The sequence below is a fragment of the Bradyrhizobium sp. 141 genome (assembly GCF_023074055.1).
GTDB lineage: Bacteria > Pseudomonadota > Alphaproteobacteria > Rhizobiales > Xanthobacteraceae > Bradyrhizobium.
Window position 1 is genome coordinate 113,205 of the sequence record NZ_JADPKR010000081.1, and the last position, 110,040, is coordinate 223,244.

General features: G+C 64.4%; 115 protein-coding genes and 2 pseudogenes (1 of these 117 cut by a window edge). 59 read left to right on the top strand and 58 right to left on the bottom strand.

Features of this window, described 5'->3' with window-relative positions:
* The 12 genes from IVA81_RS22770 to IVA81_RS22825 form a co-directional block, all read left to right on the top strand.
* On the top strand, positions 1 to 1,487 hold the 3' portion of the coding sequence (locus tag IVA81_RS22770) for a M3 family oligoendopeptidase (RefSeq protein WP_247322082.1). Its footprint begins 406 nt before the window's first position; 1,487 of the gene's 1,893 nt are visible here — the last part of the coding sequence; the start codon falls outside the window, past its left edge; it ends in the stop codon at positions 1,485 to 1,487.
* Between the two features lie 73 nt (positions 1,488 to 1,560).
* Positions 1,561 to 1,827 (top strand): AbrB/MazE/SpoVT family DNA-binding domain-containing protein, encoded by a 267-nt coding sequence (locus IVA81_RS22775; protein ID WP_247322084.1) that lies wholly within the window; start codon positions 1,561 to 1,563, stop codon positions 1,825 to 1,827.
* On the top strand, positions 1,824 to 2,210 hold the full coding sequence (locus IVA81_RS22780) for a type II toxin-antitoxin system death-on-curing family toxin (RefSeq protein WP_247322093.1): 387 nt from the start codon (positions 1,824 to 1,826) through the stop codon (positions 2,208 to 2,210). Before IVA81_RS22775 ends, IVA81_RS22780 begins: the two co-directional genes overlap by 4 nt.
* Before the next feature lie 97 nt (positions 2,211 to 2,307).
* Positions 2,308 to 2,460: an aa3-type cytochrome c oxidase subunit IV gene (locus IVA81_RS22785; protein WP_246930960.1), complete on the top strand. Its 153-nt coding sequence runs from the start codon at positions 2,308 to 2,310 to the stop codon at positions 2,458 to 2,460.
* Between the two features lie 139 nt (positions 2,461 to 2,599).
* The gene (locus IVA81_RS22790) at positions 2,600 to 3,730 is read left to right on the top strand and encodes a Re/Si-specific NAD(P)(+) transhydrogenase subunit alpha (protein WP_247322094.1); all 1,131 of its coding nucleotides are present in this window, start codon (positions 2,600 to 2,602) and stop codon (positions 3,728 to 3,730) included.
* A gap of 21 nt (positions 3,731 to 3,751) precedes the next feature.
* Positions 3,752 to 4,069 (top strand): proton-translocating transhydrogenase family protein, encoded by a 318-nt coding sequence (locus tag IVA81_RS22795; RefSeq protein ID WP_024337650.1) that lies wholly within the window; start codon positions 3,752 to 3,754, stop codon positions 4,067 to 4,069.
* Positions 4,070 to 4,107: 38 nt separating this feature from the next.
* A complete protein-coding gene (locus tag IVA81_RS22800; RefSeq protein ID WP_247322095.1) occupies positions 4,108 to 5,505 on the top strand; it encodes an NAD(P)(+) transhydrogenase (Re/Si-specific) subunit beta in 1,398 nt (465 codons plus the stop codon).
* A 212-nt stretch (positions 5,506 to 5,717) separates the two neighbouring features.
* Entirely contained in the window at positions 5,718 to 6,515 is a 798-nt protein-coding gene (locus IVA81_RS22805; RefSeq protein WP_247322097.1) for an alpha/beta hydrolase, read from the top strand.
* Positions 6,516 to 6,561: 46 nt separating this feature from the next.
* Positions 6,562 to 7,947 carry a sodium:proton antiporter gene (locus IVA81_RS22810; RefSeq protein ID WP_247322326.1) on the top strand — a complete coding sequence of 462 codons (1,386 nt, stop codon included), beginning with the start codon at positions 6,562 to 6,564 and terminating at the stop codon, positions 7,945 to 7,947.
* Between the two features lie 49 nt (positions 7,948 to 7,996).
* Positions 7,997 to 9,094, top strand: coding sequence for an ionic transporter y4hA (locus IVA81_RS22815; RefSeq protein ID WP_247322098.1), 1,098 nt, complete (start codon positions 7,997 to 7,999; stop codon positions 9,092 to 9,094).
* 20 nt (positions 9,095 to 9,114) lie between these two features.
* Positions 9,115 to 9,399 (top strand): cupin domain-containing protein, encoded by a 285-nt coding sequence (locus tag IVA81_RS22820; protein ID WP_247322099.1) that lies wholly within the window; start codon positions 9,115 to 9,117, stop codon positions 9,397 to 9,399.
* A gap of 93 nt (positions 9,400 to 9,492) precedes the next feature.
* Complete coding sequence (locus IVA81_RS22825) at positions 9,493 to 10,449, top strand: hypothetical protein (RefSeq protein ID WP_247322101.1); 957 nt, start codon at positions 9,493 to 9,495, stop codon at positions 10,447 to 10,449.
* A gap of 27 nt (positions 10,450 to 10,476) precedes the next feature.
* On the opposite strand, the gene IVA81_RS22830 is transcribed toward IVA81_RS22825, so the two are convergent.
* Entirely contained in the window at positions 10,477 to 11,127 is a 651-nt protein-coding gene (locus IVA81_RS22830; protein ID WP_247322102.1) for a tetratricopeptide repeat protein, read from the bottom strand.
* Positions 11,128 to 11,405: 278 nt separating this feature from the next.
* Complete coding sequence (gene rpsU, locus IVA81_RS22835; protein ID WP_014492442.1) at positions 11,406 to 11,702, bottom strand: 30S ribosomal protein S21; 297 nt, start codon at positions 11,700 to 11,702, stop codon at positions 11,406 to 11,408.
* A 260-nt stretch (positions 11,703 to 11,962) separates the two neighbouring features.
* Here rpsU and aqpZ point away from each other — a divergent pair, with 260 nt between their 5' ends.
* Entirely contained in the window at positions 11,963 to 12,685 is a 723-nt protein-coding gene (gene aqpZ / locus IVA81_RS22840; protein WP_246930118.1) for an aquaporin Z, read from the top strand.
* Positions 12,686 to 12,779: 94 nt separating this feature from the next.
* Here the strand turns inward: aqpZ and IVA81_RS22845 are convergent, their stop codons facing one another.
* Together IVA81_RS22845 and purE are read right to left on the bottom strand one after the other, a co-directional pair.
* Positions 12,780 to 13,886, bottom strand: coding sequence for a 5-(carboxyamino)imidazole ribonucleotide synthase (locus tag IVA81_RS22845; protein ID WP_247322104.1), 1,107 nt, complete (start codon positions 13,884 to 13,886; stop codon positions 12,780 to 12,782).
* Positions 13,883 to 14,371 (bottom strand): 5-(carboxyamino)imidazole ribonucleotide mutase, encoded by a 489-nt coding sequence (purE, locus tag IVA81_RS22850; RefSeq protein WP_246930116.1) that lies wholly within the window; start codon positions 14,369 to 14,371, stop codon positions 13,883 to 13,885. The genes IVA81_RS22845 and purE overlap by 4 nt, the downstream gene beginning before the upstream one ends.
* A gap of 141 nt (positions 14,372 to 14,512) precedes the next feature.
* Between purE and IVA81_RS22855 the strand changes: the two genes are divergently transcribed.
* Positions 14,513 to 15,238 (top strand): GGDEF domain-containing protein, encoded by a 726-nt coding sequence (locus IVA81_RS22855; RefSeq protein ID WP_247322105.1) that lies wholly within the window; start codon positions 14,513 to 14,515, stop codon positions 15,236 to 15,238.
* A 60-nt stretch (positions 15,239 to 15,298) separates the two neighbouring features.
* Here the strand turns inward: IVA81_RS22855 and IVA81_RS22860 are convergent, their stop codons facing one another.
* From IVA81_RS22860 to IVA81_RS22870, 3 genes are all read right to left on the bottom strand, one after another.
* Positions 15,299 to 15,550 (bottom strand): hypothetical protein, encoded by a 252-nt coding sequence (locus tag IVA81_RS22860; protein ID WP_247322107.1) that lies wholly within the window; start codon positions 15,548 to 15,550, stop codon positions 15,299 to 15,301.
* Positions 15,551 to 15,572: 22 nt separating this feature from the next.
* Positions 15,573 to 15,791, bottom strand: coding sequence for a hypothetical protein (locus IVA81_RS22865; RefSeq protein ID WP_247322108.1), 219 nt, complete (start codon positions 15,789 to 15,791; stop codon positions 15,573 to 15,575).
* Between the two features lie 121 nt (positions 15,792 to 15,912).
* Positions 15,913 to 16,119: a DUF465 domain-containing protein gene (locus tag IVA81_RS22870; protein ID WP_008546179.1), complete on the bottom strand. Its 207-nt coding sequence runs from the start codon at positions 16,117 to 16,119 to the stop codon at positions 15,913 to 15,915.
* Positions 16,120 to 16,448: 329 nt separating this feature from the next.
* On the opposite strand from IVA81_RS22870, the gene IVA81_RS22875 reads away from it, so the two are divergent.
* Positions 16,449 to 16,628 (top strand): DUF465 domain-containing protein, encoded by a 180-nt coding sequence (locus tag IVA81_RS22875; protein WP_026201910.1) that lies wholly within the window; start codon positions 16,449 to 16,451, stop codon positions 16,626 to 16,628.
* Positions 16,629 to 16,736: 108 nt separating this feature from the next.
* Here the strand turns inward: IVA81_RS22875 and IVA81_RS22880 are convergent, their stop codons facing one another.
* Entirely contained in the window at positions 16,737 to 17,840 is a 1,104-nt protein-coding gene (locus tag IVA81_RS22880) for an NAD(P)/FAD-dependent oxidoreductase (RefSeq protein WP_247322109.1), read from the bottom strand.
* Between the two features lie 202 nt (positions 17,841 to 18,042).
* On the opposite strand from IVA81_RS22880, the gene IVA81_RS22885 reads away from it, so the two are divergent.
* Positions 18,043 to 20,730, top strand: coding sequence for an EAL domain-containing protein (locus IVA81_RS22885; RefSeq protein ID WP_247322110.1), 2,688 nt, complete (start codon positions 18,043 to 18,045; stop codon positions 20,728 to 20,730).
* Positions 20,731 to 20,868: 138 nt separating this feature from the next.
* The gene (locus IVA81_RS22890) at positions 20,869 to 22,329 is read left to right on the top strand and encodes a glycerol-3-phosphate dehydrogenase (RefSeq protein ID WP_247322111.1); all 1,461 of its coding nucleotides are present in this window, start codon (positions 20,869 to 20,871) and stop codon (positions 22,327 to 22,329) included.
* Here the strand turns inward: IVA81_RS22890 and IVA81_RS22895 are convergent.
* Positions 22,326 to 22,586 (bottom strand): annotated as a pseudogene (locus tag IVA81_RS22895) (type II toxin-antitoxin system RelE/ParE family toxin); the annotation flags it as partial. The gene IVA81_RS22890 and the pseudogene IVA81_RS22895 sit on opposite strands and share 4 nt — an antisense overlap.
* 29 nt (positions 22,587 to 22,615) lie before the next feature.
* On the bottom strand, positions 22,616 to 22,846 hold the full coding sequence (locus IVA81_RS22900; RefSeq protein ID WP_247322113.1) for a hypothetical protein: 231 nt from the start codon (positions 22,844 to 22,846) through the stop codon (positions 22,616 to 22,618).
* Positions 22,847 to 22,968: 122 nt separating this feature from the next.
* Here IVA81_RS22900 and IVA81_RS22905 point away from each other — a divergent pair, with 122 nt between their 5' ends.
* From IVA81_RS22905 to IVA81_RS22915, 3 genes are read left to right on the top strand one after another with little or no spacing between them, the layout of a single operon-like run.
* Positions 22,969 to 24,141, top strand: a complete 1,173-nt coding sequence (locus IVA81_RS22905) for an ABC transporter ATP-binding protein (protein WP_247322116.1) — start codon at positions 22,969 to 22,971, stop codon at positions 24,139 to 24,141.
* On the top strand, positions 24,138 to 25,052 hold the full coding sequence (locus tag IVA81_RS22910; protein ID WP_247322118.1) for an ABC transporter permease: 915 nt from the start codon (positions 24,138 to 24,140) through the stop codon (positions 25,050 to 25,052). The genes IVA81_RS22905 and IVA81_RS22910 overlap by 4 nt, the downstream gene beginning before the upstream one ends.
* 4 nt (positions 25,053 to 25,056) lie before the next feature.
* Positions 25,057 to 25,869, top strand: coding sequence for an ABC transporter permease subunit (locus tag IVA81_RS22915; RefSeq protein WP_247322121.1), 813 nt, complete (start codon positions 25,057 to 25,059; stop codon positions 25,867 to 25,869).
* Here the strand turns inward: IVA81_RS22915 and IVA81_RS22920 are convergent.
* The 5 genes from IVA81_RS22920 to IVA81_RS22940 form a co-directional block, all read right to left on the bottom strand.
* On the bottom strand, positions 25,802 to 26,794 hold the full coding sequence (locus tag IVA81_RS22920; protein ID WP_247322123.1) for a hypothetical protein: 993 nt from the start codon (positions 26,792 to 26,794) through the stop codon (positions 25,802 to 25,804). The two genes, IVA81_RS22915 and IVA81_RS22920, sit on opposite strands and share 68 nt — an antisense overlap.
* Positions 26,795 to 26,909: 115 nt before the next feature.
* Positions 26,910 to 27,761: a carbohydrate ABC transporter permease gene (locus IVA81_RS22925; protein WP_246925092.1), complete on the bottom strand. Its 852-nt coding sequence runs from the start codon at positions 27,759 to 27,761 to the stop codon at positions 26,910 to 26,912.
* Complete coding sequence (locus IVA81_RS22930) at positions 27,758 to 28,630, bottom strand: sugar ABC transporter permease (protein WP_247322125.1); 873 nt, start codon at positions 28,628 to 28,630, stop codon at positions 27,758 to 27,760. The genes IVA81_RS22925 and IVA81_RS22930 overlap by 4 nt, the downstream gene beginning before the upstream one ends.
* 94 nt (positions 28,631 to 28,724) lie before the next feature.
* Complete coding sequence (locus IVA81_RS22935; RefSeq protein WP_246925095.1) at positions 28,725 to 30,110, bottom strand: ABC transporter substrate-binding protein; 1,386 nt, start codon at positions 30,108 to 30,110, stop codon at positions 28,725 to 28,727.
* Positions 30,111 to 30,316: 206 nt separating this feature from the next.
* Positions 30,317 to 32,209, bottom strand: coding sequence for an AsmA family protein (locus tag IVA81_RS22940; RefSeq protein ID WP_247322330.1), 1,893 nt, complete (start codon positions 32,207 to 32,209; stop codon positions 30,317 to 30,319).
* A 287-nt stretch (positions 32,210 to 32,496) separates the two neighbouring features.
* Between IVA81_RS22940 and IVA81_RS22945 the strand changes: the two genes are divergently transcribed.
* From IVA81_RS22945 to IVA81_RS22955, 3 genes are all read left to right on the top strand, one after another.
* Positions 32,497 to 33,204 (top strand): CoA transferase subunit A, encoded by a 708-nt coding sequence (locus IVA81_RS22945; protein ID WP_247322127.1) that lies wholly within the window; start codon positions 32,497 to 32,499, stop codon positions 33,202 to 33,204.
* 73 nt (positions 33,205 to 33,277) lie between these two features.
* A complete protein-coding gene (locus tag IVA81_RS22950; protein WP_247322129.1) occupies positions 33,278 to 33,928 on the top strand; it encodes a 3-oxoacid CoA-transferase subunit B in 651 nt (216 codons plus the stop codon).
* A gap of 23 nt (positions 33,929 to 33,951) precedes the next feature.
* Positions 33,952 to 34,587 (top strand): GNAT family N-acetyltransferase, encoded by a 636-nt coding sequence (locus tag IVA81_RS22955; RefSeq protein WP_247322132.1) that lies wholly within the window; start codon positions 33,952 to 33,954, stop codon positions 34,585 to 34,587.
* A 102-nt stretch (positions 34,588 to 34,689) separates the two neighbouring features.
* Here the strand turns inward: IVA81_RS22955 and IVA81_RS22960 are convergent, their stop codons facing one another.
* The 4 genes from IVA81_RS22960 to IVA81_RS22975 all read right to left on the bottom strand — a co-directional run bounded on the left by IVA81_RS22960 (position 34,690) and on the right by IVA81_RS22975 (position 37,933).
* Complete coding sequence (locus IVA81_RS22960; RefSeq protein WP_247322134.1) at positions 34,690 to 35,565, bottom strand: SUMF1/EgtB/PvdO family nonheme iron enzyme; 876 nt, start codon at positions 35,563 to 35,565, stop codon at positions 34,690 to 34,692.
* 52 nt (positions 35,566 to 35,617) lie between these two features.
* Complete coding sequence (nirK, locus tag IVA81_RS22965; protein ID WP_247322136.1) at positions 35,618 to 36,715, bottom strand: copper-containing nitrite reductase; 1,098 nt, start codon at positions 36,713 to 36,715, stop codon at positions 35,618 to 35,620.
* Positions 36,716 to 36,837: 122 nt separating this feature from the next.
* Positions 36,838 to 37,713 (bottom strand): copper chaperone PCu(A)C, encoded by an 876-nt coding sequence (locus tag IVA81_RS40720; protein WP_346659412.1) that lies wholly within the window; start codon positions 37,711 to 37,713, stop codon positions 36,838 to 36,840.
* A 25-nt stretch (positions 37,714 to 37,738) separates the two neighbouring features.
* A complete protein-coding gene (locus IVA81_RS22975; RefSeq protein WP_247322138.1) occupies positions 37,739 to 37,933 on the bottom strand; it encodes a hypothetical protein in 195 nt (64 codons plus the stop codon).
* Between the two features lie 203 nt (positions 37,934 to 38,136).
* On the opposite strand from IVA81_RS22975, the gene hemN reads away from it, so the two are divergent.
* Complete coding sequence (gene hemN, locus IVA81_RS22980; RefSeq protein WP_247322139.1) at positions 38,137 to 39,489, top strand: oxygen-independent coproporphyrinogen III oxidase; 1,353 nt, start codon at positions 38,137 to 38,139, stop codon at positions 39,487 to 39,489.
* Between the two features lie 133 nt (positions 39,490 to 39,622).
* Complete coding sequence (locus IVA81_RS22985; RefSeq protein ID WP_246931101.1) at positions 39,623 to 39,820, top strand: DUF1858 domain-containing protein; 198 nt, start codon at positions 39,623 to 39,625, stop codon at positions 39,818 to 39,820.
* Positions 39,821 to 40,058: 238 nt separating this feature from the next.
* On the opposite strand, the gene IVA81_RS22990 is transcribed toward IVA81_RS22985, so the two are convergent.
* Complete coding sequence (locus IVA81_RS22990) at positions 40,059 to 40,769, bottom strand: Crp/Fnr family transcriptional regulator (RefSeq protein WP_247322140.1); 711 nt, start codon at positions 40,767 to 40,769, stop codon at positions 40,059 to 40,061.
* A gap of 128 nt (positions 40,770 to 40,897) precedes the next feature.
* On the opposite strand from IVA81_RS22990, the gene IVA81_RS22995 reads away from it, so the two are divergent.
* Positions 40,898 to 42,109 (top strand): NnrS family protein, encoded by a 1,212-nt coding sequence (locus IVA81_RS22995; protein WP_247322142.1) that lies wholly within the window; start codon positions 40,898 to 40,900, stop codon positions 42,107 to 42,109.
* 2 nt (positions 42,110 to 42,111) lie between these two features.
* On the opposite strand, the gene IVA81_RS23000 is transcribed toward IVA81_RS22995, so the two are convergent.
* On the bottom strand, positions 42,112 to 43,149 hold the full coding sequence (locus IVA81_RS23000) for an AraC family transcriptional regulator (protein ID WP_247322144.1): 1,038 nt from the start codon (positions 43,147 to 43,149) through the stop codon (positions 42,112 to 42,114).
* A 204-nt stretch (positions 43,150 to 43,353) separates the two neighbouring features.
* Here IVA81_RS23000 and IVA81_RS23005 point away from each other — a divergent pair, with 204 nt between their 5' ends.
* Both IVA81_RS23005 and IVA81_RS23010 read left to right on the top strand, forming a co-directional pair.
* Entirely contained in the window at positions 43,354 to 43,974 is a 621-nt protein-coding gene (locus IVA81_RS23005; protein WP_247322146.1) for a response regulator, read from the top strand.
* Between the two features lie 170 nt (positions 43,975 to 44,144).
* Complete coding sequence (locus tag IVA81_RS23010; RefSeq protein ID WP_247322149.1) at positions 44,145 to 45,821, top strand: mucoidy inhibitor MuiA family protein; 1,677 nt, start codon at positions 44,145 to 44,147, stop codon at positions 45,819 to 45,821.
* A 165-nt stretch (positions 45,822 to 45,986) separates the two neighbouring features.
* On the opposite strand, the gene IVA81_RS23015 is transcribed toward IVA81_RS23010, so the two are convergent.
* Genes IVA81_RS23015 through IVA81_RS23030 form a run of 4 tightly spaced genes read right to left on the bottom strand, consistent with a single transcriptional unit; the run spans position 45,987 to position 49,032 of the window.
* On the bottom strand, positions 45,987 to 46,790 hold the full coding sequence (locus tag IVA81_RS23015; protein WP_247322151.1) for a heme ABC transporter ATP-binding protein: 804 nt from the start codon (positions 46,788 to 46,790) through the stop codon (positions 45,987 to 45,989).
* The gene (locus tag IVA81_RS23020) at positions 46,787 to 47,878 is read right to left on the bottom strand and encodes an iron ABC transporter permease (RefSeq protein ID WP_247322154.1); all 1,092 of its coding nucleotides are present in this window, start codon (positions 47,876 to 47,878) and stop codon (positions 46,787 to 46,789) included. The genes IVA81_RS23015 and IVA81_RS23020 overlap by 4 nt, the downstream gene beginning before the upstream one ends.
* Entirely contained in the window at positions 47,875 to 48,828 is a 954-nt protein-coding gene (locus IVA81_RS23025) for a hemin ABC transporter substrate-binding protein (protein ID WP_247322157.1), read from the bottom strand. The genes IVA81_RS23020 and IVA81_RS23025 overlap by 4 nt, the downstream gene beginning before the upstream one ends.
* A 6-nt stretch (positions 48,829 to 48,834) precedes the next feature.
* A complete protein-coding gene (locus IVA81_RS23030; RefSeq protein WP_247322332.1) occupies positions 48,835 to 49,032 on the bottom strand; it encodes a hemin uptake protein HemP in 198 nt (65 codons plus the stop codon).
* A 270-nt stretch (positions 49,033 to 49,302) separates the two neighbouring features.
* On the opposite strand from IVA81_RS23030, the gene IVA81_RS23035 reads away from it, so the two are divergent.
* The 6 genes from IVA81_RS23035 to IVA81_RS23060 all read left to right on the top strand — a co-directional run bounded on the left by IVA81_RS23035 (position 49,303) and on the right by IVA81_RS23060 (position 54,716).
* Entirely contained in the window at positions 49,303 to 51,654 is a 2,352-nt protein-coding gene (locus IVA81_RS23035; protein ID WP_247322159.1) for a TonB-dependent hemoglobin/transferrin/lactoferrin family receptor, read from the top strand.
* Positions 51,655 to 51,750: 96 nt separating this feature from the next.
* Positions 51,751 to 52,086 (top strand): antibiotic biosynthesis monooxygenase, encoded by a 336-nt coding sequence (locus IVA81_RS23040; RefSeq protein WP_247322174.1) that lies wholly within the window; start codon positions 51,751 to 51,753, stop codon positions 52,084 to 52,086.
* A gap of 27 nt (positions 52,087 to 52,113) precedes the next feature.
* A complete protein-coding gene (gene hutX / locus IVA81_RS23045; protein ID WP_247322177.1) occupies positions 52,114 to 52,629 on the top strand; it encodes a heme utilization cystosolic carrier protein HutX in 516 nt (171 codons plus the stop codon).
* 27 nt (positions 52,630 to 52,656) lie between these two features.
* Positions 52,657 to 53,433, top strand: a complete 777-nt coding sequence (gene exbB / locus IVA81_RS23050; RefSeq protein WP_247322180.1) for a tonB-system energizer ExbB — start codon at positions 52,657 to 52,659, stop codon at positions 53,431 to 53,433.
* Between the two features lie 3 nt (positions 53,434 to 53,436).
* Positions 53,437 to 53,883 (top strand): TonB system transport protein ExbD, encoded by a 447-nt coding sequence (gene exbD / locus IVA81_RS23055; protein WP_247322183.1) that lies wholly within the window; start codon positions 53,437 to 53,439, stop codon positions 53,881 to 53,883.
* Positions 53,883 to 54,716, top strand: a complete 834-nt coding sequence (locus IVA81_RS23060; RefSeq protein ID WP_247322186.1) for an energy transducer TonB — start codon at positions 53,883 to 53,885, stop codon at positions 54,714 to 54,716. The genes exbD and IVA81_RS23060 overlap by 1 nt, the downstream gene beginning before the upstream one ends.
* 60 nt (positions 54,717 to 54,776) lie before the next feature.
* Here IVA81_RS23060 and IVA81_RS23065 read toward each other — a convergent pair whose 3' ends face one another.
* The 5 genes from IVA81_RS23065 to IVA81_RS23085 form a co-directional block, all read right to left on the bottom strand.
* Entirely contained in the window at positions 54,777 to 56,132 is a 1,356-nt protein-coding gene (locus IVA81_RS23065; RefSeq protein WP_247322189.1) for an esterase-like activity of phytase family protein, read from the bottom strand.
* 85 nt (positions 56,133 to 56,217) lie between these two features.
* Entirely contained in the window at positions 56,218 to 57,114 is an 897-nt protein-coding gene (locus IVA81_RS23070) for a carbohydrate ABC transporter permease (protein WP_247322192.1), read from the bottom strand.
* The gene (locus IVA81_RS23075) at positions 57,107 to 58,063 is read right to left on the bottom strand and encodes a sugar ABC transporter permease (protein WP_247322195.1); all 957 of its coding nucleotides are present in this window, start codon (positions 58,061 to 58,063) and stop codon (positions 57,107 to 57,109) included. The genes IVA81_RS23070 and IVA81_RS23075 overlap by 8 nt, the downstream gene beginning before the upstream one ends.
* 125 nt (positions 58,064 to 58,188) lie before the next feature.
* Positions 58,189 to 59,535 carry an extracellular solute-binding protein gene (locus IVA81_RS23080; RefSeq protein ID WP_247322198.1) on the bottom strand — a complete coding sequence of 449 codons (1,347 nt, stop codon included), beginning with the start codon at positions 59,533 to 59,535 and terminating at the stop codon, positions 58,189 to 58,191.
* A gap of 85 nt (positions 59,536 to 59,620) precedes the next feature.
* Positions 59,621 to 60,664, bottom strand: coding sequence for a C-terminal binding protein (locus IVA81_RS23085; RefSeq protein WP_247322202.1), 1,044 nt, complete (start codon positions 60,662 to 60,664; stop codon positions 59,621 to 59,623).
* Between the two features lie 262 nt (positions 60,665 to 60,926).
* Between IVA81_RS23085 and IVA81_RS23090 the strand changes: the two genes are divergently transcribed.
* Entirely contained in the window at positions 60,927 to 62,612 is a 1,686-nt protein-coding gene (locus IVA81_RS23090; protein ID WP_247322205.1) for a methyl-accepting chemotaxis protein, read from the top strand.
* 271 nt (positions 62,613 to 62,883) lie between these two features.
* Here the strand turns inward: IVA81_RS23090 and IVA81_RS23095 are convergent, their stop codons facing one another.
* Both IVA81_RS23095 and IVA81_RS23100 read right to left on the bottom strand, forming a co-directional pair.
* Positions 62,884 to 63,861, bottom strand: a complete 978-nt coding sequence (locus IVA81_RS23095) for a tripartite tricarboxylate transporter substrate binding protein (RefSeq protein WP_247322207.1) — start codon at positions 63,859 to 63,861, stop codon at positions 62,884 to 62,886.
* A gap of 226 nt (positions 63,862 to 64,087) precedes the next feature.
* The gene (locus IVA81_RS23100; RefSeq protein WP_247322209.1) at positions 64,088 to 65,017 is read right to left on the bottom strand and encodes a DMT family transporter; all 930 of its coding nucleotides are present in this window, start codon (positions 65,015 to 65,017) and stop codon (positions 64,088 to 64,090) included.
* A gap of 93 nt (positions 65,018 to 65,110) precedes the next feature.
* On the opposite strand from IVA81_RS23100, the gene IVA81_RS23105 reads away from it, so the two are divergent.
* Positions 65,111 to 65,512, top strand: a complete 402-nt coding sequence (locus IVA81_RS23105) for a DUF1330 domain-containing protein (RefSeq protein WP_247322211.1) — start codon at positions 65,111 to 65,113, stop codon at positions 65,510 to 65,512.
* A 128-nt stretch (positions 65,513 to 65,640) separates the two neighbouring features.
* Here the strand turns inward: IVA81_RS23105 and IVA81_RS23110 are convergent, their stop codons facing one another.
* Positions 65,641 to 66,573 carry a DMT family transporter gene (locus IVA81_RS23110; protein WP_247322214.1) on the bottom strand — a complete coding sequence of 311 codons (933 nt, stop codon included), beginning with the start codon at positions 66,571 to 66,573 and terminating at the stop codon, positions 65,641 to 65,643.
* 421 nt (positions 66,574 to 66,994) lie between these two features.
* On the opposite strand from IVA81_RS23110, the gene IVA81_RS23115 reads away from it, so the two are divergent.
* Both IVA81_RS23115 and IVA81_RS23120 read left to right on the top strand, forming a co-directional pair.
* On the top strand, positions 66,995 to 68,287 hold the full coding sequence (locus IVA81_RS23115; RefSeq protein ID WP_247322218.1) for an adenylosuccinate synthase: 1,293 nt from the start codon (positions 66,995 to 66,997) through the stop codon (positions 68,285 to 68,287).
* Positions 68,288 to 68,324: 37 nt separating this feature from the next.
* Positions 68,325 to 69,926 (top strand): hypothetical protein, encoded by a 1,602-nt coding sequence (locus tag IVA81_RS23120; RefSeq protein ID WP_247322219.1) that lies wholly within the window; start codon positions 68,325 to 68,327, stop codon positions 69,924 to 69,926.
* A 123-nt stretch (positions 69,927 to 70,049) separates the two neighbouring features.
* Here IVA81_RS23120 and IVA81_RS23125 read toward each other — a convergent pair whose 3' ends face one another.
* The 3 genes from IVA81_RS23125 to IVA81_RS23135 all read right to left on the bottom strand — a co-directional run bounded on the left by IVA81_RS23125 (position 70,050) and on the right by IVA81_RS23135 (position 71,086).
* Positions 70,050 to 70,316 (bottom strand): hypothetical protein, encoded by a 267-nt coding sequence (locus tag IVA81_RS23125; RefSeq protein ID WP_247322221.1) that lies wholly within the window; start codon positions 70,314 to 70,316, stop codon positions 70,050 to 70,052.
* Positions 70,317 to 70,574: 258 nt separating this feature from the next.
* Positions 70,575 to 70,805, bottom strand: a complete 231-nt coding sequence (locus IVA81_RS23130; protein WP_247322222.1) for a hypothetical protein — start codon at positions 70,803 to 70,805, stop codon at positions 70,575 to 70,577.
* 38 nt (positions 70,806 to 70,843) lie between these two features.
* Positions 70,844 to 71,086, bottom strand: coding sequence for a cysteine rich repeat-containing protein (locus IVA81_RS23135; RefSeq protein ID WP_246930615.1), 243 nt, complete (start codon positions 71,084 to 71,086; stop codon positions 70,844 to 70,846).
* Positions 71,087 to 71,229: 143 nt separating this feature from the next.
* Between IVA81_RS23135 and IVA81_RS23140 the strand changes: the two genes are divergently transcribed.
* Positions 71,230 to 71,655 (top strand): DUF5413 family protein, encoded by a 426-nt coding sequence (locus IVA81_RS23140; protein ID WP_247322225.1) that lies wholly within the window; start codon positions 71,230 to 71,232, stop codon positions 71,653 to 71,655.
* Positions 71,656 to 71,714: 59 nt separating this feature from the next.
* Complete coding sequence (locus IVA81_RS23145) at positions 71,715 to 72,254, top strand: DUF4112 domain-containing protein (protein ID WP_247322228.1); 540 nt, start codon at positions 71,715 to 71,717, stop codon at positions 72,252 to 72,254.
* A 246-nt stretch (positions 72,255 to 72,500) separates the two neighbouring features.
* Here the strand turns inward: IVA81_RS23145 and IVA81_RS23150 are convergent, their stop codons facing one another.
* The 4 genes from IVA81_RS23150 to msrA all read right to left on the bottom strand — a co-directional run bounded on the left by IVA81_RS23150 (position 72,501) and on the right by msrA (position 74,447).
* Positions 72,501 to 72,794 (bottom strand): hypothetical protein, encoded by a 294-nt coding sequence (locus IVA81_RS23150; RefSeq protein ID WP_200453004.1) that lies wholly within the window; start codon positions 72,792 to 72,794, stop codon positions 72,501 to 72,503.
* 214 nt (positions 72,795 to 73,008) lie between these two features.
* Positions 73,009 to 73,173, bottom strand: a complete 165-nt coding sequence (locus IVA81_RS23155) for a DUF3309 family protein (protein WP_247322231.1) — start codon at positions 73,171 to 73,173, stop codon at positions 73,009 to 73,011.
* 107 nt (positions 73,174 to 73,280) lie between these two features.
* Positions 73,281 to 73,700 carry a peptide-methionine (R)-S-oxide reductase MsrB gene (gene msrB, locus IVA81_RS23160; RefSeq protein WP_247322233.1) on the bottom strand — a complete coding sequence of 140 codons (420 nt, stop codon included), beginning with the start codon at positions 73,698 to 73,700 and terminating at the stop codon, positions 73,281 to 73,283.
* 30 nt (positions 73,701 to 73,730) lie between these two features.
* Positions 73,731 to 74,447, bottom strand: coding sequence for a peptide-methionine (S)-S-oxide reductase MsrA (msrA, locus tag IVA81_RS23165; protein ID WP_247322235.1), 717 nt, complete (start codon positions 74,445 to 74,447; stop codon positions 73,731 to 73,733).
* Between the two features lie 259 nt (positions 74,448 to 74,706).
* Between msrA and IVA81_RS23170 the strand changes: the two genes are divergently transcribed.
* On the top strand, positions 74,707 to 76,392 hold the full coding sequence (locus IVA81_RS23170; protein ID WP_247322237.1) for a tetratricopeptide repeat protein: 1,686 nt from the start codon (positions 74,707 to 74,709) through the stop codon (positions 76,390 to 76,392).
* A gap of 125 nt (positions 76,393 to 76,517) precedes the next feature.
* Here the strand turns inward: IVA81_RS23170 and IVA81_RS23175 are convergent, their stop codons facing one another.
* The 6 genes from IVA81_RS23175 to napE all read right to left on the bottom strand — a co-directional run bounded on the left by IVA81_RS23175 (position 76,518) and on the right by napE (position 82,035).
* A complete protein-coding gene (locus tag IVA81_RS23175; protein ID WP_247322239.1) occupies positions 76,518 to 77,633 on the bottom strand; it encodes an ATP-dependent RecD-like DNA helicase in 1,116 nt (371 codons plus the stop codon).
* 228 nt (positions 77,634 to 77,861) lie between these two features.
* Positions 77,862 to 78,512, bottom strand: coding sequence for a NapC/NirT family cytochrome c (locus IVA81_RS23180; RefSeq protein WP_247322242.1), 651 nt, complete (start codon positions 78,510 to 78,512; stop codon positions 77,862 to 77,864).
* The gene (locus tag IVA81_RS23185) at positions 78,509 to 78,979 is read right to left on the bottom strand and encodes a nitrate reductase cytochrome c-type subunit (protein WP_247322244.1); all 471 of its coding nucleotides are present in this window, start codon (positions 78,977 to 78,979) and stop codon (positions 78,509 to 78,511) included. The genes IVA81_RS23180 and IVA81_RS23185 overlap by 4 nt, the downstream gene beginning before the upstream one ends.
* Complete coding sequence (gene napA / locus IVA81_RS23190) at positions 78,976 to 81,489, bottom strand: nitrate reductase catalytic subunit NapA (protein ID WP_247322248.1); 2,514 nt, start codon at positions 81,487 to 81,489, stop codon at positions 78,976 to 78,978. The genes IVA81_RS23185 and napA overlap by 4 nt, the downstream gene beginning before the upstream one ends.
* Positions 81,490 to 81,505: 16 nt before the next feature.
* Complete coding sequence (locus IVA81_RS23195; protein WP_247322250.1) at positions 81,506 to 81,820, bottom strand: chaperone NapD; 315 nt, start codon at positions 81,818 to 81,820, stop codon at positions 81,506 to 81,508.
* A 29-nt stretch (positions 81,821 to 81,849) separates the two neighbouring features.
* Entirely contained in the window at positions 81,850 to 82,035 is a 186-nt protein-coding gene (napE, locus tag IVA81_RS23200; protein WP_211389945.1) for a periplasmic nitrate reductase, NapE protein, read from the bottom strand.
* 262 nt (positions 82,036 to 82,297) lie between these two features.
* Here napE and IVA81_RS23205 point away from each other — a divergent pair, with 262 nt between their 5' ends.
* From IVA81_RS23205 to IVA81_RS23225, 5 genes are all read left to right on the top strand, one after another.
* Positions 82,298 to 83,503, top strand: a complete 1,206-nt coding sequence (locus IVA81_RS23205) for an LLM class flavin-dependent oxidoreductase (RefSeq protein ID WP_247322251.1) — start codon at positions 82,298 to 82,300, stop codon at positions 83,501 to 83,503.
* Between the two features lie 297 nt (positions 83,504 to 83,800).
* A complete protein-coding gene (locus tag IVA81_RS23210; RefSeq protein ID WP_346659413.1) occupies positions 83,801 to 84,922 on the top strand; it encodes a DUF3618 domain-containing protein in 1,122 nt (373 codons plus the stop codon).
* Positions 84,923 to 85,035: 113 nt separating this feature from the next.
* Positions 85,036 to 85,617, top strand: a complete 582-nt coding sequence (locus tag IVA81_RS23215) for a hypothetical protein (RefSeq protein WP_247322253.1) — start codon at positions 85,036 to 85,038, stop codon at positions 85,615 to 85,617.
* On the top strand, positions 85,614 to 86,030 hold the full coding sequence (locus tag IVA81_RS23220; RefSeq protein ID WP_247322256.1) for a phage holin family protein: 417 nt from the start codon (positions 85,614 to 85,616) through the stop codon (positions 86,028 to 86,030). The genes IVA81_RS23215 and IVA81_RS23220 overlap by 4 nt, the downstream gene beginning before the upstream one ends.
* The gene (locus tag IVA81_RS23225) at positions 86,027 to 86,764 is read left to right on the top strand and encodes a hypothetical protein (RefSeq protein ID WP_247322258.1); all 738 of its coding nucleotides are present in this window, start codon (positions 86,027 to 86,029) and stop codon (positions 86,762 to 86,764) included. Before IVA81_RS23220 ends, IVA81_RS23225 begins: the two co-directional genes overlap by 4 nt.
* Before the next feature lie 108 nt (positions 86,765 to 86,872).
* On the opposite strand, the gene IVA81_RS23230 is transcribed toward IVA81_RS23225, so the two are convergent.
* The 4 genes from IVA81_RS23230 to IVA81_RS23245 all read right to left on the bottom strand — a co-directional run bounded on the left by IVA81_RS23230 (position 86,873) and on the right by IVA81_RS23245 (position 89,508).
* Complete coding sequence (locus IVA81_RS23230) at positions 86,873 to 87,136, bottom strand: GlsB/YeaQ/YmgE family stress response membrane protein (protein WP_247322261.1); 264 nt, start codon at positions 87,134 to 87,136, stop codon at positions 86,873 to 86,875.
* A gap of 41 nt (positions 87,137 to 87,177) precedes the next feature.
* Positions 87,178 to 87,633: a YidB family protein gene (locus IVA81_RS23235; protein ID WP_247322264.1), complete on the bottom strand. Its 456-nt coding sequence runs from the start codon at positions 87,631 to 87,633 to the stop codon at positions 87,178 to 87,180.
* A gap of 121 nt (positions 87,634 to 87,754) precedes the next feature.
* Entirely contained in the window at positions 87,755 to 88,234 is a 480-nt protein-coding gene (locus IVA81_RS23240; RefSeq protein ID WP_247322266.1) for a DUF2269 domain-containing protein, read from the bottom strand.
* Positions 88,234 to 89,508: an SDR family oxidoreductase gene (locus tag IVA81_RS23245; RefSeq protein ID WP_247322269.1), complete on the bottom strand. Its 1,275-nt coding sequence runs from the start codon at positions 89,506 to 89,508 to the stop codon at positions 88,234 to 88,236. The genes IVA81_RS23240 and IVA81_RS23245 overlap by 1 nt, the downstream gene beginning before the upstream one ends.
* Positions 89,509 to 89,844: 336 nt before the next feature.
* Between IVA81_RS23245 and IVA81_RS23250 the strand changes: the two are divergent.
* From IVA81_RS23250 to IVA81_RS23310, 13 genes and pseudogenes are all read left to right on the top strand, one after another.
* Positions 89,845 to 90,623: pseudogene (locus IVA81_RS23250) on the top strand (helix-turn-helix transcriptional regulator).
* 249 nt (positions 90,624 to 90,872) lie between these two features.
* Positions 90,873 to 91,082 carry a hypothetical protein gene (locus IVA81_RS23255; RefSeq protein ID WP_247322271.1) on the top strand — a complete coding sequence of 70 codons (210 nt, stop codon included), beginning with the start codon at positions 90,873 to 90,875 and terminating at the stop codon, positions 91,080 to 91,082.
* Between the two features lie 61 nt (positions 91,083 to 91,143).
* Entirely contained in the window at positions 91,144 to 91,623 is a 480-nt protein-coding gene (locus IVA81_RS23260) for a hypothetical protein (protein ID WP_247322274.1), read from the top strand.
* A gap of 345 nt (positions 91,624 to 91,968) precedes the next feature.
* Positions 91,969 to 92,847, top strand: a complete 879-nt coding sequence (locus IVA81_RS23265; RefSeq protein WP_247322277.1) for a L,D-transpeptidase — start codon at positions 91,969 to 91,971, stop codon at positions 92,845 to 92,847.
* 120 nt (positions 92,848 to 92,967) lie between these two features.
* Positions 92,968 to 93,126, top strand: a complete 159-nt coding sequence (locus IVA81_RS23270; protein WP_247322279.1) for a hypothetical protein — start codon at positions 92,968 to 92,970, stop codon at positions 93,124 to 93,126.
* An 814-nt stretch (positions 93,127 to 93,940) separates the two neighbouring features.
* Positions 93,941 to 95,107 (top strand): cytochrome P450, encoded by a 1,167-nt coding sequence (locus IVA81_RS23275; RefSeq protein WP_247322282.1) that lies wholly within the window; start codon positions 93,941 to 93,943, stop codon positions 95,105 to 95,107.
* A gap of 378 nt (positions 95,108 to 95,485) precedes the next feature.
* A complete protein-coding gene (locus tag IVA81_RS23280; RefSeq protein WP_247322284.1) occupies positions 95,486 to 96,436 on the top strand; it encodes a sulfonate ABC transporter substrate-binding protein in 951 nt (316 codons plus the stop codon).
* 38 nt (positions 96,437 to 96,474) lie between these two features.
* On the top strand, positions 96,475 to 97,428 hold the full coding sequence (locus IVA81_RS23285; protein ID WP_247322286.1) for a sulfonate ABC transporter substrate-binding protein: 954 nt from the start codon (positions 96,475 to 96,477) through the stop codon (positions 97,426 to 97,428).
* An 8-nt stretch (positions 97,429 to 97,436) separates the two neighbouring features.
* Positions 97,437 to 98,603: an FMNH2-dependent alkanesulfonate monooxygenase gene (gene ssuD / locus IVA81_RS23290; protein WP_247322288.1), complete on the top strand. Its 1,167-nt coding sequence runs from the start codon at positions 97,437 to 97,439 to the stop codon at positions 98,601 to 98,603.
* Positions 98,600 to 99,406: an aliphatic sulfonate ABC transporter permease SsuC gene (gene ssuC / locus IVA81_RS23295; RefSeq protein ID WP_247322290.1), complete on the top strand. Its 807-nt coding sequence runs from the start codon at positions 98,600 to 98,602 to the stop codon at positions 99,404 to 99,406. The genes ssuD and ssuC overlap by 4 nt, the downstream gene beginning before the upstream one ends.
* 20 nt (positions 99,407 to 99,426) lie before the next feature.
* On the top strand, positions 99,427 to 100,275 hold the full coding sequence (locus IVA81_RS23300) for an ATP-binding cassette domain-containing protein (RefSeq protein WP_247322294.1): 849 nt from the start codon (positions 99,427 to 99,429) through the stop codon (positions 100,273 to 100,275).
* A gap of 33 nt (positions 100,276 to 100,308) precedes the next feature.
* Positions 100,309 to 100,890 (top strand): flavin reductase family protein, encoded by a 582-nt coding sequence (locus IVA81_RS23305; protein WP_247322296.1) that lies wholly within the window; start codon positions 100,309 to 100,311, stop codon positions 100,888 to 100,890.
* A gap of 97 nt (positions 100,891 to 100,987) precedes the next feature.
* Complete coding sequence (locus IVA81_RS23310) at positions 100,988 to 101,146, top strand: hypothetical protein (RefSeq protein WP_164718287.1); 159 nt, start codon at positions 100,988 to 100,990, stop codon at positions 101,144 to 101,146.
* A 160-nt stretch (positions 101,147 to 101,306) separates the two neighbouring features.
* On the opposite strand, the gene IVA81_RS23315 is transcribed toward IVA81_RS23310, so the two are convergent.
* The 8 genes from IVA81_RS23315 to IVA81_RS23350 form a co-directional block, all read right to left on the bottom strand.
* Positions 101,307 to 102,455, bottom strand: a complete 1,149-nt coding sequence (locus IVA81_RS23315) for a M20 family metallopeptidase (protein WP_247322298.1) — start codon at positions 102,453 to 102,455, stop codon at positions 101,307 to 101,309.
* Positions 102,456 to 102,647: 192 nt separating this feature from the next.
* Entirely contained in the window at positions 102,648 to 103,898 is a 1,251-nt protein-coding gene (locus tag IVA81_RS23320) for a vanadium-dependent haloperoxidase (RefSeq protein ID WP_247322300.1), read from the bottom strand.
* A 259-nt stretch (positions 103,899 to 104,157) separates the two neighbouring features.
* Positions 104,158 to 105,543: a sigma-54 dependent transcriptional regulator gene (locus tag IVA81_RS23325; protein WP_247322301.1), complete on the bottom strand. Its 1,386-nt coding sequence runs from the start codon at positions 105,541 to 105,543 to the stop codon at positions 104,158 to 104,160.
* 101 nt (positions 105,544 to 105,644) lie between these two features.
* On the bottom strand, positions 105,645 to 105,995 hold the full coding sequence (gene fliN / locus IVA81_RS23330) for a flagellar motor switch protein FliN (protein ID WP_018641467.1): 351 nt from the start codon (positions 105,993 to 105,995) through the stop codon (positions 105,645 to 105,647).
* Between the two features lie 3 nt (positions 105,996 to 105,998).
* Complete coding sequence (locus IVA81_RS23335; RefSeq protein WP_247322303.1) at positions 105,999 to 106,622, bottom strand: FliH/SctL family protein; 624 nt, start codon at positions 106,620 to 106,622, stop codon at positions 105,999 to 106,001.
* Complete coding sequence (gene fliG, locus IVA81_RS23340) at positions 106,622 to 107,719, bottom strand: flagellar motor switch protein FliG (protein WP_247322305.1); 1,098 nt, start codon at positions 107,717 to 107,719, stop codon at positions 106,622 to 106,624. Before fliG ends, IVA81_RS23335 begins: the two co-directional genes overlap by 1 nt.
* A gap of 18 nt (positions 107,720 to 107,737) precedes the next feature.
* Positions 107,738 to 109,348 (bottom strand): flagellar basal-body MS-ring/collar protein FliF, encoded by a 1,611-nt coding sequence (gene fliF, locus IVA81_RS23345; RefSeq protein WP_247322307.1) that lies wholly within the window; start codon positions 109,346 to 109,348, stop codon positions 107,738 to 107,740.
* A gap of 193 nt (positions 109,349 to 109,541) precedes the next feature.
* Positions 109,542 to 109,817 carry a DUF1153 domain-containing protein gene (locus IVA81_RS23350; protein ID WP_002714638.1) on the bottom strand — a complete coding sequence of 92 codons (276 nt, stop codon included), beginning with the start codon at positions 109,815 to 109,817 and terminating at the stop codon, positions 109,542 to 109,544.
* Between the last annotated feature and the right edge of the window lie 223 nt (positions 109,818 to 110,040).

Below are 110,040 nucleotides of genomic sequence, written 5' to 3' on the forward strand. Positions count from 1 at the left end.
TCTCCGAGCGGCTGACGGCCGCGTCCACCCATCTGTTGTTTTTCGCGCTCGAGCTCAATCGTGTCGATGACGATATTTTGAACCGGGCGATGCAAGCTCCCGAGCTCGCGCATTACCGTCCCTGGATCGAGGATCTGCGCAAGGAGAAGCCGTATCAGCTCGACGACAAGCTCGAGCAGCTTTTTCTGGAGAAGGCGCAGACCGGCTATTCCGCCTTCAACCGGCTGTTCGACCAGACCATCTCCAGCCTGCGCTTCAAGGTCGGGTCCAAGGAGCTGGCGATCGAGCCGACGCTCAATCTGTTGCAGGACCGTGACGGCTCAAAGCGCAAGGCCGCGGCGGAGGCGCTGGCGAAGACCTTCAAGGCCAATGAGCGCACCTTTGCGTTGATTACCAATACGCTCGCCAAGGACAAGGACATCTCCGACCGCTGGCGCGGCTTCAAGGACGTCGCGGATTCCCGCCATCTGAACAACCGCGTCGAGCGCGAGGTGGTGGATGCGCTGGTCGCTTCCGTGCGCGCCGCCTACCCAAAGCTGTCGCATCGCTATTACGCGCTGAAGGCGAAGTGGTTCGGCAAGAAGCGGTTGGCCTATTGGGACCGCAACGCGCCGCTGCCGTTTGCTGCGACCGACGTCATTGGCTGGCCCGATGCACGCAACATGGTGCTGACCGCCTATCGCGGCTTCTCGCCTGAAATGGCCGACATCGCCGAGCGTTTCTTCACGGATCGCTGGATCGACGCGCCAGTGCGGCCGGGCAAGGCGCCGGGCGCGTTCTCGCATCCGACCACGCCGTCGGCGCATCCTTATGTGCTGATGAACTACCAGGGCAAGCCGCGCGACGTGATGACGCTCGCGCATGAGCTCGGCCATGGCGTGCACCAGGTGCTGGCGGCGAAGAACGGCGCGCTGATGGCGCCGACGCCGCTGACGCTGGCCGAGACCGCGAGCGTGTTCGGCGAGATGCTGACCTTCCGGCGGCTGCTGGCGCAGACCAAGAGCGCCAAGCAGCGTCAGGCGCTGCTGGCCGGCAAGGTCGAGGACATGATCAACACCGTGGTGCGGCAGATCGCGTTCTATTCGTTCGAGCGCGCGGTCCACACCGAGCGCAAGAACGGCGAGCTCACCGCGACGCGGCTCGGCGAGATCTGGCTGTCGGTGCAGGGCGAGAGCCTAGGGGCGGCGATCGAGATCAAGGCCGGCTACGAGAATTACTGGATGTACATCCCGCACTTCATCCACTCGCCGTTCTACGTCTACGCCTACGCCTTCGGCGATTGTCTCGTGAACTCGCTCTATGCGGTCTACGAGAACGCGGCCGAGGGTTTTGCCGAGCGCTATCTCGACATGCTCGCGGCCGGTGGCACCAAGCACTATTCCGAGCTGCTGCGGCCGTTCGGGCTCGATGCCAAGGACCCGAAGTTCTGGGACGGCGGGCTCAGCGTCATCGCCGGGATGATCGACGAGCTGGAGGCGATGGGCTGAGGGTAGAAGTCGTAAAACATTTGTTGAACGATTGGTAGTGTCATGTTATACAAGTGTATAACGAGGTGCAGCCATGAACGAGAATGCGGACCCCAAAGATCTGAAGGGCGACTCCACAGTGCTTCAGGTCCGAAAGATCGGTAATTCCATTGGCGTTATTCTGCCGAAGGAGCTTGCTGCGCGTCTGAACCTCAAAGAGGGTGACAAGCTGTTTCCGGTGGAGCAATCGGACGGTGGCGTCTTGCTGACGCCGCATGATCCTGACTTCGAAAAAGCGATGGAAGTCGCGCGACGAGGCATGAAGCGTTATCACAACGCTCTCGCCGAACTCGCCAAATGAGCGAGCCGTTCTGGCTGACGCGTCGAATGATCATTTCGATCCACGACGAACAGCTGGTTATCCACGGTGGCGCGAGCGGCCTGCGGGACGAAGGCATGCTCGACTCCGCGCTCGATCGGCCGAGAAACAAATGGGCGTACGAAAACGCCGACCTCCCTGACTTTGCGGCAGCTTATGCCTTTGGCATAGCTCGCAACCACCCCTTCGTCGACGGCAACAAGCGCACATCGCTCCTTGCGCTCTACACATTTCTCGGTGTGAACGGCATCGACTTCATCGTGCCGGAAGCGGAAGCGGCGGCCATCATCCTCTCCCTTGCCGCGGGGGAGGTCAGCGAGCAGAGCCTTGCGCGCTGGATCCGCGATAATTGGGATTCCAAATGACCTGATTTGCGGGAAAACCGCGCCTCGGTGCCGTTGCCCTGCCCGAAGCTTTGCGGTATCCCAGCCCAAGAATTCGACTTTCGACTGGGGACAATCCATGGCTGACCATAGCGAAGTGGCGTACAGCACCGCCGACGGCAACGACTACGTTGCCCACGAGCAGACCTATGAGGGCTTCATCACGCTGGTGAAGTACGGCACGGCGTCGGTCGCGCTCATCGTCATTCTGATGGCGATCTTCCTGACCTGACCTGTCGGCAGGCTGCACACGCCAGCGGCAGCCGCTGCCCAGAATATTTGCATCCAAGCCGGTCCCAAAACCGGTATCGAACGCTGCGGGAGTAACGCTTAGTTTTGCGCGCGCGCTGTCCCGCGCCGCCGGAGGGCCTATGAAGATCGCCGTTGCCAAGGAAATCGATCCGTCGGAGCCGCGGGTCGCCGCTTCGCCTGATACGGTGAAGAAGTTTAAGGCGTTGGGCGCCGAGATCGCCGTCGAGCCGGGCGCTGGCCTCAAGTCGGGCCTGCCGGATTCCGAATTCACCGCCGTGGGCGCCATCGTCAGCGCAGACGCGCTGAAGGATGCCGACATCATCATCAAGGTGAAGCGTCCCGAGGCGTCGGAGCTTTCGCAGTACAAGCGCGGCGCGCTCGTCATCGCCATCATGGATCCCTATGGCAACGAGGCCGCGCTGAAGACGATCGCCGATGCCGGCGTCTCCGCCTTCGCGATGGAGCTGATGCCGCGCATCACGCGCGCACAGGTGATGGACGTGCTGTCCTCGCAGGCGAACCTTGCCGGTTACCGCGCCGTGATCGAGGGCGCCGAGGCCTTCGGGCGCGCCTTTCCGATGATGATGACGGCGGCCGGCACCGTGCCTGCCGCGAAGGTGTTCGTGATGGGCGTTGGCGTCGCCGGCCTCCAGGCGATCGCGACCGCGCGCCGTCTCGGCGCCATCGTGACCGCGACCGACGTGCGGCCCGCGACGAAAGAGCAGGTGGAATCGCTCGGCGCAAAGTTCCTCGCCGTCGAGGACGAGGAATTCAAGAACGCGCAGACCGCCGGCGGCTACGCCAAGGAGATGTCTCGGGAGTATCAGGCCAAGCAGGCCGCGCTCACCGCCGAGCACATCAAGAAGCAGGACATCGTGATCACGACCGCGCTGATTCCGGGCCGGCCCGCGCCGAAGCTCGTCTCTGGCGAGATGGTCAGGTCGATGAAGCCGGGCTCGGTGCTGGTCGATCTCGCCGTCGAGCGCGGCGGCAATGTCGAGGGCGCCAGGGCCGGCGAGGTCGTCGACCTCGATGGCATCAAGATCGTCGGCTACACCAACGTCGCCGGTCGCGTTGCGGCCTCGGCATCCAGCCTCTACGCGCGCAACCTGTTCTCCTTCATCGAGACCATGGTCGACAAGAAAGAGCAGAAGCTCGCCGTGAACTGGGACGACGAGCTCGTCAAGGCCACCGCCCTGACCAAGGACGGCGCCGTGATTCACCCGAACTTCCAGCCCAAGTCGGCTTAACTGGGTTTAAGGAGAGCTGCCATGGAGCATGCTGCACAGGTCGTCGACCCCTTCATCTTCCGGCTGTCGATTTTCGTCCTCGCCGTCTTCGTCGGCTATTTCGTGGTGTGGTCGGTGACGCCGGCCCTGCACACGCCGCTGATGAGCGTGACCAACGCGATTTCCTCGGTGATCGTGGTCGGTGCGCTGCTCGCGGTTGGCGTCGGTATGGTTTCGAGCGGCTCGGGCTGGGCGCGCGGCTTCGGCTTCGTCGCGCTCATCTTCGCCTGCGTGAACATCTTTGGCGGCTTCCTTGTCACCCAGCGCATGCTGGCGATGTACAAGAAGAAGTCGAAGTAAGCGGCCACCTCGGGCTGATGGGATAATGGGGACCTGAGATGAGCGCCAACCTCTCTGCATTTTTGTATCTCGTGGCGGGAGTGCTGTTCATCCTGTCGCTGCGCGGGCTGTCGAGCCCGGCTTCGTCGCGCCAGGGCAATCTGTTCGGCATGATCGGCATGGCGATCGCGGTCGTCACCACGCTGGCGAGCCGTCCGCCGGCCGACGGCGTGGCCTGGTTGCTGGTCATCCTCGCGGTCGCCATCGGCGGCGGCATCGGCGCGGTAATCGCCCGCCGCGTGCCGATGACCTCGATGCCGGAACTGGTCGCCGCCTTCCACTCGCTGGTCGGCATGGCCGCGGTGCTGGTCGCCGCCGGCGCGTTCTACGCGCCCGAGGCCTTCGACATCGGCACCCCCGGCAACATCCATCCGCAGAGCCTGATCGAGATGTCGCTCGGCGTCGCCATCGGCGCGCTGACCTTCACCGGTTCGGTGATCGCGTTCCTGAAGCTGTCCGCGCGGATGAGCGGTGCGCCGATCATTCTGCCTGCCCGCCACATCATCAACATCGCGCTCGCCGTGGCGCTGGTGTTCTTCGTCGTTCGCCTCGTCCTTACCGGCGGCGCGTTCGACTTCTGGATGATCGTCATCCTGGCGCTGGCGCTCGGCGTGCTCATGATCATCCCGATCGGCGGCGCCGACATGCCGGTCGTGATCTCGATGCTGAACTCCTATTCCGGCTGGGCCGCCGCCGGCATCGGCTTCACACTCGGCAATTCCGCGCTGATCATCACCGGCGCGCTGGTCGGCTCCTCGGGCGCGATCCTGTCCTACATCATGTGCCACGCGATGAACCGGTCCTTCATCTCGGTCATCCTCGGCGGCTTCGGCGGTGAGACTGCCGCGGCCGGCGGTGGTGGCGGCGAGCAGAAGCCGGCCAAGCTCGGCTCGGCTGATGACGCGGCCTTCATCATGAAGAACGCGCAGAAGGTCATCATCGTGCCCGGCTACGGCATGGCTGTGGCGCAGGCCCAGCATGCGCTACGCGAGATGGGCGACATTCTGAAGAAGGAAGGCGTCGAGGTGAAATACGCCATTCACCCGGTTGCAGGCCGCATGCCCGGCCACATGAACGTGCTGCTGGCTGAAGCCAACGTGCCCTATGACGAGGTGTTCGAGCTCGAGGACATCAACTCCGAATTCGCGCAGGCCGACATCGCCTTCGTAATCGGCGCCAACGACGTCACCAATCCGGCGGCCGAAGAGGACAAGACCTCGCCGATCTACGGCATGCCCGTGCTTCAGGTCTGGAAGGCCGGCACCGTGATGTTCATCAAGCGCTCGCTCGCCTCCGGTTATGCCGGCATCGACAATCCGCTGTTCTATCGCGACAACACCATGATGCTGCTCGGCGACGCCAAGAAGGTCACCGAGAACATCGTCAAGGCGATGTAGCGCGCGAAGGCAACGGACCGTGGCCATCAATAGGGAATGGCACCGGTCCCATCGCATGCCACTGAAGGCGACGCGCGAGCAGCGTGTTGCATGGCACGCCGCCCACAAGGTGGCGTGCGGCTGCCGCGACGTTCCGGCGAGCCTTCGGCCCGAGGTCATGAAATTGCTGCGGAGCCGTCGCAAGCCCTGAGCCGAAAGGCTTGCTGCGTATCATGACCATCTTCAAGTGGATCGCCGTCCTGCTGGTGACCGTCTATTGCGCCGGTCTGCTCATGCTGTATGTCCGGCAGCGCGGGATGCTGTTTCCGATCCCGCCCGTTGGTCGCACCGCTCCCGATGTCGCGGGCCTCCCGGAAGCGGAAGAGCACATCCTGACCACGTCGGACGGCGAGAAGATCATCGGCTGGCACGTGCCGGCAAAGCCCGGCCGTCCCGTGATCCTGTACTTTCCGGGCAATGGTGATTTTCTCGCCGGCCGTGTCAGCCGCTTCAAGGCGATGACGGCGGATGGTACCGGCCTCGTCGCGCTGTCCTATCGCGGCTATGCCGGCTCGAGCGGTGCGCCGAGCGAACAGGGCCTGCTGCGCGATGCCGCAGCCGCCTACGCCTTCACCACTGCGCGCTACGGAGCGGAACGAATCGTCGCCTGGGGCTTTTCGCTCGGCACAGGCGTGGCAGTTGCCATCGCCTCGGAGCATCGCGTTGGAAAGCTCATCCTGGAGGCGCCCTATACGTCGACGGCCGACATCGCGGCGTCATCGTTCTGGTTCGTTCCAGTCCGGCTTCTGATGCGCGATCCGTTTCACTCGGACGAGCGCGTCGCGCGCGTCACTGTGCCGCTCCTCGTGATGCATGGCACCAATGATCTTGCCATTCCGATCGCGTTCGGAGAGCGTCTGTTCGCACTCGCCCATGAGCCCAAGCGGTTCGTTCGCATGGTGGGCGGCGGGCACGACAATCTCGATCAACATGGCGCAATCGAAACGGCGAGAGATTTTATTGGCAGTTGACGGTTTGTTTGCACGTGGCGGTACCGCGCTCGCCGTCTTCTGCTTGATGCTTCTGCCGCAGCATGCGTTTGCGGCAACCGGGCTCGATGGCGCGGCGATGCGCTGGCCTCATGCGCTGCCCTTTGCCGGCCTGTTGCTGTCGATCGCGCTGGGGCCGCTGCTGGTTCCAAAGATCTGGCATCATCACTACGGCAAGATCAGTGCGGCGTGGGCGCTGCTGGCACTCACCGCGCTCGTCGTCTTCGCCGGAAGCGCGGTGACGCTGGCGGCCCTCGTCCATGCCATGCTCGCCGAATATCTCGGCTTCATCGTGCTGCTGTTCGCGCTCTATGTCGTGGCCGGCGGCATCCTGATCACCGGCGACATCAAGGCGACGCCGGCGACCAATTTGGGTATCCTCGCGCTCGGCACATTGGGGGCGAGCATCGTCGGGACCACGGGGGCCGCGATGATCCTGATCCGTCCCTTGATCCGCGCCAACCGGCCGCGGCGCCACAACGCCCATGTCGTCATCTTCTTCATCATCCTGGTCGCCAATGTCGGCGGCGCGCTGAGTCCGCTTGGCGATCCCCCGCTGTTCGTCGGCTTCCTGCACGGCATCGACTTCTTCTGGACCACGCGGACGATCTGGTTGCAGACCGCGATCGTGGCCGGACTGCTGCTCGCCATCTTCCTCGCCATTGACGTCTGGCGCTTCCGCAGCGAGCCGCCGCCCGGCGACGCCGGCTCCGCGCAGCCGGTCCGCATCCGCGGCCTCGTCAATCTGGTGCTGATCGCGGCCCTCGTCGCGAGCCTTCTCGCATCGGCGATGTGGAAGCCCGGCATTGCGTTCGACATTCTCGGTACCAAGCTGGAACTCGAGGATGTCGTGCGCAATCTGGCGCTGCTGGCGATCGCGGCGTTGTCGGTGTGGCTGACGCCCGACGAGCACAGGCAGGCCAACGGCTTCACCTGGGAGCCGATCCGCGAGGTCGCAAAGCTGTTCGCGGGTATTTTCGTCGCCATCATCCCGGTCATTGCCATGCTCAATGCCGGCCATCATGGTGCATTCGCCTGGCTGTTGTCGGCGGTGACGGGGCCGGACGGTGCGCCGCGCGAGGTCGCATATTTCTGGTTCACCGGACTGATGTCCGCGTTCCTCGACAATGCGCCGACCTATCTGTTGTTCTTCGAGCTCGCCGGCGGCGACCCGCAAGTGCTGATGCATCAGCTCTCGGGCACGCTCGCCTCGATCTCCATGGGGGCCGTCTACATGGGGGCGCTGACCTATATCGGCAACGCACCGAACTTCATGGTGAGCAGCATTGCCGGCGAGAACGGCATCAAAATGCCGAGCTTCTTCGGCTATCTCCTGCGCGCCGGCGCCGTGCTGATTCCCCTGTTCCTGCTGCTGACGCTGCTGCCGGTGGCGCCCATCCTGCACTGGCATTGAATCTGGCGCCTGATTTGGTACTGCTCATTGAAGCAAATGGAAGCGGTGGATGAGCGCGCATAGTCCGATGCCCCGGTCGGCCTGGATTTTTCCGGCGTTCGCCGTGCTGTTGTTCGCGGTTGTCAGCGCGACGGGCTACGTGTTCACGCTCTCGCCGAGCGGGCTCGTCTTCGCCATCGTCCTGCTGGTCGTCCTGTTCGGCGCGGTGTTCGCCGCGGTTCATCATGCCGAGGTGATCGCTGAGCGGGTCGGCGAACCCTATGGCACGCTGGTGCTGACGCTCTCGGTGACCATCATCGAGGTGGCTCTGATCACCACGATCATGCTGGGCGACAAGCCCGCGCCGGCATTGGCGCGCGACACCGTGTTCGCCGTGGTCATGATCGTCTGCAACGGCCTCGTCGGGCTCTGCATCTTCATCGGCGGCCTGCGCTATCGCGAGCAGGGTTTTCAGCTGTCCGGCGCCAACGTCTATCTCAGCGTCCTGTTCGCGCTCGCGACCATCACGCTGATCATGCCGAACTACACCACCACCACGCCCGGGCCGGTCTATTCGACAATTCAACTCGGTTTCGTCGATGTGGTCACGCTCGCGCTGTACGGGGTGTTCCTCTACACCCAGACCGTCCTGCACAAGGATTACTTCGTTCACGAGCGGCCGGACGGCGGCAGCGGCGAGGCGCATCAGTCGGGCAGGATGCTGCTGCTCAGTGTCGTGCTGCTGCTGGTTGCGCTGCTGGCGGTCGTGCTGCTCGCCAAGAAATTCTCGCTGGTCGTCGACGCCGTCGCGGCCAAGATCGGCGCGCCGCCGGCCTTTACCGGACTTCTGGTCGCGCTCCTGATCCTGATGCCGGAAGGCCTCGCGGCCGTCTCGGCGGCCCGCAAGAACGACCTCCAGAAGAGCATCAACCTCGCGCTGGGCTCGTCGCTGGCGACCATAGGGCTGACCATCCCGGCGGTCGGCGTAGCCACTTACGCGCTCGACAAGGAGCTCGAGCTCGGCCTCAACGCTCAGGGCAGCGTGCTTTTGCTCCTGACCTTCTTCCTGAGCATGCTGACCTTCGGCACGGGCAGGACCAATGTCCTGTTCGGACTGGTCCATATGGTGGTATTTGTAGTCTACGTGTTCATGGTCTTCGTGCCCTGAAGCGCGATAGGGGAGTTCCGATGCTTGCCGCCAAGTCCGAGGTTCAGGTCGAAAATGAGGAGGTCCGGGTGACGGAATGGCGCCTTCCGCCCGGCGGCGCCACCGGGCACCACACCCACGGCATGGACTACGTCATTGTTCCCGTCGTCGCGGGGGAGATGACCATCGTGGCGCCCGGCGGCGAGCGTTCCAAGGCGCAGCTTGCGGCCGGGAAATCCTATTTCCGCAAGGCCGGCGTCCAGCATGACGTAGTTAACGAAACCTCAACCGAGATCGTGTTCCTTGAGATCGAGCTAAAGCCGTAAGTCCGGCGCTACCCACTTGCCATCGATCCGTCGCAGTTGATCCCTTACAATGCCCCAAAGTTCCCGCATCAGATCGCGCGGGGAGTGGCCGGAATGCTGAAATACCTCGCTAAAATCTCGATGGATATTTTCCCCTCGGTGCTCGCCACGATCATCGGGGCTTACATCGTTAACCACTACATCAACGCCAAGCCGGCGGCTGATGCCCCTGCGGCCGTCGTGGCACCGGCCGACGCCGGCAAGAACGGCAAGCCCGCCGATGTCGCCAATCTCCCGGCGCCCGGCGTCAAGGCCAAAGGCATTCCCGAGAAGAGTGTGACGGACAAGCCGGCGGCTGAGAAGGCTGCCGATCAGCCGGTCGTCGAGCGTAAGGCTGCGGATGTGACACCGGCCGAGGCCAGTCCGCGCGGCAAGCCGTCGGCGCGCGAGAAGGCGGCCGCCAAGTCTACGCCGACGTCGAGCCCGGCCGTCACTGCAGCCGCTCCCGCTGCCCCGGTGACGGAGGCCAATTCGGCGCCGGCTGCGACCCCCGACGCCAACGATCTCGTGCGTGCCGCAATCGAGCGCCTGCGCAAGACGCCTGAAGGCAAGTCGTCCGAAGGCAAGTCCGCTGAGGCCAGATCTTCCGAAACCAAGCCCGCCGAGGTTCGGCCGTCCGAGGCCAAATCAGCCGAGAGGCCGCCAGAGCCTGCGGTGCGGGAAGCCGCCCGCACGCCGGAGGCCCCGCGGGTCATCAGTACGGAGCCGTCTACGGTCCGTCCGCTGCCGCCGCCGATCACGGTATCGACGCCCTCATCCGAGGCCTATGGCAGTGATGGCTCCTCGTCGGCCAATCCGCCCTACACGGCCTCGGTCAGCAACGACGATCCGAATCGGATGACGCCGCCGGCTGACATTCCCGTGCCGATGATCGCGCCGCCGCTCGATCTGCGCGCCGACGCCGGCGCCTCCTTGCCGCGGCCGAAGAAGACCAATGTCGCCGACGAGATGCTCTCGGGCATGAAGTCGATGTTCCACTCCGTTCTGCCGAAGAGCGCCACCCCCGATTAAGACAGCGCCTGCGCTGCGCCCAAATCGTCAGCCGCCGACGCGGGCGAGGCCGCTGCGCGCGGCGTCGTCGCGTGGGCGAAGCGAGACAGCCCTGGTGTAGGACGCCGCTGCCTTGGCCTTGTCGCCCAGCCGCTCATAGGCCTGTCCGCGCGTGGTCCAGACCTGCGCGTTGTGCGGATCGGCCTCAGAGGCCTCATCCAGATCGGCTGCGGCCTCCTTGACCTTGCCGAGCGCGAGATAGCTGGTGGCGCGACCGAGCAGCGGCTCGACCTTCTGCGGGTTGAGCCCGCTCGCAGCGGTGAAATCGGCGATCGCGAAATCGTGCTGGTTATTGCCCTGATAGATCAGGGCGCGGCCATAGAGCGCCTGCGCATTGTAGGGATCGAGTCCGACGGCGCGATTGAACTCGTCGAGCGCTGCCGCGGTCTCGCCTGACTTCGCCAGGGATTGCGCTTTTGCGGTGTGGGCCTGAGCTTCGGTGACATTGCCGGCGCTCACCGCGCTCTCAGCGGGCGCGGCCGCCTTGGGTGCTTCCTGAGGCTTGTCCTTCTCCGGCATCAGCGATCCCAGATCGAAGGAGCAGCCGCACAGCGCAATCCCCATCAAAGCCAGCGCGAACGGCCGCTGCCAGATCTGGCGTAGCCGTGCCAAGCCGCGCTCGGGGAAAGGGGAAGCCATCTACGGTTCGCTCGCGCTAGAGCATGATCCGGACCCGAAGGGCCGCGTTAGCGAAAAGTGTGAAGCGGTTTTCCCTCGCGACAAACGCGGAACGCGTTTGCGCGGAGATCATGCTCAAGCAACAAACTAAAGCGCGATGATCATTCGTCCTAGTCTCATCGCGCTTCAGCGCCGTATCGGTGGTGTCCCGTCCCAGAAAGGCACCGCTCACAAACAATAACGCGGGCCAGGGGCCCGCGTCATCGGAAACTGAAATCTTGCTAAATGCGGTAGGTAGGTCAGCGCGGTCCGCGCGGACCTGCACCCGGGCCGCTACGACCACCGCGATCACCGCCGGGACCGGCGCCGAACACCGGCTTCGGCTTCATCGGCAGCAGGCCTTCGCGCTGCAGCTTCTTGCGGGCCAGCTTGCGCGCGCGGCGCACGGCTTCGGCCTTTTCGCGGGCCTTCTTCTCGGAGGGCTTTTCGTAGTGACCGCGGAGCTTCATCTCGCGGAAAATACCCTCGCGCTGCATCTTCTTCTTCAGCGCCTTGAGGGCTTGATCGACATTGTTATCGCGAACGAGAACCTGCACGCGGCATCCTCTTCAGTGGATCGGATTTGAATTCTGGTAAGACGAAGGGGATGGCGAAACGCACAAGCCCTTAACCTTGAGGGCGCGGATGTATCAGACAAAAGCGGGGATGTCCACCGGCCAGGCGGGGATTCGGGCCAAGTTCAGCCATTAAATAAGGCAGAATACCTCCGTGCGGCCCTGATTTGGGAGATTTGACGCCAAGGGTGGGGCCGTTTTCGGAGCCTTGTTCCGGAAACTTTGAAAGTAGGGGACGACACATGGATATCAAGAAATACGCCGCTGAAGCCATCGGCACTTTTTGGCTCACATTCGCAGGTTGCGGGAGCGCGGTGATCGCCGCCGGCTTTCCCCAGGTCGGAATCGGCCTGGTCGGTGTTTCCCTCGCGTTCGGCCTGAGCGTCGTCACCATGGCCTATGCCATCGGCCACATCTCGGGTTGCCATCTCAACCCGGCGGTCACGGTCGGTCTTGCCGCCGGCGGCCGTTTCCCCGCCGGGCAGATCCTGCCCTATGTGATCGCCCAGGTAGCCGGTGCGATCGTGGCGGCGGGGCTGCTCTACGTCATCGCCAGCGGTGCGCCCGGATTCGACGTCAGCAAGGGCTTCGCATCCAACGGCTATGATGCGCATTCGCCCGGCCAGTACAGCATGATCGTGTGCTTCCTCACCGAGGTGGTGATGACCATGATGTTCCTGTTCATCATCATGGGCTCCACTCATGGCCGCGCGCCCGCAGGCTTCGCACCGCTCGCGATCGGGCTCGCGCTGGTGATGATCCATCTCGTCAGCATCCCCGTTACCAACACGTCGGTGAACCCGGCGCGCAGCACCGGCCCGGCGCTGTTCGTCGGCGGCTGGGCAACGGCTCAGCTGTGGCTGTTCTGGGTCGCGCCGCTGATCGGCGGCGCGCTGGGTGGGGTGATCTATCGCTGGCTCAGCGAGGAGCCGGCTGGCGTCGTCGCGGGCGCGAAGACGGCGTAGGAGCGTTTTCGAGCGAAGTGGATACCGGTTCGCGTCAAGAAAACGCGTCAAACGAAAATCGCGAAGCGGGATCGCAGCGAATGCTGCGGTCCCGCTACTTGCTCTTCGTCGGCCTGACTTCGGTGACGTGGCCCATCTTGCGGCCGGGGCGCGGCATGCCCTTGCCGTAGATGTGCACCGTGGCGCCGGGGACGGTCAGCCATTTTTCGTGATCGTTGATCTCATCGCCGATCAGATTGGTCATGGTGACGATGTCGCCGTGGCGCACCGGCTTGCCGAGCGGCCAGCCGGCGATGGCGCGGATATGCTGCTCGAATTGCGAGACGGATGCGCCGTCCAGCGTCCAGTGCCCGGAATTGTGCACGCGCGGGGCGATCTCGTTGACCAGCACCTTCGGTCCGGTGCCATTGGCGAGCACGAACATCTCGACGGCGAGCACGCCGACATAGTCGAGCGCGCTCGCGATCTTGCCGGCGATGCTGCGCGCGTCTTCGGCGAGCGCATCCGGGATCGGCGCGGGCGCGCGCGATACCTTCAGGATGTGGTCGCGGTGCTCGTTCTCGGTGACGTCGAAGCATTCGACCTGGCCCGTGACCGAGCGTGCGGCGATCACGGAGATCTCGCGCTCGAACGGTACGAAGGCTTCCAAGATCGCCGATTTCGTGGCGAGGCTGGTCCAAACCTTGGCGATGTCATCGCCCTGGCGGATGATGGCCTGGCCCTTGCCGTCATAACCGAAGCGGCGGGTCTTGAGCACGGCCGGCAGACCGATCCTGACGATCGCCTCGCGCAATGAAGCCACTGAGGTGACATCGGCGTAGGCTGCGGTGCCAATGCCGAGCCGCGTCACGAAATCCTTCTCGGCGAGCCGGTCCTGGGTGGTCTCGAGAATCTTGCGGTTGGGCAGCACGGGTCGGCGCGCATCGAGCACCATCGCGGCCGCGGCGGGCACGTTCTCGAATTCGTAGGTGATGACGTCGACGTCGTTGGCGAACAGTTCGAGCGCTTCAACATCGGCATATTCGGCGCAGGTCGCGTTCAAGACGACGTCAAAGGCCGGCGAGTCCGGATCGGGCGAGAACACCTGGCAGCGTAGGCCAAGCCGTGCCGCAGCCATGGCCAGCATCCGGCCCAATTGTCCGCCGCCGAGGATTCCGATGGTGTCACCGGGCTTCAGCTTCACGTGCCTGGTGTCGGTCAAGCCTTGTCCTCCGGGCGCTCGGCGACTGCCTCGGTCTGAGCCTTGCGCCAGGCGGCGAGGCGATTGGACAAGGCTGGGTCAGACAAAGCCAGTACGGACGCTGCCAGCAGCGCGGCATTGATCGCGCCGGCCTTGCCGATGGCGAGGGTGCCGACCGGGATGCCGGCGGGCATCTGGACGATCGAATAGAGCGAATCGAGGCCCTTGAGCGTCTTGGATTCGACGGGAACGCCGAACACCGGGAGTTCGGTCAGCGCCGCCGCCATGCCGGGCAGATGTGCAGCGCCTCCAGCGCCGGCGATGATGACCTTGTAACCCGCGGCCTTGGCCCCCTTGGCGAAAGCAAACAGCCGGTCGGGGGTGCGGTGGGCCGAAACGATGCGGGTGTCGGCGGCAACGCCGAGCGCGGCAAGCGTGTCGGCGGCATGCCGCATCGTGTCCCAGTCCGACTGGCTTCCCATGATGATGGCGATCGGCGCGGTCATGACGATAATTGTGCCCGAAAAACAGAAGGATAGGCCAGATTAACGGTTCCGGCCGGCGGCTCGCAAGGCGGTGGCAAGGAGAAGGGAATCCACTATCCTGTCTTGGTGAATCCCCGCAAGCCTTCATTGAGCAGGATGCCCATGAAGAAACCAAAAAGGGCGAGCGCTGCGAAGGCCAAAAAGGGCCGGAAGACCAGCGCCGGCCGATCCAAAGCCGCACCAAAGCGGCTGACCAAGCGTCCGGCGAAGCCGCCGCGGCGCCGCCCGCCGGGCAATGATGGAGCCCAGGAAACTCTCAGGACGACGATCCGGGGCTTGCGGACCAAGCTCAAGGAGACGCAGCGCCGGGTCGCGGAACTGGAAGCTGCGGCCGACACCGATTTCCTGCTCGAGATCCCCAACCGGCGCGGCTTCGAGCGCGAGCTCGCGCGCGCCATCGCCTACATGAAGCGCTACCGCGCCAGTGGGGCGCTGATCGTGCTCGACGTCGATCGGTTGAAGCCGATCAACGATTCGTTCGGTCATGGCGCCGGCGACGAGGTGCTCAAGGCGATTGTCGCCACGCTGACACGGCAGGTCCGTGCTTCCGATGTGGTCGGCCGGCTCGGGGGCGACGAGTTCGCGCTGCTGCTCTGGAATCTCAGCGAGACCGACGCCAAGGCGAAGGCGGCCGCCTTTGAGCAGGCGGTCGACGAATTGTCCTTTGTCTTTCGCGGCCAGCACGTGACGGCGGGCGCCTCCGCAGGGGTCGCGCTGCTGGGGGCGCAGTCCGACGCAGGCCGCGCCCTGGAGGAGGCGGACGCCGCCATGTATGTGCGCAAGGCGCACCGGCGGCACGAGCCGCAGATCAGGCTGGTCAGCAGTTAGAGCATGATCCGGAAAGGTGTGAAGCGGTTTTCCGAAGAGATCATGCTCAAACACTAAACCTTACAGCGTGGCGAGATCTTCGGGCACGTTGCCGAATTTGCGCAGCAGCGTGGCGTCGCCGAATTCGCCGGTCATGGGATCACCGCTACGGCTGAAGGCGACCGCGCCGATATGGCCTGCACCCCGCGATAAGAGCTCGGCGCGCCGCAATGCGGCCGTCGAGCTCTGGCATTCTTCCGCTGCGCCTGCGACAGGCGAGCCGTCGGCATCGATCAAAAAGGGCATTGCAACGTAATAGGTCACGTCCGACATGGCGTTGCTCCAATGTTGAAACTCAGGCGGCGCTGCTCTTGCTCCGCATCTTGCTGCGCGAGGTGTCCGGAATGCAGCCGGCGGAAATCGCCGCCTGCAATTCCTCCAGCTCGGCTTCCAGATATTCGTTGGCCATGATCAGCGCCTTGATGGTGCTCCGCAGATTGCCGTCGCACATCGCGATCGCCTGATCGCAGGCCTGTTCATAGTGGCTGTTGTCGAGAAGGGCGGTTGGCGACATCTGCGTTGTCCTGTTGTCCTTGGGCGTTTCCTGGGGGCGGCGGGGCGCTCAAATGTTCCTATTTTGTTCTTTTCGAGTCAAGCGGATTCATGGCGAGCCACTGCGCGAAGCGGCTCACGGATCAGGCGATGATGTCCGGGGTAATCTGGTCTTCGATGAACGCGATGCGGTCCCGCAACAACAGCTTGCGCTTCTTCAACCGCTGCAACCGCAACAGGTCCGGGGCGGGCGATTGATGCAGTGCATCGATCGCCGCATCGAGATCTCGGTGTTCCTGCTGCAACCGGGTGAGCTCGGCTTCGAGCTCACGCTCGTCTTCATTGGTCATGTCTGCGGTGGCCGAAAACCGATAGGCGTGAGACTAAGGCTGTGGATGCCCTGTGGAAATTATCGTCCTTGCGCGGCGTGATCGCAAGCGATCTGCAACCCTCGCTCGCCGATCTCCCGCAACATATTTCTGTGGGGCGCTGAGGTATCGCGCAAGCGCATTGATATCATGGATTTTTCCCGCGCGGTTCCTTTACTCACGCTTCGTTACATATGAATTTTCAAAAATGAAGCTGCGACGACGGATATCCATCGACAGAACGAATCGGTGATGTAGACTTGCTTGTCCGGATCGAATCCTGAGGTTCAACCCTACCGAGGAGGTTTCGAATGACAATTCAGGCACATCTCGTTGAATTGGAGCGGAAGCACAAACTTCTCGAAAACGAATTGCACGAAGCTCTCGTGCACCTTTCAACAGACGACCTGCAAATTGTTGAGTTGAAGCGCCGGAAGTTGATGGTCAAGGACCAGATCGAGCGTCTCAGGCACGGCGACACGCTCCACTAGTAACCCCCGTAACAGCGTAGAGTTGATCTTACCCTTGTCCGCAGGGATGAGAGCCTTTGCGCTCATCCCTGCAGCAGCGTGCGCACCGTGCAAAGATGTTTGCGCGGTTTAAGTGCTTGCGAGCTCGGCGACGTGATCGGCGATCGCGAGCGACGACGTCAGCCCCGGCGATTCGATGCCGAACAGGTTGACCAGGCCTGCGACGCCGTGATCGCGTGGGCCCTGCATCAGGAAGTCCTGCGTCGCGACCGCAGGCGGTACGATCTTCGGCCGGATGCCCGAATAGCTTGGCATCAACGCGCCGTCAGGCAGTGTCGGCCAGTATTTGCGGATCGCCGGATAGAAGCGCTCGGCGCGTGACGGGTCGACCTCGTAATTGATCGTCTCGATCCACTCGACGTCGGGGCCGAAGCGCGCTTGTCCCGCCATGTCCAGCGTCAGATGCACTCCTAACCCGCCGGGTTCGGGCACCGGGTAGATCAGGCGCGAGAACGGCGCCTTGGCATTGCAGCTGAAGTAATTTCCCTTGGCGAGATAGGCCGGCGGAATCCGCTCCAGCGGCATGCCGTCGATGTTGCGTGCCACATTCGTCGCCGAGAGCCCCGCGGCGTTGACGAGGAGGCTGCATTGCAGCGTCATTGGCGCCTCGCCGCCGGCTTCGATTTCGATGAGGCCGTTCGCCGCCTTGGCGCGGATCAGCGGGGTGTGAAACGCGAAGGCCGCGCCTGATGCCTCGGCTTCGCCGCGCAGCGAGAGCATGTAGGCGTGGCTGTCGATGATGCCCGTTGACGGCGACAGCAGTGCGGCGTCGCAGGCGAGCGCCGGCTCCAGCGCGCGTGCCGCCTCGCCCGTGAGCAGCTGCATGTCGAGCACGCCATTGGCCTCGGCATGTGCCTTGATCGATTGCAGCTTCTCGGTCTCTTGCGGGCTGGTCGCGACGATCAGCTTGCCGCAATTCCTGTGCGGGATGCCGTGCTCGGCACAGTAGCGGTAGAGCGCGTGCTTGCCGTCGACGCACATGCGCGCCATCCAGCTCCCGGCGCGGTAATAGATGCCGGCATGGATCACCTCACTGTTGCGCGAGGAGGTGATGGTGCCGATCGCCTCGGCCTCCTCGAGCACGATGACCTCGCGCCCGGCCTGCGCCAGCTTTCGGGCCACCGCGAGCCCGACCACGCCGGCTCCGATGACGACGCAATCGACCCTATCCATGGTTGTGCAGGATGTTCGCTGGAAGCGCCGGTGGCATCAGGCCTGGGAGGAATGGCGCGGGGTCATTTTCCGTTAAGGAAGAATTTATCATGTCAGGGCAATTGCCGTATTTCACGTCACATTTTTCTGTTGCGCGTACAGGCGTTTACCCGATCCAAACCCGTGAAGCCAGACAATCCGACGTTGAAATCGCGGGTGGCTGATGGCTGAGAAGAACTGGCACGAGGGCAGCACGCTTCTGATTGCTGTGCAGGCCGTCGTGTGCCTGGCCGGCACGGTTGCGCCCGCGCGCGCCTTTGCGCTGTCGGACAGCTTTGCCGCGCCGAGCTATCTCGGCCAGTTGGATCCCAACGTGGTCTGGGAAGTCCTGATCGCGGGCATCGTCGTCTGCGCCTTCCTCGCCGCGATCGTGCTGTGGATCCATTCCTCGCTGCGCCGGACCAGGCGTTTGCAATTGCGGCGCAACGCCTTCGTCTCCTCCGCCATGAACAATCTCAACCAGGGCGTGGTGATGACGGATGCGCAGCGACGCATCATCTTCTGCAACGACCGCTATCTCGAGCTTTACGGCCTGACGCGGTTGGATCTCTGGGCCGACATGAACGGCTACGAGCTCCTCGAGCTGCGACGCAAGCGCGGCGTGCTGGGGGGCGTCTCCGACGGCGAGTTCTACGAAAAGGCGGCGAGCCCCAACGGTTTGATCACCGAACTGCCTGATGGCCGCGCCGTCCTGGTGAAATATTTCGTGCTGCCGAACGGCGGCTCGGTGGCGACGCATCTGGACGTCAGCGACCAGCGCAAGCTGTCGCGACAGCTCGCCTCGACCAAGCAGTTCCTCGAAACGGTGCTGGACAACGTGCCGGCCTGCGTGGCGGCGAAGAACATCGAGGACGGCCGCTATATCTTCGCCAACAGCGCCTATGAGCGGTTCTGGGGGTTCTCGCGCGATTATGTCGTCGGCAAGAATGCGCGCGAGCTGTTCGCGTCCGGCTCGGCGGCCACCATCGAGACGACTGACCGGGCGGCGCTCAATTCGCCCGACGGGCAATTCCGCAACGAATTCGAGGTCGATCGTGGCGGCGAGCGGCGCATGGTCGCCTCGATCCGGATCGTGGTCCGCAACGAGAACGACAAGCCCGAATTCCTGATGCTGGTGTTCGAGGACATCACTGACCGCCGCTCCCTGTCGAAGGAGCTGGAGAGCGCCAAGAAGTTCCTCGATCTGGTGGTCGACAACATCCCGGTGGCGCTGATCGTCGAGCAGGTCAAGGACGGCCGCTATCTGCTCGCCAATCGCAGCGCGGAGACGATCCTCAACCGCCGGCGCGAGGAGGCCACGGGCCTGACCGCGTCCGACATCTTCAATCACAAAGAAGCCAAGCTGATCATCGCGCGCGACGAGGCCGCGATCAAGAAACGCGGGATGATCAGCGAGGAGCATCCGATCTCCACCAAGGATGGCCTGCGGCTGTTCCTGACCCGCCGCGCCACCGTGCTCAATGATGCCGGCGAGCCGCAATATCTGATCAAGACCCACGAGGACGTCACCGACCGCCGGCAGACCGAGTCGCGCATGGCGCACATGGCCTATCACGACGGCCTCACCGATTTGCCGAACCGCGCCGCCTTCCTTCAGGCACTGACCCAGATGATCGAAGCCTGCGAAGGCACCGGCGAGGAGTTCGCCGTCCTCTGTGTCGACCTCGACGGCCTCAAGGAGGTCAACGACGTCTTCGGCCATGCGCTCGGCGACAAGCTTCTGATCCAGGTGGCCCAGCGGCTTCAGGATTCCGCCCGTGGCGGCGTGGTGGCGCGCCTGTCCGGCGACGAATTCGGCCTCATCATCGACGGCAAGCAGCCGGACGCGGGCCTTGCGCTGGCCCAGCAGCTCGGCGAGGCCGTCGCGAAGGAATTCCAGATCGACGGCCGGGCGGTCCGCGCCGGCGCCACCACGGGCATGGCGGTCTTCCCGCACAATGGCAGCGATGGCGCCTCGCTGCTCGCCAATGCGGGTGCGGCGCTGTTCCGCGCCAAGCAGAAGTCCCGCGGCACGATCAGCCTCTACCAGCCGGAGATGGACCAGCAGATCCGCGATCGCCGCGTGCTGCACCAGGATCTGTCGATGGCGATCAAGAACGGCGAGCTCTCGCTCGCCTTCCAGCCGCAGGGGGCAGCGGGCCACAGCGTCGCCGAGAGCGACATCATCGGCTTCGAGGCGCTGGCGCGCTGGCAGCATCCGGTGCGCGGCCAGGTCTCGCCGGCCGAATTCATCCCGATCGCCGAAGAGAGCGGCCTGATCGTCGAGATGGGCGAGTGGATCCTGCGCGAGGCCTGCCGCGAGGCTGCGTCCTGGCCGAAGCCGCTCCAGGTCGCGGTCAATCTGTCGCCGGCGCAGTTCATGCACGGCGACGTGGTTGGCCTCGTCCATTCGATCCTGATCGAAACCGGCCTTGCACCCGGACGGCTCGAGCTTGAGATCACCGAGGGTGTTTTGATCGAAGATTTCGATCGCGGCCTTGCGCTACTGCGCCGCCTGAAGGCGCTCGGCGTGCGGATCTCCATGGACGATTTCGGCAGCGGCTACTCCTCGCTGAGCTATCTCCAGGCGTTCCCGTTCGACAAGATCAAGATCGACCGCGCCTTCATCATCAATCTCGGCCGCAACCCGCAGTCGGCTGCGATCGTCCGCGCGGTGATCGATCTCGGCCACGGCCTCGACATGTCGATCATCGCCGAGGGCGTCGAGACGGTCGAGCAACTCGCCTTCCTGGCCAAGGAGGGCTGTGACGGCGTGCAGGGCTATCTGCTCGGCAAGCCCTTGCCGATCGGGAAATATGCCGGGCTCGTCGGTCGCGCTGAAGTCATGGAGCTCGCGCTCAAGACCGGCTAGAGCGTTGTCGAGCGAAGTGGATACCGGTTCGCGTCAAGAAAACGCGTCAAAACAAGAATCTAGAGCCCCGTTCCGATTTCATCGGAACGGAAATGGCTCTAGTGATGATGGGGCGCTTCGCTCCTTCTCGACGGCTTCATGGCGGATTACGACCTTGCGATCATCGGCGGCGGCCTGAACGGTGTCAGCCTCGCGCGCGATGCGGCCGGGCGCGGCCTGCGGGTGATCCTGTTCGAGCAGAGCGATCTCGGCGGCGCGGCGTCGTCGGCGACACCGCGTCTGATCCACGGCGATCTGTCGGTGCTGGAGCGGCGCGGGTTCCGGCGCGTGCACCGGGCGCTGGCCGAGCGCCGTGTCTGGCTCCGGATCGCGCCGCATCTGGTCCGGCCGATGCGCTTCGTGATCCCCGCGCATGCCGAGGAGCGTCCGCCATGGCTGCTGCGTGCCGGCCTGTTCCTCTATGACAGCCTCACCAGCCGCAGCGGACTGCCTGCAACGGCGACCCTCGACATCACCCATCATCCGGTCGGCAACGCGCTGAAGCGCCCGTTCGGCACGGCGTTCGAATATTCGGACTGCGTCGTCGACGATTCCCGCCTGGTGGTGCTCACGGCGCTCGATGCCGCCGAACGCGGCGCTGCGATCCGGACCGGGGCGCGCTGCGTGCGTGCCGATCGAACCGACACCTGGCGTCTCGCGGTGATCGATCGTGGCCATCGCCGCACGATCACGGCCCGGGCGCTCGCCAACACCACCGGGGGCTGGACGTCGATGGTCGCGGAGACGGTACTGCGCCAGCCGCAGCCCGCAATGGCGGCGATGCAGATGAGCCAGATCATCGTGCCCAAGCTGTTCGATTCAGACAACGTCTACGTCTTCCAGAACAGCGATGGACGATTGATCTTCGCATCCCCCTTCGAGCGGGAGTTCACGCTGATCGGCACGGTCACGCATGATTTCACCGGCGATCCCGCAATCGTCGCGATGCGAGGGGCTGATGTGACCTATCTCTGCGAGGCGGCCAGCCGCTATTTCCGCGAGCGCGTCACCCCGACCGACGTGGTCCGGACGGTCTCCGGCGTCAACTTGACGCCGGCGTCCGCACGGCGAGGTGACGGCACGACCCTATTCCACGCCCGCCGGCGCAAGGCGCCGTTGATCACCATGTTCGGCGGCGACGTCACCACCTCGCGCCTGCGCGCGGAGCGGGCGGTGACGAAGCTGACGCCGTTCTATCCGATGTCGCCGCGCTGGACCGCCGGCGCAGCGCTGCCAGGCGGAGATTTTGTCTGGGACCATTTCGACACCCAAGTCGACCTCGCCCGCGACCGCTGGCGCTTTCTTGGGGAGACGCAGGCCCAGCGCCTGGTCGCAGCCTACGGCTCGCGATTGCCCGCGGTGCTCGGCGAGGCGAAGACGCGTGTCGAGCTCGGCCCCGCCTTCGGCCCCGAGCTGACCGGCGCCGAAGTGCGTTATCTCATGACCCGCGAATGGGCGCGCTTTCCGGATGACGTTCTATGGCGCCGTTCCAAGCTCGGCCTGACCATGCCGGCCACGGACCGTGATGCTCTGGCAACGTTCATGGCAGGTGTGAACTAGATCGAGCCGTGCATCCCGCCGGGATCGCGGGCGCCATGACGGATGGCGTGGATGATAATCTCCTCGCTCCCTATCTCGTAGAAGACGAGAGATGGGTAGGGCGTCGTGGTTAGCCTTCGAATGTCCGGATCATCGGTCCGTAGACCGATCTCGGGATGCGCCAGCAATAGATCGATCACGTGCTGAATGCGCTTTTGGACGCGCGCCGCTCCCTGAGGCGACGCTTCGGCAATGTAGGTCAGGATAGAATCGAGGTCGGCGAGCGCCGGAAGCGTTTACCGAATATTCACAGGCCGTGTTTGGCCCAAGTCGCGCGGACCTGAGCCTCGGTTGCGAATTCCCCTCGCGCAGCGGCCTCCTTGGATGCAGCAATTGCCGATCTCTCATCATCCGAGAGGATGACGGGCGAGGCTGCTTCTGCGCCGGCGAGCTGGAGCACGATCCGGGCAATATCGTCCTGCGCGTCGGCAGGCAGACTGCGTGCGATCTCCAGGGCCTGATCCAGCAACTTGGTCATGTCTGTATCATACGCTTTTTGGCGTCCGGCATGAAGGCCAATTTGGGACGATCGGCCTCGAACCGGTTGAGCTAGGGACGATCGGCCGCTAGCGTGCGGCGGATTCGGGGTTGGCAGGAAACATGACGGACGAGTTGCCCAGAACAGACGTCACGGCCAATGCAGCCGCCGGAGATACGCCTCCCGCCGCCGGTCAGCCGCTGCTGCGCATCGAGGGCGTTGCCAAGACCTTTGGAACATTCCGCGCCGTGGACAGCGTCTCGCTCGACATCAAGGCCGGCGAGTTCTTCGCGCTGCTTGGTCCCAGCGGCTGCGGCAAGACCACGCTCTTGCGCATGCTTGCCGGCTTCGAGGCGCCGGACGAGGGGCGTATCCTGCTCGGCGGCAAGGACATCGCGCAGGCGCTGCCGCACCAGCGTCCGGTCAACATGATGTTCCAGAATTACGCGCTGTTTCCGCATCTGTCGGTGCGCGACAACATCGCCTTCGGCCTGAAGCGCGCAGGTCTGGTGCGCGCCGATATCGCCACGCGCGTGGCCGAGATGGTTGCGCTGGTGAAGCTCGAAGGACTGGAGAAGCGCAAGCCCGACCATCTCTCCGGCGGCCAGCGCCAGCGTGTCGCGCTGGCGCGCGCGCTGGCACGGCGGCCGCAGCTCCTGCTCCTCGACGAGCCGCTGGCTGCGCTCGACAAGAAGCTGCGCGAAAGCACGCAAGCCGAGCTGATGGAGCTGCAGCGCCGGCTCGGCACGACCTTCATCATCGTCACCCACGACCAGGAGGAGGCGATGACGATGGCGAGCCGGATCGGCGTGATGAAATCAGGCAAGCTGGCCCAGGTCGCTGCGCCGCGCGAACTTTATGAGGCGCCGCGCTCGCGCTGGATCGCCGAGTTCGTCGGCGACGTCAATGTGTTCGACGGCGAGTTCAAGCTGCGTGACGGTCATCGCCTGGTGATTGCCACGCGCGATGCCGGCACGCTGGTAACGGCCGAGCCGCGCGAGCCCGTTGGCGAGACGAAATTGTCGGTCGCGATCCGGCCCGAGAAGGTCAAGCTCTCGCGCCGCGGGCCGGTGTCCGAGGCCGGTCGTGAAATGGCGATCAACAGTCTGGATGGCGTGATCGCCGACATCTGCTATCTCGGCGGCACCACCACCTACAAGGTGAAGCTCGACGCCGGCGGAACGATGCAAGCTTCAGTCGTCAACAGCGCGCGCCTCGACGTCGATGCCTACAGCGTGAACCAGAACGTCGTTGCCTGGTTCACACCGGACGACTGCGTGGTGCTGCAATCATGAGCTCCCGTCGTATCTTCGCGCGGCCGGCGCGCTTTGCCGCGATCGCGCCCTACCTCTGGATGATGCTGTTCTTCCTGGTGCCGTTCGCCTTCGTGCTGAAGATCAGCCTATCGCAGACGGCGATTGCGCAGCCGCCCTACGATCCGGTGTTCGACCTGACGGCGGGATGGGACGCGCTGAAGACGGCCCTTGCCGCGTTGTCGATCGACAATTTCAGGCTGTTGATCTCAGACGACATCTACGTGTTCGCTTACGTGCGCAGCCTCACCGTCGCCGTCACGGCGACTGCGCTGTTGCTGTTGATCGGCTATCCCATCGCCTATGGCATGGCGCGGCTGCCGAAGAGTTGGCAGGCGGTGGCGATGGTGCTGGTGATCGTGCCGTTCTGGACCTCGTTCCTGATCCGCATCTATGCCTGGATCAACATCCTCCAGCACGACGGCCTGCTCAACCAGATCCTGCTGGCGCTGCATCTGGTCAGCCAGCCTGTGGTGTGGCTCTCAACCGACAGCGCGATGTATATCGGCATCGTCTATTCCTATTTGCCGTTCATGATCCTGCCGCTCTACGCCACGCTCGCCAAGATGGAGCCGGCGTTGGAAGAAGCTGCCGGTGACCTCGGCGCGCCGCCCTGGCAGGTGTTCTGGCTCGTCACCTTCCCGCTGTCGCTGCCCGGCGTCGGCGCCGGTGTGCTGCTGTGCTTTATTCCCATCGTCGGCGAATTCGTCATTCCGGACCTTCTTGCCGGCTCCAACGCGCTGATGATCGGCCAGACCCTCTGGCTCGAGTTTTTCACCAACAAGGACTGGCCGGTCGCGTCCGCGGCGGCCATCGTGCTGCTGGTGGTGCTGCTGGTGCCGCTATTGCTGTATGAGCGGCTGCAGAAGCGGCAGCTGGAACAGGGGCGCTGAGACAATGCGCAAGGTCTCCCGCCTCTCCCGCTTCAACATCGCCTCGCTCACGCTGGGGCTGGCGTTCCTTTACCTGCCGATCCTCATCCTCGTCATCTATTCCTTCAACGCCTCGCGGCTGGTGACGGTGTGGGGCGGCTGGTCGCTGCGCTGGTACCACGAGTTCTTCAATGACCGCGCCATGATCGAGGCGGCCTGGATGAGCCTGCGGGTTGCGGTCTCCTCCGCCACCATCGCCACGCTGCTCGGCACGCTCGCGGCGGTCGCGCTATCCCGCGGCGAGCGGTTTCGCGGCCGGACGCTGTTTTCCGGCACGCTCTATGCGCCGCTGGTGATGCCGGAGGTGATCACGGGATTGTCGCTGCTGCTGCTGTTCGTCGCGCTGAACGCCGAGCGTGGCTTCTGGACCGTGACGATCGCCCACACTACGCTGACGATGTGCTTCGTCGCGGTGGTCGTGCAGTCCCGGCTCGGCTCGCTCGATCGTTCGCTGGAGGAGGCCGCGATGGACCTTGGCTGTGACCCGGTCCGCGCGTTCGTCGCCGTCACTCTGCCGCTGATCGCGCCGGCCATCGTCGCGGGCTGGATGCTGGCGTTCACGCTGTCGCTGGACGATCTCGTTATCGCGAGCTTTACCACCGGCCCTGGCTCCGCCACGCTGCCGATCCGGATCTATTCGGAGGTGCGGCTGGGCGTGAAGCCCGAGATCAACGCGATCTGCACGCTGGTGATCGCACTGATCGCGATTGTCATCGTGATCGCTTCGCTCGCCTCGAAGCTGTCGAGCTCGCGGGGCGAGAGCGCAGCGCCGCTGTAGCCGTTCGTCCGGCGAACCGCGCGCGGGTTGCATCCTGGACCACGGCGCCGAGCTGGCGCAGCGCGAGGCTGTTGAGCGGAAACTCGAGCAGGATGTGGATCAAGCTCAGCGCGAGCAGGAAGGTGAAGCCGAACGCGTAGTCGTAGAAATAGAGCGCGGTGGACGCCGCGCTGGCGGCTGCCATGGCCGCCAGCCGCGCCTTCGGCACTGCGGTCCAGCGGATCACGTCGGCTTTGATGAACCAGTTGAGGTAGTGGTAGGTGTAGACGAAGGCGAGAAGGCTGGTCAGCCTTGTGTCGAGCACGAGGCCTGGCACGCCGAACAGCCGGCCCAGGGCGGGGCCGACATTGCCAAAATAGTCCTGCCCGACGCGGGCAAAGCTCGCGATCCGGATTTCGGCGGCCGGCGGCAGCAACAGGATCGTGGCGATCGCGACGAGGTAGAGCACCACCAGCGCGGCCTGTGCGCGGCTGCCGGACCTGTAAGCGCCGAGCACCATGAAGATCAGCGTGAACAGCGAGACGTGGATGAGCGTTGGAATCAGGATGCCGATGACGGCGAGCGACGATCCGCTTGAATACATGATTGCGGACAGGGCCATCGCCACCATGAACAGCAGCATGCTCTCGATCGCAGAGGTGGTAGCCGCCAGCATGGCGCAGACGACCAGCGCGCCCCACATCGCAAAGCCGAACCACGAGGCGTTGTCGATCAGCGCCGCGACCACCGCGATGATCGCGAGGGCGGCCGCAATCCCGCGATGAGGCAGATAGTAGCTGCGGTCGTGCAGCCACGAGATCTCGGTGAAATAGTGCGCCGGGCCGAGCACGACATAGGCCAGCAGCAACAGCTCGAACGGCACCAGGTAGGCCGTCGCGAGCGCCAGCAGCATCAGGCCGAGATGGATCGCGTCGTTGCTGCGCATGATGCCGTGCCCCATCATTTGGGGCACGGAGCTTAGGGCAGGCGTGGACAATCCTCAATTGTCCACGTTGTCGCTTGAGCGCTGTGCTTGTGGCGACCCTTTGCGTCCTGTCGCGTCAGGATTTCACCGCACCCGCCGTGAGCCCGCCCACCATGTAGCGGCGGAAGGCGTAGTAGACCGCGGCCGGCGGCAGCGCGTAGATGAAGCCGGTGGTCATCAGTAGCTCCCAGGGCGAATCGTCGGCGGCGAGGAAATTGCCGAGCGCGACGGGGAGGGTGATCTCGCGGTCGTTGGAGAGCAGCAGGAACGCGTAGAGATATTCGTTCCAGGCCAGCAGCACCGCATAGGTGCCGATCGCGACCAGCGAGGGCATCATCAGCGGCAGGTAGACCAGACGGAAGATCTGGAGCGTCGTCGCGCCGTCCATGACGGCGGCCTCGTCCAGCTCGACCGGCAGCTTGTCGGAGGCCTGCTTGAGCACCCAGATCGCGTAGGGGCTGGCGATCGTCACCATGGCCAGGATCAGCGACCAGTGATTGTTGAGCAGGCCGTAATTGCCCATGGTCCGGTACATCGGCACGGCGAGGAACGCCGCCGGGATGAAATAGGTGAATAGCGCGAGGTTGAGCACCACGCGTCCGCCCGGCACCTTCAGCCGCGAGATCGAAAATGCCGCCGCCGTGGCGATGAACAGCGTCAACGCGCCGACGGCCGCCGCGATCACCACCGAATTCCAGAACTGCACGTAGAAATCGCGCAGGAAGTAGTGCTGCTGCTTGAACACGATCTCGAAATTATGCAGCGTCGGGTGATCCGGCCACAGCTTGCCCGAGAACGCGTCCTCCTTCGGAGAGATCGCGAACAGGAACATGTGATAGATCGGGATCATCGTCCACAGGAAGACGGGAATGCCGATCAGCAGGAGCCGCGCTTCGGTCCCGACTTCGCGCAAGGAGGGGAGCTTCATCGGGACAACCGTTTCATCATGAAGTACACCAGCGGCAGGACGAATGGCATCGCGCAGACGATGGATGCCATCGCCAACGAGAGCTGGTCGAGCCGGAGATAGCGGATGCCGAGCGTCGCCAGCACGTGCGTGAGGTCGGCAGGTCCCCCGCCGGTGAGCAGATAGACGCTGTTGAAGTCGCCCAGCGTCCAGATCATCGAGAGCAGCGTGCAGGTGACGTAGAGCGTCTGCATCGACGGCCAGGTGATGTAGCGGAACTTCTGCCACCAGCTCGCGCCGTCCACCTCGGCGGCCTCGAACAGATCGTGCGAGATCGCAAGGCGGCCGGTGATCAGGATCAGCGTCCAGAACGGCAGCGACTTCCAGATGTGCACGCCGATCGCCATGCTGAGCGCCACGGTCGGATCGTTCAGCCAGTTCGGGCCGTCATCGCCGGTGAAGGAGAAGATGAGGTGGTTGATCACGCCCCATTCGGGATTGAGCATGAAGCGCACCGACAGGATGGTCGGGATCGATGGCACCGCCCAGGGCAGGATGAAGATCACCGAGAGCCATTTGATCCAGGGGCGCTGCACGGCGAAGAAGCCGGACAGGAACAGCGCGATCAGCATCTTGATGTTGATGCCGATGACCAGGAAGATCAGCGTGTTGATCGCGGCGCGTGCGAAGATCGGGTCGTTGTAGAGGGCGACATAGTTTGCCGGAGCGCGCGCCAGCCACAGCCCGTAGCAGACGGGATAGACCACGAAGGCAAGGAAAACGAGCAAATAGGGCGCGAGCAGCACGATGCCCCAGACCTGCGCCGGGGTCAGCCGCGACGACAGGGGCGGGCCGGGGATTGCCTGATCGCCAGAGAGCGTGATCGCCATTCTTTTCGGACTCTTCAAAGAGAAGCCGGCCGCAAAACGCGGCCGGTATTGTTCTTACACCTCTCCCCGCAGAGCGGGGAGAGGGGCAGATGATTTAACCCGCGACCTGCTTGATGCGGGCGATCAGTTCGTCGACGGCCTTGTCGACCGGAACCTTCTCGCTGACGACGCGGTTCATCGCCTTCGCCCACACGTTTTCGTTGTTGAGGATCGTGAACTTCCAGTTCTTGGTGAAGTCGAACGCCGCGGTGCCGCCCTTGAACTGCGTGTAGACGGCCTTGCGGTGCTTGTCAGCCTGCCAGAACGGGCTTTCCTGGCTTTCCTTCGTCACCGGGAACCAGCGGCCGAGCGCACCCTCGATGTAGGGACGGACGTTCTCTTCCTGGAGCAGGAAGCTGATGAACTGCTTGGCCTCGGCCTTGTTCTTGGCCGCGGTGAAGACCAGCCCGGTCTTGACGTCGGAGCGGTAGCGGATGGTCGAACCATCAGGCCCCTTGGGGAAGGACGCCGTGATGATATCCTGCTCATAGGCCTTCTTGCCGGCCTCGCGCTGCTCTGGCGTCAGTGCCTGGTTCGAGGAATCCTCAAACCACTTCGCCGCGATGGAGATCGTGAAGTTGTGGGTCATCACGATGGTCTTGTTGTGGAAGGCGACGTTGTTGTCCGGATCCTTCCAGGTCGTCGAGGACGGCGGCGTGCAGCCCTTGATGTAGGTGTCGGTGTAATCCTTCATCGCCTTGATCAGGTTCTCGCGAACCGTGGGATCGTCCACCGTGAGCTTGCCGTCATCGTCGACCAGCTTGACGTGATAGGCGTCCATGAAGGTGTAGAACGACTGGAAAGCGTCGGTCGATTCCACGCCCATCGGCTGGCCGACGGCATAGATGCGCTGGCCGGTGGCCTTGCGGATCGCCGGCTGCACCTTGTCGCACCAGAACGTCCAGTAGCCCGTCCAGTCGTTCGGGATATCGGCCTGCTTGAAGCCCGCCTTCTCCAGCATGTCGTTCCAGATCTGGACGTGCATGCTCTGCTGCTTCAGCGGAAAGCCGTAATAGGCCTTCTTCTTGGCGACGTCGTTATAGAGGATCGACGCATCGAGCGTGTTCTGCACGAACCGGCCCTTGATCGGCTCCATGACGTCGGAGAGATCCTCGAGCTTGCCCTCATAGGCCCACTTGCCCTGCGCCTGGACGTCATAGGAATCGGAATAGGCGACATCGGGCACGGTGCCGGCATCGAGCGCGGCGACCGTCTTCGGAATCATGTCCTGGATCGCGTATTGCGACAGTTCGACCTTGATGCCGGTCTTGGCTTCGAACTTCTTGATCGTCTCGATCAGTGCGTCGTCTTCGGAGCGGTAGAAGCCCTTGCCCCACCAGACCGTGATCGTCTTCTGCTGCGCAAATGCGGGTGCAGCGGCTGCAAACAGCCCGGCCGCAGCGACCGCCAGTGATACTGCGCCAATAACCTTGGATTTCACGTTTTTCTCCCTCAAACGGCCGGTGTTTTTAACCGGTCGTATAAAACACTAGCGCATGGCGATAGTCCGATCTAGCGGCATGTTGTCAGACCTAGGTCGTGGGTGTCGGCCTGTGGAGATGCCTAACGCGTGCATCGATCCAATCGCCGCATCAATTCGCCCTGATCAATTCGCGATCGTGGAGCAGCGGCAGAGGAACGCGATCCTCAGTTGGACTTCGCATTCTCCTTGGCATTCTCCGCCGTCGGCGATCCATCCTGCGCGGGGCGCTTTCCGCCCCCGGTAATGCGCTGCTTCAGGAGATCGAGGAAGGGAGACGCCGCAGGCGATTGTCGGATCAGGCTTTCAGGGTCGGGAAAAACCAGCGGATCGTCCCAGGGGCCCTGTACCATGAAGGGCAATTGAAAGCCGGACGTCGTATTGAGGCTCGCCACGCCCTTCATGTCGTATTCGCGCGTCGGCACCGAGGCGGTGCCGGTCAGCGTGATCTTGGCCGCGGGCCCTTCGATGCGGATGTCCTCGGCGGTGGCGATCCCGTCGGAGAATTTCACCGCGATGGTGAGATTGTTGTATGGCGTCGAACCGCTGCGGAAATTGCCGCCGCCCGACAGCGGCCGCCGCTCGAGGCGCTTCAGGAGCTGTTCGGCGTTGAAGCCCGAGATCGCGCCGTCATGCCCGGTGACGGTGGCGCTGCCGTCGAGCGACTGCACGAGGCCGAACGGGCTTGAGCCCGAGGCGAACAGCGACACGTTGATGTTGCCGCGGCCGGACAGCTTGTTGAGGCCGAACAGTTCGGTGGCGCAGGCCTGGAGATCGACATCGGTGAACTGGAATTGCGCCTTGATGTCGGCGACGGTGTCGGAGCGCGCGATGCCGAACGAGCCCTTGGCGATCCCGCCATAGATCTGCGCCTCGCCGACCGAGAGCGCCAGCGTGCCGTTGCGCAAATTGGCGCCGATCGCGGTGCGGCCGAGCTTGGTCGACCCGACCGTCAGCTTTGCTGCCGACAGGCGCATGTCGAGGTCGGTGGTCGACAATCCGTTGAGATCGAACAGCTGCCTGTTCCAGTCGCGTGCGCCGCTCGCGAGCAGGCGGAAGGTGGAGATATAAGGCGTGAAGTCGAGCGCGTCGGCGGCAAGCGTCGCCTGCAGCGTCTGCCGGCCGTTATTGGCGTAGGTCATGACGCCCTCGGCGGCGTTGCCGTCGAGCTCGACATTGACATTGGTGAGCGCGATCGAGGCCCCGACGACGTTGGCGCGCGCCTTCAGCACGAAGCGGCCGAAGCCGCCGCTGGCGGGCTGCGGCTGCCCGGTCCAGCGCAGCGCGTTGCGCAACGAGGGACTGTCGACCGTGAGCGTGCCTTCCATCATCGGGCTGGTGCGGTTGGCGACGCTGCCGTCGAAGGCGAGCTTGAGGGGTGCGCTGGCGATCCGCGCCTTCAAACCCGAGCGCTCGCCGGAGAGGGCGGCGGCGAAATCGGAGAAACTGATCGTGCCGTCGACGCGCTCGCCGCGCCAGTCGAACTGTCCGGTCGCGGCGAAGGAACGCGAGATCGAGGGCCAGGCCAGCGACAGGTCGATGTCGTCGAACCGCTCGGTGGCGTGCGTGGCGGCGTCCTCGTAATCGAGCACGCCGTCCTGGAGTCGGATTTCGGAGAACGAGATCTGGTTCTCGGCCCCGGGCTTCATGGTGCGCGCGATGGTCTGGATGAAGGGCGTCCAGTTGCTCTCGCCGTCCGGCTTCAGGCTGACATGGATGCGCGGCCGCAGCAGCGTCAGGTCGGCGATCTCGAACCGTTGCAGCAGCAAGGGCAGCAGCCGCAGATTGGCGGTGAGCACGTCGACACGGAGCGCGGGATCGCTGGTGCCGCCGCCCTTGAGGCCGACGTCGCGGAAAGAGATGTAGCTTGCCGGCAGCAGCGAGATGTCGATGCTGCCTGCGACAGAGAGCTCGAGCCCGGTGACGTCACGGATCTGCGCTTCGACCGCCTTGCGCAGCGCGTCGCGGTTGATGAGCCAGGAGGTCGCGATCAGGGCGATCAGCGCCACGCCGAGCAGCGCCGCGATCGGCGTCCCGAGGCGCTTCATTCCTTGGGCCATGGTCAATGGCATGTCCTGATCGGGTTGGTCGCTGGAGCCAGAAGGGCGGGCCGGGAAACCTGCGTGCCCACGCCCAAGCCCTATTTTGTTAAGTCCCGCAACTTGATGGGTTTTCTTGTCGCTTTCAAGGCCGCGGACGGTTCTGCCCACGGCGTGGGCAGCTTCTATCACCCGGGCGCGGTGCGGAGAACCCCGTATCATTGACGGCTTTGGAGGATTTCGCCTAATAATCGCCGCCAATAGGGCGCGACGCCTCCAAGCCGAAGGTTCAGTCGAAGGTTTTTTGCATGAACAAGGTCTATCCCGACGCCAAGTCGGCTCTCGCCGGCATTCTGAAAGACAACATGATGCTCATGTCCGGGGGCTTCGGCCTCTGCGGCATCGCCGAAGAGCTGTCGGATGCGATCCGCGAGTCCGGCGTCAAGGGCCTGACGGTGGTCTCCAACAATGCCGGCGTCGACGGCATCGGGCTCAGCCGCCTCCTGGAAACCCGGCAGATCAAGAAGATGATCTCGTCCTATGTCGGCGAGAACAAGCTGTTCGCCCAGCAATTCCTCGCCGGCGAGCTGGAACTCGAATTCAATCCGCAGGGCACGCTGGCCGAGCGCATCCGCGCGGGCGGCGCCGGCATCCCGGCCTTCTACACCAAGACCGGCGTCGGCACGCTGATCGCCGAAGGCAAGGAAGTGAAGGAGTTCGACGGCGAGAAGTACCTGATGGAGCGCGGCTTGTTCGCCGACCTCGCCATCGTGCATGCCTGGAAGGGCGACACCGCCGGCAACCTCATCTACCGCAAGACCGCGCGTAACTTTAATCCGATGATGGCGACCGCTGCCAAGATCACGGTGGCCGAGGTCGAGCATCTGGTTCCGGCCGGTGAACTCAATCCCGACCACATCCACACGCCCGGCATTTTCGTGAAGCGCATCGTCGAGGTCGGCACGGCCAAGAAGCGCATCGAATTCCGCAACACCCGCCCGCGCACGGCAGCTTGAGCGCATGATCCGGAAAAGCGGACACCGGTTTTCCAACAAGATCATGCGCAACTAAGGATTACAGGAGACCAAGATGGCCTGGACCCGTGAACAAATGGCCGCGCGCGCCGCGAAGGAATTGCGCGACGGCTACTACGTCAATCTCGGCATCGGCATCCCGACGCTGGTCTCGAACTACATTCCGGATGGCGTCGACGTCAGCCTCCAGAGCGAGAACGGCATGCTCGGCATGGGACCGTTCCCCTATGAGGACGAGGTGGATGCCGATCTCATCAATGCCGGCAAGCAGACCGTGAGCGAACTGCCCTCGACCTCGTATTTCTCGAGCGCAGATTCCTTCGGCATGATCCGTGGCGGCCACATGGATCTGTCGATCCTCGGTGCCATGCAGGTGGCCCAGAACGGCGATCTCGCCAACTGGATGATCCCCGGCAAGATGGTCAAGGGCATGGGCGGCGCGATGGACCTCGTCGCCGGCGTCAAGCGCGTCGTCGTGGTGATGGAGCATTCGGCCAAGGACGGCGCCAAGCTCCTGAAGAAGTGCAACCTGCCGCTGACTGGCGAGCGCGTGGTCGACATGGTCGTCACCGATCTGGCCGTCTTCACCATCGACAAGCACGGAGACGGCGGCATGGCCTTGATCGAGCTCGCGGACGGCGTCTCGCTCGACGAGGTCAAGGCCAAGACCGAAGCCGAGTTCCGCGTCGCGCTGAAGAACACCTAGGGTCTTCGTAGAACGGGGCGCGCATGACGATACGGTCTGCGTGTCCCGAAGACGCCGATTTCATCGCACAAACCATCCTGTCGTCGCAGCGCGGCTACCGGCCGCGCGGATGGTTCGACGTCGCCCTCGGCTGGCCCGAACAGCAATGCCTCGGTTTCATCGCGCGCATCGCGGTCACGCATGCCGTGTCGATGTGGCATGTCTCGCAATTCCTGGTCGCCGAGGTCGACGGCAAGCCGGCCGCGGCGCTGTGCGCGTTGCCCGCAGCCGGTACGGGACCTGCGGCGTGGCGCGCGATCGAGGAAGTCGCAGCTGCGGCCGGGCTCGCCGCGCCAGAGCTCGAGGCGGTCCGGCGACGCGGCGCCTACACCCGAGTCTGCTGGGTTCAGGGCGGAGAGGGCGACTGGATGATCGAGCATGTCGCGACGGATCCCGCGCATCGCGGTCGCGGCCTGGTGCAGGCGCTGATCGCGCACGCGCTGGATAAGGGGCAAGCGGCGGGATTCGGACGGGCGACGATATCGTTCCTGATCGGCAACGACCCTGCCGAGCGTGCCTATGCCAAGGCCGGATTTGTTCTTGCGGAGGAGAAGCGCGATCCCGCCTTCGAGGCGTTGATCGGTGCGCCCGGCTTTCGCATGTTCGCGCGGGAGATTTGAGGTTTGGTAGCCCGGATGGAACGCAGCGCAATCCGGGGATCTCGCGAGCAGATGGTCTGATCCCGGATTGCGCTTCGCTCCATCCGGGCTACGCAAAGGCGGCTACGACCTCGCCCACACCTTGCCCCACCTTGCCGACACGCTCGCGACCCACGACGTCTCCTCGCGCACCAGGCGGAAGCCGAGATTGGCGGGCGGCACGCCCTGGGCGCAGCCGCCGGCGCGGGCATCGCGGATGAAATCGGTGACATAGGCGCGGTGCGTGCCCTCGGCGACACGCACGCCGCAGTTCACGGTCGGGCGGCCGGCATTGCCGGCCTCGTCGACACGCGAGCGCACGAAGCAGGTCGAGGTCCACTCCCAGACGTTGCCGGCGAGATCTTCGATGCCGTGCTCGTTCGGGCCGAACCTGCCGAACGGATAGGCCGTGGTGTCGGAGAGGTCGCGTTCGGATTCGCGCTCATAGCGGCTGATCCAGCGCTTTGAAGGATCGTCCGCATCGACGGCTACACCATCATCCCTGAATCTGGAGCCGGCCGCAAAGGCCCATTCCGCATCGCTCGGCAGGCGGTAATGGTGGCCCGTCTTGCGCGACAGCCAGCCCGCATAAGCCTCGGCGTCGTGCCAGTTCACCTGCACTGCGGGGCGATCGGGGGCGACCGCCACGTCGCGATCGAGCGCGCGGCAGGCGCCATCCTGCACGCAAAGCCGATAGTCGGATGACGAGACCTGATTTCGCATGATGTGCAGCGCCCGGTCGATGCGCATCGCGCGCAGCGGCGCTTCCGCCTGCTGCCCGCCGCGCGTGAAATCGCCGGCCTCGCGATAGGACAGGCTGCCCGGCGCGACCCTGACGATCGCGGGCTCAGCCGCCGTGCCGTGGACCGCTACGTTCGAGACCAGCGGCGCCAGCGCGATCGGCCCTGCGAGCCCGGCGGCGCAGGCGAGTGCCAGTTTGAGCTTGAATGCGATCAGCATGGTCATTCCCCGAAGGAAGAAGGGGCCGGTGATGACCGGCCCCTCGTCGCGTCTAGTTGGTTTTGGCAGCCGGTATTTCGGCAGGCGCCTTCACCTGGGTCATCAGATCGTCGTTCCACTTGCCTTCGACCTTGAAGTGCGCGGTGCCACCGAGGTCTGCGGCCTCGATCAGATTATGCGTGACATAGGCGTAGATGCCGGGCTGCATGAACTTGTACAGCGCAGCTCCCGCCGAGCCGCCGCGGATGAACCAGGTTTCGAGTCCGACCTCGGGTGCATTGCCGAACTTGCCGGTCTCCCAGACATAGTCGCCATGGCCGCCGATCAGATGCGGACGGCTGTCGCGATTGGCCTGCGAATGCACGATCAGCACGTTCTCGCCGACCTTGGCAGTCAGCGCGTTCTTGCCGGTGAGCGCGCCGACCTTGCCGTTGAACACGACGTGCGTGGGAATCAGCTTCTTCATCACCTCTTCGGTCTCGGTGTAGGCCTCGCCTGGCGAATCGTAGGACTTGAAGTTGCCCTTCTCGTCGCGCGGCACATACATGTCCTGCTCGCCGACATAGTAGACCTTGTCATATTTCAGCGCGTGGCCCTTGCCGTCGTTGAGGCCATCGCGGGGCAGCACCATCACCGCGCCGTTCATGCCGGAAACGACGTGCCACGGGATCATCGGGCCGCCCGGGGCGCAGTGATAGACGAACACGCCGGTCTTGGTCGCCTTCCAGCGCAGCACCACCTCCTCGCCGGGATTGATCAGCGTGAGCTCGCCGCCGCCGAGGGCGCCGGTCGCGGAATGGAAGTCGATGTTGTGCGGCATGGTGTTGGTCGCGGGATTGACCAGCGTCAGCTCGACATAGTCACCCTCGTGCACGACCATCAGCGGTCCCGGCATCGAGCCGTTGAACGTCATCGCCTGGAACGTAGTGCCCTTGTCGTCGATGACGACCTTCTTCTCCTCGACCGTCATCCTGAACTCGACGATCTTGGGGCCCTGCGTCGTGGCCTGCTCGTGCGCATGCACGAAGGGGGGCGCGACCAGCTCTACCTTCTGCCGGGGCAGCTTGAGATCGCTGGCGGCGAAAGCCGGGGCCGCCAACATCAGGGCGGTCGCTGCGGCGCTGATCAATGCGGCTCTGCGGGTGAACATCGGAAGCATCCTTCATGTGAAAAGGTTTTGATGACGGATGCAGTGTGCGCCGATCGCGGCAAGAGTGTTTGCGCTGCGACAAGCTTTTGCCGGATTCGCCTCCGCTACAGTACTTAGGTGCCTCAACGGAGCAGGATAGGTGACACCACCTTAACCGCGTCCGAGGGCGTGATGCGGATGTCGAGGCCGAGCGACCAGCGGCCGGACAGTGGGGCGGACATTCTGACTCGCCATTGATCGTTGCCGACGCGTTCTGCGCTTGCAGTGATCGGTGCCACGCCATGTTCGGGATTGCCGAGCGTGACCGCAACCGCATCGGCACTCAGGGGCAGTTCGTTCGCATCTTCGAGCTGGATTGCGATCTCGACCGGACCGGCGCGCCCCGGCGAGATCGTGACGTTGGCCATGGCCTTTTCAGCATGCAGGTGAGTGAAGAAGCTCTCGTCCGCTTCGGATGTCGCCGCGGGTGGGGTCGGCGTCGTCTGCTCCGCGCGATGCGCCGGCTCCACCGTCGCCGTGCTCTCCGTCCCTTCGGGAGCCTGTGCGCCGATGGCCTGCACGTCCAGCGTCACGTTCACCTCGCCGGCGCGCTCGAACGACAGCGTCACCGGCATCTGGTCGCCGGCATGGAGCGGCACATCGAGGCCGATGAACATCAGATGTCCGCCGCCGGGTGCGAGCGCAACGACTTGTCCGGGTGCGATGACGAGCCCCTTGTCGAGCGGGCGCATGGTCATGACACCGTCGTTGACGGTCATCTCGTGGATCTCGGTTCGAAGCGCGTGGGCGGCCGATGCGGCCTGCAACCGCTCCGGCGTGTGGCCCCTGTTCTCGATCGTCAGATAGCCGCCAGCGACCTTGGCACCGCCGGGCGTCGCCCGGCTCCAGGCCCTGGTGATGACGAGATCGCCGCTGGACGTGTCGGCTGCGAAGGCGGGCGACCCGACAAGGCATGTCAGGATGACCGCGGCGGCGAATGCGCGCTTGGATGAGATCATGATCGGGGCCCTGGAAAAGATGCGGCTAGAAGAGATGTGTGGCGAGCTGGACGGCGGCCCAGATCGCCAGCGACAGCACGGCGAAGGCAGCGATCGCGGCGGCGCGCGCGGTGCCGGTCGGGGCCGGTGCGACCGGGGCCGGCCGGAAGTCGTCGAAACGCGGGATATGGCCGCGGATGTCGAGCAAGGAGAAAATCAGTTCGAGTGCGAGAAGCCTCATGGGCAAACGCTCCGGATGCCGTGCGAATTGTCACAATCTTCGCCCGGAATCGGTCGCTGCGCTTTGCGCGAGCGCAATGTCTGCGGCACCCCGGCCGACTTTGCGCGAGCGCAAGGTCGCCTTCGCGGATCCGGGTTATTGGAATGCATTCCGTGATTAGCCGTGATGACTGCACACGGCGGAAATTTACGAATGGGTAAGACATGAGAGCTGATCTTGCGGCGAGCTACGGCGAAGAACGATTGCCACGCTACACGAGCTATCCGACCGCACCGCATTTTTCGTCGGAGATCGGAGAAGGCGCCTACGCCCGGTGGCTGGCGGAGCTGCCGGCGGGCACCAGCGCGTCGCTCTATCTCCACGTGCCGTTCTGCCGCGAGATGTGCTGGTATTGCGGTTGTCATACCCAGATCGTCCGCCGCGACGAGCTCATCGCCGGCTATCAGCGGACGCTGCGCAACGAGATCGCCCTGACCGCCGAAACCATCGGCCGCCGTATCACGGTGGAGCACATCCATTTCGGAGGCGGTACGCCGACGATCATGGCGCCGGAGGCTTTCGCCGAGTTGATGGCGACGATGCGCCAAAAATTCTTCGTGCTGCCCTCGGCCGAGATCGCGGTCGAGATCGATCCCCGCACATTGACCGCCGACATGGTCGAGGCGATGCGGCTCTCCGGCGTCAACCGCGCGAGCCTTGGCGTGCAGAGCTTCGATCCTGTGGTACAGCGGGCGATCAACCGCGTGCAGAGCTACGAGCAGACGGCTTCCGTGGTCGACATGCTCCGGCGCGCCGGCATCGGGGGGCTCAATTTCGACCTGATCTACGGGTTGCCGCACCAGACCGTCGCGTCGTGTCTGGATACGGTCCGGCGTAGCCTCGCGCTCGCGCCCGACCGCTTCTCCGTGTTCGGCTATGCGCATGTGCCGAGCTTCAAGAAGCATCAGCAGATGATCAACGAGGCTGTGTTGCCGGACGGCCTTGCGCGCCACGACCAGGCCTGCGCGATCGCCAACGCGCTGAAGGAGGCCGGTTACGTGCAGATCGGGCTCGATCATTTCGCGCGGCCCGGCGATTCCATGGCCGTGGCCTTCGAGGACCGGACGCTGCGGCGCAATTTTCAGGGCTACACCACCGACAAGGGTGAAGTCTTGCTCGGTTTCGGTGCGAGCGCGATTGGGCATCTGCCGCAGGGTTACGTCCAGAACGAGGTGCAGATCGGCGCCTATGCTCAGAACATCGCCGCCGGCCGTCTCGCCACCGCGAAGGGCTATGGGCTCACCGACGACGACCGGCTGCGCGCCGACATCATCGAACGGATCATGTGCGAGTTCAGCGCCGACCTCGGCGACATCTGCGCACGCCATGGTGCTGAGGCCGGGGCGATGTTGAACTCGGCGGCGCGTCTGAAACCGTTGATCTCCGACGGCGTCGTCAGGCTGGAGGGCAATCGCCTCGCAGTTGCAAAAGATTCGCGCTTCCTGGTTCGCAGCGTCGCCGCGGCGTTCGATGCGCATCTGAATCCGGCAAAGCAGCTGCACAGCCGCGCTGTGTAACCCTCTCCGTCATTCCGGGGCGCGCCTCTTGGCGCGAGCCCGGAATGACGGCGGAGAGAAGCAGCACCAGCTTGCGCTTCCACAAAGAAACTCCGCTCCCCTCCGCTATCGTCGCTTCGGAACGGAGTTGTCCATGTCTTTTGGGTCTCACGATCTGGTCGATGACATCATGCGCACGGCGCCGCACACGATCCGCGTGTTTCTGGCCTTCAGGATGGCTTGTGTCGGTTGCCCGATCGCAACCTTCCACACGGTGGATGATGCCTGCCGCGAGCATGGCATTGACCGCGAAAAATTCCTCGCCGCGTTGTGCGATTGCGTGCCGGCGTGAAGCGGTCTGGAATTCGCGCGGGCGCGCGCGGATTCCCGGGTGAGGGAGGGCTTTCGCCGTAAGCGGAAGCGCCCCTCACCCCTAATTTCCGTGTTCACCTCTCCCCGCTTGCGGGGAGAGGTCGGATTGCATCGCTAGATGCAATCCGGGTGAGGGGGTACAGGTCTCTCGACAATCTCATCGTGGAGAGAGGCCCCTCACCCCGACCCTCTCCCCGTAAGAACGGGGAGAGGGAGAGTCACGCTGGCCCGCTGTCGGGGCTCCGCTCCGCCAAAACGACGATCCCGTGCGGATCGCGTAGGATGATGCGCTGACGGCCGCTCTCGACGAGGCCTTGGCTTTCCCAACCGCTCAGGATGCGGCTGACGGTGTGCAGCGTGGTGCCGGTCATCTGCGCGATGTCCTGGCGGCTGATCGGGAAGTCGATCTCGATGCCGTGCTCGAGCTTCTTGCCGGACTGCTTGGCGAGGCGCAGCAGCGCATGCGCGACGCGCTGCTCGACCTGCTGGGTCGACATTTCCAGGATGCGGGTGTGGCTCTCCTGGAGGCGCGTGCCGACGGTCTGGAGCGTGTTGGCGGCAAGCGAGGGAAAACGCTCGATCAGCCGCGGCCAGGCCGAGGTCGGCCAGATCAGTACCACGCTGTCGTCGACCGCGATCGCGGTCGCCGGATATCGCGTGGCACCGATCGCCATGGCGAGCCCGAAGGTTTCGCCGGGCGCGACATAGCGCACCACGATCTGCTCGCCGGTCGGCGTGGTCTTGGCGGCGCGGACATGGCCGTGCAGCAGCAGGAAGAAGGATTGTGCGTCCGCGCCCTGCTCGAAGATGGCGCTGTTCTTGGGATAACGCGCCGAACGGGCCTCACGCAGGATCTCGTCCAGAGCTTCCGGCGTGACCCCGGCAAACAGCGGCAAATGCGCAACCAGCGATGTGTCGACCTTGGCCATTCTGCCTCCTTGGCACTCGGGAGTGATGGCACCTGTAATCGTCCGATAGTTTGCGATAGCGCAAAACGGGACGACCGGGTGGCAGTATTTTTCCAGGCAACGATCTGAATTTTATTGGAGTTGACCCCATGGCTGGTGCCCGATCCCGCAACTTTCAGGGCTGGCCGCTGTTTGCGAACAGTTTTCGGCCCTTTTTCCTGCTCGCCGCGATCCAGGCGGGGCTGTCGATCATGGCCTGGCTGCCGATGTTCTACGGCGAATTGTCGGTGAGTTCCGCATTCGCGGCGCGCGACTGGCACGTCCACGAGATGCTCTATGGCTTCCTGCCGGCGGTGATCACCGGGTTCCTGTTCACGGCGATTCCGAACTGGACCGGGCGGTTGCCGATCCAGGGCACCTCGCTGGGGGCGCTGCTGATGGTCTGGCTTGCCGGGCGTGTCGCGGTGACGTTGTCGGCCGATATCGGCTGGGCGTTTGCACTGGTCGTCGATGCCGCTTTCCTGACGCTGGTCGTCGCCGCCGCGGCGCGCGAGATCATCGCAGGCGGCAACTGGCGCAACCTGCCCGTCGTGGTGCTGGTGTCCGTTCTGCTCGCCGGCAATGTCGCTTTTCATCTCGAGGCGCATGACCAGGGCGCGGCCGATGTCAGCATCCGCGTCGGCATCGGTGTGGTCGTGCTTCTGATCGCGCTGATCGGCGGCCGCATCATTCCGAGCTTCACCCGCAACTGGCTGGTCAAGTTCAATCCCGGCCGTCTGCCGGTGCCGTTCGGACGCTTCGACGGCGCAGTGATCGGATTGAGCGCGCTCGCGCTCATCTCGTGGGTCGTGGCACCGTTGAACGCCGTCACCGGTGTTCTGATGGCGCTGGTCGGCGGGCTGCATCTGGTGCGGCTTGCACGCTGGGCCGGCGATCGCACCTTCCGTGAGCGGCTGCTCGTGATCCTGCATGTCGGTTACGTCTTCGTGCCGCTCGGCTTCATCCTGCACGCCCTGGCGGTGCTCGGAACGCTGCCGCCAAGCGCCGGCATCCACGCCTGGATGACGGGTGCGGCGGGAACCATGACGCTCGCAGTGATGACCCGCGCGAGTCTCGGCCATACCGGCCAGGCGTTGACGGCTTCGCCGGCGATCCAGGGAATCTATGCTGCGATCGTCATCGCGGCTCTGGCTCGGGTCGCCGCCGTGGTGTTGCCCGCGCATAGCGATCCGTTGTTACACATCGCCGCCTGCGGCTGGCTGGTCGCGTTCCTCGGATTTGCCATCGCGTTCGGCCCGCTGCTTGCAGGCAGCCGGCGGCGTGCCCTCGCCACGATGGGCGTGCCCGCGCCGGCGCGCTGAACTCAAGCTGCGGTCGCCGAGGGCGCATCGGGCGGCGCTGCCTGTGGCCGCACGCCCTTGCGCCAGTCGGTGATGGTGCAGCCGAACCGGCCGCGGAACCAGCGCGCCATGGCGCTCTGCGCAGAGAAGCCAAGCTGCACTGCGATGTCGGCCAGCGGCCGGCCGGGGTCGTCGATCAACTGGGTCACGAGACCCGCGCGTTGCGCATCCAGGATGGCCGAGAAGCTGGTGCCTGATGCGGCGAGGTGGCGGTGGATGGTGCGGCGGGTGCATGCGAGATGCTCGGCGACGCGCTCGACCGTGCAGTCGCCGCTGGCGAGCAGGGTCCGCACGACCTCGTCGACCTTCCCCTCCCAACTCGCGGGCCGCGTCTCGATCGCCTCGATCCGCTTGCGCAGATAAGTCGCGATCAGGGGATGCGCGCTCGGGATCCGGCGCTCCATGTCGTGCGCCGACAGCAGGATCGCATCCTCCTCCGCGTTGAAGGTGACGCGGCAACCGAAGAAGTCGCGATAGCGCTTGCGATCATGCGGCGGCGGATAATGCAGGTGGACCTCCTGCGGCCGCCAGTCATGCCCGTACAGCGACTGGATGATACGGTGGACGCTGCCGAGCGCCATGTCGATCGACTGACGCGGCGCGATCGGCTGACGGCCGCGCAGGTGCAGCGTGATGGTCACGGTCTGCTTGTCGCGCGCAACGTCCAGCCGCATGCCGTCATGATGGATATGGATGAAGCGCGAGAACGCCTCGATCGCCTCGCCGACGGTCGCCTGTTCGCGCACGATCAGGCCGACCGCGCCGAAATTGGTCAGGCCGCCGCGCTCGGCGAGACGCAAGCCGAAATCTTCGGCGCCGGACGCCTCTGCCGACAATTCGAGCAGACGGCGCAGGCCGGTGACGGCAATGGGGGTGTCTGGCTTGTCGAGGCAGGCCAGCGGCAGCCTGGCCTTGCGCATCATCTGTTTGGGATCGAGCCCGACCGACCGGGCGATCTCCGGGTAATAGCTCAAGCCTGCGCTGCGAACGAGGTCGGTCATGCGAACCGTTCCTGCCAGCCATTCCCGCAGATGTCCCGAAATGTAAAGTTTCTGTCTCCATCCGTCAAATCCAGGAACCGGGCGAAACATACATAGGAGAAACCGAAGCACTGGCGCGAATGCCGTGCTCACGACGGCGCGGCTGGGCGATGGGGCCCGCTGCCGTCTCGGGCCATTTGACCAAGACATTGCTGGATCGGGATTATGCCGGGAAACATGCTTTCCAAGCGTGAGGTATTCGTCATCGACACCGACGCTGCCTCCCGCGAACAACTTTCGACTGCGCTCCAACAGAGCGCCTATGACGTGATCTGCTTCGCTGACGGTGCGTCTCTGTTGTCCGAGGCAAAGGCGCGGATGCCGGCCTGCGTGCTGATGGAGCTGCCGCCCGATCGCTCAGGCTTCGACATGCTCAGGCGGCTGCGCGAGGAAAACTGCATGGCGCCGGTGCTGGTGACCTCCGCGAATGGCAGCATCGCCATGGCGGTCGACGCCATCAAGAGCGGCGCGGCCGACTTCATCGAAAAGCCGTTCCGCACCCACGACATCGTCGGCCGGATCGATGCCGCCATCGATGAATTCGCGCAGCCCGGCACGAGCCGGCAACGCTGGCTGCCCGGTTGCGAGCCGCTGACAGCGCGCGAAGTTGACGTGCTCGAGCACCTTGCCGCCGGCCTGACCAACAAGGAGATCGCCCGCCGCATGCATTTGAGCGCGCGGACGGTCGAAGGCTACCGTGCGGGCATCCTGAAGAAAGCCGGCGCGAAGAACGTGACCGATCTGCTCCGGCGCATCTTCGGCCAGGGCTCGCCGACCCAGGCGTGAGGATTGCCGCGGCACTGTCATACGTTCCGCGGCCATGGTGCCGCCGCAGCGGCGCCCCACGGAAACCCCAATCGAACCAGTTCCTTCCCTGCCGCGTCCAACCATGTTGGCGAGGCATCTGATCGCGTGCGTCCGGCTGGCGGCGCAGCGATACCGGCAGGAGGGACTTTATGCGCATCACCGCAAGATGTTTGGCGACAACGAGCCTGGTTCTGGTGACCCTGGCGACGGCATCGCCGTCATGGGCCGCCGAATTGGACACCAATTCGGCGATCGACACCGTCACCGTCTATCCCGATGGCGCCACCGTCACCCGCATCATCACGGTCGACCTGCCATCCGGGGACTCGACACTGGTCGCGAAGGACTTTCCTCTGGCCCTCGATACGTCCTCCATCCGGGTCGAGGGTGAAGGCGGAGCCAAACTCACCATCGGCACGATCGATGCGCGGCCGCCCCGCGCGGCACCGGTCAACCTGCCCGAGCTGGAAAAACGGCTCGAAACCCTGAACGACCAGCGCGCCGACCTGCAAGGCGCGATCGACTCGGCCAATGCGCGGCGCAAATTTGCGGAGCACTTTGCGGAAGCCGCCCCCGTCGGCATCGGCGAGAAGGGCGAGGCGCGGCCGATTGCCGAATGGCGCACGGCCTTTGCCGCGGTCGGCGAGGAAATTGCGAGCGCCGATACGGCCATCCGTGACGCGACGCGCAAATTGCGCGAGATCGACCGGCAGATCGCCCAGCTCGAAGCCGAGCGCAAGGCCAAGCCTGCGAGCAAGCTCGAGGTTCGCATGGACATTGCCGCGCCGGCCGCGACCAAGGCGACGTTGCGGGTCACCTACAATGTGCGCAATGCGCGCTGGATGCCGCTCTACGACGCCCGGCTCGACACCGGCGCCAAGGACCGCAAGCCGCAGCTGGAGCTGGTCCGCCGCGCCGAGATCACGCAATCGACCGGCGAGGACTGGTCCAACGTCACGCTCGGCGTCTCCACGGTTCGCATCAGCCGCGGCGGCAGCGCGCCGGAGTTGGGCTCGCTCGTGGCGCAATATCCGCAACCGCAGAGGCCAATGGCACTCGGCGCGGCCTCCGATCTGGCGCGGCCCGCGCCGATGACGCGTCAGGCACAATCGCCCGCGATGGCCAAGGTTGCGGAGTCGGCCGAGCCGCGTGAACGCGCCGACGAACAGCAGGCTGTCGCCGAGATCGGCGACTTCCAGGCCACCTTCAGAATTCCGGGTCGCGTCAGCCTTGGCGCCGCCGAGGGCGCCAAGAGCCTGCGCATCGCGGCAATGACGGTGCCGGCCGATCTCGCTGTCCGCACCGCGCCGGTGTTGGATCCGACGGCTTTCCTCGAAGCCAGCTTCAAGCAGACGGATGACACGACGCTGTTGCCGGGCAAGGTCGCGATCTATCGCGACGGCGTATTTGTCGGTCGCGGCAAGATCTCGGCCTCTGCCAAGGACGACATCGTGCGGCTCGGCTTCGGCGCCGACGACAAGGTCCGAATCGAGCGCGCCGTGCTCAAGCGCAACGAAGGCTCGGCCGGGCTGCTGGTCACGACGTCGAAGACGGACGAGCGTTCGTTCAAGACCACCATCCGCAACGGTCATGATTTCCCGATCAAGGTCGCGATCGAGGATCAATTGCCGGTCAGCGAGAGCGAGGACATCGTCGTCGAGATGCTGCCCGCGACCACGCCGCCCACAGCAAAGGATATCCGTGACAAGCGCGGCGTGCTGGAATGGTCGTTCGACGCCAAGCCCGGCGAGGTCAAGGATATCAACTTCGCCTGGCGCATCCGCTGGCCGAAGGACAAGGGCATGGTGATTGCCCCGGCGGGCTAGGTTGCTAGCCACAAATGAGGTGCGCTCCCTCTCCCGCGTGCGGGAGAGGGTTGGGGGTGAGGGCTCTCTCCTCTTGGGGAGTCTTCGTTGTCGAGACACCCTCTCCCCAGCCCTCCCCCGCAAGCGGGGGAGGGAGCGCACCACCTTCGCGGATTGGACTGCGGGCTAAATTCCAGTCGCCACTGCCCGCATCGACTGTGGCAGCACGTACGGCACGCCGTCGTCGTCCCGATGCACCACGGCGTCGATCTCGAAAATGTCGCGGATGGTCTCGCGCGTGACAACATCCGCGCGCGAGCCGTCGGCGGCGAGCTTGCCGCCAGCCAGCACGACCAGCCGGTCGGCGAAGCGGATTGCGAGATTGAGGTCGTGCAGGATCGCGATCACGGCCGTGCCGCTGCCGGCGCGGCGGCGGGCGGCTTCGACAAGGTCGATCTGGTGACGCAGATCGAGGCTCGAGGTCGGCTCGTCCAGCAGCAGAAGTCCCGGGCCATGCTCGGCTTCGCCGCAGGCGAGCTGCACCAGCACGCGGGCGAAATGGGCGCGCTGCTGCTCGCCGCCTGATAGCGTCGGCAACTGCCGTTCGCGGAAATGTGCAAGCCCGACCTCGTCCAGGGCGGCATCGACGAGCGGTCCAGCCTCGCGCGCGCTGCGCTCGCCTGCGCCCATCAGCACGATCTCCTCGACGGTGAAGGGGAAGGTGACGCTGATGTGCTGGGACAGCATCGCGCGGCGCGCGGCGAGTTCGCGCGGTGTGTAGCTGCCGATGTCGCGCTGCTTCAGGCGCACCTCGCCGGCATTCGGCCGGAGATCGCCGGAGAGCAGCCGCAGCAGCGTCGATTTGCCGGCGCCGTTCGGGCCGATGATGGCGACCATCTCGCCGGCCGCAACAGTCAGGCCGACGCCATCGAGCAGCTTCGCCCGGCCGGCGCGCTTGTTCAGGGATCGCGCCTCGATCACGGCACTCATAGCGAGGCGAGCCCGCGCTGCCGCAGCAGGATGAAGAGGAAGATCGGCGCGCCGACCGCTGCGGTCAGAATGCCGATCGGCATCTCCGCCGGCGCCACGATCGTGCGCGCCAGCGTGTCGGCGCCAACCATCAGGATCGCGCCGAGCAGCACCGAGGCCGGCAATAGCAACCGATGTGCGGGTCCAATGACGAGGCGGAGCAGATGCGGCACCACAATGCCGACGAAGCCGATCACGCCGCTGATCGACACCGCGACGCCGGTCATGGCGGAGACCATGACGATCGAGATCCGCTTGAGACGCTCGACATCGACCCCGCCGTGAAAGGCGTCAGCCTCGCCGAGCACCAGGAGATCGAGACCGCGTGCGATGAAGGCGCAGGCGGCAAGCCCGATGATGAGGATCGGCGCCAGCACGGCGGCCTTGGTCCAGGTCACGCCGCTCATCGAGCCCAGCAGCCAGAACGTGATGTCGCGGAGCTGGCGATCGTCGGCGACGAATACCAGAAGCCCGATGCCGGCGTTGGCGATGGCGGTGATGGCGACGCCGGCGAGCAGGAAGATCGCGATCGAGGTCCGACCCGATCGGCTCGAGATGCCGTAGAGGATTACGGTCGTGGCGAGGGATCCAGCGAACGCCGCGAGCGGCAGGAGCTCGGTCTGGAGAAAGCGCAGCGTCTCGCCGAAGCGCGAATCGGTGAAGACGATGGCGCTTGCGGCTGCGAGTGCGCCGCCGCTGGAGACGCCGACCAGCGCGGGGTCGGCGAGCGGGTTACGAAACAGCCCCTGCATGATCGCGCCCGCCGCAGCGAGCAGGCCGCCGACCATCGCGGCCGCCGCGATCCGGGGGACGCGGATCGACCACAGCACGAGCTGGTCGCGGGTCGTCATGGCCGTGCTCTCGCCTGATAGCCCGAGCGCGGCAGGCAGGCGGGAGAGGGGAATGCCGGCGGCGCCGAGGGTCAGCGCGACGATGGCGGTGACCGCGAGCACCGTGATCAGGAGTGGGATCGCGAGCGATGCGGACCGTCGTCTCGCGCTGGCGCGTCGTTCCGGGCTGCGCGCCTCAGTTCCGATCGCCACGCTCATTGCCGGCAATTCGCCGCCGACAGCGCCGACGTGAACGCATCGCCCGGTGCGGCCAAGGCCGGATAGAGTCTTGCGGAGAGATCGCGCGCCGCTGCCGCCGTCCGGGGTCCGAAGCCAAGCAGATAGAGCCCATCCATGGTGATGAAGCTCTTGTTGGCCGCGACCGGCGTCAGCGCAAAGCCGGGATGGGCATAGATCGCGTCGGCCTGGAGCGAGTCCTTGCCGCGTTCGATGGACAGCGCGACGTCAGGTCTTGCCGCCGCGATCGCCTCGTCGCCGATGATCTTGTAGCCGTCGAAATCGTCGACCGCGTTGGCGGCGCCGGCGAGCTGGATGATTTCGTCGGCCGCCGTCTTGTGGCCGGCCACCATCGCCCGCCCGTTCTGGAGCGACATCACGAACATCACGCGCACCGGCTTGGTCACCTTGGCGCGCAGCGATCGGAGTTGCGCAAGATCGGCGCCGACCGCGGCGCTCAGACATTCGGCGCGTGCGTCGACGCCCATGGCATGGCCGACGAGTCTTATCTTCTCGATCAGGCCTTCCTCGGAGAAAGTCTCGGGCACCAGCACCAACGGCACTTTCGCCGTTTCCAGGATGTCCATGGTCTCGCGCGGACCCGAGCCCTGGATCGCCAGGATCAGGGTGGGATTGAGACCCAGCACGCCTTCGGCAGAGATCTGGCGCATGTAGCCGACATTGGGTTTGTCGTGCAGCGCCGCCGCTGGATAAAGGCTCGTCGTGTCGACGCCGACCAGCCGGTTCTCGAGCCCGAGCGCATAGAGGATTTCGGTGATGGCGCCGCCGATCGAGACCGTGCGTGCGAAATCGGTCACGGCGACGTCGCGATTGCGCGCGTCATGCACGGTGATGCCGGCGGCGTGCGCGGCAGACCCGAGCGCGATTCCGCTGGAGAGCAGGAGGTTGGCGAGGGTGCGACAAAATGTCATTGCGGATTACTTCGTCAGGATCAGCTTGTTCTGCGAGGTCAGGCGAAGCCGGTAAAGGTCCTCGCCATGCGCGATGATGATCTCGCGCTCGGCCGCAAACAGCTCGCGGCTGTCGATCCGGCTCCCACGCATGGTGAGGGTTCTCGTTGTCGGAGAAGGGCTTCCTGCCGACTCCGCCGCGCCGCCGTTGCCATCTCCGGACATTGCTGACATGTGAGGTGTGATGCGCTTTCGAAATCCTGGAGTGCTGCTTGTTTGTATAAGCGGCACGAAGCGCATTCCAACGGCTGCAATTTACAATCGATATAAACTGCAACCTGATGTCATTGACCGTCAGAGTGTCGCCACGTAACCAATTATGGTGGCGGGGAACATGCCCGCGACCTAGGAAATTAGCCAGCCAGCCGTTCGCGTTGCGAACGCACGCCAGCCAGAAGACTCCAAATATAAAGTAAAGTGCAGGCTGGGGCTGATATGGCTGACGGGGCTAGGTATTCGCGCGCCCTGATTTTGGGCGCGTCGGTGGTTTCAATCGTGGCAATGATGACGGAGAGCGGTCTTGCGCAGACCGCCGAGCCGCAGGCCGGAGGTGCGTCCTCGGAGCGGCCGAAGCAGTCGAAGCGCAAGCCGGCGAAACTGCTGGCCGCGCAGCAGCCTGCGCCTGAGGTGATGAATGCCCGAGCCCAGGCTGGCGGCGCGTCGCCCGTGCAAACGCTCGACACCATCACGGTCGCTGCGACCAAGACCCCGGAGCGTGCGATCGATTCGCTCGCGCCGGTCAGCTCGATTTCGCTCGACCAGATCCAGGGGCTTCAGCCTAACCGGTTGTCGGGTATCTTCTATGCCGTGCCCGGCGTGTCGTTCCAGGAGCGCGGCGACGATCCTGCGACGGTCATCAACATCCGCGGCTTGCAGGATTTCGGTCGCGTCGCGGTCATCGTCGATGGTGCGCGGCAGAATTACCAGCGCACCGGTCACAACGCCAACGGCTCGTTCTTCCTCGATCCTGAATTGATCGGCGGCGTCGATGTCGTGCGCGGTCCGACCGCCAACATCTACGGTTCGGGCGCGATCGGCGGTCTCGTCTCGTTCCGGACCAAGGACATCAATGACGTGCTGCGCCCCGGCGAGCGCTGGGGTGTCGATCTCTCCGGCTCCTACGGCTCGAACAACAATCGCGGTCTCGGCTCGGTGTTCGGCGGCGTACGCGCCACGCCCGACGTGGATATCTTCGGCGGCGCGGTCTACCGCACGCAAGGCAACTACAAGGACGGCAACGGCACCGAGATCGGCAACACCGGCAATCAGGTCGAGGCCGGGCTGATGAAGCTCACGGTGCGGCCGGCCCTCGGTCACGAGGTCAAGCTCGGCGCCGTCTTCCAGGACTATCAATACGACATCGGTCAGTTCAACCGCGGCCCGGTGGCAACAGCGGCACAGCGCGCGCTCTATCAGGGCTCGTCGGTCTATGCCTCCGACGCCAAGAACTACACCGGCACCCTCACTTGGAACTACTCGCTGCCGAGCGACAATCTGTTCGACTGGCACATGTCGGTCTACGGCAATCGTGTCGACAACGACCAGACCAAGACCTATCACTACTCGACGAGCGGTGCGGGCTATTGCGGCGCCGGCAATGTCGGCAACAACATCTCCGGCTGCGTCGGGGACAAGCGCGGCTATGTGCTGGACACCGTCGGCATCGATGCCAACAACACCACCCGATTCAATGTCGGCGACTGGCGTAACGCTCTGACCTGGGGTGTCGACGCATTCCAGGACAACGTGAAGACCACTGACAGCCGCGGCAACTCCAACATCACCACGCCGAGCGGCATCCGCAACGTGTGGGGCGGCTTTCTCCAGTTGAAGCAGAATTACAGCACCTGGTTCGAGGCGGTGAGCGCGATCCGCTATGATCGCTACGATCTCGACTCCGGCAATACGCACGCCGGCGGCGACCGCTTCTCGCCAAAGATCACCCTCGGCGTGACGCCGGTCCCGGGCTTCCAGCCCTATGTCAGCTACGCCGAAGGCTATCGCGCCCCGTCGATCACCGAGACGGTGATCTCGGGCGCGCATGCGACCGGTGGCGGACCGGCCTTCTTCCCCTGTCCCGACGGAACGGTCGGCCTGTTCTGCTTCCTGCCCAACCCGAACCTGCGTCCCGAGGTCGGCAAGAACAAGGAAGTCGGCTTCAACTTGAAGTACGACAACATCTTCAGCGCCAACGACTCGTTCCGCGGCAAGATCAATCTCTTCCGCAACGATGTCAGTGATTACATCGACCTCGTCGCTTCGGCGCCGGTGCCGGTGCCGCCATTCGGCTCGTTCAGCCAGTTCTACCAGTACCAGAACATCGCGCAGGCCCGCATCCAGGGCTTCGAAGCGGAGACCATGTACGACGCCGGCGACTGGTTCATCGGTGTCGCCGGCCACTACATCCAGGGCAAGAACGCCGTCACCAATGTCGGGCTCGCGACGATCACCCCGCGCAAGGTCGTCACGACCGGCGGCGTCCGCCTGCTCGATCGCACCCTGATCCTGACGGCGCAGTGGGCCTCGTTCGGCCCCAACAACGATGTACCCGCCAACTATCTCCCTGCGACCGGCTACGAGCTGGTCAATCTGTACATGACCTACAACGCGACCAGGGACATCGTGTTCTCGGCCTCGATCGACAATCTCTTGAACCAGTACTACCGGCCTTATGCCATTCCCGGCAGCTCGACGGACGGCACGTCGCAGAACGACGTGCTGTGGTCAGCCCCGGGGCCGGGCAGGGTCTACAAGGCCGGCATGAAGATCCACTTTGGAGGTGCGTAAGCCGACAGGGGCCTTAACACCATCATCTCCGCCGCGCCGCGCTGATGCTCCAGCGCGGCTTCGGCGCGTTCGTTTTGATCAGAAGGAGAGACTTTCATGTTCATCGCTATGAATCGTTTTCAGGTGAAGCTCGGCTCGGAAGCTGCGTTCGAGACCGTCTGGCGCACCCGCGAATCCTATCTCGGCAGCATGGCCGGCTTCGTCGAGTTCCACCTACTCAAGGGGCCGGTGCTCGAGGACCACACGCTGTATTCCTCTCACACCGTGTGGGTCGACAAGGCGGCCTTCGAGGCCTGGACGCGCTCGGACGAATTCCGCCGTGCTCATGCGCGCGCCGACAACAAGACCGGGGAGAGCCTCTATCTCGGCCATCCCAAGTTCGAAGGGTTCGAGGTCATCATGACCGAGCGCAAGGCGAACGCGGCCGCGTGAGGCGGCCAGCTTGATGAGGAGCCGGACATGTTGAGCACCGATCTCGCCGATCTCAAGGCGTATATGGCCGACAATCCTGGCGCGGTGATCGAGGACGTCGCGCGTGAGCGCACCATCACCCCGCGCGCGGTGGTCGAGGCGCTACCATCCTCCATGGTGCGCATCGGTGGCGGCGAGCACTTCGCCGCGGCCATGCAGGACATCGCGAAATGGGGCGAGGTCACGCTGATCGTACACACGGATGATGCGATCTTCGAGTTCACCGGCGCCATTCCCTCGGGCGAGATCGGCCGCGGCTATTTCAACCTGATGCAGCCGAAGGGTCTGCACGGCCATCTCCGCCACGAGCGTTGTGCGGCCGTCGCCTTTGTCGAGCGGCCCTTCATGGGCAAGTCGTCGGCCTTCGTCGCGTTCGTGAACGCCGACGGCGGCATCATGTTCAAGGTCTTCGTCGGCCGCGACGAGACCCGGGCGCTGCGGGCGGATCAGCTGGTGCGGTTCCGGCAGCTTGCGGACCGGATCGCGGCCGCGCCCGCGGCATAGTTCGCTTCAATCTGTCGGGAGATCAGGATGCAGAGCAATTTTAGGCTTCGGCATGTGATCCTAACAATCGCGCTGGCGCTCGCGCCGACACCGGCCCTTGCGATTGACGAGGCCCTGCTGCCGCGCAATCTGTCGCCCTGGGGCATGTTCATCAGCGCCGACATCATCGTGAAAACGGTGATGATCGGGCTTGCTCTCGCCTCCCTGGCGACCTGGACGGTGTGGCTCGCCAAGACCATCGAGCTGCGCCGCAAGGGCGCGCTGGCCTTGCAGCGGACGCGCGCGCTCGAAGGCAATATCAAGCTGACAGAGGCGGCCGAACGGGCTGGCGATGCGCATGATGCGGTCGCTCAGCTCATCCAGTCCTGCGCGAAGGAGGCGGAGCTGTCCGGCGGCGTGCTCGACGACGGCCTCCAGGAGCGGGTAGCGCTGCGGCTGGAGCGGGTCGAGGCGGCGATGTCACGGCAGATCGCGCGCGGCACCGGCGTGCTCGCGACCATCGGCGCCATTGCGCCCTTCGTCGGCCTGTTCGGCACGGTCTGGGGCATCATGAACGCCTTCATCGGCATCTCCGAGAGCCACACCACCAGCCTCGCGGTGGTCGCGCCTGGCATCGCGGAGGCGCTGCTCGCCACCGCTCTCGGTCTCGTCGCGGCGATCCCGGCGGTCGTGATCTACAATCACCTCGTCCGCGGCATCGCCAATTACCGCGCACTGCTCGGCGACGCCTCGGCGCAGCTCATGCTGCTGGTGAGCCGCCAGCGCGACCACAGGGAGTTCCGCCTGGCACGGGCGGCGGAGTAGGTCATGGCCGCAAAGCTCGGCGCGGGTTCGGGATCGCCGCGCAGGCGCGGCGACCCGGATGATCTCGACGTCACCCACGAGATCAACGTCACGCCGTTCATCGACGTGATGCTGGTGCTGCTGATCATCTTCATGGTGGCCGCTCCGCTCGCCACTGTCGACATCGGTGTCGAGCTGCCGGCGACCGCGGCCGAGCCGGCGCCGCGGCTGGACAAGCCGGTCTTCGTCACCGTCAAGCCGGACCTGTCGATCGCAGTCGGCGAAGACGTCGTCGCCCGCGACGCGCTCGGCACCTCGCTCGCTGCCGCCACCAAGGGCCGCAAGGACGAGCGCATTTACCTGCGCGCGGACAAGGCCGTGAGCTACGGCGATCTGATGGAGGTGATGAACTCCTTGCGCAACGCCGGCTATCTCAAGGTCGCGCTCGTCGGCCTCGACGGACGCAGCTGATGGCCGCCGCGAACGCGTTTGCCCTGCACGAGCCGCTCGGCGAGCGTGAGGGCGCGCGCTGGAGCCTGTCGGCGGCGGTGATCGTGGCGTTGCACATTGCCGCCGCACTGCTGGCGATGAACTGGCTGAAGCACGTGCCGGACGAGGGCGTCAACATCCCGGCCATCCTCATCGACATGACGCCGGAGACGTCGGCGCCGCAATCGACGCCGCTCGACATCGCGCCGGGACCGGTGATGCAGCAGGCGGATGCCTCGCCGCCTGAGCCGGTGCAAGAGCAGGCTGTCGAAGAAATGATTCCGCCGACGCCGCCGCAGGAAAAGCCGGACGTGATTGCGCCGCCGGAGCAGAAGCTCGAGCCAGTTCCGCCGAAGCCCGAGCCCGCGAAAGCTGTGCCCATTGAGAAACCGGCGCCGGCCAAGCCCAAGGTGGTGCGCCCCGATGCCCGGAAGCCGGCGGATGCGCCCCCCGCGCCCCGCACCAGCGCGCCGCCGCGTGCGGAGCGCGAAGCTCCGCTCGCATCCGCAGTGAATGCCGGCTCGGTGGCGTCGACGATGGCGACCTACAATCAGCGCGTCCGCGCGCATCTCATGCGCTTCCACCAGTACCCGGCGGGCGCCAATGGTCAGAGGGGGCTGGTCACGCTGAATCTCACCCTCGGTCGCGGCGGCCAAGTTTTGTCTAGCCGCGTCGGCGGCTCTTCGGGCGTCGCAGCCCTCGATGCTCAGGCCATGGCAATGGTGCGCCAGGCCCAGCCATTCCCACCCGTCCCGTCCGAGATCACCTATGCGACAATTCTCATCAAGGTCGGGGTGAACTTCGGGGACCGTTGATTGGTGACGACTCCTCTCCCGCGCGATGCAGGAGAGGAGGGAGCAAAGCCGAAGGGCGCCTTACTTTGCCTTCAGGAAGTCCGCGACTTCGAGCAGCATGAACTCGTCGTCGTCGGCCTTGTTGGGATCGCGGCTGGAGGAGAACGGCAGATTGTTGTCGTTGCCGACGATGATGTGGGTGTCGTCGACGCGATCGACGTTCTCGATGGTGAAGAAGGGGAAGGTGTAGACGCCGTCATTGAGCGGCTTCTTCGCCTTCTTGTCGGGATCCCTAATCTTCATCAGGTCGATATAGCCGATCTTGCGCACGGGCTTGCCGACATTGGCCTCGGTGAGCTCGATCTTGTAGATGCGCTTGAACTTGGCGAGGTCCGGGAAGCAGTTCTCGCCGCGGGTACCCTGCGGGCAGGCCTTGTCGGCCGTGCCTTCGCCGTTGTCGCGCTCGATGATGAGGCCGGAGGCCTGATCGATCATGTTGAAGTCGCCGATGGCGTTGCCGTTCTGCTCGAACACATACTGCCAGTAACGGCCGGTGAATTTTTCCGCAGCGACGTCGAACTCGAGGATGCGGGAAGCTTCCTTGCCGTCGACCTTCTCCCAGTCCTTCTTCTCGGCGTCCCACAGCGGGCCCTCGAGCAGGCCATAGAGGAATTTGCCGTCCTTGGAGGATGCAAAGCCTTCATAGCCCTTGGAGCGGCGAAGGTTGACGTTGGTGTAGGTCGCGCCGGGCGCGGCCGGCGTCGCCACGGCCCAATTGTCGGGCGAGCGCACCGGCTTGCCGTCTGCAACCGTATCGAACACGCCCAGGATCTTGCCTGATTTGTCGGCCTTCAGGATGTAGGGGCCGAACTCGTCGCCGATCCAGAAGGTGTCGCCGATGATCTGGAAACCTTCGGTATCGAAGTCGGAGCCGGTGAGATAGCGCTTCTGCGTGTCCTCGTGCACGATGCGGAACGGGACCTTTTTGTCGGGATCGTGCAGGAAGATGGTCTCCAGCCGCTCGATCTTGCCGCCCGCCCAGTCCATCTTGTAGCGGTTCAGATACAGCATCGAATCCGGCGAGTTGGCGCGCGCGCCCATGCCGTTGTCGGTGACGACCCAGAAGCTGCCGTCGGGCATGGTCTTGATGCCGGAATGGCCCTGCAGCGGCTGGCCCTTGAACGGCAGCGACACGCCGGTCGGACGTTCATAGGATTTGCCCATCACCGTGCCGAGCGCGTCGACGCGCTTGCCGGTGGTGTATTTTCCGGATGTCTTGAGATCGGCGGGGGCATCGGCGGGCGCGTCGATGAAGGTGGCGGCCGGCATCACCACGTGGCCGGCGAGCTTGGCCGGGAATTCGCCTTCGCTCTGCGCGAGCGCGGGGCTCGCGGTGAGAATGATCGTTGCGACGGTGGCAAGAAAAGTCGCGCGCATGTGCGTCTCCTGTTGGCGGACGCACGCGTTATGCGGATCGCGTGTTGCAGTTTTGTGAAACCGGGCCAAACGCCGCAGCTGCGGTCTACTCCTTTACCGCGCCGGTCAGCGAGGACACGTAGTAATCGACGAACAGCGAGTAGAAGATCGCAACCGGCAGCGATCCCAGCAGCGAGCCCGCCATCAGCGCGCCCCACTGGTAGACGTCGCCGGTGACGAGCTCGGTCAGGATCGCGACCGGCACCGTCTTGTTGGCGCCGCTCTGGATGAAGGCGAGCGCATAGATGAACTCGTTCCAGGACAGTGTGAAGGAAAAGATGCCGGCCGAGATCAGTCCGGGCACCGCGAGCGGTAGCGTGATCCGCCGCAGGATCTGCAGGCGCGTTGCGCCATCGACCAGCGCGCATTCCTCGAGCTCGTAGGGGATCGACTTGAAATAGCCGATCAGGAGCCAGGTGCAGAACGGCACCAGGAAGGTCGGATAGACCAGGATCAGGGCGAGCGGCGAGTCGAACAGGCCGAACTGCACCACGACGGTTGCGAGCGGAATGAACAGGATCGACGGCGGCACGAGATAGGCGAGATAAATGCCGAGGCCCACATAAGGACTGCCGCGGAAGCGCAGGCGCTCGATCGCATAGGCGGCGAGCGTCGACGCGATCAAGGACAACGTGGTGGAGCCGATCGCCACCGTCATCGTCGTCCACAGCCAGCGCGGATAGGCGGTATTGAAGAGAAGATGCTTGATGTGGGCGAGCGTCGGCGAGGAGATCCAGAACGGGTTGTGATCCCGGTAGTTCATCAGCTCCGCGTTCGGCTTGAACGAGGTGATCGTCATCCAGTAGAACGGAAACAGCAGGATCAGCACGAAGCAGCCGAGCGGCAGGTAGATCATCATCAGCCGCCGCAGCCCGGAATCCCAGGCCATGGTGTCGGGTGCGGCCTTGGCGTCCGCGGTCGGTTGCGCGATGGTGTCAGTCATTGGCCTCTCCCTGCTGCCATTTGCGGCGCGCCAGGCCGAAATAGGAGAACAGCGTCGCGAACACCAGGAACGGGATCATCGACACCGCGATTGCCGCACCTTCGCCGAGCTCGCCGCCAGCGATGCCGCGCTGAAACGCCAGCGTCGCCAGCAGATGGGTCGAGTTGACTGGCCCGCCGCGGGTGATGGCGTAGACCAGCTGGAAGTCGGTGAAGGTGAAGATGATCGAGAAGGTCATGACGATGGCGAGGATCGGCATCATCATCGGAAAGGTGATGTAGCGGAAGCGCTGCCAGGCGCTGGCCCCGTCCAGCATCGCGGCCTCGTAAAGCGAGGGCGAGATGGTCTGCAGGCCCGCCAGCAGCGAGATCGCGACGAAGGGAATGCCGCGCCAGATGTTGGCGGCGATCAGCGAGAAGCGCGCCGGCCATGGCGAGCCGAGGAAGTCGATATTGCTGGATCGCCAATGCAGCACGTCGACGAGGAGATAGGAGATGATCGAGAACTGCGGATCGTAGATCCACCAGAACGCCAGCGCCGAGAGCACGGTCGGCACGATCCAGGGCAGCAGGATGATCGCACGCAGGATGCTCTTGAACGGAAAATGGTTGTTGAGCAGCAGCGCGAGCCAGAAGCCGAGCGCGAACTTCCCGAAGGTCGCTATTCCCGTATAGACCACGCTGTAGAACACCGCGTTCCACCACAACGGATCGGTGAGCAGATACTGGAAATTCTCGATACCAACGAAGATGCCGCGCCGGCCGATCGTGGTGTCGGTGAAGGCGAGCCAGATGCCGAGGCCGAGCGGATAGGTGAGGAACACCGAGAGCAGCCCGATCGCGGGCGCCAGGCACATCACGATCAGGAACGGCTTGTAGTCGAACAGCCGCACCAGCCAGGACGGCTGCCGGTGCGCGAGGCCGGTGGAAGAGAGGGTGGTCACGGACATCAGTTTGTTGTCCTGTTCTAGGAAGTCACTCCACCGTCATTGCGAGGAGCTCTTGCGACGAAGCAATCCAGACTGCATCCGCGGAGGGGTTCTGGACTGCTTCGCTCGCAATGACGGCTGCGCTGTCAGTCCTTACGCTGCCGCCGGAAGTACCGCTTGCAGCGCTGCTCGGCTTCCGCCGCGGCGGCCTCCGGCGTGGCCGCGCCGGTCGCAACGGACGCGAACATCTGAACCGTGACATAGTCCGCCCGCACCGCACCGGTGGCCGTCGATATCGGACCTTTGTAACCGGCGTAGTAGCCGTTGTTCATGGTGTTCTTGAAGATTGCGACCTTCGGATCACCTGACCACACTGCTGCATCGGCATAGGCTGCGAGCGGCTGCGACCAGTAGCCGCTATTGGCGTTGAGCCAGGGCTCGTACTGTTCCTTCTCGAGCATGAATTGCAGAAATGCCTTTGCTGCGTTCGGACATGGGCTGTGCTTGAACACCATTGCGTTTAGCGTCAGGCCAGACATCGGCGGGGCCGGCGCAAAGAACTTCGGCAACAACTGATGTTCCGAATCTTCGGCGAGGGCGGCGGTCGCCGGATCATTCTTCAACGAGAAGTACAAGGACACCCCGTTTGCCGTCAGCGCGATTTCCTGGGAAGAATAGGCGCGATTGTTGCTGACGTCGTTCCAGGACGGCGTGCCGGCGATGAAGGTCGGGTAGAGCTGCTTCACAAAGTTCAGTGCCGCGATCGTCTCCTTACTGTTGATTGTGACATTGCCCTCCTCGTCAAGCAACGCCGCGTTGTGCGCCCACATCATCCAGTCCGCAAAGCCGTTTCCGTCGCCCACCGCGTTGCCCAGTGCGAAGCCGGCTGGCTTGCCCGCCTGCTGAAGCTTCTTGCAGAGATCGAGGAAGCCGGCTGCATCTTCCGGAGCCTTGTCGAACCCGACTGATTTAAGAATGGACTTGCGATAGATCAGGGGGCCAGCTGTGGCGCCGAACGGCAGCCCGATCCACGTGTCGCTCTTAGCCTTCTTTCCATAGGTCTTCGCAAGAGTCTGCCAGCCGCCGTACTTCTTGCCGAGATAGTCGGCGACGTCGGTCAGCTCGATCAGCTTGTCGACATAGATGTGGGGGGCGTCGGAGAAGCCGATGATGATGTCGGGGCCCGCGCCGGAGTTCGAGGTGACCGCGGTCTGCTGGTTGATGTCCTCCCAGCCGACGAAGTCGACCTTGACCTCGACCCCGGTCTCCTTGGTGAACTTTGCTGCATTTGCGCGGAACACATCCTCGTCGGCCTGGACGAAACGCACCGGGCGCAGCATCCGCAAGGATGCGCCCTTCTCGATCTCGCGCTTGGGCGCCGCAACATCGGCCGCCTTGATATTGGATGTTTGCGCTGCAGCACCGGTGGCAGCGAACGTTGCAGCGGACAGGCCCAGCGCCAAAGCATCACGACGTGTGATGTCGTTCCTCATCAGTACCTCCCTATATATGTTCCCTTCCCGGCGTTGATCGCCGGTGAAGGGTCGTTTCGGTCGTTGGCGCCTTTGCGCCGGCCGCCTAGCTGTTCGGCCCGCGATCCATGCTGACGGGTTGCCAGCGACGGAGCGAGGTCGTCTGCAGTACCGACGGATTGACGCAGCTTACCGGCCACATGCCCTGCAGCACCAGTGACAATTCGTAGCCCACCCGGCGCTTGCGCGCTTCGTCAAACCGTGCCGAGGCCGACGCGACATGGGCGGTCAGAGTCACGTTCTCCATGCTGAGCAGGGGATTGTTGTGCGAGGGCGGTTCCTTCTCCAGCACGTCGAGCGCGGCGTGTGCGATCCAGCCTTCCTGCAGCGCCTTGATCAGGCTCTCTTCGTCCACGGTGGCGCCGCGCCCGGTGTTGACGAAGATCGAGCCCTTCTTCATCTGCCGAAAATGCTTCTCGGTCAGCATGTGATGGACCTCGGGCCTCGCCGGGGCATGCATCGAGACGAAGTCGGATTGCGACAGCACCTCGTTCAGCGTCGCCGGGATCACGCCGTGGTCGTACATCAGCGTTTCCTGGATGAAGGGATCGTAGGCCATCATGCGCAGGCCGAACGGCGCCGCGCGCTTCGCAACTGCACGCGCCACGCGGCCGAATGAGATGAAGCCGAGCGTCTGGCCCATTAGCCTCGGAACCTTGAGCAGCGCCGGCCGGCCCTCGGCCCAGCGGCCGTCGCGCACCATGCGGTCCTGCTCAACCAGGCGGCGGAAGCCGGCGAGCAGCAGCATCATGGCGTGGTCGGCGACCTCCTCGATGAAGGTGTCGGGGATGTTGGTGACGGGAATGCCGCGCGCCGTGGCGGCCTTGACGTCGACGCTGTCGACGCCGACCGAGCCGAGCGTGATGACCTTGCAGGTCTCCAAGCTGTCGATGATGGTCTTGGTGATGGGGATGCCCTTGGCATAGATCGCGTCGGCGGTCTTCGCGGCGGCAATGAACCCGGCTTCGTCAGCGGGCGCCTCGACGATTTCGGCGTCGATCGGATCGAGCGCCTCGCGCTCAAAGGAATAGTCGCTGCCGGCGACCGTGAAGCTCGCGCCCTTCGGCGTCACCACCCTGTATTTCGGCATTTTCTCGCTCCCGATTTGGTTTGTCGGTTCTTGTTGTGACCCGCCTCCGCGGGCGGGCCTTTGCGTCTTTTACGCGAAATCAAGGTGATGGCGTACAATTCCCGGTTGTCGGCTCAAAGATAAATTGCCGGTTTTTCGCGGCTGCGTCCGGGCTTCTACGGAGGCATGTAAGTAACTTGCTAAGGGCTCGCCCGCTAAGAGTTGATTCGATTTTGATCGATCTGGTCGCGTGCCCCTATCCCATTATTGCCGGAGCCATCCCGTGAAGTTGAGCAATCTGAAGATCGCCCCCAAGCTCGGCATTCTTGTCGTCGTCACCTTGTTTGGCCTCTGCATCTCCGGCGTTCTTGCCGGCTATCTGATGAAGCAGGAGATGGTGAATGCACGCATCGACCAGGCCAAGGCGATCGTCGAACTGGCGCGCAACTATGCGGCCGCGCTGAAGAAGCGCGTCGACGCCGGCGAGCTGACGAAGGACGCTGCGATGGCCGAGCTTCGCCGCTACGGCAATGCGATGACCTACGACAACGGCGCGGGCTATCTGTTCGGAACGTCCTATGACGGCATCACGCAGCTCGCGCCCGATCCCAAGCAAATCGGCACCAACCGCATGGATGTCGTCACCAACGGCCGAAAACTGTCCCTTGAGCTGATGGACGGCGTCAAGGCGCACGGGTCGATCCTGCTGCACTATGAATATGTGAAGCCCGGTCAGCCGACGCCGATCCGCAAGATCGGCTACGCCGTGGCGGTGCCCGGCTTCGATATGTATCTCGGCACCGGCGCCTATCTCGACGACATCAACACCAAAATGGGCCCGGTCTACTGGATGCTTGGCTTTGCCATGCTCGGCATCTTCATTGTCGCCGGCGGTGTCGCCTGGCTGATCAGCCGCGGCATCAGCCGCCCGCTGGCGCTGCTTGGCGCCCGCATGAAGGACCTCGCCGACGGCAAGCTCGAGGGCGACATCCCGGGCATCGGCCGCGGCGACGAGGTCGGTGCAATGGCCGCCACCGTGCAGATCTTCAAGGACAACGCGGTCCGCATCCGTGGCCTCGAGAAGACCGAAGCCGATGCCAAGGAACGCGTCGCGGCGGAACGTCGCAGCGCGATGGAGGGCATCGCCAACGACTTCGAACGTAGCGTCAACGGCATCGTCCGCTCGGTCTCCTCGGCCGCGGCCGGCATGCAGACGACGGCGCAGTCGATGACCGCGACCGCCAGTGACGCCTCGTCGCGCGCGGCGACGGTCGGCGCAGCCTCGCAAAAGGCCTCAGGCAATGTCGGCACGGTCGCGGCGGCCGCCGAAGAGCTGTCGAGCTCGGTTGCCGAAATCTCCCGCCAGGTCACCCGTTCGACCGAAGTGGCGAGCCGCGCCGTCAGCGACGCCGAGCGTACCAACGCCACCGTGCAGGTGCTCTCGACTGGCGCCGAGAAGATCGGCGAGGTGGTCAAGCTGATCCATTCGATCGCCGCGCAGACCAACCTGCTCGCGCTCAATGCCACCATCGAAGCGGCCCGCGCCGGTGAATCCGGCCGCGGTTTCGCGGTCGTCGCCTCCGAGGTCAAGGCGCTCGCCAACCAGACCGCGAAGGCGACCGAGGAGATCTCCGCGCAGGTCGCGGCGATGCAGACCTCGACCAGCGACGCGGTCACGGCCATCTCCGGCATCACCCAGACGATCGCCGAGATGAGCGAGATCACCGCGGGCATTTCCGCATCGATCGAGCAGCAGGGTGAGGCGACCCGCGAGATCGCCCGCAACATTCAGTCGGTCGCGGCCGGCTCGAGCGAGATCAACGCCAATATCGGCAGCGTCACCTCGGCCGCGGAAGCGACCGGCAACGCCGCCACCGACGTGCTCACCAACGCCCGCGAGCTGGACAGCCAGTCCGGCGCGCTGCGCAGCGCGGTGGACGGCTTCCTCGCCAAGGTGCGTGCGGCGTAAAAGCCGAACGTAAAGCGCCGCCATCAATCACGACGTCATGCCCGGGCTTGTCCCGGGCATCCACGTTCTTGGCAGTTGCAATCGCGGATATTCGTGGATGGCCGGGACAAGCCCGGCCATGACGGAGAATGCGGACGCAGATCGCGTGCCCCGGACGCAGCGCAGCGCTTCTTCAGCGGTGCGCTGCAGAGCCGGGGCCCATGCCGCGGCAGTCTGGGTCCCGGCTCTGCGTCGCACCGCTTCGCGCGGCGCCGCGTCCGGGACACAGGCTTCACTGCTTCTCGATCTTCGCGTTGGTGATCAGCTTCTCCCACAGCACCAGCTGCTCGTTGACGAACGTGCCGAGCTGCTCCGGCGTGCCCGAAAACGCGTCCATGCCGAGGGTGGCGAGCTGGGCCTTGATCTCGGGCTTCTCGACGATCTTCCTGATTTCGGCGTTGAGCCGCGTCACGATCTCCTTGGGCAGGCCGGCCGGGCCGAAATAGCCCTGCCACGACGAGATGTCGAAATCAGGCACGCCGGACTCCTGCATCGAGGGCAGGTTCGGCACCAGCGGCGAGCGCTCCTTGGTGGTGACGGCGAGCGCGCGCAGCGCGTTGCCTTGGACATGCGGCAGGCCGGTCAGGATGTCCACGAACATCATCGAGACGCGGCCGCCCATGACGTCGTTGAGCGCCGGCGGCGAGCTCTTGTAGGGCACGTGCAGCAGGTCGAGCCCGGCATTGTGCGCAAAGGTCGCACCCGAGACGATCGCGGAAGACGATCCCGAGGCGTAGCTCAGCTTGCCCGGATTGGCCTTGCCATAGGCGACGAGCTCGCCGACGGACTTGGCCGGCACCTCGGGATTGATCACCAGCATGAAGGGTAGATCGCCCGTGCGCGCGATCGGGGTGAAATCCTTGACCGGATCGTAAGTGAGGCTCTTGAGCAGATAGGGATTGGCCGAATGCGTGGTGTTGGTCGTCACCAGCAGCGTGTAGCCGTCGGGCGCGGCCTTCGCGACATAGCTTGCGGCGAGCATGCCGTTGGCACCCGCCTTGTTCTCGATCACGATGCCGACGCCGAGCGCCTGCGACAGATGCTGCGAAATCAGCCGCGTCGTGGTGTCGGTGCCGCTGCCGGCCGCGAATGGCAAGACCAGCGTGATGTTGCGGCTGGGGTAATTGTCGGCCTGAGCCGTGGATGCGGCGGCAAGACACAGCGCGGCCGTGCCGATGGCACGTAGGTTTCGAATCAGCCCTGAAATCATCTGAAGACGTTCCCTCTTTTTAGTTGGCGCGGAACGTAGCGTCTCTACGATGAAATCGGAAGACGGGAGTTTGTCTCGTGCCCCGGACGCTGCGCAGCACGAAGTGATGCGCTGCAGAGCCGGGGCCCACACTTGGGCGAACTGGGTCCCGGCTCTGCGTCGCATCGCTTCGCGCTGCGCCGCGTCCGGGACACGAGGTCGTCGTCGTCCGCCGCGCGGAATTACGTCACGCCGAACCCTGGCGCGAGGCGATCACGACGCCGGCGAGCACCAGCGCGTAGCCGATCAGGTGGAACGGCTGGAGCATTTCGCCGAGCAGCAGGATCGCCATCGCCGAGCCGAACACCGGCACCAGATGGAAGAACGGCGCCGCCCGGTTCGGCCCGATCAGTGCCACGCCGCGGTTGAAGAAGAGATAGGCCAGGGTCGAGGGAAAGATCAGGATGTAGCCCAGCGTCGCCAGCGTCATCGTATCGAATTGCAGGACGCGACCGCTTGCCGCTTCCCAGATCGCCGCGGGCAGCAGCATCGTCGCGCCGCAGCAGGTGGTGAAGGACAGGAAGGACAGTTGATGGATCTTGGGCCGGCGCGGGATGAAGGCGGAGTAGATCCCGAACGCCACCAGCGAGGAGGCGAACATGATGTCGCCCCTGTTGAAGCTGATGCTCGCCAGCGCGGCGAGATCGCCGCGCAGGATGATGATCAGCACGCCGAGAAGCGAGATCGCGATGCCGGCGAGCTGCGCGCCCGTCAGCCGCACGCCGAACAGCACCAGCGACCACAGCGCCACGAACAGGGGACCTGCCGACTGGATCAGCAGCGCGTTGAGCGCCTCCGTGTACTGCATCGCCCAGTACGAGATTGCGTTGTTGAAGGCGAAGCCCACCAGCGACAGGAACAGCATCAGCGGCAGGCTCCTGCGCAACGCAGGCCAGTCGCGCTTCAGATGTGACCACGCGAACGGCAGCAGGATCAGGAACACGCCGAACCAGCGGATCGTGGTCACCGTCAGCGGCGGCACATGCGCGCCGACATGGCGCGCGAGCACAATGTTGCCGGCCCAGAACAGCGAGCTCAGGCTAAGCAGCAGATAAGGCTGATTGTTGAGCCAACTGGCCGGATTGGAGGCCGGTGGCGCGGGCGAAGCGATCGTCATTGGCGTTGCATGCGAGCTTGCGCCGGACCGGCGTCGTGGCACAAGTCACAGCGCCGCAATGCTACAATGCAGCCAAGCCCTGAGGAGGTGCCATTGGCGGTTAATATGTTGAACATCGAGGGCCTCGAAGGGCTCGAGCAGAACGCACCGGTGGTGATGCTGAACCTGATGCGTTTCCACGCGCGCTCGCGTGACGGCGACGGATCCGGATGGGACGCCTATCTGCGCTACAGCGCGATCACGGTGCCGATGATCAAGGCGCGCGGCGGCACCTTGCTCTGGACCGGCGAGGCGAAGGCCATCGCGCTCGGGCCGCGCGCCGGCAACGACTGGGACTTTGTGGCGCTGGTCTATTATCCGAGCGTAGCGGCATTCCTCGACATGATGACCTCGGAAGCCTACGAGCGCGAGGCCGATCCGCATCGCCTCAACGGCTGCGCCGAGCATGTGATCATCGCGACCAGCGAGGCGTACAGCAAGCTCAAGTCCAGATAGCGCTGCGTTGTGGGTACGAGAGATTTGTAGGGTGGGCAAAGGCGCGCTCTTCGCGCGCAGTGCCCACCATCTCTCTCTCCCGACTGGCATGGTGGGCACGCTTCGCTTTGCCCACCCTACGAGAGGAGTTAACTCGCCTGCTTCCTCGACGCCACGAACACACCCGACAGCACCAGCGCGAAGCCGATGAAGTGGAACGCCTGCGGGTGTTCGCCCAGAAAGGCCATCGCCATGATCGAGCCGAACACGGGCACGACGTGGAAGAACGGCGCGGCGCGGTTGGCGCCGATCAGGCGCACGCCGCGATTGAAGCAGAGATAGGCGAGCGTCGAGGGGAACACCGCGACGTAGAACAGCGTCAGCAGGTTCGGCCCGTCGAGCTTCATGACCGGGCGTGCGGACAATTCCCAGATCTCCAGCGGAATGAGGCAGGCGGCACCGACCCCAAAAGTGAAGGCGAGGAACGACAGGCCGTGCATCGGCGGCCGCTTCAAGGTCAGCACCGAATACAGCGCGAAGATGATCAGCGCGACGATGAAGATGAGGTCGCCCTTGTTGAACTCGATGTTCGACAGCGTGGTGAAATCACCGTGCAGCAGGATCGTGAGCACGCCGCACATCGAGAGCAGCACGCCGCACGCCTGCGCCGCTGTGAGGCGGATGCCGAGGATGGCCAGCGACCACAGCGCCACGACCAGCGGCGCGGCCGACTGCAGCAGCAGCGTGTTGAGCGCCTGGGTATGCTCCAGCGCCCAATATTGCAGCGTGTTGAAGGCACCGATGCCAGTGATCGAGAGTGTGACCATCAGGCCGAGCTTGCCGCGGATCGCGGGCCAGTCCTGGGCAAGATGCTTCCAGGCGAACGGCAGCACCAGCAGGAAGGCGAAGAACCAGCGCAGGAAGGAGAGGGTGACCGGCGGGATGTGACCGGCGGCGAGGCGCCCGACGATGGCGTTGCCGGCCCAGCACAGCGCGGTGATGCTGAGCAGCAGATAAGGCTGGTTGGCGATCCAGCTGTGACCGGATGTTTCCGCGCTCGTGGTCTGACCGGTGGCGGACATTGGGATTGGTGTGGCCCCGCGTGCACCGAGGCTTCCGGCCCGGCGGGATCCGGGCCGGCTGATCGCCCGGCGCTGTCCAAAGACACGGAAATCGAGGTTGCATCAACGGGGGGCGGACGCATCGCGACCATGCAGCGGCGGACAGAGCCTCTCACGCTTTGGTCGAAGCCGTTGCGCCGGCCGCGAAGGTTTCTGGATTTTCCGGGGATATCAAAGGCTTGGAGTAGCCTCGAAGCCCTGAAAAAGTCCCGTTCTTGCTTGCCTAGAGAGGCTGCTTCCTTTATCCGGTTGGGCTGCCTCGCGTGCGAACGGCCTTGGGCCGGGAATTGGGCTGGGCGCAGGCATGATCCCGGAAAAGTGGGTCCCGGTTTTCTGTTCGGATCATGCCCTTACAGAGAAATCTTCGAAGGATTACCCGCGAATGGCCAATGTTGTCGTCGTCGGCGCCCAATGGGGCGACGAAGGGAAGGGCAAGATCGTCGACTGGTTGTCGGAGCAGGCGGACATCGTCGTCCGCTTCCAGGGCGGCCATAATGCCGGCCACACGCTGGTGATCAACGGCAAGACCTACAAGCTCGCGCTGCTGCCTTCCGGCGTGCTGCGCGAGGGCAAGCTGTCGGTGATCGGCAATGGCGTGGTGTTCGATCCCGCCGCCTTCCTCGACGAGGTCAGCAAGCTCAGGGCCCTGGGCGTCGCGGTCTCTCCGGAGAACCTGCGTATCGCCGAGAACGTCACGCTGATCCTGCCGCTGCACCGCGAGCTCGACGCGCACCGCGAATCCGCGAGCGCAGCCACCGCGATCGGCACCACCCGCCGCGGCATTGGCCCGGCCTATGAGGACAAGGTCGGCCGCCGCGCCATCCGCCTGATGGACCTCGCCGACCTCGACACGCTGCCGCACAAGATCGACCGGCTGCTGGCGCACCACAACGCGCTGCGCCGTGGCCTCAACCTGCCGGAGTTCGACGGCAAGGTGATCCTGAAGGAATTGAGCGCGCTGGCACCTGAGCTGCTGCCCTACGCCGAGACGGTGTGGCGGCTGCTCGACATCAAGCGTCGCGAAGGCAAGCGCATGCTGTTCGAGGGCGCGCAAGGTGCGCTGCTCGACGTCGACCACGGCACCTATCCTTACGTCACCTCGTCCAACACGGTGGCGGCGCAGGCCGCGACCGGCGCCGGCCTCGGACCGGCTGCGGTCGGCTATGTGCTCGGGCTGTGCAAGGCCTATACGACCCGCGTCGGCCAGGGCCCGTTCCCGACCGAGCAGGACAACGAGACCGGCCGCCGGATCGGCGAGCGCGGCCGCGAGTTCGGCACCAATACCGGCCGTCCGCGCCGCTGCGGCTGGTTCGACGCCGTGCTGGTCCGCCAGGCGGTCCGCACCTGCGGCATCAACGGCCTGGCGCTGACCAAGCTCGATATCCTCGACGGCTTCGACACGATCGAGGTCTGCACCGGCTACAAGCTGGACGGCAAGGAGATCGACCATTTCCCGGCCGGCGAGGGCGCGCAGGCCCGGGTCGAGCCGATCTACGAGACCATCGAGGGCTGGAAGGAGCCGACCGCGAGTGCGCGGTCCTGGGCCGATCTGCCGGCCCAGGCCATCAAATATGTCCGCCGGATCGAGGAATTGGTGGGGTGCCCGGTCGCACTGCTTTCCACCAGCCCCGAACGCGAAGATACTATCCTGGTGCAAAATCCGTTTGAGGCTTAACGATATCTTACCGGGACGCGCGTATAGTTGAGTTGAAATGGCTGATTACTATCCGCTGATCGCCCGCGCTATTGCCGCCCTGGACCCGAACGCTCCCGGCGAGAGCCGTCGCGCGCTCTATGAGCGGGCGCGCACGGCGTTGATCGCGCAGCTGCGCAGCGTGCAGCCGCCGCTCTCTGAATCCGAGATCACCCGCGAAAGGTTGTCGCTGGAGGAGGCCGTCCGCAAGGTCGAATCGGAGGCTGCCCAGCGTGCCCGCGAGGCCTCGCGCCCCAGTGGGGGCGGGCGCAGCGGCGGCAGCGGCGATGCCTTTCGCCGCGCCAGCACAAGAGCCGCCGAAGGCAACGCGGCTTCGGCCTCGCCGGCCCCGCCGCGTACGCGTCCGGCTCCGCCACCGCCGCGGGCCGACCGTCCGTCCTTCAACGTCGATGACCAGGGCGATGCGCAGCGTCCGCCGCGCGCTCCCCGTTTCGACGCCCCGCGCCAACCGGGACCGTCTGCCCCACCGCCGATGCCGGAGCCGCCGCCGGCCGGACGCGATCGCGCTGGTGCGCGCCGTCCGCCTGATGTCGGACCGCCGCTGCCGCCGGCACCGGGCGTGCGCGGCTTCCGCGACATCACGGCCGATGCCAATGATCTCGGCGGCGCTGCTGCGCAGGCCAGCCGCGCCGCGCGCCGCACCTACGCCAACGTGCCCTCGCCCACGCCGGAATTCGACCGGCTCGAGCCGAGCCTGGAAAACCGCGCCGGCGAGGCCGAGGCGCCCTATTCCTACGACGAGTCGATCGAGGAGGCGGAGCGCTACACGCCGCAGCCGCCTTCGCCGCGTCCGCGCATCGCGCCCGAGCGCGCCGCCAAGAAGCGCGTCCGCACCGGCTCCGCCTTCCCGTTCAAGAGCGCGATCGCCGTCGGCATCGTGCTCATCCTGGTCGGCGCGGGCATCCTCTGGGGCAAGCAGCTGGTCCTGATCGCCAACGGCTTTCTCAAGCCCTCGGCGACGCAAGTGGCGGACACGCCGACCCCGGCGCAGCCGCAGAGCAAGCCGAAGATCCCCGATCGCGTCGGGCAGCCTTCGGCCAGCGACCAGCCGGTCGCGCCGGTGGCGCAGAAGGTCGTGCTCTATGACGAGGATCCGTCCGATCCGAAGGGCAAGCAATATGTCGGCTCGGTGGTGTGGCGGCTGGAGCCGATCAAGGCCTCGGGCGCCCAGAAGGCCGACGTCGCCGTGCGCGCCGACATCGAGATCCCCGACCGCAAGTTCAAGATGACGATGTCGTTCCGCCGCAACACCGACTCCTCACTGCCGGCGAGCCACACCGCGGAGCTGACCTTCATCCTGCCGCCGGACTTTCCGGGCGGCAGCGTCTCCAACGTGCCGGGCATCCTGATGAAGTCGAACGAGCAGGCGCGCGGCACGCCGCTCGCAGGGCTCGCGGTCAAGGTCACCGACGGCTTCTTCCTGGTCGGCCTGTCCAATGTTGACGCCGACCGCTCCCGCAACGTTCAGCTGCTGAAGGAGCGCTCGTGGTTCGACGTGCCGCTGGTCTATGCCAACCAGCGCCGCGCCATCATCGCCATCGAGAAGGGCGCCCCCGGCGAGCGCGCCTTCAACGACGCCTTCGCCCAGTGGGGCGATTAAGCCGCTGCTCCTGACAGAGAGATCGTCATGCCCGGGCTTGTCCCGGGCATCCACGTTCTTTGTAGCTCGGGGCGAGGCGTGGATGGCCGGGACAAGCCGGCCATGACGCTGCAAGCGGTCGTGTTACTGCGCCGCCGCTTCCCGCTTGCGCGATGCGACCGCCTCGCGGTCCATCACGGCGCGGCAGCCGGGGCTGACCTGCGCCTTGTTCCGCACCATGCAGGCTCTGACCCGCTGGATATCGGGAATTTCACTGGAGCACAGCCGCATCGCATCGCCCGTGCACATCTGCTGCGCTTCGGACGAGAAGGCGAGGCCGGGTGAGGTCTGGAGAGCGATGGCGGTGGTTGCGATGGCGAAGAGCGAAGCGATTGTCTGAGTGCGTGTCATGCGGAATGGGTCCCCGATTCCCTGGGCTTGAGCCACTTGGTTTTTGGGGCGCCGCACGCGACTTGATCTGTCGCATGTCACAGCCTTCACGCCGGGAACTTTGGTCCCGCATGTGGTCGCTCGATTTCTTGATGCTCGAATCGAAAAGTGCTGCGCCGCCCGAGCGAAGTATGCGCCATTGCCGCGCGGCTGCAATGGTCAGCGCAAACGAATTTGCAGCTGTTGCGTGGACGTCACGCACAACGCGTGCGCGCGAGATCAGATCAACCGATCGGAGGATGCGCTCGCTGGTTCCGCATCGCTCGCGCCGAGCGCGGCGGCGTGTTCCTCGACGGCGGTGACGCCCTTGGCGGTGAGCTCGAACAGGTCGCCGTCTTTCATCACGTAACCGTCCGCGATCAGTTGCCCGATCTTGCCTTGCCGGTCGTCGGCGAAGGCAACGGATTGGCTGATGTCCCGCAGGATCGAGAGCTGTTCGTCGCGCAACATGGCTTCACTCTCCGTTCGCTGGGGGATGGTTGTGGCCCTCACATGCCGTGGCTCTGAAAGACCTTGCTGCAAGAGCGCGACAGCTTGGCCCGGTTGGCTTGCAGGCAGCTCTGCACCGCGCCGTCATTGCCGAGATCCTTGCGACAGAAGCGCGATGCGTCCCGCGAGCAGGCTTGCTGTTCCTGCGGCGAGCCCATATGGCCCTGCGCAACAGCGGGCGCGTTCGACAGGCCGGTCAGGGCCGCCAGCGTGATTGTCGCCAGAAGAAATTTGCGGACCATCGGCGGCTCCAATATGACAGGGACAATTCAGGTCCTGTCTGAACTCGTCGCCGTGTCACTTGTTCCCCAAAAGCAGAGTCCGCCCCCGCTGTTCAAGGTTCCCGAGGCGCTGCTATAACACTGGAGAAGGGTGAGGGTGTTTGATGAAACGCTATCTGGTGTATGCGCTGGTTGGCCCGTTCCTCGGCGGGTTCCTGCTGCTGCTGACGACGACCTATCAGTCCGGCTATTGGGCCCAGACCAGTCTCGGCGAGGTCGGCAAGCTGTTCGCAGTGTTCTTCAAGACCCTGCAATACAGCTATCTGTTCGGCGTCCTGCCCTCGCTGATGATCGGCGCGGTCGACGACATCCTGCACCATATCAGGCGGATCGGCCCGGGCTTGCGGATGCTGCTGGTCGGCCTGTTCGCCTTCGTGCTGGCCTCGCTCACCTACAGCTCGCGCGGGCCGGATTCGGGCACAGTGCAGTTCATTCTGTACGGCCTCGTCGGGTTCGTGCCGGCGGCGATTTCGTCCTGGCTCGTGCATAGATATGTCAAGGAGCCGCAAGCAGTGGCGGCGCCGACCTGAGCGCGCGACTTTAAAGCGCGGCGCAGCAACCTCCGCCGCGGCGGCGCGTTCTTGAAAGCATGACCATGTCCGACGACGATATCCTTGCTCCGCGCCGCTCCCGTTCGGGCAGCGGCTCGCGTGCGAGTTCAGGCAAGGCGGCGCGCGGCCCGATCATCGATCAGGAGGGCCATGAGATCCGTCCCGAAACGCTGGAGCAGGGATTTCGCGAGTTTCGCTTCGATTTCGGGCAAGGCAATCCGTTCGCCAATCTGACGCGCGAGCAGCGGATCGCGCGGCTCGAGGCGATCGCAAAGCTGCTTGACGTCGCCTTCATCCTGCCCGGCACCAACATCCGCTACGGCATCGATGGGCTGATCGGCCTGATCCCTGTCGTCGGGGACATCATCACGACCGCGATCTCGCTGTGGCTGGTGCGCGAAGCCCGCGCGCTGGGCGCGCCCTGGTACATTACCGCGCGCATGCTGGGCAATGTCGCGCTTGACGGCGTGGTCGGCATCGTCCCGTTCGCCGGCGACGCTTTCGACGTCATGTTCCGTGCCAACATGCGCAACGTGCGTCTGCTCCGCCGCTGGTTGGAGAAGCAGCCGCGGATGTAGGTGCGCTCCCTCTCCGCAATTGCCTGAGCGGTCGTCATGCCCGGCTTGTCCCGCCTGCGCGGCCGAAGCCGCTTCGGCCGCGAAAGCCCGGGCATCCACGTTCTTCGTGCCGCTGCGCAAGGCACGGATGGCCGGGAGACGCCCGGCCATGACGCTGTGGAAGCACAAAGGCCCCCAAACGCAAAAAGCGCGACAGCCTTTTGACCATCGCGCTTTCCGCGCACATCGGATGCTTGCAAAAAAAACTTACGCCGCGTCGGCGTCGGCCTCGGCCGTCTGCGCCGGCTTGGGGCGCCGGGGCAGCGGGAAAGCTTCGCTCTCATAGAGCGAGCGGATGCCGTTCTGGTCGAAACGCGCTTCCTCGACCTGGAGATAGGCGCCGTTCAGCGAATCCGTCGGCAACTGCTCCATCGCGAACTGCACGGCCTCGGCCGCGGTGCCGAACCGGCGATAGGTGAAGCCCGCACGCTTCTTCTTGCGGATCGCGGCGGGAAAGAGTTCGGCGGAGGTGTTGAAGTTGAACGGACGCAGTGGACGCATGGTCAAAGACCTCGTGATCTTGTCTGGGGCTTTAAGCGCGTGGGGTTTGGGAGGGCAGGGGCCGCAATCGAGCGGGCCCGCCGCACATGCCATTTTCGACCTCTAATATAGGCCGTTTTGACAAAAATGCGACCCCTGCGATCGGAGATGATGAATCCGCGCATGGCAGCCCCGCGACCGCGATAAGGCTAGCGTTTTCAAAATGTTAAATGGTTTACAGTTTGCCAAGAAGCAGCAGGACGACCAGCACCACGAGCACAACGCCGCCGATCCCCATGCCGGAATGGCCCAGGCCATAGCCATAACCGCCCACGCGGCCGGACAGGCCCCCGAGCAGATAAACGATCACCAGGATGATCAGGATGGTCCCGAGCGACATGGCTTCCTCCCTGGTGGCCGCCAAAATGCGATGATCGGCCGCCCGCCAGGGAAGAAAAGCACATCCCGCGGTCGGGTTCCATGAAGGAACCCAACCCCGCGCGCCGATTATTTCGGCTCCAGCTTTAGCGCCGCCGAGTTGATGCAGTAGCGCAGGCCGGTCGGCCCGGGGCCGTCGGGGAAGACGTGGCCGAGATGACCGCTGCATTTGGAGCACAGCACCTCGGTACGGATCATGCCGTGGCTGATGTCCCGCTCCTCGTCGATATGGCTCTCGGCGGCGGGCTGGGTGAAGCTCGGCCAGCCGCAGCCGGAATCGAACTTGGCATCGGACTCGAACAGCTGATTGCCGCAGCCGGCGCAGACATAGGTGCCGGCGCGCTCGTCGTGCTCATATTCGCCCGAGAAGGGACGCTCGGTCGCCTTCTCGCGCAGCACCGCGTACTGCATTGGCGACAATTCGCGCCGCCACTGCTCTTCGCTCTTGATGACCTTGTCGTCCGTGGTTTTCGTTTTGGTGTCGGGCATGGGTCTCCCGTTCTGAAGATGATCTGGCGATCAGTTGGTGGCCTTGCTGGCACTCACCAGCGTCGGCTTTTCAATGTAGTTATCCGCGAACAGCTTTTTCAGGTTCTCGACCTTCGGCAGGTCGTTATAGGCGATGTAAGGCTGGTTCGGGTGCAGCGTCAGATAGTCCTGGTGGTAGGCCTCCGCCGGGTAGAACGCCTCGAGTGCGCCGACCTTGGTCACGATCGGCTTGTTGAAGACCTTGGCGCTGTTGAGCTGGGCGATATAGGCCTCCGCCACCTTCTTCTGCTCGTCGGAGGTGGTGAAGAGGGCCGAGCGATATTGCGTGCCGACGTCGGGGCCCTGTCGGTTGAGCTGGGTCGGGTCGTGCGCCACCGAGAAGTAGATCTGGAGGATCTTGCCGTAGGAGATCTTCTTCGGATCGTACTTGATCTCGACGGCCTCGGCGTGGCCGGTCCGGCCGCTCGAGACCGTCTGGTAGTCGGCGGTCGCCTTGGTGCCGCCGGCATAGCCGGAGACCGCGTTGACGACGCCCGCGGTGTGCTGGAAGACGCCTTGCACGCCCCAGAAGCAGCCGCCGGCGACCACGGCGGTCTGGATCCCGCTCGCTTGTGCCGCGTCCATGGCGGGGGCTGGGATCACGACCGCATCTTCCGCAGCCCGGGACGGCGTGGCAAAGGCCAGCGCAAAGGTGAGCGAGAGGGCGGTGGTTGCGGCCAGCAGGGAGGCGAGGGCAGGTCTGCGCATGGCGGATCCTCTTTCGGAAGGTCTGACAGTCTAGGGCGATCGGGGCTGGACGAACAGTTGTCCGGCCGCCTTTTCGCATCATCGGAGGTACGGACGCAGCCGCCGATTGTTACGGCGGGACGGACACGAGTCTGTGAAATGAGCCGCGCGGGATAGTCCGGCGACAGCCGCTTGGCGAGACCGGGAACTCCGCGCTAGATGAACCGGTGCGATCGATGATCGACTCAAGAAGAAATTTGGCTGGAGCAGGCCTGACAACATGCTGGGCGTCGTTTCACTGATCCTCGTCATCCTGGCCGCCGGCGTGTCGAGCGCGGCGGCCGACCCGCAAGCCGACGACCTCGCCACCTGCCGCGACCGCCAGGCGGAGGCGCAGGCCCGCGCGAGCGCCTGCGACAATCTGCTGAAGGCCGACAAGCTCGGCGGCAAGGACAAGGCGATCGCGCTCTCCGTGCGCGGCAACACCCTGATCAACAAGCGCGATTACGACCACGCGATCGAGACCCTGTCCATCGCGGTCGATCTCGATCCGGACTACGTCATCGCCCTCAACCTGCGCGGCCTTGCCTATGAGCGCAAGGGGCAGGATGACCTCGCCATGGCGGACTACAATCTCGCCCTCCAGAAGCGTCCTGCCTACGGCGTCCCCTACAACAATCGCGGCGTCATCCACGCGCGCAGAGGCGCGTTGCAAAGTGCGCTCGACGATTTCAGCCTGTCGATCAAGTACACGCCGAAATTCCTGCTCGCCTGGACCAATCGTGCCCGCGCGCGCACGCTGATGAAGGATTTCGACGGCGCGATCGCCGATTTTGCGGAGGCCGAGAAGATCGACCCGGCCGCACCGCAGATCGCCGGCAACCGCTGCATCACTTACGGCATGATGGGCAAGTTCGATCAGGCCTTTGCCGACTGCAACCGCCTGATCGAGAAACAGCCGAAGAACGTGTTCGCGGTCAACAATCGCGCCGACGTCAGCATGATGAAGGGCGACCTCGACGCCGCCCTGAAAGACTACAACACGGCCATCCAGATCAATCCGAACAATGTCCGCGCCCATTCCGGCCGCGGCCAGATCTATGAGATGAGACGCGATCTCGCCCAGGCGCGCGCCGACTATCGCGCGGCGGCCTATTCGCTGACGAAGTTCGACGAGCCCGACGTCGCGCGCGCACGCGCCAAGGCGCAGGAGCGGCTCGCCGCGCTGATGCCGCAGACGCCGGCGGGCGCGCCCACCGGCCGCCGCGTCGCGCTGGTGATCGGCAATGGCGCCTACAAGAACGCCCATGCGCTGCCGAATCCGCCGCGCGATTCGAAGCTGATCGCAAGCGTGCTGCGCGATCTCGGCTTCCAGAGCGTGGTGGACACGAAAGACCTCACCCGCGACAAGTTCTTCCAGACGCTGAAAGCCTTCGCCGAGGAAGCGGAAAAGGCCGATTGGGCGGTGGTCTATTATGCCGGCCACGGCTTCGAGATCGGCGGGGTGAACTATCTCGTTCCGGTCGACGCCAAGCTCACCGCCGACAAGGACGCCGAGACCGAGGCCGTCGCGCTGGAGCAGGTGATCGCCGCCGTCGGGGCTGCGCGAAAGGTGCGTCTCGTGGTGCTGGATGCCTGCCGCGACAATCCGTTCGCACCGGCCATGCAACGCACGCTGTCGCTGAAGCTGGTCGACAAGGGCTTTTCCAACATCGAGCCCGGCGCCGGCTTCATGGTGGTTTACGCCGCCAAGCATGGCGAGACCGCGATGGACGGCGACGGCAGCGCCAACAGTCCGTTCGCCACCGCGCTGGCGCGCGAGATCAAGCAGCCTCGCATCGAGATCCGAAAACTGTTCGACATCATCCGCGACGACGTCTGGGCCGCGACCAGGCACGGGCAGCAGCCGTTCACCTACGGCTCGCCGCCGGGACGCGAGGATTTTTATTTCGTCGCGGGGAAGTGAGGCGCGTTCGTGGTGCCGTAGTCGTAGGGTGGGCAAAGGCGCAACGCGCCGTGCCCACGATCTCTCTCTATAAGGAATAAAGCGCGTGGGCACGCTTCGCTTTGCCCACCCTACGGCAGCGAATTCTAAACGACGATGCTCAACCTTTTCGCCGCCCGCGTGATGCCCGTGTACAGCCACCGCGCCCTGGACTCCTGAAACGCAAAGCTCTCGTCGAACAGCACGACGTCGTCCCATTGCGAGCCCTGCGACTTGTGCACGGTGAGCACGTAGCCGTAGTCGAACTCGTCATAGGGCTTGCGCTGCTCCCAGGCGATCTGCTCGACGCCGCCCTCGAAGCAATCGGCGCGCACCGAGACCTTCGTCACCTTGTGGCCGAAATCCTCGTCGGCGGACAGCCGCATCGAGAGGATGCGCGACTTCGAGCGTGACGTATTGCGCGACTTGACGCGCCACAGGCCGCCATTGAACAGGCCCTTCTTGCGGTTGTTGCGCAGGCACACCAGCTTGTCGCCGGCGACCGGAAAGACGTCCTCGATGTTCTGGCGCTGGCGCACGCGCATATTGTAGGCGCGCCTTGTGTTGTTGCGGCCGACCAGGACCTGGTCGGCGCCCATGACGCGATCGGGGTCGAGCTCCTTGCGGGACACCACCTCGCTCTCGCCATAGCGGCCGATGTCGAGTTCGCGTCCCTCGCGGACGTCCATCGACATCCGCACGATCGGATCGTCCTGGGCCTGGCGATGCACCTCGGTCAGCATCGCGTCGGGCTCGGTGTTGGTGAAGAAGCCGCCGCCTTGGATCGGCGGCAGCTGCGCGGGATCTCCCAGCACCAGCAGCGGGCACTCGAACGACATCAGGTCGCGCCCGAGTTCAGCGTCGACCATCGAGCATTCGTCGATCACGATCAGCTTCGCCTTCGAGGCCGGCGCGTCGTCCCACAATTCGAAGCTCGGCTGCTCCTCGCCGGATTCGCGGGCGCGGTAGATCAGTGAGTGGATGGTGGAGGCCTCGTCGCAACCCTTGTTGCGCATGACGAGGGCGGCCTTGCCGGTGAAGGCGGCGAATTTCACCTCGCCGTCGACGCCCTCGGCGATGTGCCGCGCCAGCGTGGTCTTGCCGGTCCCGGCGAAGCCGAACAGGCGGAACACCGGCGGCGTGCCGTTACGGCCGGGTTTTGCTTTCAGCCAGTCGCCGACGGCCTTGAGCGCGGCATCCTGATGCGGGGTGAAGGTGGCCATGTCTGTCTTGAGGGAGGGCGAAAGGCGGCGATTCGCCATCCCTCAAAAATAACCATTCACGCCACGGGTTCAAGCGCGGTCGCCCCGCAATTGCTGGTGGGCACCCGCATGTGAACCTTGCAAGAGGTCGTCATGCCCGGGCTTGTCCCGGGCATCCACGCTCTTTGTGCGCGTGGTTAGGCGTGGATGGCCGGGACGAGCCCGGCCATGACGCGGTGAGAACTGTGGCTACTGCCAGCCGGGAACGCCGCGCATGTCGGGCAGCTGGTGGGCGATGCCCTTGTGGCAGTCGATGCAGGTCTTTTCCTTGGTGAACAGGAAGCGCTGGTGAGCCACTGATGCACGCGGCGACTGCTTGGTGATGTCCATGGAATCGGCGCTGTGGCAGTTGCGGCACTCCAGCGAATCGTTGGCCTTGAAGCGCGCCCATTCATGGGCCGCCAGCTCGAGCCGTTGATCCCTAAATTTCTCGCGGGTGTCGATGGTGCCGAAGATCTTGCCCCAGACCTCCTTGGAGGCCTGCATCTTGCGCGCGATCTTGTCGGTCCAGTTGTGCGGGACGTGGCAGTCCGGGCAGGTCGCGCGCACGCCGGATCGGTTGCTGAAGTGGATGGTCGACTTCAGCTCGGCGTAGACGTTGTCCTTCATCTCGTGGCAGCTGGTGCAGAACTTCTCGGTGTTGGTGATTTCCAGCGCGGTGTTGAAGCCGCCCCAGAAGATCACGCCGGCAACGAAACCGGCCAGCACCAGTGTGCCGAGGGCGAACACCGAGCTCGGCCGGGTCAGCACCCGCCAGAGCTCCAACGCAAAGTCCCAGCTTCGCGTCAGGAAGCCGCGCTTGGTCTTCAGCTCGGCATGGGGCTCGTCAGCGGTCGTCATCGGCGGCCACCGGGGCTGGCGCGCGACAGCAGCGTGTCGATATCGGTGAAGTCGTTGCTGACCGGCGGATTGGCGGTGTTCTGCGGCACGTGGCATTCCGTGCAGAAGAAGCGGCGCGGCGAGATCGAGGCCAGGAACTGGCCGTCACGGTCCATGAAGTGCGTGATCGAGACCATCGGCGCCTGCGACTCCGCCGTGCGCGCCCGCGCGTGGCAGGACAGGCACTTGTTGCCGTTGAGGTCGATCTGGTAGCCGTCGATATTGTGCGGGATCACCGGCGGCTGCTCCGGATAGTTGCGCACCTCCTTTTCGGAGGTATTGCGGTTCGGCAGCATCGGCGGCGCCGGGCCCTCGTCATTGAGCGGGGTCGGGCCGCGCAGGCCTGACGTCACCGTCTGCGCGGTCAGTGAGCTCGTACCCGCGGCGATTGCGACCGCGAGCAGGGCCATTGCAAATCGTTTCATCATGACAGGTTCACCCGCTCGATGCGCACGGCGCATTTCTTGAAGTCGGTCTGCAGCGAGATCGGGTCGGTGGCGTCCAGCGTCACCTTGTTGATCAGCTTGGATTCGTCGAACCAGGGCACGAAGACGAGGCTGCGCGGCGGCCGGTCGCGGCCGCGCGTTTCGACCCGGGCGCGGATGAAGCCGCGGCGGGAGACGACCTTCACCTCGTCGCCGCGCCGGAGCTTCATGTCCTGCGCGTCGTCGGGATGCATGAAGCAGACAGCTTCGGGGAAGGCCTTGAAGAGCTCGGGCACGCGGCGCGTCATGGTGCCGGAGTGCCAGTGCTCCAGCACGCGGCCGGTCGAGAGCCAGTACGGATAGTCGTTGTCGGGCGATTCCGCCGCCGGCTCGAACGGCAGCGCAAAGATACGCGCCTTGCCGTCGGGAAAGCCGTAGAACTGCACGTCGGTGCCCTGCTTGACGTAGGGGTCGCTGCCCTCGCGGAAGCGCCACTTCGTCTCCTGGCCGTTGACGACCGGCCAGCGCAGGCCGCGCTCGCGGTGATAAGTGTCGAACGGCGCGAGGTCGTGGCCATGGCCGCGGCCGAACTGGGCATATTCCTCGAACAGGCCCTTGTGGACGTAGAAGCCGAAGGCGTTGGATTCGTCGTTGGCGTAACCCGGCTCGATATCGGTAACAGGGAATTTGTCGACTTGGCCGTTCTTGTAGAGCACGTCGAACAGCGTCTTGCCGCCAACGTCCGGCTTCTTGGCGATCAGCTCCGCGGGCCAGACCTCCTCGATCTTGAAGCGCTTGGAGAACTCCATGAGCTGCCAGAGATCGGACTTCGACTCGCCCGGCGCGGAGACGAGCTGATGCCAGAACTGGGTGCGCCGCTCGGCGTTGCCGTAGGCGCCTTCCTTCTCCACCCACATCGCGGTCGGCAGGATCAGGTCGGCGGCAAGCGCGGTCACCGAGGGGTAGGCGTCCGAGACCACGATGAAATTGTCGGGGTTGCGGAAGCCGGGATAGGTCTCTTCGTTGATGTTGGGGCCGGCCTGCAGGTTGTTGTTGACCTGCACCCAATAGGCGTTGATCAGACCGTCCTTCAGCATCCGGCTTTGCAGCACGGCGTGGGCGCCGTTTTTGTCCGGAATGGTGCCTTCGGGCAGTTGCCAGATGTGCTCGGCGTGATCGCGATGCGCCTTGTTGGTCACGATCATGTCGGCGGGCAGGCGGTGCGAGAAGGTGCCGACCTCGCGCGCGGTGCCGCAGGCCGAGGGCTGGCCGGTCAGCGAGAACGGGCTGTTGCCGGGCGAGGAGATCTTTCCGGTCAGAAGATGGATGTTGTAAACGAGGTTGTTGCACCAGACGCCGCGGGTGTGCTGGTTGAAGCCCATGGTCCAGAACGAGACCACCTTGGTCTTGGGATCGGCATAGAGCTCGGCGAGCGCCTCCAGCCGGTTGAGCGGCACGCCCGACATCTCGGCGGCCTTCTCCAGCGTGTATTCCGAGACGAACTTGACGAACTCGTCGTAGCTCATGTCAGTGGAGTCGTTGGGCTTCGCCGCACCGGTCGCCTTCTTCTGCAGCGGATGCTCGGGCCGCAGGCCGTAACCAATGTCGGTCTGGCCGCGCTTGAACACGGTATGCTTGGCGATGAAGTCCTTGTTGACCCGGGCGGTCCTAATGATGTGGTTGGCGATGGCGTTGAGGATGTAGAGGTCGGTCTGCGGCTTGAACACCATGCCGATGTCGGCGAGGTCGAACGAGCGGTGCTCGAAGGTCGAGAGCACGGCGACGCGGACATGCGGCGCCGAGAGACGGCGGTCGGCCAGACGGGTCCACAGGATCGGGTGCATCTCCGCCATGTTGGAGCCCCACAGCACGAAGGCATCGGTGGCCTCGATGTCGTCATAGCAGCCGGCCGGCTCGTCGATGCCGAAGGTGCGCATCATGCCGGCGACAGCGGACGCCATGCAGTGGCGTGCATTGGGGTCGATGTTGTTGGTGCGGAAGCCGGCCTTGAACAGTTTCGAGGCGGCATAGCCTTCCCAGATCGTCCACTGGCCGGAGCCGAACATGGCGACGCCGTTGGGCCCGCGCTTCTTGATCGTCTCCTTCCACTTCAGCTCCATGATGTCGAAGGCTTCGGTCCAGGACACCGGCGTGAACTCGCCGTTCTTGTCGTATTTGCCGCCCGTCTTGCGCAGCATCGGCTGGGTCAGGCGGTCATGGCCGTACATGATCTTGGAGAGGAAGTAGCCCTTGACGCAGTTGAGGCCGCGATTGACCTCGGCCTTGATGTCACCGTGGGTCGCGACGATGCGATTGTCCTTGGTCCCGACCATCACCGAGCAGCCGGTGCCGCAGAAACGGCAAGCGGCCTTATCCCATTTCATTTCGCTGTTGTTGCGCTCGGTGACGAGATTGGCGGCGAGCGCCGGAGCCGGCATGCCAGCGGCGGCGGCCGCGATTGCGGCGGCCTCGAGCTTCAGCAACTGGCGGCGGTCGAGCTTGGGCGATGTCATGATGGCTCTTCCTGACTCAGGCGGTTTCAATGGCGTGGAAGACCAGTGCCGCGGAATAGACGTGTTGCAGCGACTGGATGGTGTTGAGCATGGTGCCGAGGCTGCCGGCATCGGGCGCTTCGGTCACGACGACGAGCTTGCCGCGCGGATCGCGGCCGTGGATCTCGCAGCCCGGCAGCGCGGTGATCTCGGCTTCGAGCTCGGCGAGACGCTCGGGACGCGCCTGCACGATGATGCTGGCGATCTCGGCGCCCGGCGGCGCGATGACGCGGTCGGCACTGAGCACCCGGCCGGTGATCAAGGCGCGGCGATTGAGTGGGGCGTGAGCCATGATGATGCCTGTCTTTCGCTCGTTGAAGATCAATGCGGGGAGGGCGGCGGGCCGGGAGGGCCGGCGAACATCTGGTAGATCCAGACCCCGAGCCCGTAAGTGCCGACTGTTCCGACCGCGAGGACGGGCATGACGACCGCGGTCAGGAACAGGAACGCAAAAATCTCCATGCGCTTGCGGCGCACGCGCGAAGTTGTGTCGTCAGGGGCCGACATATTCGGTCTCTCTGAATGGTATGGGAATCGGGACGGCATCCGGGCCGTTGCCTTGCCGGCACCTTAGGAGGACGAGGTTCTGGTGCCTTGATTTAGATCAACGGGCTCCGAGCGAACGCTGCGTTGCACACCGCGCCATCAGCGTCGTGTTGATCGTGCGCGACGCCCGAGCGTTGTCCGCGGGGCGGAATTGGGGCGTCGTAGACAGCGCTGCCTCGCGCATTAAGATGACGTTAACAACAATAATGCGGAGAGCGACGTCATGAAGTTCGGCATCTTCTACGAGCTGCAATTGCCGCGGCCCTGGGTGGCCGGCGACGAGTTCCGGCTCTACCAGAACGCTCTCTCGCAGATGGAGCTCGCCGACAAGCTCGGTTATGACCATGCCTGGGTGGTCGAGCATCATTTCCTCGAGGAATATTCGCACTCGCCGTCGCCTGAATCCTTTCTCGCCGCGGCAAGTCAGCGCACCAAGAACATCCGGCTCGGCCACGGTATCCTGCAGCTCACCACCAACCATCCGGCGCGGGTCGCCGAGCGTGTCGCGGTGCTGGATCTGCTCAGCAACGGCCGTTGCGAGTTCGGCATGGGCGAGAGCGCGTCCATCACCGAGCTCACCCCGTTCGGCCGCGACATGGAGACCAAGAAGGAAGTGTTCGAGGAGGCCGTGGCCGCGATCTTCCCGATGTTCAAGGACGCAGGCAGCGAGCATCACGGCAAGTATTTCGACATCCCCCTGCGTAACGTCGTGCCGAAGCCGGTGCAGAAGCCGCATCCGCCGCTGTGGATGGCCTGCTCGCAGCTGCCGACCATCGAGCGCGCCGGCCGCCATGGTTTTGGCGCGCTCGGCTTCCAGTTCGTCAGCGCCGATGCCGCGCACGCCTGGGTGCACGCCTATTACAACGCGATGACCAAGCGGCTGCACAAGCTCGCGGACTACGAAATCAACCCGAATATGGCGCTGGTGTCGTTCTTCATGTGCGCCAAGACCGACGAGGAGGCGCGTGCCCGCGCCGACGGCGCCACCTTCTTCCAGTTCGCGCTGCGCTTCTACGGCGCCTCGCAGAACCGCCAGCGGCCCGCGCCCTACACGGTCAACATGTGGGACGAGTACAACAAGTGGAAGCGCGACAATCCGGAGGCGCAGGAAGCGGCCTTGCGCGGCGGCCTGATCGGCTCGCCCGAGACGATCCGCAAGAAGCTGAAGCGGTTCCAGTCGTCGCACATCGACCAGGTCATCCTGCTCAACCAGGCCGGCAAGAACAGCCACGAGCACATCTGTGAATCGCTGGAGCTGTTCGGCCGCGAGGTGATGCCGGAGTTCCAGAGCGACCCGGCGCAGGAGGCGTGGAAGAGGAGCGTGATGAGCGGCGAGATCAAGCTGGAGGAGATCGACACCGAGGCTTTCACGGATCGCTATGGCAAGCTGGCCATCAAAGTCGCGCAGGCCCAGGCGACGGCGGAGTAGGGCGTGCACACCTCAGCGCAAGACGCCGGCTTGAGCAGCTGAAGCCGCCACACGGTGATCAGCGCATCGATGCGGCGTTTTGACCCGGAGCGGACGAGCGCTTTCGGCTTCACACCATTGGTCTGACGACCATTGCAACGTTTTCCCACTTCGCTCGTTCCGGCAGTGATGGTGCCCTCTGCGTCGCCTGACGCAATCGGCGCGTGAGACGGCCGCGATCAAGTGACAGGCGGCACAGTCGTGGCGGCGATGGATGTCCCGTGGCCGTGATGATCGAGCGGGACACACGCGCCGCGCATGACAGCTCAATGCGCATATCCAGCTGCCACCCTCGCTCTCCATCGCGCTCCACCAGCTCGCTCTCGTCATCACCAGCAGCCGCAAAGCTGTGCGAGGAACGATTCACCAAAGCGTGAGTTCGTCTTCAAAATTCAAGAAGCACAGCAAGAGGGTAACGCGATGACACGATCTGTGGAGGAGTTGAGACGCGAGTCCGAGCGCAGCCGCGCGGAGCTGGCGGCAACGGTAAGCCGATTGAAGGATCAGATATCGGATACCGCCGACGACATTCGCCACAAGGTGTCGCCGCAGCACATCAAATCCGAAGTCAGCGAATATGTCAGCCACAAGACCCAGAGTTGGGTTGAAGGACTGAAGCAACAGATCATGGACAATCCGATGGGCGCAGTGGCTGCGGGCGCCGCGGTGGGAGTCCCGTTGCTGCGGATGGCGCGAGGTGTGCCGTTGCCACTTCTCATGATCGGCGCCGGGCTTGCCTTGACGTCCAAGACGGTACGCGATCGCGCTGCAGAGGCCACCGGTCCAGTCATGGACCAAGCGGGCCGAAGGTTCGAGGATGTAACCGAGGGCGCCCGAGGTCTGCAGGGCGACGCCAGGGAGACGCTATCCTCCGCACAAAGCCGAGCCGCCGGGATGGCTGGTGAGGCGCAGGAGAAGGCCGCCGGTCTCGCCGCTGATCTGCGGGAGAGCGCGGCGCGGGCCGCCAGCTTCGCGGGTGAAAAGCTCAAGAGCGGCATGGATGCAACCAAGGATGCCGCTGCGAGCGCGCCCGATCAGGCGCGCCAGACCATCGGCGACAATGCCGCGCTCATCGGAGGGCTGGGCATCGCGATCGGCGCCATCATTGCCGCGGCTCTTCCGGAGACAAAGGCCGAAGCGAAGGTGATGGGCCGGGCGAGCGACAGCATGAAGCAGGCTGCGGCCGCTGCGGCGCAATCCGGATTCGAGGCGGCGAAGGATGCGACCAATTCGGCAGCCGATGCTGCGTCGCAAAAGTTCGCCGATGCCGATCTCGGCAACCATGCCAGCCGCATGACGCGGAACATGGCGGACACATTGAAAGAGGCTGCCGACGACGTGGTCAAAGCTGCCCTTAGTCCCTCTCCCACCAACACTTAAGGATAAACACCATGAGCGATTTAGACCCGCACAACGTGAAGCAGTTTGCAAAGAACCAGGACAAAGGCACCGCGAAGGACATGAAGGAACAGATTGGAGATGCCGGAGCGGAGATGAAGCAGCGCGCCGGTGACGCTTTCCGCGCATCGGCCGATCTTGCGCGAGACAAGTTCGGTGAGGCCGCAGATGCAGCAAAGGGCGTCGCGGACGGCACCGTCGACCAGATCCAGAGCCAGGCCCGCGAGCAGCAGCGTTCGGGCGCCGATTTCGTCGCGCGGTTCGCGGATAACATTCGCGAGGCCGGCCGGGCTTTCGAGACCGACGTGCCATTCGCGGCACGCGGCATCGATTCCGCCGCGGACTATGTCGAGGATGCCGCGCAGAAGATCCGGGAGGGGAGCTTCCGAGATCTCGTCGAAGGCGCAACCGATTTTGCCAAACGTCAGCCAGCGGCGTTTCTCGGCATATCGGTGCTGGCTGGCTTCGCGGCCGTACGCTTTCTGAAGGCGTCGGGTGGTGGGCAGTCGTCGTCCCAAGGGCAGCGCGACACCACCGGCAGATGGTCATCGGGAAGCGGTCAGAAGGCAGGCGGGACCTCGTTTTCGGCGGGAGAACAACCCTGGGCTCAGGAGCCCGGGAGCCGTAACCCGCAGACGCAACAAGCCTCAACCTCTCAGGGCAGCACCGTACCATGAGCATCGAGCGCGATATCAAGACCAGCAAAAGTGAGTTCAGGGAGATCTCGACGCTGCTCGGCGATGCCATGTCGCAGTTCGCCAAGCTCTTCCAGAACGAGATGGACCTGGCAAAGGCGGAGTTTGGCGACAAGCTTCAGAAGATCGGCGGCGCGCTCGGCTTGATCGTAGGTGGCGCCGTTATGGTGATCCCGGCGATCGTCATGGTCCTGCTCGCCCTGTCCGCCGCATTGATCTCCGCGGGATGGTCGCAGCCGCTGTCATATCTGACGTCGGCAGTCATTGCTGCGGCCATTGCCGCGGCGCTGGTCGCTGTCGGCATCAACCGGCTTGATATGCGTCAGCTGACCCCCCGCGAAACGATCGGCCAGCTCGAAAAAGACAAGGACACCGTGAAGGGAATGGTGCGATGAGCAGCACAAAAACCGGCTTTATCGACAATCTGGTGACGGCAGCCCGGGACAACCCGCTTGCCGCTGCCTTGATCGGAGGCGGAGCGCTCTGGCTGTTGGCCGGCGATCAGAGGCTGAAGACCGTGGCGCGTTCGGCTGCGGAGACCGTCGCACCCGTTGCCGACATCGGGACGAGTGGTTTCAGGTCCGCAGCATCTGCCGTCAAGCAGACCGTGGCGCCTCCGACCGCGCCCGAAATGGACGAGGACGGCTCGCTGGGCGTCGGAGAGACCCTGCGGGACGCGAGCGCCGCCGCTTCCGATGCGGTCTCGCAAGCTGCCGACAGCGTCAGAGATCGGTTCGACGAGGGCGTCGCCTTCGCGCAGGAGCAATTCAGCAAGCTTGGTAACCCGATTCCGGACAAGGACGCCATGAACAGCGCGAAATCGTCACTCGCAGACATGCTGGAACGGCAACCGCTCGTGCTTGGGGTCGTGGGCATCGCGATTGGTGCAGCCGTCGCAGGCGCATTTCGCACCTCCGAGATCGAGAACCAATATGTCGGCGAAGTCAGCGACGACGTGAAGGCTGACCTGAGCCGGCGCGCCGGTGCAGTTTCGCAGGCCCTGCGCGAAGCCTCGGACACGGTCGTCGCAGAAATGAGCGACACCGGCGCCGAAGTCATGGACCGGGTCAAACAAGCCGGCATGGACGCCGCGGCAGCTGCTCGGGCCGAGGTGAAGTCTCCCCAATGAGACGATAAAAAAGCGGGCGCGTTGGCCACGCGCCCCCTTTGCTTGAACGTGATCAGGCAGGATCGCTTCCAAGGAAGTCGCTGCGGAGAAAGCCAGGCTTTCCGCTCTTCAGATCGCGCGCCGTTGTCGTCCGGCGAAGAAGCCATACACAAAGAGCACGACGATGGCGCCGACGACGGCACCAATGAGCCCCGCGCCTTCCCCGGGACGGTACCATCCAAGAGCTTGGCCAAGGTAAGTCGCAACAAAGGCGCCGACGATTCCGAGGATGGTCGTCAGGATGAACCCTGAAGGTTCGTTGTCACCAGGCATGATGAACTTGGCGATCACCCCCGCGATAAAGCCGATAATGATGGTCCAGATAATACCCATTTTCCGCTCCTCCTGAATAAAACGACGGCGACGGCTCAAGGCTATGAGGTCGGTATACGCCCCTCAGGCGTGTACTGGTCGACGGCCTGGGGAAGCTCGCGCGACAGCCTTGCGAGGATTTCCTCCTGCGAAAGCCCGGTTTCCTTCTCGAGCTTGTCCAGCACGTCGGGGCCGATGGCTTCCCGCAACTGCGGGGGCGAGATATCCTTGTTCGGCCCTGAGCTGACCCAGGACTGAGCCGCGTCCCCGTGACCGGTTTGGTTGAATTTCTCCAGCAGCTCGCCGATTCCTCCCTGCAGGAGTCCTCCGACACCTGCCCCGCTCAGCATGCCCGTGAGATTGCCGAGCAGGCCGCCCAGCGGCTGTTGGGCATTCGTGGGCTCGAGAGATCCGGATCCCGGGCCTCTGAGCAACTCCGCCAGCTTGTCTCGATTCTGATAGCCGGCGATGGCGAGCAGTCCGAGAAGGGCGGTCATGGATGGCATTCCGCGGCTCATCTTGTCACTCCGTCTTAAGATCAGACGGTTGGAACTCGGCTGATGCGGTTCTGTTCCTGGGCGGCCTTCCCAGCTCGCCGGATCTGGCGCAGGGCCAAATCGAAACGGAAGACGCACGAACCTAGTCCCAGTAGGGAATGGCCGGGCGGGCGATCATCAGCCAGAAGATGACCATCACCGCTGCGAACGCCGGAAAGCCGAAGGCGAACCACCATCGGAAGAGATGGTGATACCGGGCAGGCAGCTTGGTGTTGGTCGCAACCGCCGCGACGGCAAGATCGCGCATCTGCATCTGCATCCACACCACCGGCAGCCAGAAGGCACCGGTCACCAGATAGAACGCGATGGAGACCGCAACCCAGCCGTCGCCGAGGGAATACCCGCTCGACCACGCCAGCCATGTGCCGGTGATCGGCTGCAGGATCACGGCGCTCGCTGTGAACAGGAAGTCGGCCAGCACCACGGTCCGCGCGACTCCCGCGATCTCGCGTGGATCGCCGCGCAGATGGGCCACCAGCATGAAGAAGGCGATGCCGGCACCGGTGCCGAGCAGGACGGCCGCACCGATGATGTGCGCCATCTTCACGAGGAAGTAGAGCATCAGCGATCCTCCCGGATCGCCATGGCGACCAGGTTGAGCATGATCACCGGCCATATCTTCAGCATGGGTCCAAGCGGATCGGCCCATAGCCGCGGCACCAGCGCCGTCCCGATCACGGCATAGGTGAGCGAGATGATCAGTGCTGCCCACAACCCGTATCGGCTCAGAGGGCGCCAAAGGATGGAAAGGCCGATGACGAGGTCGGCGAGGGCGCCGGCGGTGACGGTGAGCGCCGCGAATTTTTCCTGCAGCCCGCCTTCCCGCAGCAACGACATGCCGATATCCCAGCCCGGGCCGAGCGAGATGATTCCTGTGCCGATCCAGAACAGGCCGAAGACGCCGAAGATCAGCGGCTTGAGCGCATACAGCCGTGCAAACCAGCGTTCCTGAACCGAAGCGGGCTCGCGTGCGTGCGCGTCTGCAAGTTCGCGGGGGTTCACGCCAGTCATTTGACGCCAAGGCTCGGGATCTCCGGTCGCGCCGCGCTGCATTTCCGCCTGCGCGGTCGAGTTGATGGGTGCTCCCCAACCCAGCATCTGCGCAACGTCACCGGCGCGGTAAGCGGCCGAAGCCGCCCAGGACGGCAGGTGCAGGCGGTAGGCTGGCCTCCAGCGCAACCAGGCGCGAAGGAGCGCGACCGCGTCGCTGAAGGCAATCCGCTTTGGACCGGCCAGATCAAGCGCGACGCGCGAGGGAGCGCCCGGTTGCAGAAAGAACACCACCGTCTCAACCACGTCGTCGAGATGCACCGGTTGAATGGCTGCCGTGTCGGGCATGACCGGCAAAATCGGCAGTGCTGCCAGTCCGCGCAACAGCGCGCTGCCACCATAGGCGGGCCGGCCAACGACAACCGAAGGTCGCAATACGATCCAATCGAGGTCCCGCGCCATCAAGGCGGCTTCGCCCTCTCGCTTGCTGCGCGAGAAATCGCTACGGGCATCGCGGTCGACGCCGATCGCCGAGAACAGGATGACACGGCGGACGCCCATGCTTTCACAGGCCGCATAAAGCGCCGCGCTGCCGGCGACATGGACGCCTTGCATGTCCTGTCCCTGCAGGGCACCCGCTGCATTGATGACGGCATCGACGCCTGCAAGAACGCCCTTCCATTCCGAAGCGTCGGTGGTGCGAGCGAGATCGAGGGTGATGTGGTGCCTGCCCGTTGCTGTCACCGGATGCCGGGACACCAATACGCATTCATGTCCTTCGGCGGACAGCCTGGCGTAGATTGCCGATCCAACAAGTCCTGTACCCCCGACGAGAAGGACGCGCATTCACTGAGCCTTCGATAGGCGGTCCGGGTGTTGCAACCCACTGATCAAACCTGGAGATCCGGAGATACAAAGCGGGGCTGACGCGATCGTTCCTCGCGGTGGAACCGGGGTGCTCGCTGCCAGCAGCGTTGTTCGTTGGAGAGCATCTCACGTTTCAAGGGGACGACGCTTGGCATGGATTTGCAGGGCCATCGAGGTGGGCCGCTAGGCCTTGCGCTTGTGAGCTCAAGCGGGCTCGGATTGGGGCGGAAGGGTTGAATTCGCAGGTCGCTCCGGCTTCCGGCAAAATGCACTTGCTGTTATCCTCTCGCAAAAGAACGTCTTGCGGAGGAAACGATGCGGCCTCAGGTGGTGCCTGCAAGTCCAGCCCCTGGTGATGTCGCGCCGGCGGTGCTCGCCATCGGCCGACCTGACTTCCCGAACATCCTGATCGACACGCTGCGCCGGCAGGCCGCTGTCGGCCATTGCATGGTGTTCGCGCTGAACCGCGCGGGTGCCGCGACCTGCCTGCTCGATGCCGGCAACATCCCGATCGGCGGCGATCTCGGCGCCGCCTATGCCGGCCAGTTCCACGAATCCGACCCCAACCGCGATGTGCTGTTCGAAGCCGAGGGCGGCGCGCCGATCATGCTGCCGTCCTTCGCGCCGCGCATGTACGGCGCGCGCTACCGCAAGATCTTCTTCCACGATTCCGGCATCGTCGACAAATGCGCGACCGCGATCTGGACCGGCGACACCTGAACTTCTATCGCATCACGGCCCAGGGCCGCTTCAGCGATGCCGAGCGTGTGCGGCTTCAAACAATCGCGCCCGCGATCGGCGCCAGCGTCGCGCGTCATTTCCAGCAGGCTTCGACCGCGACGCCCGACCAGAACCTCGCCGCATTGTTCGCGACGCGCGTGCCGCTCTCCGCGCTGACGCCGCGCGAGCAGGAGGTCTGCCGCCGCATTTTGCTCGGCTTCAGCTCCGAGGCGATTTCGCAATCGCTCGGCATCAGCCTGCATTCGACCCTGACCTATCGCAAGCGCGCCTATCAGCGGCTCGGCATTTCCTCGCAGAACGAATTGTTCTCGATCGTGCTGGGTCTGCTCGCAGGTCCCCGCGGCCTGAACTGAGGGAGATATCTGCTTCCGAGAGCGAAGCGGACATGCCGTTTACCGACAGGATCGCCGCCTTTTGACCCGGGCGGACGTCGGCCTGAGCCAAACCAGAGCTGAACCGGAAACAGCCAGCGACAAAGTGGCACATTTGATTTGGCGGGTTGTGCGGTCCGGTTAATGCACGCTTAGTCCCATTTGAGTTACGGTAGCCGGTCCATTCGTTGCAACTCGCCAGAATGAGGCTCTATGAGTCTGTGGTACTTCTTGAGCGACTGGTTCGCGGGTGTCCCAACCTATGGAGCGCTTTTCAAACGAAGCATGATCAACGCTGTATGCGTAATCGTCCTAATCTTCGTCATGATGCTTCTTGGGCTTCCCGGTGAATACGCTGCCGTCGTTATCTGCGGTCTTTTTGCTGTGAACGGCGTGATGTCCTTTGTTTTTCTACGCCAGCGCGAGCAAATGCGTGAATGAGAGTATGCCCCTGCTGCCCATCGCTCGAAGCCAAGTTGGCAAAGACCTTTAAGAGTCACAGATGAAGCTTAAGCTTGCTATCGCAGCGTTCCTGGTCCTCAGTGTCGCTGCTCTCGGTTATGCTTACGTCCGTGGCTTCACCTCTCAATTCGTGCAGACCTGCGAAAAGGCAATCCAAGAGCGGCTGATGGTTCCCTCCACCTATCAACGGATTGGCCTGGACGACGCCAGAAGAACAATCACGTGGGACGAATTTTTCGCCGAGCCGGAGCGGACCGGATCGGAAGCGGTCCGAAAAGGCATGATCCAAGCCGCACGGAGGCCGCCGGTTCAGTATATCGCGCTCATCGACTACCAAGCTCAGGACGCTGTCGGCGCCATCATTCGAGAAAGGGCGTCATGCACTTTCAACTCACTTGATGGGAGCGATGCGCCTACCCGTACCTATTGGGTGAAGATCGATGGCGAACATAACAGGGAGTGGGTCGCCAGGCAGCCCAATGCCGCAATTCTCCACCAGCGTTTGCTGAAAAATCTGTAATGCGGCGACGGGGCGTCTATTAGCCCATAGCCGACATTCGGTGGGGGAGACTCTGTGTCCGCTCCGTAGCGTTGATCTGACTCGGTCCAGCAAGCTGGCGAGATGAGCTTTGACCGAAGCCGCCGTTCATGAAAGAGCGGAGCATGACCGCTCCGCCGGGCGACCTCGAAGCGAGTCGTCCAGGTCGCTGCCCCAAATATCAAGCAGATAACTCCCAATTCTCAACCGGCCTGACAAGAGGTCGGCGTTAACCATCGCTGACGGTTCCAGTCTGAGCGACATCGCTTCGAAGTTTCTTAAATTTTGCTCGATACCTCTCTTGGGCATGGTGACCTGGAGAAGGGTATGAGCAAGCGAGCCAAACGCGGCAAGAAGGCAGAGACGCTCGCAATACCAATGGTCGCGAGGGTTGCCATTGGTGCCGTGGCCGTCGCCGCATTGGGGTACGGTTTGCTGTCTGGCTCGGCGAGCGTGCAACCGGCACGGAAGCCGTCCGCGCAACAAGCCCAGGCGTCGTCAACGCCGGTTTACGTGGCACCTCCGGTTCGTGCATCAGCGCCGGCCCCGGCTCCGATTCCCGCTCCGATTCCGGCCCCGGCGGCAGCTCTGGTCGAACCGCCAAAAGCCGCTGACGGTCCCGGCGCACTTGTCCGGCAGGTGGTCGACTATGCCAGTCACCAGACGCCGGGCACCGTGATCATCGATACCGGAAACACGTTCCTCTATTTCGTCCTGAACGACAGGCAGGCGTTGCGCTATGGCATCGGTGTCGGCCGCGAAGGCTTCACATGGTCCGGTGAGCAGACCGTGGCCCGCAAGGCAGAATGGCCGGATTGGCATCCGCCGGCAGAGATGATTGGGCGTCAGCCCTATCTGCCGCGGTTCATGGCAGGCGGTCCCGGCAACCCGCTCGGCGCCCGCGCGATGTATCTCGGCGAGACCGAATATCGCATTCACGGCACCAACAACCCCGATACGATCGGGAAGCGGGTTTCGTCCGGCTGTATCCGGCTGACCAATGACGACGTGACGGACCTCTATGAGCGGGTGAAAGTCGGAGCAAAAGTGATCGTGCTTCCGGCGACCGCTGCCCGTCGGCCATCGCAGGGAATGCCGGCTGACGCCGCTTTCCGATTGCCGGACCCGACGTCGGCGTCGAAGCGGCCCTTGGCGGCCAACGCGCAGATGCTGCCGTCTGGACCGAAGATCGCCGAGGCCCGGTAACTCAATCCTTCGACCTCGGTCCGCGACCCAACTCCGTCCGTCCCCATCGCTAGGGACAGACGCCGGCGCCGCATTTCGCTAGTCTGGCTTGGAGGAAACGCGAACCCAGGAGAGACCGCCTTGAGCACGGCGCCGCGCATCGACATCGACCCGGCCGCATTCTGGGCCGACCCCTGTCCTATGCTCGCGAAAATGCGCAAGGAGGCGCCGATCACCTTCGTGCCGCAGCTAATTTACCGACCGATCTTCTTGATGCAAGTGGGTTCGCTGTTGGGGTGAGGTGTGCAATCCCAGTCGGGTCCAAAGCCCGCATTGGCGTTCCGCTGTGGCAGGAAAGGGTAGTAAATCACAACCGCCGCAAAGACGGTGACAGCGACGATTGCTGACACCAGCATCCATGCCATGCCCGCGCGATCCGGACTCCAGTGGAGTCGCCGGATGGTTCGGTGCTTCCTTGGTTTGGGGTGCTTCATCGTCGTACCATCGATGTGATCTTGCCGATACTTTGCGTATTCAAGCGGTTTTGCCATCCCTATCGACCTGGGATTGTGCCCCGCCAATCCCAAGCTCGAGAGCAGCGGCGATCCTCTCCATCGCAGCACTCGTCCGATATGTTTCTGCGATGTGCTGCTCCCGCAACTCGATCATCGATGCCCCGGAAGTTGCGCGTTCCCGGCGCAATCGCCTAACACGATCCACCCCGCGGGTATCAAGATGACTGGCCACGCGTAGTACAGGACAACAGCCCAATCGGATGGTTGCATGCGATTTGCACCGAAGCTTTCGGCCACGTCAATTGCAACTTAAGCGATAATCGATCAAACCGCACGTGTGAGGTGAGCGCTCACGATTAATAGATCGTTGCTGGGCTATTGGCGGCGAACGTATGGAATATTGGCACTTGATGAACGTTCGCTCGGGCGTTTGTCGATGTCCGCTGTGGAGGTGATAGGGACCTTGCAATCCTGTCCCCGCGCACCCGACTTCCGAACACACGCCTCAATGCCGCCTGTCCCTATCGCTGGGGACAGACGCAGGCCGCGTGGCTTGCTAGTCTGGCCTGAAGGACGCAAGAATCCGGGGAGAGACCGCCTTGAGCACGGCGCCGCGCATCGACATCGACCCGGCCGCATTCTGGGCCGACCCCTATCCGATGCTCGCCAAGATGCGCAAGCAGGCACCGATCGCCTTCGTGCCGCAGCTCGGCTCGACGCTGCTGACCAGCCGCGACGACATCTCGATCTCCGAGAAGCAGATCGACGTGTTCTCCTCGCACCAGCCGGCCGGCCTGATGAACCGGCTGATGGGCCACAACATGATGCGCAAGGACGGCGAGGCGCACCAGGTCGAGCGCCGCGCCATGTTCCCGACGGTGTCGCCGAGGACGGTGAAGGCGCACTGGACCGCGCTGTTCCAGGCCCATGCCGACCGCATCCTTGACGCGATCAAGCCGGGGCGGATCGATTTCATGCGCGACTTCGCGCTGCCGTTCTCCGGCGAATGCCTGAAGTCGATCACTGGTCTCACCAATATCGGTTTCGAGGATATGGACGCGTGGTCGCAAGGCATGATCGAGGGCATCGCCAATTATGCCGGCGATCCCGCCGTCGAGGCGCGCTGCCATGCCGCGACCTCGGGCATCGATGCCGCGATCGACGATATCCTCCCGGTGATGCGCAAGAACCCCGACCAGAGCATCCTCGGTGTGCTCCTCGCCTCTGGCATGCCCATGGAGAGCGTCCGCGCAAATGTAAAACTCGCGATCTCGGGCGGGCAGAACGAGCCGCGCAAGGCGATCGCCGGCACGGTGTGGGCGCTGCTGACCCATCCCGAGCAGCTCGATCTCGTACGCAAGGGTGAGGTGACCTGGCTGCAGGCGTTCGAGGAATACGCCCGCTGGATCTCGCCGATCGGCATGTCGCCGCGGCGGATTGCAAAGCCTTGGACGATCCGCGACGTGTCGTTCGAGCTTGATGAGCGCGTGTTCCTGATGTTCGGATCCGCCAATCGCGACGAGAAGCATTTTGACCGCGCCGATCAGTTCGACCTGCGGCGCGATACGACGAAGAGCGTCGCCTTCGGCGCCGGTCCGCATTTCTGCGCTGGCGCGTGGGCCTCCCGCGCCATGATCGCAGACGTCGCACTGCCGACCGTGTTCGCCCGCGCCAGGCAGCTTGCGTTGACCGATGACGAGGAGGTGCGGATCGGCGGCTGGGCGTTCCGCGGGCTGCAGAATTTGCCGCTGCGGTGGCCGCATTAGCCGGCATCTGAGCAAGCGCCTCGTCCTTCAAGACGACCGCTTGAAAGCGCGTGTGCAGCCACGATGACATATTGCCACTGTTTTGCCCGACGGGTCAAACCTATTTCGTAAAAAAAGAAATGCGTTCTGAACCAAGCCCTTGGCTACTGTGCATGGGGTTGTTTTCCCATTTTTTGGCTCGCGTCCTGACTGTCACATTCCCGTGCAGAAAAAATTCGCGCTGTATCCGCTCCGTCGGTTGAAAGATTAATCATGCGTGCGGCCACACGCGCAGTGCGCGCATCGCTATTTTTCCGCACGTCTCGACAGCTCCGATAGGCCACATCATCATTCGAGAAGCGCGAATGAATGACGGCCGCATGCGGCCGGGAGTGTGGAATGCAGCGTCGTGACTTCTTGAGACTTTCTGTTGGAACTGCAGCCGCGGCTGCATTCGCTTCGCGCGCCAATGCGCAGAGTGCGGTGAAGGAAATTCGTATCGGTTACCAGAAGACCGGCGTGCTGGTGATCGCGCGTCAGCAAGCTTCACTGGAAAAACATTTCACTGCCTTGGGCATCGACGTGAAATGGATCGAGTTCTCCTCGGGGCCGCCGATGATGGAGGCGATGAATGTCGGCAGCGTCGATTTCGGCGCCGTCGGCGATTCTCCGCCGGTGTTCGCCCAGGCCGCGGGTGCCGCGATCGTCTACGCCGCGGGCCAGCCCATCACCAACGGCCAGGGCATTCTGGTGCCGAAGGAGTCCCCGATCCGCACCATCGCCGATTTGAAGGGCAAGCGCATCGGCTTCACCAAGGGCTCCAGCGCCCACAATATCGTGGTGCAGACCCTGGAGAAGGCGGGTCTCACCTATGCCGACATCTCGCCGGTCTATCTGACGCCGCCGGACGCAGGTCCCGCTTTTGCCAACGGCAGCATCGAGGCCTGGGCGATTTGGGATCCCTATTTCGCGATCGGCGAGGCCAAGCAGGGCGGCCGCATCCTGATCAATTCGCGCGAGATCACCAAGACCAATTCCTTCTACATCGCCAATCGCGAGTTCGCGAAGAGCCACGGCGCGATCCTGCAACAGATCGTCGACGTCACGACCGCGGCGGGCAGATGGGCCGAACAGCACCGCGACGAGGTCGCCAAATCGCTCGCCGCGATCACCGGCGTGCCGCTTGACATCCAGACCGTCGCCGCCAAACGCGCGAACTTCGTGGTCGGCCCCGTCACCGACGACATCGTCGCGACCCAGCAGGGCGTCGCCGACCGCTTCTACAAGCTCGGCCTGATCCCGAAGCCGATCGTCATCCGCGACATCGTCTGGCGCAACCCGGCAGCCTGATCGTGCCCACCACTCTTCCCACGCATAAGGGTTTGAACATGAGGCGTATCATTCAGCGTCTGATCGCAGCCGTCGTGCTGTCGATCGGTATCGTCGCCGCCGCGGTCGGCACCTCCTACGGCCAGGACAAGGTGGTCCGCATCGGCTACCAGAAATACGGCAAGCTGGTGCTGCTCAAGAGCAAGGGCACGCTGGAGCCGAAGCTCGCCGCCGACGGCTACAAGGTGGTGTGGACCGAATTCCCGTCAGGTCCGCCGTTGCTCGAGGCGCTCAATGTCGGCGCCATCGATTTCGGCAATACCGGCGAAGCCCCGCCGATCTTCGCGCAGGCCGCGGGCGCGCCGATCCAGTATGTCGCCTATGAACCGCCGGCGCCGAAGGGCGAGGCGATCCTGGTGCCAAAGGACGGCCCGCTGAAATCGGTCGCGGACCTCAGGGGTAAGAAGGTCGCGCTGAACAAGGGCTCCAACGTCCACTACCTCCTGGTCAAGGCGCTGGAGAAGGCCGGCGTGAAATATTCGGAAGTCGAGCCGGTGTTCCTCGCGCCCGCCGATGCCCGTGCCGCGTTCGAGCGCGGAGCGGTCGATGCATGGGTGATCTGGGATCCGTTCCAGGCCGCGGCGGAAGCCGCCACCGGCGCCCGCACGCTCACTGATGGCACCGGCATCGTCGCAAACTACCAGTTCTATTTCTCCTCGAAGAAATTTCTCGACGCCAACCCGAAGATTGTCGACGCAGTGCTGGCCGAGCTCAGCGCGGTCGACGATTGGGCCAAGGGCGACATCCATGCGGTTGCCGAACAGCTGGCGCCGTCGATCGGATTGCCGATCCCGGTGGTCGAGGTGGCCTTGAGGCGGCAGGCCTACGGCATCAAGCCGATCACGGATGGCGTCATCGCCGACCAGCAGCAGGTTGCCGACGCGTTCTTCGCGCTGGGCCTCATCCCCAAATCCATCAAGATCTCCGACGTGGCTCGGAAGTCAGGATCGTGAGCAAGACCATGAGCAAGCAACTCAACGCCAACATCCTCTGGTTCCTGCCGACCCACGGCGACGGCCGCTATCTCGGCACCGGCATCGGCGGCCGCGAGGTCAACTTCAACTATCTGCGGCAGATCGCGCAGGCCGCCGATCAGCTCGGCTATTTCGGCGTGCTGCTGCCGACTGGACGATCTTGCGAAGATTCCTGGATCGTCGCTTCTTCAGTGGCGCCGTTCACCGAGCGACTGCGCTATCTCGTGGCTGTCCGCCCCGGCCTGCAATCGCCGAGCGTTGCCGCGCGCATGACCGCGACGCTCGACCGCATCACTAACGGTCGGCTCCTCGTCAACGTCGTCACCGGCGGCGATCCCGTCGAGAACAAGGGCGACGGCATCTTCCTGTCCCATGACGAGCGCTATGACGTCACCCGCGAGTTCCTGGGCGTCTATAGCGACCTGCTCGCCGGCAAGACCGTCAATGTCGAGGGCAAGCACATCCATGTCGAGGGCGGCAAGCTGCTGTTTCCGCCGGTGCAGGCGCCGCGGCCGCCGCTGTATTTCGGCGGCTCGTCCGATGCCGGCATCGACGTCGCGGTCGACACCGTCGACAAATATCTCACCTGGGGCGAGCCGCCGGCGCTGGTCGCCGAGAAGATCGCGAAGGTGAGGGAGGTGGCCGCTGCGCGCGGCAGAAAACTCTCCTTCGGCATTCGGCTTCACGTGATCGTCCGCGAGACCAACGAAGCGGCCTGGCGCGCCGCGAACGATCTGATCCGGCATGTCAGCGACGAGACCATTGCGCTGGCGCAGAAGAACTTCGCCCGCATGGATTCCGTCGGCCAGCAGCGCATGGCGCAGCTCCACGGCGGCAAGCGCGACAAGCTCGAGATCGCCCCGAACCTGTGGGCCGGTGTCGGTCTCGTGCGCGGCGGCGCCGGCACGGCGCTGGTCGGCGATGCCGAGACTGTCGCGGCCCGCATCAGGGAGTATCAGGAGATCGGCATCGATACTTTCATCATGTCGGGCTACCCGCATCTGGAGGAAGCCTATCGCTTCGCCGAGCTGGTGTTCCCGCTGCTCGCGCTGGAGCAGCCGAGCAACGTGACCAAGCTGCATTTCAACGGCGGTCCTTTCGGGGAGACGGTCGGCAGCGACTTCCGTCCGCAGCATCGTGTGTCGCAGTCATGAGCCTGATCGACAGCGTTTCACTCCCGCGCAGCTTTCGTCTGCCGCGGGTCGACGGCCTGATCCAGTGGATCGTGCCGCTCGCCATCATCGCGATCTGGCAGGTCGCGAGCGTCACCGGTTTCGTGCCGACCCGTGTGCTGCCGGCGCCGAGCGACGTCCTGCTCGCAGGCTGGAAGCTGCTGCTCTCCGGTGAGCTCGTTCGCAACATCTGGGTCTCGTTCTGGCGCGCCTCGATCGGCTTTCTGATCGGCGGCAGCATCGGCTTCGCGTTCGGCCTCGCAAACGGCCTGTCGCAGCTCTCGGCAAAACTCACCGACACCACCTTGCAGATGGTGCGCAACGTGCCGCATCTGGCGCTGATCCCGCTGGTCATTCTCTGGTTCGGTATCGATGAGAGCGCAAAACTGTTCCTGGTGGCGCTGGGCGTGTTCTTCCCGATCTATCTCAACACGCTGCACGGTATCCGTACCGTCGATCCGCAGCTGATCGAGATGGGCCGCATCTACGGCATGAGCGATGGCGAACTGTTCCGCCGGGTGATCTTCCCGGGCGCGCTGCCTTCGATCTTCGTCGGCATCCGCTTCGCGCTCGGCATCATGTGGCTGACTTTGATCGTCGCCGAGACCATCGCGGCCTCCTCAGGCCTCGGCTACATGGCGATGCAGGCGCGCGAGTTCATGCTGATCGACGTCGTCGTGCTCTCGATCCTGATCTACGCCCTGCTCGGCAAGCTCGCCGACAGTGCCTCCCGCGTGCTGGAGCGTCTCACGCTCTCCTGGCACCCCGCCTATTGGAAACGTTGAGCAGAAATACTGGGAATCACATGCAGACAGCCGTTCGTAGCTCCCTTCCGGAAACCGAGTTCACCAGCCGCGCCAATTTCGCGCCGCACGCCCGTGTGGTGCGCGAGGAGCGCCAAGGAGAACGTCAAGCGCAGACGACCGGCCTGCCGCTCAGCATCCGCGGCTTGCGCAAATCCTTCGGCGACAACGAGGTGCTGCGCGGCATCGACCTGCACATTCCCGCCGGCCAATTCGTCGCCATCGTGGGAAGAAGCGGTTGCGGCAAGAGCACGCTGCTGCGCCTCATCGCCGGCCTGGACAAGATCGACGCCGGCAGCATCAGCTTCGGCCAGGATGTCCAGCCCGAGGACATCCGCGTGATGTTCCAGGAGCCGCGGCTGTTGCCCTGGGCACGCGTGCTGGCCAATGTCGAAGTAGGTCTTGGCCGCGATCGCGCCTTGGGCGATGCGCATGCGCGCGCCGAGAAGGCGCTGACCGAGGTCGGGCTTGCCGACAAGCGCGACCAGTGGCCATCGGTGTTGTCCGGCGGCCAGAAGCAGCGCGTCGCGCTTGGCCGTGCGCTGGTCTCGCGTCCGCGCGTGCTCGCCTTCGACGAGCCGCTCGGTGCGCTGGACGCTCTGACCCGGATCTCGATGCAGCGTCTCCTGGAGCGCGTCTGGCGCGACCAGGGCTTTACCGCGATCCTCGTGACCCACGACGTCGCCGAAGCCGTTGCGCTGGCAGATCGCGTGCTCGTGATCGATGAGGGCCGCATCGCCCACGACGTCACGGTTAACGCAGGCAGGCCGCGTCAGCGCGGTTCGGCCGAGCTTGCCGGCCTCGAAGGCTCGATCCTGAGCCACCTGTTGTCGGCGGACGATCGTACCTAAATACAGGGAACCCCGTTTCGGGGGAGCAATGCCATGAATGTAGTGCCCCGCGATCTCATGACTGAAATTCCTGTCTCGTCCGCCGATTTCCGCGGCGCCATGCGCCATCTCACCGGCGGCGTCAGCGTCATCACCGCCGGGCGGGGCAAGGACATCACCGGCATGACGGTGACATCGGTGACCTCATTGTCTGTCGAGCCGCCGACGCTGCTGGTCAGCATCAACCGCGATGCCTCGTCCTTCCCCTTGATCCGCCGCCACGGTGCTTTCGGCGTGAACATCCTCAATGCCGACCAGCTCGATGTTGCCGAGCGCTTTGCTGGCAAGGGCGGGCTGAAGGGCGCTGATCGTTTCGCCGGGGCCAAATGGGTGACCGCGGTCTCGGGCGTTCCGCTCCTGGTCGGCGCGCTGTCGGCCTTCGATTGCGAGGTCGAGGAGATCGTCGAACGCCACTCGCATGGCATCGTCATCGGCCGTGTCAGAGACATCAAAAGCTCGACCCGCACCGCTGCACTGGCGTATTGGCACGGCCAGTATGTGGCGGTCGACCAGGACGAGGACGCGGCTAGGCTCGCCGAAGTCAGCCTTCCCGCGCGCGGCCGGCGCGGCGTTTGATCGCCGCCCGACGGGGCCGCGCAGGCTGGCCTTTTCCCCGTCATCGCTCTAGAAGCGCCTTGAGCCCTCCCGTTTCGGGAGGCCATGGAGCGGATCGATGAAGCGTATCGCGACCTTCGCCTTCTACGCCGTCGGCGCGCTCGCGATCGCCTATCTCGCGCTCTACGCCTACGCGATGTTCTCAGGCCAGCCTGTGATCATCCCCGGCGATCCCATCCACATCTTCCGCAAGCCCGACGCGCCGAGTTATTCGTAGAACTCGGCAGGTCTCGTAGGGTGGGCAAAGCGACTTGTCCGCCGTAGCTCGAAGAGCGAAGGCGGAAGCGTGCCCACCACTTCGATCCAACGAAAATGGTGGGCACGGCGCAAGTGCGCCTTTGCCCACCCTACGGCACCGGTACTCCTACGGTCCCCACTCACCCCCTCAAAATCGCCAGCGCCAGGGTCTGCGCGCGCGGCACGATGCTGTCGAGCTCGAGATATTCCTCCGGCGTGTGCGCGAGGCCACCGACGGGGCCAAGGCCGCAGATGGTCGGCGTGCCCACGGCGGCGGTGAAGCCGGAATCGGCGCAGCCGCCGGAGAACTCGCCCTGGAGCGTGGTGAGGCCGGCCTGCCTTGCGGCCGCCTGGTAGTTTTCGAACAGCGCTTTCGACTCCGCGCTCTGCACCACCGGCACGAACTCGCCCTTGATGGTCAGCGTTGCGCTAGTGCCCGGCACGTAAGATGTCGCGACGATCGTCTCGATCGCTTCCATCACCCTGGCACGATCGGCCGGATCGACATAACGCAGGTCGATCTGGCCTTCGGCGTAGGGCGCCGTGGTGTTGACGGACTGCCCGCCCGAGACGAGGCCGACATTCAGCGTGATGCCCTTGTCGAGATCGGTGAGCGCGTGGATCTTGACGATCTTCTGCGCGAGCTCGCCGATCGCGCTGACGCCCGCGGCGAAATTGGCGCCGGAATGCGCGGCTTTGCCGGTGATGGCCAGATGCATGAAGATGCCGCCCTTGCGCCCGGTGACGACGTTGCCGGTGGGGCGGCCCGGCTCGGAATTGAATACGGCGCGGGCGGCGCGGCCCTCGCGCTCGATCACGGGCCGGGAGGAGGGCGAGCCGATCTCCTCGTCCGAGGTGATCAGCAGCTTGATCGGATGCGGGTTGCCACCGAATTTGTGGAAGGCGGTTGCAACGAACACGTTCATGACGAGGCCGGATTTCATGTCGGCGACACCAGGACCGTAGGCGCGGCCATCCTTGATGGTGAAGGGACGGCGCCCGGCCTCGCCCTTGCCGAACACGGTGTCGCGATGTCCCATCAACAGCACCGGCCTTTCGTTGCTGCCGGGCTTTGCCACCTCGGCATGGATCGCATCGCCGAAGGCGTCGTGGCTCTCGCGCCGGCACGGAATGCCGTGCTCGGCAAAATGCCGCTCGAACCGCGCCCCGACCGCATCGACGCCTTCCTTGTCATAGGAGCCGGAATCGATGTTCACGACATCGCGGAGCAGATCGATCATCGCCTGCCGCTGTGCCGCCAGCCAGTCCGTGATTTGAGCTTCAGACATGTGGTCCCTCGCGTGGTTGTCCCGCGAGGTTATAGGGTGTTGTGCCGGCGAGACCTAGTCGCCGGATGCGATGCCGCCATGTGTTCAGTCCCGTAGCCCGGATGAACGCAGCGATATCCGGGGAGCCACAACGCGCCGTCGCCCGCATGTCGCTTCGCTCATGCGGGCGACGGCGCTCAAACGGCCGCCGGCTTAGCGGCTCGGCTCGGCCTTCGCCTCGGCACCGCGAAGCTGCGTCGCGACGGTCAAGGCACCGATCTTACGGCCCATGTCCTTGCCGACTTCGGTCGAGAACCGGTAGTGAAAGCCGGCCCAGATGCGTGCATTGGCGACTTCGTCGCTGTAGTCCTGCAGCCGCGACCATTTGCGTGTGACCCCCGGAGCCGTCGGGCTGGTCAGGGAGAACTCGCCAAAATCTCCAACGACAGTTTGGAGCACGGTCGAGATGGCAGCCGAGGAGATGCAGTGCGCGCAGGGATATTCCGGATGCATCGGCGTGTCCCCGAGCGGCAGCCAGGAGGGATCGCGTGGCGTCGCGGCATTCGACGTCAGATCGCCGTTGCGTATCGCGGTGATCGGACGCCAGAAATTGTAGTGGTACTTGGCGTCAAAGACCGCAACGAGGGCATCGTTGCCCGCCATCGACGTCAACGCGAACAGCCGCGCGCAGTCGACGATATCCATTCCCTTGGCCAATGCGGCCTGCTTCACGATGGGATTGTAAGTGCGGGCACCGACGAAGAACCAAAAGCGGCCGATCGTCGTTTGCTCAGGTGTCCGGACTGGGCTGCCTCTGCCGCCGACCTCGCGGATCTCGTTGACGTCCTTGGTCCAGACCTCTGAATCGAGCGAGGGTGGCGGTCCGGGGCGGAACTGCGATCCCGACTCCAGGACCCACGGTGTTGTCGCGCCCGTGGTCGAGAAGAGCGGGACGGCGGTCGGCACATAGGCCCCCGGTGTGGTCAGGGGCCGGTAAGTTTCGACAACGTTACTGCCATCCTTGGCACGAAGCTGGATGATCTGCACCGCGGCCTCTTTCCCGAGCGCGATGCCTGCTGTCTTGGACTCGCCGTCGGCAATCGGCGCCAGAGAGTTCGACAGCGCTACCTGCAAATCCGACTTGAGGTCCGGATAGATCGACAGCAGCATATCGTGAGCCGCAACTGCCGCTGCGGCTTCCCGCGAGGTCGAACGCTCCGCGGACAATGCGATCTTGTACGGTGCGTACCGGCGATCGATCGCATTCACGGCCTCGTACATCGCAACATGCATCATGGACAAGGCGCGGCTGTGCGGCGCCGGCGGGATTTGCTTCTCGGCGGCAATCGCGTCGGCTTTGGCGTTCCAGTCCATGATCACGTCCGCGCGCGCAAGCGGCGCTGCGGCCGCAATCAGCGCTGCAATCAGCGATAAGCGGGAGATCGTCCACGAAGCATATTTCATGGCGTGCCCTTTCGGTTGAAGAACGTTCGCGAAAACGCGGATGCGGCACCTCGCCGGCATCCTGCCAAGCGGCACCGGGACTCTAACGATGTTACGGCGTGTCGTTTGTGAACTGCTTCACGCCCCGTTCCTCCCGGCGCTGTCCCGGCCCAAGCGCAATGCGCAGCGGGCAGGGACGACTCCAGCATAGCACTACCCCGCAAAGAAAAATGCCCGGGACTGGCCCGGGCATTCGCCTCCTCGATAATGTCAGAAGCCTTTACGCTCCCATCATCGGCATCCGCGGATATTCGCCGGGCGTGCCCGCCGGCGGGATCGGGATGCCGCCGTCGGAATATTCGTTGAGCTTGTTGCGCAGCGTGCGGATCGAAATCCCCAGGATGTTGGCGGCATGGGTGCGATTGCCGAGGCAGTGCTTCAGCGTCTCCAGGATCAGGTCGCGCTCGACATCGGCCACGGTGCGTCCCACCAATGCGCGCGTCACCTGCTCGGCGGCCATGGTGGCGTGCGCCACCGCCGGCGCCGTCTTGGCGAGGTCGAGGCGGTCGCCGTCGGGGGTGATGATCGCGTCGGGACCGATCTCGTCGCCCTGCGCCATCAGCACCGCGCGGTGCATGGTGTTTTCGAGCTCGCGAACGTTGCCCTGCCAGCGGTTGGCCGAGAGCACGCGGCGCGCTTCCGCCGAAACGGGGCGCATCGGCACGCCGTTGGCCTCGGCATATTTCTTCACGAAATGCTGGGCGAGCTCCAGAATGTCGGCGGGGCGCTCGCGCAGCGGCGGGATCTTCAGGTTGACGACGTTGAGACGGAACAGCAGGTCCTCGCGGAACGTGCCTTCGCGCACGGCCTCGGCGAGATTGCGGTTCGAGGTCGCGATGATGCGGATGTCGACCGGCACCGGCTTGGTGCCGCCGACGCGGTCGATCACCCGCTCCTGGATCGCGCGCAGCAATTTCGATTGCAGGCGGACGTCCATCTCCGAGATTTCGTCGAGCAGCAGCGTGCCGCCGGTTGCCTCCTCGAACTTGCCGATGCGGCGCGCGACCGCGCCGGTGAAGGCACCCTTCTCGTGGCCGAACAGCTCGGACTCCAGGAGATGCTCGGGGATGGCGGCGCAGTTGATCGAGATGAAGGGACGCTTGGCGCGCGCCGAGCGGGTGTGGACGTAGCGGGCCAGCACCTCCTTGCCGGTGCCGGACTCGCCGGTGATCATCACCGAGGCGTCGGAGCCCGCGATCTGCTGCGCCAGCTTGATCACCTTCGCCATCGCCTCGTCGCGATAGACCAGCTCGCGGGAATCGTTGGCGACGGCCGCGAGCACCGCGGCGATCAGCTCGGGGTCGGGCGGCAGCGGGATGTATTCCTTGGCGCCGGCGTGGATCGCCGCGACCGCGGCGCGGGCGTCGTTGGTGATGCCGCAGGCGACGATCGGGGCGTGGATGTGCTCGGCTTCGAGCCGCATCACGAGGTCGCGGATGTCGAGCGCGACGTCGACCAGCAGGAGGTCGGCGCCCTTGCCGCCGCGCAGCACGCGCATCGCCTGCTCGTGATCCTCGGCGTGGGTCACGGTGGCGCCGTTGTCCATCGCGATCTTGGTGGCGGTGGTGAGCTGGCCCTTCAATGTGCCAACGATGAGAAGCCGCATGTCAGTCTCCTGTCCGTCTGGTCGCGCTGCCGCGCGTCGTTCCTTGTGTCCGCGTCAGCATGATCCGAAAGCGTTTTTCCGATAGATCATGCTCAAGATAGTTACGTGCGTTCGGTCTTGATGATTTCGGTCATGGTCACGCCGAGCTTGTCCTCGACCAGGACGACTTCGCCGCGGGCGACCAGCTTGTTGTTGACATAGATGTCGATGGCCTCGCCGACGCGGCGGTCGAGCTCGAGCACGGTGCCGGGCCCGAGCTTCAGGAGCTCGCTGACGTCCATCTTGGAGCGGCCGAGCACCGCCGAGACCTGGACCGGCACGTCGAACACGGCCTCGAGGTCGGCGGCGGCGCGCGCCGCATATTCGTCCTCGTTGTAGCCGACGTCCGTGCCGGCAGGCGGCATCGGGCCGTTGAGATCGGGCAGCGGGACCTGTCCGTCGGTGTCGCTCATGGGTTAACTCCCCCTGCGGGACGCGACATAGCGTCCGACCATTTCGTCGATCTTGGCCGCGATCGCGCCGCGCTCCAGCACGACGCCGCCATCGGCCCATTCGATCCGGCAGTCGCCGGTGGCAATCTCCGGCTCGGCCAGGATCACCAGCCGGCCCTCGAAGCCGCTCTGCTTGGCGAGCCGCTCGATCTTGTCGCGGGCGGCGTCGTAGAGCGCATCGTTGATGCGGACGACGAGATGCGGCGTCGCGACCAGATGCGAGAAGCAGTCCTTGACCAGCGCGACGATCTCTCCGAGCGGCTCCGCGGCGACGAGGTCGGCGCACAGTTTGCGCGCGACCGCCACCGCGACGTCGACCGCCTCGGTTTCCATCTTCGATTCGATGTTGCCGATACCGGCCGAGATGCCGCGGATGCCGATGTTGATCTCTTCCATGGCGAGCGCGACGCGGCGGTCGCTCTCGGCCTTGGCTTCACGCTGGCCGGCGGCAAAGCCTTCCTGATAGGCGCGCGCTTCGGCTTCCGCGACCTTCTGGGCGATCTCGGCGGCGGTCGCGGCCTTCTCGCGCGTCGCCCGCTCGGGCGCCGCGAAGTCGGTATCGAACAGGAATTTCGCCGGAGCGGCCATCAATACACCAGTTCGTCGTCGGCGCGGTTCTTGGTCAGCATGATCTCGCCCTTAGCGGCGAGGTCCTTGGCGAGGTTGACCAGAAGCGCCTGGGCCTCATCGACGTCGCGCAGGCGGACCGGGCCCATCGCCGCCATGTCGTCCTGGAGCATCTTGGCCGCGCGCGAGGACATGTTGCCGAAGAAGAAGTTGCGGACGTCCTCGTTGGCGCTCTTGAGCGCGACGCCGAGCTTGTCCTTGTCGACGTTGCGCATCAAGGTCTGAGCCGATCCGGAATCGAGCTTCACGAGGTCGTCGAAGGTGAACATCAGCGCCTTGATGCGCTCGGCCGATTCGCGGTTGTCTTCTTCCAGCGAGGTGATGAAGCGGGTTTCGGTCTGGCGGTCGAAATTGTTGAAGATTTCAGCCATCACCTCGTGGGCGTCGCGGCGGCGGGTCTGGGACAGGTTGGACATGAATTCGGTGCGCAGCGTCTTCTCCACGCTCTCGATCACCTCCTTCTGCACCGCTTCCATCTTCAGCATGCGGTTGACGACGTCGAGCGCGAGCTCCTCCGGGAAGATGCCGAGCACGCGCGCGGCGTGCTCCGGCTTCAGCTTCGACAACACGACCGCGATGGTTTGCGGATATTCGTTCTTGAGGTAGTTGGCGAGAACCTCTTCCTGCACGTTGGAGAGTTTTTCCCACATGTTGCGCCCGGCAGGGCCGCGGATCTCGTCCATGATGCCGTTGACGCGCTCCGGCGGCAGATATTGCTGGAGCAGCCGCTCGGTGGCGTCGAAATTACCCATCAGCGCGCCGGAGGCCGACATGCGCGAGACGAATTCGAGCAGCATGTCTTCGACGGTGTCGACCTCGACGGTGCCGAGCGTCGACATTTCCAGCGAGAGCTGGCGCACCTCGTCGTCGTCGAGCAGGCCCCAGATCTTGCCGCCATATTGCTCGCCGAGCGCGAGCATCAGGATCGCGGCGCGCTTCGGTCCGGCCAATTGTTCGGCCGGCTTGCCGTCCTTTGACCTTGTGTTGGCACGTTGACCGAGCGTGGAGATCACGCTGGTGATGTCGTTGCTGTTGGCGTTTTGCAATGCGGCGGCCATGTCAGATCACTTCTCGTGCTATTTTGCGGATTCGCTCAGCCATTGGCGGACGATGGCGACGGTTTCGTTGGGGTTGCGCTCGGCGAGCTCGCCGACGCGATGAACGGACTGGGCGTGGACCTGGCCCTGGATGGTGGCGACGTCGATCGCGCTGGCGGCGCCGCTCGGCAGGAGCGGCTGGGCGGCCGGCGCGGCCTCTTCGGAAGCCGCTGGGCCGGTGAGCACGCCGGAGATGGCGGCGGCGACCTCGTCGGAGGCGAGGATGCGCTTGACCAGCGGGCGGATCACCAGGAACAGCACGATCAGGCCGAGCAGCATCATCACGCCGAGCTCGACGAAGTACATGACGTCGTCCTTGGTGAACTGGAGCATGCCGAGGAAGCCTGAGGGCTCGCCGATCGGGGCGGTGGAGGGCGCATCGGCAAAGCGCAGATTGACGACCTCGACCTGGTCGCCGCGCTTCTGGTCGAAGCCGATGGCCGAGCGCACCAGCGCGGCGATGCGGTCGAGCTGCTCCTTGGTGCGGTCCTGATAGGCCAGCTCGCCCTTCTCGTTCTTGGAATAGATGCCGTCGACCAGCACCGCGACCGAGATGCGGTTGACCCGGCCGGCCTCGGTCACCTCGGTCTTGGTGGTGCGGGAGATCTCGTAATTGTTGGTCTCTTCGCTCTTCTTGCTCTGGTCCTTGGCCGCGACGCCGTTGTTCTGCTGGTTGCCGGGCAGCTCGTTGTTGACGGTGACCTGGCCGTTGTTGTCGGCGGTCATGCTCTGCTCTTCGCGGGTCTGGCTCGAGCGCAGCACCCGGCCTTCGGGATCGAACTTGTCCGAGGTCTGGGTAACCTTGTTGAAGTCGAAATCGGCGGCGAGCTGCACGCGGGCGCGGCCCGAGCCGACTACGGAGGAGACGATGTCCTCGACCTGCTTGCGCATCCGCTTCTCGAAGGAGATGCGGCGCTCGTCGCCGACCGCCTGCTCCGGATCGGCCGCCGCGCCGTCGGCCAGCAGCTGGCCGGCTTCGTCGACGATCGAGACCCGCTGCGGCTTCAGGCCGTTGACGGCGGAGGCGACGAGGTGGCGGATGGCGCGGATCTGCTGGGCTTCCAGCGCGCCGCGGACGCGCACCACGATCGAGGCCGACGGCTCCGGCGCCTCGCGCGCAAACAGCGGGCGCTCGGGCAGCACCAGATGGACGCGGGCAGCCTGGATGCGGTCGATGGCGCGGATGGTGCGGGCGAGCTCGCCTTCCAGGGCGCGAAGGTGATTGATGTTCTGGACGAAAGAGGTGGTGCCGAGCGCGTCCGACTTGTCGAACACCTCGTAGCCGACGCCGCCGCCCTTGGGCAGGCCGCCCTCGGCGAGCTTCATCCGCAGCCGCGTGACCTTGTCCTTGGGCACCATGATGATGGAGCCCTCGTTGCGGATCTCGAACTGGATGCCCTGGCGTTCCAGGTCCTTGATAATGCCGGAGGAATCCTCGACGCTGAGGTCGGTGAACAGCGTCGTCATCTGCGGCGTGGTGACGCGCATGATGACGAACGCGAAAAAGCCGACGAGCGCGGCGGTGACCGCGATCATCGCCCCGAACCGGGCGGCGCCGATACTCTTCAAAAAGTCAGCAAGACCTTGCAAGCAACCGCCCCAACAGATTCGGCCGCTTTCAACGGAAAGGCCGACTGGGCAATTATTGCCTAGGGGATGGTTTCGATATGGTTAACGAAGGTTAAGAGGTCGGACAAAAGTAGCGCCAAAGAGCGATATGAAAAAAATCGGCCTCGCAGGGCGAGGCCGATTTTCGTCAAAAGCCGCAGTTTTCCGGATCGCCTTACTGGCGATATTGCTGGATACGGGTGGTGCGAAGACCCGCCAGACCATGCTGGTCGATGGAAAACTGCCAGGAGAGGAATTCGTCGACCGTCAGGGTGTAACGGCTGCAGGCCTCCTCGAGCGAAAGAAGTCCACCACGGACAGCGGCGACGACTTCGGCCTTGCGGCGGATGACCCAGCGTTTGGTGCCGGGTGCTGGTAGATCCGCGATCGTCAACGGACTACCGTCCGGCCCGATGACGTATTTTACCCTCGGGCGATGGGGTTCTGTCATGGCGTACTCACAAACTCTCAACCACTGAACTCACGCCGTAACCCTACGCCCGGCGGCTTAAAAATCCGCTAAGCCTAAGGCTTCAATACAATTCTCGTTGAAAATGGCTGGAACGCGCTCGTCTCGGCCGGCATCCGGGCCGGTCGAGGGGCAGTTTGTAAATACTTTACTAACGAATGGAGCCTGTAACGGCTCTCTCAGCTGTCGTCCCGGCCTAGTGCGC

Coding starts and splice junctions, on each gene's coding strand:
- IVA81_RS22775 (WP_247322084.1), top strand. CDS start 1,561: ATGAACGAGAATGCGGACCCCAAAGATCTGAAGGGCGACTCCACAGTG.
- IVA81_RS22780 (WP_247322093.1), top strand. CDS start 1,824: ATGAGCGAGCCGTTCTGGCTGACGCGTCGAATGATCATTTCGATCCAC.
- IVA81_RS22785 (WP_246930960.1), top strand. CDS start 2,308: ATGGCTGACCATAGCGAAGTGGCGTACAGCACCGCCGACGGCAACGAC.
- IVA81_RS22790 (WP_247322094.1), top strand. CDS start 2,600: ATGAAGATCGCCGTTGCCAAGGAAATCGATCCGTCGGAGCCGCGGGTC.
- IVA81_RS22795 (WP_024337650.1), top strand. CDS start 3,752: ATGGAGCATGCTGCACAGGTCGTCGACCCCTTCATCTTCCGGCTGTCG.
- IVA81_RS22800 (WP_247322095.1), top strand. CDS start 4,108: ATGAGCGCCAACCTCTCTGCATTTTTGTATCTCGTGGCGGGAGTGCTG.
- IVA81_RS22805 (WP_247322097.1), top strand. CDS start 5,718: ATGACCATCTTCAAGTGGATCGCCGTCCTGCTGGTGACCGTCTATTGC.
- IVA81_RS22810 (WP_247322326.1), top strand. CDS start 6,562: ATGCTTCTGCCGCAGCATGCGTTTGCGGCAACCGGGCTCGATGGCGCG.
- IVA81_RS22815 (WP_247322098.1), top strand. CDS start 7,997: ATGAGCGCGCATAGTCCGATGCCCCGGTCGGCCTGGATTTTTCCGGCG.
- IVA81_RS22820 (WP_247322099.1), top strand. CDS start 9,115: ATGCTTGCCGCCAAGTCCGAGGTTCAGGTCGAAAATGAGGAGGTCCGG.
- IVA81_RS22825 (WP_247322101.1), top strand. CDS start 9,493: ATGCTGAAATACCTCGCTAAAATCTCGATGGATATTTTCCCCTCGGTG.
- IVA81_RS22830 (WP_247322102.1), bottom strand. CDS start 11,127: ATGGCTTCCCCTTTCCCCGAGCGCGGCTTGGCACGGCTACGCCAGATC.
- aqpZ (WP_246930118.1), top strand. CDS start 11,963: ATGGATATCAAGAAATACGCCGCTGAAGCCATCGGCACTTTTTGGCTC.
- purE (WP_246930116.1), bottom strand. CDS start 14,371: ATGACCGCGCCGATCGCCATCATCATGGGAAGCCAGTCGGACTGGGAC.
- IVA81_RS22855 (WP_247322105.1), top strand. CDS start 14,513: ATGAAGAAACCAAAAAGGGCGAGCGCTGCGAAGGCCAAAAAGGGCCGG.
- IVA81_RS22860 (WP_247322107.1), bottom strand. CDS start 15,550: ATGTCGGACGTGACCTATTACGTTGCAATGCCCTTTTTGATCGATGCC.
- IVA81_RS22865 (WP_247322108.1), bottom strand. CDS start 15,791: ATGTCGCCAACCGCCCTTCTCGACAACAGCCACTATGAACAGGCCTGC.
- IVA81_RS22870 (WP_008546179.1), bottom strand. CDS start 16,119: ATGACCAATGAAGACGAGCGTGAGCTCGAAGCCGAGCTCACCCGGTTG.
- IVA81_RS22875 (WP_026201910.1), top strand. CDS start 16,449: ATGACAATTCAGGCACATCTCGTTGAATTGGAGCGGAAGCACAAACTT.
- IVA81_RS22880 (WP_247322109.1), bottom strand. CDS start 17,840: ATGGATAGGGTCGATTGCGTCGTCATCGGAGCCGGCGTGGTCGGGCTC.
- IVA81_RS22885 (WP_247322110.1), top strand. CDS start 18,043: ATGGCTGAGAAGAACTGGCACGAGGGCAGCACGCTTCTGATTGCTGTG.
- IVA81_RS22890 (WP_247322111.1), top strand. CDS start 20,869: ATGGCGGATTACGACCTTGCGATCATCGGCGGCGGCCTGAACGGTGTC.
- IVA81_RS22900 (WP_247322113.1), bottom strand. CDS start 22,846: ATGACCAAGTTGCTGGATCAGGCCCTGGAGATCGCACGCAGTCTGCCT.
- IVA81_RS22905 (WP_247322116.1), top strand. CDS start 22,969: ATGACGGACGAGTTGCCCAGAACAGACGTCACGGCCAATGCAGCCGCC.
- IVA81_RS22910 (WP_247322118.1), top strand. CDS start 24,138: ATGAGCTCCCGTCGTATCTTCGCGCGGCCGGCGCGCTTTGCCGCGATC.
- IVA81_RS22915 (WP_247322121.1), top strand. CDS start 25,057: ATGCGCAAGGTCTCCCGCCTCTCCCGCTTCAACATCGCCTCGCTCACG.
- IVA81_RS22920 (WP_247322123.1), bottom strand. CDS start 26,794: ATGCGCAGCAACGACGCGATCCATCTCGGCCTGATGCTGCTGGCGCTC.
- IVA81_RS22925 (WP_246925092.1), bottom strand. CDS start 27,761: ATGAAGCTCCCCTCCTTGCGCGAAGTCGGGACCGAAGCGCGGCTCCTG.
- IVA81_RS22930 (WP_247322125.1), bottom strand. CDS start 28,630: ATGGCGATCACGCTCTCTGGCGATCAGGCAATCCCCGGCCCGCCCCTG.
- IVA81_RS22940 (WP_247322330.1), bottom strand. CDS start 32,209: ATGGCCCAAGGAATGAAGCGCCTCGGGACGCCGATCGCGGCGCTGCTC.
- IVA81_RS22945 (WP_247322127.1), top strand. CDS start 32,497: ATGAACAAGGTCTATCCCGACGCCAAGTCGGCTCTCGCCGGCATTCTG.
- IVA81_RS22950 (WP_247322129.1), top strand. CDS start 33,278: ATGGCCTGGACCCGTGAACAAATGGCCGCGCGCGCCGCGAAGGAATTG.
- IVA81_RS22955 (WP_247322132.1), top strand. CDS start 33,952: ATGACGATACGGTCTGCGTGTCCCGAAGACGCCGATTTCATCGCACAA.
- IVA81_RS22960 (WP_247322134.1), bottom strand. CDS start 35,565: ATGCTGATCGCATTCAAGCTCAAACTGGCACTCGCCTGCGCCGCCGGG.
- nirK (WP_247322136.1), bottom strand. CDS start 36,715: ATGTTCACCCGCAGAGCCGCATTGATCAGCGCCGCAGCGACCGCCCTG.
- IVA81_RS40720 (WP_346659412.1), bottom strand. CDS start 37,713: ATGATCTCATCCAAGCGCGCATTCGCCGCCGCGGTCATCCTGACATGC.
- IVA81_RS22975 (WP_247322138.1), bottom strand. CDS start 37,933: ATGAGGCTTCTCGCACTCGAACTGATTTTCTCCTTGCTCGACATCCGC.
- hemN (WP_247322139.1), top strand. CDS start 38,137: ATGAGAGCTGATCTTGCGGCGAGCTACGGCGAAGAACGATTGCCACGC.
- IVA81_RS22985 (WP_246931101.1), top strand. CDS start 39,623: ATGTCTTTTGGGTCTCACGATCTGGTCGATGACATCATGCGCACGGCG.
- IVA81_RS22990 (WP_247322140.1), bottom strand. CDS start 40,769: ATGGCCAAGGTCGACACATCGCTGGTTGCGCATTTGCCGCTGTTTGCC.
- IVA81_RS22995 (WP_247322142.1), top strand. CDS start 40,898: ATGGCTGGTGCCCGATCCCGCAACTTTCAGGGCTGGCCGCTGTTTGCG.
- IVA81_RS23000 (WP_247322144.1), bottom strand. CDS start 43,149: ATGACCGACCTCGTTCGCAGCGCAGGCTTGAGCTATTACCCGGAGATC.
- IVA81_RS23005 (WP_247322146.1), top strand. CDS start 43,354: ATGCCGGGAAACATGCTTTCCAAGCGTGAGGTATTCGTCATCGACACC.
- IVA81_RS23010 (WP_247322149.1), top strand. CDS start 44,145: ATGCGCATCACCGCAAGATGTTTGGCGACAACGAGCCTGGTTCTGGTG.
- IVA81_RS23015 (WP_247322151.1), bottom strand. CDS start 46,790: ATGAGTGCCGTGATCGAGGCGCGATCCCTGAACAAGCGCGCCGGCCGG.
- IVA81_RS23020 (WP_247322154.1), bottom strand. CDS start 47,878: ATGAGCGTGGCGATCGGAACTGAGGCGCGCAGCCCGGAACGACGCGCC.
- IVA81_RS23025 (WP_247322157.1), bottom strand. CDS start 48,828: ATGACATTTTGTCGCACCCTCGCCAACCTCCTGCTCTCCAGCGGAATC.
- IVA81_RS23030 (WP_247322332.1), bottom strand. CDS start 49,032: ATGTCCGGAGATGGCAACGGCGGCGCGGCGGAGTCGGCAGGAAGCCCT.
- IVA81_RS23035 (WP_247322159.1), top strand. CDS start 49,303: ATGGCTGACGGGGCTAGGTATTCGCGCGCCCTGATTTTGGGCGCGTCG.
- IVA81_RS23040 (WP_247322174.1), top strand. CDS start 51,751: ATGTTCATCGCTATGAATCGTTTTCAGGTGAAGCTCGGCTCGGAAGCT.
- hutX (WP_247322177.1), top strand. CDS start 52,114: ATGTTGAGCACCGATCTCGCCGATCTCAAGGCGTATATGGCCGACAAT.
- exbB (WP_247322180.1), top strand. CDS start 52,657: ATGCAGAGCAATTTTAGGCTTCGGCATGTGATCCTAACAATCGCGCTG.
- exbD (WP_247322183.1), top strand. CDS start 53,437: ATGGCCGCAAAGCTCGGCGCGGGTTCGGGATCGCCGCGCAGGCGCGGC.
- IVA81_RS23060 (WP_247322186.1), top strand. CDS start 53,883: ATGGCCGCCGCGAACGCGTTTGCCCTGCACGAGCCGCTCGGCGAGCGT.
- IVA81_RS23065 (WP_247322189.1), bottom strand. CDS start 56,132: ATGCGCGCGACTTTTCTTGCCACCGTCGCAACGATCATTCTCACCGCG.
- IVA81_RS23070 (WP_247322192.1), bottom strand. CDS start 57,114: ATGACTGACACCATCGCGCAACCGACCGCGGACGCCAAGGCCGCACCC.
- IVA81_RS23075 (WP_247322195.1), bottom strand. CDS start 58,063: ATGTCCGTGACCACCCTCTCTTCCACCGGCCTCGCGCACCGGCAGCCG.
- IVA81_RS23080 (WP_247322198.1), bottom strand. CDS start 59,535: ATGAGGAACGACATCACACGTCGTGATGCTTTGGCGCTGGGCCTGTCC.
- IVA81_RS23085 (WP_247322202.1), bottom strand. CDS start 60,664: ATGCCGAAATACAGGGTGGTGACGCCGAAGGGCGCGAGCTTCACGGTC.
- IVA81_RS23095 (WP_247322207.1), bottom strand. CDS start 63,861: ATGATTTCAGGGCTGATTCGAAACCTACGTGCCATCGGCACGGCCGCG.
- IVA81_RS23100 (WP_247322209.1), bottom strand. CDS start 65,017: ATGACGATCGCTTCGCCCGCGCCACCGGCCTCCAATCCGGCCAGTTGG.
- IVA81_RS23110 (WP_247322214.1), bottom strand. CDS start 66,573: ATGTCCGCCACCGGTCAGACCACGAGCGCGGAAACATCCGGTCACAGC.
- IVA81_RS23115 (WP_247322218.1), top strand. CDS start 66,995: ATGGCCAATGTTGTCGTCGTCGGCGCCCAATGGGGCGACGAAGGGAAG.
- IVA81_RS23120 (WP_247322219.1), top strand. CDS start 68,325: ATGGCTGATTACTATCCGCTGATCGCCCGCGCTATTGCCGCCCTGGAC.
- IVA81_RS23125 (WP_247322221.1), bottom strand. CDS start 70,316: ATGACACGCACTCAGACAATCGCTTCGCTCTTCGCCATCGCAACCACC.
- IVA81_RS23130 (WP_247322222.1), bottom strand. CDS start 70,805: ATGTTGCGCGACGAACAGCTCTCGATCCTGCGGGACATCAGCCAATCC.
- IVA81_RS23135 (WP_246930615.1), bottom strand. CDS start 71,086: ATGGTCCGCAAATTTCTTCTGGCGACAATCACGCTGGCGGCCCTGACC.
- IVA81_RS23140 (WP_247322225.1), top strand. CDS start 71,230: ATGAAACGCTATCTGGTGTATGCGCTGGTTGGCCCGTTCCTCGGCGGG.
- IVA81_RS23145 (WP_247322228.1), top strand. CDS start 71,715: ATGACCATGTCCGACGACGATATCCTTGCTCCGCGCCGCTCCCGTTCG.
- IVA81_RS23150 (WP_200453004.1), bottom strand. CDS start 72,794: ATGCGTCCACTGCGTCCGTTCAACTTCAACACCTCCGCCGAACTCTTT.
- IVA81_RS23155 (WP_247322231.1), bottom strand. CDS start 73,173: ATGTCGCTCGGGACCATCCTGATCATCCTGGTGATCGTTTATCTGCTC.
- msrB (WP_247322233.1), bottom strand. CDS start 73,700: ATGCCCGACACCAAAACGAAAACCACGGACGACAAGGTCATCAAGAGC.
- msrA (WP_247322235.1), bottom strand. CDS start 74,447: ATGCGCAGACCTGCCCTCGCCTCCCTGCTGGCCGCAACCACCGCCCTC.
- IVA81_RS23170 (WP_247322237.1), top strand. CDS start 74,707: ATGCTGGGCGTCGTTTCACTGATCCTCGTCATCCTGGCCGCCGGCGTG.
- IVA81_RS23175 (WP_247322239.1), bottom strand. CDS start 77,633: ATGGCCACCTTCACCCCGCATCAGGATGCCGCGCTCAAGGCCGTCGGC.
- IVA81_RS23180 (WP_247322242.1), bottom strand. CDS start 78,512: ATGACGACCGCTGACGAGCCCCATGCCGAGCTGAAGACCAAGCGCGGC.
- IVA81_RS23185 (WP_247322244.1), bottom strand. CDS start 78,979: ATGATGAAACGATTTGCAATGGCCCTGCTCGCGGTCGCAATCGCCGCG.
- napA (WP_247322248.1), bottom strand. CDS start 81,489: ATGACATCGCCCAAGCTCGACCGCCGCCAGTTGCTGAAGCTCGAGGCC.
- IVA81_RS23195 (WP_247322250.1), bottom strand. CDS start 81,820: ATGGCTCACGCCCCACTCAATCGCCGCGCCTTGATCACCGGCCGGGTG.
- napE (WP_211389945.1), bottom strand. CDS start 82,035: ATGTCGGCCCCTGACGACACAACTTCGCGCGTGCGCCGCAAGCGCATG.
- IVA81_RS23205 (WP_247322251.1), top strand. CDS start 82,298: ATGAAGTTCGGCATCTTCTACGAGCTGCAATTGCCGCGGCCCTGGGTG.
- IVA81_RS23210 (WP_346659413.1), top strand. CDS start 83,801: ATGACAGCTCAATGCGCATATCCAGCTGCCACCCTCGCTCTCCATCGC.
- IVA81_RS23215 (WP_247322253.1), top strand. CDS start 85,036: ATGAAGCAGCGCGCCGGTGACGCTTTCCGCGCATCGGCCGATCTTGCG.
- IVA81_RS23220 (WP_247322256.1), top strand. CDS start 85,614: ATGAGCATCGAGCGCGATATCAAGACCAGCAAAAGTGAGTTCAGGGAG.
- IVA81_RS23225 (WP_247322258.1), top strand. CDS start 86,027: ATGAGCAGCACAAAAACCGGCTTTATCGACAATCTGGTGACGGCAGCC.
- IVA81_RS23230 (WP_247322261.1), bottom strand. CDS start 87,136: ATGGGTATTATCTGGACCATCATTATCGGCTTTATCGCGGGGGTGATC.
- IVA81_RS23235 (WP_247322264.1), bottom strand. CDS start 87,633: ATGAGCCGCGGAATGCCATCCATGACCGCCCTTCTCGGACTGCTCGCC.
- IVA81_RS23240 (WP_247322266.1), bottom strand. CDS start 88,234: ATGCTCTACTTCCTCGTGAAGATGGCGCACATCATCGGTGCGGCCGTC.
- IVA81_RS23245 (WP_247322269.1), bottom strand. CDS start 89,508: ATGCGCGTCCTTCTCGTCGGGGGTACAGGACTTGTTGGATCGGCAATC.
- IVA81_RS23260 (WP_247322274.1), top strand. CDS start 91,144: ATGAAGCTTAAGCTTGCTATCGCAGCGTTCCTGGTCCTCAGTGTCGCT.
- IVA81_RS23265 (WP_247322277.1), top strand. CDS start 91,969: ATGAGCAAGCGAGCCAAACGCGGCAAGAAGGCAGAGACGCTCGCAATA.
- IVA81_RS23280 (WP_247322284.1), top strand. CDS start 95,486: ATGCAGCGTCGTGACTTCTTGAGACTTTCTGTTGGAACTGCAGCCGCG.
- IVA81_RS23285 (WP_247322286.1), top strand. CDS start 96,475: ATGAGGCGTATCATTCAGCGTCTGATCGCAGCCGTCGTGCTGTCGATC.
- ssuD (WP_247322288.1), top strand. CDS start 97,437: ATGAGCAAGCAACTCAACGCCAACATCCTCTGGTTCCTGCCGACCCAC.
- ssuC (WP_247322290.1), top strand. CDS start 98,600: ATGAGCCTGATCGACAGCGTTTCACTCCCGCGCAGCTTTCGTCTGCCG.
- IVA81_RS23300 (WP_247322294.1), top strand. CDS start 99,427: ATGCAGACAGCCGTTCGTAGCTCCCTTCCGGAAACCGAGTTCACCAGC.
- IVA81_RS23305 (WP_247322296.1), top strand. CDS start 100,309: ATGAATGTAGTGCCCCGCGATCTCATGACTGAAATTCCTGTCTCGTCC.
- IVA81_RS23310 (WP_164718287.1), top strand. CDS start 100,988: ATGAAGCGTATCGCGACCTTCGCCTTCTACGCCGTCGGCGCGCTCGCG.
- IVA81_RS23315 (WP_247322298.1), bottom strand. CDS start 102,455: ATGTCTGAAGCTCAAATCACGGACTGGCTGGCGGCACAGCGGCAGGCG.
- IVA81_RS23320 (WP_247322300.1), bottom strand. CDS start 103,898: ATGAAATATGCTTCGTGGACGATCTCCCGCTTATCGCTGATTGCAGCG.
- IVA81_RS23325 (WP_247322301.1), bottom strand. CDS start 105,543: ATGCGGCTTCTCATCGTTGGCACATTGAAGGGCCAGCTCACCACCGCC.
- fliN (WP_018641467.1), bottom strand. CDS start 105,995: ATGAGCGACACCGACGGACAGGTCCCGCTGCCCGATCTCAACGGCCCG.
- IVA81_RS23335 (WP_247322303.1), bottom strand. CDS start 106,622: ATGGCCGCTCCGGCGAAATTCCTGTTCGATACCGACTTCGCGGCGCCC.
- fliG (WP_247322305.1), bottom strand. CDS start 107,719: ATGGCCGCCGCATTGCAAAACGCCAACAGCAACGACATCACCAGCGTG.
- IVA81_RS23350 (WP_002714638.1), bottom strand. CDS start 109,817: ATGACAGAACCCCATCGCCCGAGGGTAAAATACGTCATCGGGCCGGAC.